Here is a 115,343-nt window from a genome sequence, read left to right on the forward strand (position 1 = left end):
CACTACCACCACATAGGTGTTGTTTGTATTCGAATCACCCGGGGTTTCATAATCTGGCGCGGTCTTGAAGCTCAGGTTGCCACTCGCGTCGATGTCGAACAGGCTGGCATCCGTGCCACCCTGAAGGCTCCAGGTCACGCTTTCGCTGGCCGTGACTTGTGTCACTGCCGTGGTGTTTTCCGCTACGCTCTTGCTGGCAGTGGCATCGCCAGCACTACCGGATGGGCCAGTGATGGCAGGAGGCGTTGTATCTACCCCGCCGGTTCTGAAGTTGAGCGTGGTGGCGTCAGAAATACCTGCATAGGTATTACCGACACTGTCCATGATCGCGGAAGTATCGATTTTCAGATAATAGTCTGTTGCATCTTGCAGATTGGCAAAGGGATTTAGCGTCACCCCTGTTGTACCGTTAAAGGTGAGGCTACCGCCCGCATCACCCACGCCCGTAGCCACATTAAAGCTTTCAATCAGCGTCCCGTCAGCTTTATACAGGCCGATAAATCCGGACCCGGCACCAATATCCTTGCTGAACGTCAGCGTCAGGTCGTTACTGATACTGATACCGCTTGCATTGTCTGCAGGGGTGCTGCTGACAAGTGTTGGAGCTGTTGCATCCACAATGGTCAGGGCATGACTGACGGTAGTCCCGCCAACGGTTGCTTCAATGGTGTAACTTCCTGCGACCAAGGCACTGGTGTCAGTGGTAGACCAGGCGCCAGTCGAGGCATTTGCGGTCACGCTAAAATTGGCTACCACACTATTGGAAGCATTCTTGACGACAACACCAACCGTTGCGCCAGGTGTTGCCGTGCCATAAATGGCAACCGTACTATCTTTGGTCGTAAAGTCGGCCAGCACACCGGTATCCTGACTGATGCTATCAATCGCCACCGTGGCCGACTTGTCATGTTGTACCGTTGCTCTGGCGGTGTAATCATTGCCACCGCTGTCGGTATAGGTTGCGGTGACATAAATGGTGCCGTTTTTCAGGGCAGACAGGTTACTACTGCCAAGTGCCCAGGTATGGTTAGAGACAGTCGCCGTATCCTGAATCGATGTTGTGCCATCACTGATGATGACCACAATCGTTTGACCATCTGCAACACCGGCAATGTCACCCTTGATGATGACTGCATCATCTTCCGTCGCAGACAGAATGTTATTGCTATCCCCGTTGTTCCAGTCTAGCGGGCTCTGGATGGATATCACCGGTGCAGTTGTATCAACAACGAGGGGCTTGTTTGCTTCTGTCGCATTGCCTGCGGCATCTGTGCCAGTCGCTTTCAACTGCAGGGTTGTGCCAGAAACATACGTTACCACCGGGCCAGTGCCGCCATTGGCCGTCGGGTTGCCGGTATCTACCGACCAGGAGCCATCGGCCTGAACGACGGCTGTGTATGTATTGGTACCATCAATTACCAAGGTAATCGTGCTGCCTGCGGGCAGGTCAGTGGTTCCCGTAATCAGCGGCGTCGTATCAGCAGTTTTGGCCGACGTGCTGAAAGCAATTTCAGGTGGCGTAACATCCACAACCAGTGTCTGGATATCAGTACCGTGATTACCAGCCGAATCAGCAACCGAGGCATGCACAACCACGGTGCCATTCAGCCCCGTACCGGGTAGCAAGCCAGAGGTTGGCGCCAGTGTTGCGGTATTGATGCTCCAGTTACCTGACCCGTCGCTGGTCGTAGTGTAAGTGACATCCACCGAGCCATTATTATCCGTATCCAGCCCGACAGTGACGATACTGCCGGCAGGTACATCGGCGACCGTACCAGAAATGACGGGAGTCGCGATTTTTGTGAGGACGTTATCTCCGCCACTGATGACTACGCTTGCATGGGTGTCGACCACCAGTTCAAACGTCGTAACATCCACTTTTGAACTACCGCCACGGGTTGTCGTCGCCACCACCTGGTGACTACCGTCTGAGGTGGTGGGTGCAGTGAAGGACCAGGTATTACCGGAAACATGCAGGGTATGGGTTGGGTCGCTAGTGGTATAGGTAATACCATCCATCACGACAGACAAACTGTCGCCCGACACGTTTGTCCAGTACCCCGTCACCGTTGGCGTAGGACTATTGGTCAGTTGTTGTGTCACCGTCGGAATATTCAACCCGACTACACTGGTGCTGTTGCCATAGGCATTGGTGGCTGTTGCGGTCACTTTTGCATACACGGGTATGCCGTCAGATGGCAGGGTGCCGGAAACGGGCGTTGCAGAGCCCACATCCAGCGACCATGTTCCCCCGGTTTGTACAATGGCACTGTAAGTCAGCGTCGAGCCATTACCCAGATCAATGGTCACCACAATCGGTGCCCCGGCCGCTAGCGAGCTCGTACCAGTAATCAGGGGGGTATTGTCCGTTGCAAGGGCATCGGTATCAATCGTGACCGATGGTGCTGCGGCAGCACCGGTCGTGTTATAGGCCTGGGCATCCGTTGCACCGATGATATTGCGGCCAGAGTTGGCGCCTTTGGCCGTTCCATCCGCGACTGCAACGGTCAAGGTTCCACTTGTTGAGGCTGGCGGTGTCACCAGCAGTGTATAGGTGGTTGCATTTACTTGGGTCAGGGTTCCAAGCGTTGGTGTTCCGCCATTGCTATCAGTCACCGTGATATCTGCCAGTGTAAAGCTGGTGCCTACATCCTCGCTGAAGGTAAAGGTAAAGGTTACCGCGCCTGACGCCGTCCCAGGGACAGAATCCGTAATGGCCAATGTCGGGCTTTGCAGGTTGACAGTCGCAATCTCAGTGTCATACACCACCACGCTTTTTGTCGTATCAGTGACTTGTGCGGTGACTGTTAATTGCCCATTTTTCAGTGCTTGCACTTCCGCAGGAGTCAAGCTCAAAGACCAGTTATTGGTACCTGCAGAGTAAGTAGCGCCGCTGGTCGCTGTCTTGGTATAGCTGGTTGTACCATCCGAAATGGCAACAGTTACCGTTGCACTGGTAACACTGGATTCACCAGTGATGGTCAGGTTAGTAGAGCTTGTACCATTGTATATGTCACTCAGCGTAATCAGGTTATCCCCGGTCACGGCCTTGACATTGATGGTGGCATTGGAGTTACCGGTACTTTGGCTGACGGTTCTGGAATCAAGAACGGACTGAACAATATTGCCAGCCGCATCAACGGTCGTCACGGATGGTGCAATCTTGATGTATACCGTTGAGATATTCGAAATATTGCTAGCAGGCGAAGCTGACCAAGACCCATCAGCCTGTACAGTCGCCGTAAATGTTGCCTGATCAAGCGTGCTGTAACCACTATTGGTGTAAAGGGAAATGTTAAGCACTGTCCCGGCAGGCAGCTCAGATACCCCCTTGATTACGCAAGATGAGGCTGTCTTGGCAATGGTAGACTGAGTAGTATTAAAGATTCTGGGGGCCAGCGTATCATGCGTCACGCTAGTATCTGTGGCCGAAATGGCAGTACCGCTAAGAGTCGCTTTTACGGTGAGTGTCGTACTGTCCAGCGATGACAAATCCAGCCCGGTTTTTGACCATGTTCCGCTTGATACCGTAATTCCACTGTAACTGAGTGAGTGTCCATTCGCATCGCTGATAACCAGATTGACAGTAAAGCCGTTGGTTGCAGTGCCCGAAATGGTCACGGCATTATCTTCGGTCATGTTCAGGTAGGTCAGACCCGACCCCGTATTGTTGATCTGTCCATTCGCATCTGCAGTGGCGGTGCTGGTAATGCTGCCTATAGTCACTGTTGGCGTAGCAATAGTCAGAACCTGGGTATCGGTAACTGCCCCGGTACTGTCTGTCGCCCGCAAACCAACGCTACCAACATATCCGCCACTGGGCACGGAGCCAGAAATGGGTTGTGCTGACGAAGTATTCAGTGACCAGTTGCCACTGCCATCCGTTACCACGGAATAAGTCACGGCATCAGACAGGTTACCGTCGTTATTCGGATCAATCTGGATAATCACAAAGCCACCAGCATTGGCCGATGTACCCGTGATGGTTGGATAGGTATTACTGCCAGATGCCGTTGCTCCACCAGCAATATCAATGGCTTTCACCGGTGTACTGGTGATGACCAGCTCGGAATGGGTTGTGTCAGATACATTGTCCCCACTGCGCGTTACGGTCGCGGTAACATCATAGGTTTGTCCTGCAACAAGCGCGGTCTTGGTACCTGAAGTTGGTGTCGCAGTAGACAGATCCAGACTCCAGGTGTTACCGGCAGGTGACAATGTATAAGTGGCATTATTCACCGTCACGGTCAACACATCACCAGCAATACTGGTCCAGGTGCCCGTAATCACAGGGGCTGTCAGATTGGTAGACTGGGTGTTAACGGTTGGCGGGTTCAGCTCGACGGCAGTAGCAGAATTGCCTGCGGCATCTGTCGCCGTGGCAGTCACCTTGGTGTAACTGGTCAACCCGCTGGAAGACATGGTGCCAGAAGCGGGTAATGCAGTCGCCGTATTCAGGGACCATACCCCCCCATTAACCATGACCTGATAGACAAGGTCCGCCGTGCCGTTGTTATCCGTATCCAGCGCGACAGAAATCATGGACCCGTCTGACAAATTGCTGTGACCGGTCAGCGTAGGCGTACCTGATAATGCTGTTGCAGGCGTATCGATGGAAACAGTCGGCGCAAGCGTATCGTATGCCTGGTTTGCAGAGGCTGAAGAGGTTGGCAAACCGCCATTGCTGGTTGCCGCACCGGCAGATACGCTTACATCAATGGTCCCGTTATCCGTTCCGGCTGCCGGATGCACAACCAGGGTATAGGTATCTGCACTGACCTGGGTAAAGGTACCTTTGGTCCCGCCGGAGATCGTGATGTCATTGATGTCGAAGCCGGTTACGCCATCCGTAAACTTGAACGTAAAGGTGACATCGCCGTTGGCAATGCCCGGGACATTATCGGTAATGGTTAGCCCGGTAGATGCAGGCACGGGGTTACTGGCCGACATGGGGTCAGTAAATGCACCCAACTGTGCAAACGTGGCATTCTTGTCATAACTGGCCCCTACCCCGTTCAAGTCACCGTTAATCGGGCCAGGCTGGGTTTGGGTAAAACTGACGTATTTGACCACCGTGTCTTTGTTAAAGCCTTGTATGCCGGTGCTGCCCCTTGGGCCGTATACACCGCTTTTGTCGACAAGTGATGGCTGCGCCAAAACAGCTGCCAGATCGGCCAGGGGTATGCGCCAGCTAATAAAGACATCTGTCGCCGCATCTCCAGTTAGGTTGGATGCTGTTCCTGTAGTCGGATTAACTGAGGATGGTCCCCAGTTCGGGTCATTCAAGGCAGAGACGGCATTTACCGAATAATTACTGCTGTTAAACGCATACACGCCATTATTCGGCAGCCAGCCGCTGGGTAACGGCTGGGTGGTAGTGGTATTCGGGGAAATGTTCAGGCCAGTACCCGGGTCCAGCAGTTTGACCGCCTGGCTGTTATTCCGCCCGTCCACCGACATAAAGAGATCAACACGCCCATCGCCATTGGCATCGATACCAACAATCGCTACACCAGAGAAATTGGTAGGGCTAGTCGGGTTATCAATCCGCATCCGGAAATACAGATAATCGTCTGCAGTCGAGGTAGTGCCGCTATCGCTATAAGCGGTATAGAGCGAACCGTGGGTCGCATCACCAATGATATCCGTATCAGCAGCGCCTGCCTGGCTATCATTATTCGGATCTTTGCTTGCACCAAACATGATCGGCACCCAACCTGCAGAACCCGACAGCGAAACGGTTGTCAGTCGGTCGGCATAGGTTTGTATACCGGTATCGGTCAGAAATACCGACGTATCGATCTGCCCGGTACGGAACTCCAGCTGCCAGTTACCCCCGGTACTTGCTGCACCGGTGGTGTCGGTAGAAGCATTCACGTCTGCCGACGTTAAGCTTGCCATGCTATTGATCAGCATCTGGCCATCATTGCCGGCGGCAATATCACAGCCGTACACCAAAATGTCGCCATCTGCGCTCAGGCTCTTCCCGATGCTTTGCAGCGTTGCACTGAACTGGGTGATATTGGCCGCATCCAGCGTCAATGTACCCAATGAAATGGCGGCTTCGCTACCGTGCGTGACAATGTGAATGGCCGAGATATCCTGCTGCCCCTGGAGGATATCGCTGATCTGCAACAAACCGTCCCGCGTATGGTCCAGCACATAAACCTGCACACCAGCACGGGCATTGCTCACCAATTGGGTAAAGTCCGGTACATCGTCCTCGATAAACATGACTTCGCGTGCCGTAGAGACCGGCACGCTGGCAACAGACGTATCCACCACTGTCTTGGTGTCGGTTGTTACGGGTTCCAGCGTCGTGCGGGTTGCATCCAGACTGGTGGTATCGGTAGCAGTTGTGGAATCCGATAGATGACTGTCAAACACGGTCACCGTCGTATCGACAGCAGCCGCATCAAACATGAACCGCTGCTCCAGCGCCAATGGTTTTGGAACCCGCTTGTACAGGACAGGCTGCGCGTTTGCACCAGACAGGCTGTTAGCAAGCAGACGTTTCAAAAGCGCCGGTAAGCTGCGACGATTCCACATATTTGATACTCCAATCACAATTCTGGACAGATCACTGTCCGGCAGGTGGTGTCATCATGACCCGCCCGCTCATCCCTGCTATCAATTCTTTGAACTTGCCGTCGATCGCCGCGGTCAATTTCACGGTCTGGCTCACCGGGTCTACCCTGGCGCCAATGCGCTGCACCTTGGCCGGATACGACTTGCCTGTTTCATCCACCCTGACCTGAAAGCCATATCCCGGTTTAACCCAGGCCAGCCACTTGGAAGGCACGATAAACACCAGCTCCAGCACAGAATCATCGATGATTTCCAGCATCACCTGCCCTGGCTGGACAAATTGCTGCTCCCTGACTTTTTGCTCTGCCACACGGCCGGCAAACGGCGCACTGACCGTGCACTTTCTCAACACGGCCGCGTTGGTCGTCACCTCGGCGCGCGCCTTGCTGACTTCAGACTCCGACACATCCAGTTCCACTTTGCCCACGGCATTGAGTTCTTCCAGGCGTTTGTTGGCCTGCCAGGTTTTTTCAGATGCTTTCAGGGCTGCATTGGCTTTACCAAGCTGCGCTTGCTGGATCGAACAATCAAACGTCACCAGCGTAGCCCCTGCCTTGAAGGCATCCCCTTCCTGAAACGGCAGGCGCAACACCTTGGCCCCCACCTCTGCCGCCAGGGTGGTGTAACGCTTTGGTGTCAGCTGTGCACGAATTTCCGGAGCCGGTTTGGTGGCAGGCGTCTCGGCAAAACTGTGGGCGCAGGCCAGCAAAACCAGGGATACAGACAAACGACGTACTGTCATCTGGATACCTCGTTCAGCAACACTTTTTCTGTTGATGCGTTATCTGTAACTGCTGGCAAATCGGTATACCAGGCAGCCAGCGCCTTGTTGACGGCCTGAGTAAGGTCGGCCAGCGACATATTGCCGCTCCCGATCACGACAGGCTCCATACCCAGCGTTGCACGCAATTTGCTGGCGGACGCATTGGCCACCGCCAACGCCTGATAACGGCGCAGCTGGCTCAAAATGGCAGCGGTCTGATTGGCGACGCTATCGAGCTGGGACTGCTTTTGCACTTGTGCCTGCTTGGCAAACTGGTCAGCAATTTTTGCATCGACTTGCCAGATGGCATCGGCGCGCAGGTACTGACGATAGGTATGCTGGTATTGCAGTCTGGCAATATGGACCTGTGCCAGAATCGCCATCAGCGTCGCCTGACGACGCTGATCTGCCAGTTTGACGCCAGCGTCTGCCAGACGATTTTGTGCAGGTGCAGACAACAAGCCCAACAGGTTATAGGAAACCTGCAGGCCCGCCTCTTGCCAGTTCTGGTAAATCTGGTAGCTGTCATCCGTGGATTTCAGCGCAGCGGTAAAGGAAATGCCCGGGAACAGTTTTAGCATGGTGCGACGCGTTTCTTCGGTCGCAATCCGGGTGTTGTAAAACGATTCACGAAAATCCGGATTATTGGCAATCGCCAAGGCTTCCATTTTTTCGACAGGTGTTTCCAGCCATTTGTCGCTCACCGCCTGCGCCGGCTCTACCACCTCAAAATTGGCCGTTAACGGCAACCCGATCAGTGCTGCCAGCTCCGTCCGGGACGTAGATAGTTCGTGATCAATGGTTTCTAATAGTCTCAGGTTTTCCAGCACCTGGCGCTGGTAACGCAGCGCCTCCAGCGGCGGACGCAGGCGCTCTGCTTCTACCTTGCGCGCATCTTCCAGCGCCGCTTCGGCATTGACAATGGCGGTTTTGACTTCGGCTTTCAGTTTCTGGGCACTTGCCGCTTTCCAGAACGCGGTGCTCACATCCTGCACCAGGTTTTGTAAGGCTTTACGACGCCGTTCACCGGCAATCAGCACCCGGTCAGCATTCTGTTTGGCAGCGTAATAGCTCTGGCCAAAATCCAGCAGGCTCCAGGTAAAACTCAAGTCAGCCGTCGTGGTGTTTCTGTCACTGGAGATATAAGGATTCGACGTCGAGAGGTCGCCGGTAATCGAATCCCGGCTTTTGGAGATCAGGTCCTTGTCACGCCCATGGTATCCGGCAGAAGCGACCAGTTTAGGTAACATGTCATAGTTGCCTACTTCATACTGCCCCATGGTAATTGCCTGTTCCATCAGTTTGACACGACGGTCCAGGTTGTACTTCATGGCGCGGGCAATAGCCTCTTCCAGACTCAACGGGCCGCCAAGTGGCTGAATCGCTGCATTAATCTGGTTTAAATCTGCAGATGCAACAGAGGTGATTTCAGTGGAAGACACTGGTGATAGCTGCTGTGTTGCACAGCCAGCCAATAGCGCGCTTGACGCGATGAAGCCGATCATCACCGGCTTCTTGAATTTGTGATGCATGAAATACCCTCGATGCCTTATTCTTCATGACATTACCATATGATGGTGATGCAAACCTTTATACCGGAGTCAGTAAACCTGATCTGTAATCTATCGTTTTAGACCAAGATCAAACAAATGCAAAATTTAACATACAAAATAAGCATTTATTTTCATCAACAGCCAGAAACACCGAAAAGACCTGATATACCGCTGATTCTGTTGGGTTTTAATGACAGCACAGCATTGGCAATACTTGTATGTGTCACCACACAGGGAAGAATGACGAGGTTGATTCTCTGTAAGACTATCAACAAGCAGACAAAAATTAGACCCTGCGGTCATTTCTGACAGAACAGCTTGGCAAATGCATTACTCTGATGCACAGTCAGGAAACTGATGATCGTCATCAAGGTATCGAAAACTTGTTTAATAAACCAAGCGACCGTTTACAAAGTAAATATCCGCCATGCAGACATTCACTTTGTAAGGACAAATTGTCCATGGTCAGAATGCAGGTGATAACGCTACGACATTAAGGTGCAAGAAGTAATTTAAGGGCATTACATGAGAAATTGACGTTTCAATTTCTCCCAACGGTCATCAGGCGTGTTTCTGGGGTAACCGAATCCTCCTTCAGACTGGCAAACCTGCGCAGCATAGGCCAGCCCGGCATTCAGCGCCTTATTGATTGACTGATATTGCAACCAAGACACCAGAAACCCGGCAATAAAACCGTCACCTGCGCCCAAGGTATCTACCACGGCGACAGGCAGACTTTCCGCTTGATACATATTCACGCCATCAAACACAACGACACCGGCCTTGCCCAGGGTGGCGACAGCGATTTTTGTGCCCAAGCCAGTCAACCGAGCCAACACGGACTGAACCTCAGCCTCACTTTTATCTGCCATGGATACAAACCCGATATCAAGAAAAGGAGCCACCTGATTTAGCAGGTCGCTTGTCCAGTCATCAGAAAAATCAAAAGACAGGTACTTGGCTGCCAGGCGTATCTGCGGCAATTGATGGACGAGATGGCTATAGATACTGGTATGTACCAGATTGTATGCGGCAAGCTGTTCAACATCCTCTTCTGCCAATACAAGCTGTGCAGACGCGCCCTGCTCACTCCCCAGAAACAGGCGATCTCCCTCCTGATGGGTCACGCATGCCCATGCGGTTGCATGCGTCTCATCCACCTGTAGCCGGGAGACATCTACAGACTCTAATGCTAGACAATGACGGAGGTAATCCCCTTCGGCATCACACCCCACCCTGCCCAAGTACGCCGCTCGGCATCCCAGCCGAGCGGCAAATACGGCCACATTGACCGCATTACCGCCAGGATATTCAAGCCCCTTGTCCAGATATACATCAAACGTGTTATCGCCCAGCCCCAGTATAGAAAGCATGTTTAATACTCCGTCTTCCACATATAACGCCGGGTGGTCAGTGGCTGTTCGTGCCATACGGCCAGATGTGCAGCAATTCGCTCTGCTGCAATGCCGACAATATAGGGCGCGACAATCGGCCGGATTTCTGGCGCAATGCCGGTCATGACAAAGTCTTTGGCATCATAAATCATGGTTCTTTCCGTATAGCGCTGGCAAAAGCGTACTACCCGTTCCATTTGTGGCCTGCTGGGGTCTTCCCCCAGAAACAGGATCAAAGGCGTCGTGTGGTCGACAATTTCGAAGGGGCCGTGGAAGAACTCGGCAGCCTCAAGGGCATGACTGTGCATCCACTGGCTTTCTGCCAGAATACAGGTTCCCAATACATAGGCTGCTGTAAACATCGGGCCGGAAGCCAGATGGTAAAGAATCCGGTCATCCTTGTATAAGCGCGCCTCTGCGGCTGCGCGCGCGTCATTGCCTATCACCGCTTCTGCCAATGCCAGCGGTAAAGCCTTGAGCGATGACAGCAGCTGCGCGCGATACGGCCATTGATCGCGTGAAGCCAGAATGCCGCCTATGACGGCTTGCAATAGCATGAAACAGCCAAAATAGGCTTCGTCTGTTTTTCCGGTCAAAAATACCTTTTGTACACTTTGTGCAAGCGGCAGTTCTGCAGTTTGCGTCACCGCCAGTGTTTTGCAGGGCAGATTTTGCAAAAACCGGGCTGCTGCAACGGTCTCTGTAGTAGTACCAGACTTGGATGCCAGAACCACCAGTGTACGACTGTCCAGTCGTGGTGGCTGCATATCCATAAATTCAGCCGGAAAATAGCGCCGTACTTCCAGCGTCGGGCTGAATTTTTCGATCCAGTACTGCAACCCCAGCATCACCCGGTTTGGCGCACCGCAACTTACAAAGTATATGCGGTCGATTTCATGGGCAATCTGCTCTCCGTATCTGGCGGCCTCATCAACAGATGCTGCTGCCTGCAGCAATGAACCTACAAATTTGTCCTGATAAAAACCCTGTATCATGCCGCCCCCTTGATAGACCATAAAATGTACCACGAACAATTTGTACCACTTTATAGACCACAAAAACAAGGAACCGGATTAAAATCCATTTTTTGAGTCGGTCATGGTCTAGCAAAAAATACCTGAACTGCCCCCAAGAGAGTCACCTATACATTTGAAAAACAATGGGTTAGCAAAATCATTTACCTAACGATATTTCACCCGGCAAGATAGACCATGAATAACACCAAAACGCAGCCACTAAGACGACAAGACAAGCTGGTGCATCATAAAGCCAGGCAAGCCATCCTGAGCATGCTGGAAGCACCCGAGTTTGCTGAGGGCAAGCAGATACCCGCAGAAAGGGACCTGGCGACGCACCTTGGCATCAGCCGAATGACCTTGCGTAAAGCGATAGAACAGTTAATTAGCGAAGGCATTCTGGAACGCAGAGGCAATCGGGGCACATTTGTCAAAGCACCCGATGTACAACGCCCCATGAGCCGCCCCCAAAGCCTGTCCAACCTGCTAGAAACCCATGGTACTCAGGCTGGCAGTACCCTGCTGCATTTTCAGACAATTCCAGCCAGCACCAGCATGGCCAGACAGTTACAGATACCTGAAGGAGATGCCCTGGTTGTCATCCGCAGACTGCGCAGCATTGATGATGTGCCATTTTGTATTGAAACCAGCTACATTCCGCTGAACTTTGTGCCGCAGCTCACCGCCAGTGATCTGATTGACGGACAATCGCTATACCAATTGCTATACACGCGCTATGGTCTGGTCATGGGCAGTGATGAAGGCGAAGTCAGGGTGGTACTACTGACGGATGAAGAATCAGAATTGCTCAAACTACCTTCTGGTAGCCCCGCGCTCGCTTACAAAGGGGTTATTCTGGATACCAAACGCCGTCCGGTTGAATACCTCGTGTCGTTAAACCACCCGCAGAGAGTGTCGTTTAAACTTAGCAACCCTGATATTCAATGGCAAAAGAATGATGACTAAATGAAGGTTGTCTGGGCAAAGCAGTTTCAAGTCATTAAATGCCATGTATAACAGCACAATGTACTTTTTATTCCTGAAAACGAACCCAATCAACCCTTATGCTCGTTAAGCAAGTTCTAAAATGAATGCTTTACGGGTAATTTTTGATTTGTAACAAAATACAACAGGACAGGGGCCGATAGAATTGCCGCACCTATCTGACCCCGCATGCTTATTTACAGTGGATCTGCACATGCTGCGGAGTGGTCAAGAATACAAGCAACCCCGAAAGCCCCCACCATGAAACGCATTGTCCTGAGCATTCTGGCTGCAACCAGCCTCCTGAGTCTGCCGGCCGTCCAAGCTGGACACATGGAAAAGATCCGAGATGCAAATGAATTGAAGGTCTGTATCTGGCCGGACTATTACGGTATCTCCTATCGCAATCCGAAAACCCTGCAGCTTTCTGGCATTGATATTGATATGGCCATCGCACTTGGCCAGGAATTACGTGTGCCTGTGCGTTTCATTGATAGTTCGTTTGCCACCCTCATCAACGACATCGAGCAAGACAAGTGCGACATAGCAATGTTTGCAATTGGCATTACGCCGCAACGTAGCGAACGCCTTCGTTTTACACGGCCGCATCTGGTCAGTGATATCTACGCCATCACGACACGCAGTAACCGTCGTATCCAGACTTGGGCCGACATCGATAAACCTGGAACAGTGGTAGCGGTTGCCAAGGGAACGCTGCATGAGACCGTCATGCGGGACAAACTCAAACAAGCCACGCTGCTAGTCACCGATACTCCGCAAGGGCGTGAGCAGGAAGTAGAAGCTGGCCGTGCAGATGTATTCATGACCGACTACCCTTTCAGCCGTCGTATGCTGGAAACCACGGACTGGGCTCGCCTGGTGTCCCCGCCTAGCACCTACCACCTGACGCATTACGCCTATGCCATGCAGAAGAATGATGACGCCTGGTATCAGCGTGTTTCCGCTTTCCTGAACAAGGTCCGTGCCGATGGTCGTCTGATGGCCGCCATCAAGCGCAACAAACTCGATCTGATCGCAGAAAACTGATACTGGCTAACATTTTGGACAGTTCTGGATTCCACCGCTCATCGGCTTCACGAAGAACCCATCGCACCGTCTTTCTGACAGCAGTGCTACTTGTGCTGACCACCGTTATTACCGCTACAGGTTCGATCTTGTGGCGGTTGCACAATGACACGCTTGAGCGGCAGGTTGCACTGGCGAATCTAACCACACGTGCGATAGAAGACCACCTGACGCAAAGCCTCACCGTCGTAGAGAGAACCCTCACCCTGGCAGCTAGTGACCCAATCGCCGCCGTGCGCCTGCCATTCTACTTGCAACAAGCACCCTATCTACGTTCGATTTCCTTTGCCGACCCCGGCGACCGCATCTACCAAAGCTCCAATGCTGAAAACATTGGCATAAAGCTGGATCGGCGTGTCTTCATACCCCAAAGCACAACGCCGGTGTCTGTTCTACGCAGTGGGCCACTGTTCACAGGACGAGACTTTGCCGATCACAAAACCCAAACACACCCTGCAAATAGTGATCTGAATTTTATTCCCCTGTTACTGGATAGCCCTCAGAAAGATGGCAGCTGGCACACAGTAGTAGCGGCACTTAACACGGATTACTTTCTGAACTTTTACAACACTCACCTGACAGCCGATCAAGGGCAGGTAGATCTGCTGCGTTACGATGGCGGCCTCTTGATCCGTAATGGCAGTCAGCCAGCAGGCATTGTGTACAACCCAATGCTGCGTAACAGCCTGCTGCAAAGTGAAACGGGTAGCTATTTTGAAACGCAACCCGAAGGGATGCAGCTCCTGATTGCTTACCGCGCCTCTCGCAATTACCCGTTCATCATTGTCGTGAGACAGGACCGTCAGCAAATATTGGCCAACTGGCAACGCGAAGCCAAATTAGTGGTGTTGGTGGTCGGCAGTATTTTGCTACTGCTGATCAGCCTCTCCAGCGTGTACTACCTGCGCTTTGAGAAACTTGAAATCATCCGCCAGCGGGATGCAGAGCAGCTACGCATTGCCGCTGCCGCATTTGAATCACAAGAAGGCATTTTCGTGACGGATGCCGATAATACGATCCTTCGTGTCAACCAGGCATTCTGCAAGATCACCGGTTACAGTGAGGATGAAGCAATCGGTCAAACACCGCACCTGTTAAGTTCAGGCAAGCATCCGCCTGAGTTCTATCAAGAAATGTGGCAGCAACTACATCGTTGCAACAATTGGAGTGGTGAAATCTGGAACCGCCGCAAGAATGGCGACATTTATCCAGAATGGCTCACCATCACAGCGGTTAAAAACGCACAGAATCACATCAGCCACTATGTGGCAACGTTAACCGACATCACGCAACGTAAACATGATGAGGATGAAATCCGCAATCTGGCTTTTTACGATCCTTTAACCCGATTGCCAAATCGGCGTCTGTTGCTGGAACATTTGGAAAAAGCAACGAGAAGCGCCGGGCGCAGAGGCAATGAAGGTGCATTATTGTTCATCGACCTGGACAACTTCAAAACACTCAACGATACGCTTGGCCATGACATGGGGGACTTGCTGCTGCAGGAGGTTGCAAAGCGGCTAAACCAATGTGTCCGTGAAATTGATACCGTCGCTCGTCTCGGGGGGGATGAGTTTGTGGTGCTGTTACCCAAACTGAGCAAATATCGTGATGAAGCTGCATCACTTGCGCAGCGTTTGGGAGAACGCATTCGCCTGTCTCTGAATATTCCTTATGACTTGGCAGGCCATAATTACCATGCCACACCCAGCATAGGTATTACCATGTTTGCCGATGGACAGCATAACAGTGAAGAGCTCATGAAGCGTGCGGATCTTGCGCTATACAGCGCCAAGTCTGCCGGAAGAAATACCGTCCATTTCTTTGATCCGCAAATGCAAAAGTCACTAAGTGAGCGAGCCAGCCTGGAAGCGGCACTTCGACAGGCGATTTCGGATGAGCAACTGGTTTTAATGTATCAGCCACAGGTAGATCACGCAGGAAACATCTACGGTGCGGAAGTTCTGCTCAGGTGGCAGCACCCTACCTTGGGGCTGATGCCGCCTGACCAGTTCATCCCGCTGGCTGAAGAAACCGGTTTGATTCTGCCCATAGGAAACTGGGTGCTGCTACAGAGCTGCAAACTCCTGAAAAAGTTTAGCCAACAACCCGGCATGCCTTCCTTTAGCCTGTCGGTCAATGTAAGCGCCAAGCAATTACGTCAGCCTGACTTTACCCAACAAGTACAAGACATACTCGACGCAACTGATGCGCCACCACATCGTCTGTTATTAGAGCTTACTGAAAGCGGATTATTAGACGATATAGAAAGCAGTAGCACGAAAATGCTGCCCTTACGCCATCACGGTGTGCGCTTTGCACTGGATGATTTTGGTACGGGTTATTCTTCCCTTGCGTACCTGAAAAAACTCCCAATAGACCAACTGAAAATTGATAAATCGTTTGTTCAGGGCGTCATGAGTGACCAGAACGATGCAGCCATTGTCCGTTCGGTCCTGGCGCTAGGTAACGCATTAAATCTGAATGTACTTGCAGAAGGGGTAGAAACAGAAGATCAACTGCAATTTCTGAATCTTCATGGCTGCCGTAGTTATCAGGGATATCTGTTTGGCCGACCTTTGCCATTGCAAGAATTACTCTCTATGTGCATGAAACAGGCTGCTGTTCAACGCAGCTATAACCTAATTGAAGCAAAATTGATTTGCTCAGAGTAATGCTCACAGACTAGTCATCAGCCACCTGATCACGCTCAGGCAAGGCATCGCGAAAATCATCGAAAGTCTTCCAGGCGGGCACAGGCGGCGAGTAGTTTGCCTGGGGTACATAGACGGAAAGCTCGGCCAAATGCATTTTGTGAATATATCGCGGGCAAGCCGGAAAGATCTTATCTACTGTCATTCGTACGATAAAGACCGAACCAGGATATTCTGAACGCACAGGATCATCGTCACTGATCACGGCAGTTCCGTTAACCCGAAGACGGCTCTGATGTTCAAAATCAATGAAGAGCAGTCCGATATGCGGGTTTACAACAAGGTTTCCCCAAGACCGGTACATGCCATTGCCGTCATAATCGGGCAGCACAAGGGTCTTGTCATCCAGCACACGCACAAACCCGGGCAAGCCCCCTTTATAAGAGCAATCCGGCTTACCCTCTGCGTCCGCAGTTGCGACAAACACCATGGGACACTTATGGATGAATTCACGATCGCTCTCGGTGAAAGTGCCATGCACAATCACTTGTTCCAGCCGGTCTGCGATGCGGCGAGTGTCACGTATGTCCTGAAGCTTCCGCATCCCGGCGTGATACATCGAATCATTACTCATTTATCTGTACCTCCAACGGTGGGAAGTTCAAGACAAACTGCATTCGTTGAGTATAGTAGCCCATTCCTCCAGAGTAAATCAGTGACACCATTGTGTCCGGGTGGGGTTATGCCCAAAGCCCCTAAGGACTAGTCATCAAGAACAATATTCTCGTCCCTACCATCGCTGCGGTAAAAATGATGGCCCTAAATTCCAGGCTTGTCAGACTATCAGGGTAAAAATCATCTATTTGACGGCTCAACAAACGCCCGATACAACGCCTGTAATCTGATCAGCCCTGGATGGATCAGGTCGGCATGAATACTGCTGTAGCCCATCACGAAGCCGGCGCAATCTGTGGTCTGATGCTGGGTAAACAAGCCAGATACCGGATAGATGCCGACACTGTGGCTGCGCAAATAGGCTACAAATCCGGCTTCGTCCCGTTTGGGAATCCGGTTAAACCACACCACAATGTGCAGCCCCGCGGCGGAGCCGGAAATGCGGATGTCGTTACCCAGTACGTCTGTCAACCCGCTGAGCAGACGACGCCGGATATCTGCAAAATGCTTGCGGGACTGCCGGATATGCCGCTCATAATGGCCATTCGATATAAAGTGGCTCAAGGCAATTTGTTCAAAGACCCCGCTCTGCCGGTCCAGCAATGCCTTGGCCTTTCTGGCAACATCCACCAGCCCTTTGGGTACCACCATAAAACCCAGCCGGATGACGGGCGCCAGAATTTTGGACACCGAGCTGATATACATCACATTGTCGGCATCACTGAAGTTAAACAATGGCGAGATCGGCTTCATGTCGTACCGGTATTCGCCATCGTAGTCATCTTCGATGATCAGGCTGCCATGCTGTCTGGCCCAGTCGATCAGTTTCATCCGTCGCTCAATCGGCAGCGTTCCCCCCAGCGGAAACTGATGCGAGGGGGTGACATACACGAGATCTGCCTTGATGGTGTCCAGGTGATCCACCATCAGACCCTGTTCATCCACCGGGATATGGATCAGCTCTGCCATGGAAGCGGCAAACAGATTTTTTGCCATCTTGTAGCAAGGATCTTCAAGTGCAACCCTGCGCTGCCGGTCCAAAAACAGCCGCGCCACAATATCCAGTGCTTGCTGAGTCCCTGACGTGATGATGATCTGGTCAGGGTCACAATTGACGCCTCTGGCGCGCCACAAATACCCTTGAAGCGCATTCCTTAACACGGCCAAGCCGGCAGGGTCCTGATAATCATATGTGAAGGGCGAAGATGACATCGCAGCATGCAGCGACTGTCGCCAGTGCCTAGTCGGGAAATTCGCCTTGGCAATATCGCCGTAAGAAAAGTCATACAGGACAGGCTCAAGCCGGTATTTCATGTCCATGGACAACTGACTGAGCTGTTCACCCATCCCGGACAAACGGGGTAAGCGGTCAACGGATGGTATTGAGGCCACCCCGCCCCGCTTGTCATCCGGCTTTAGGGAAAACTCTCCGGCCACTTTTGCGCGCGCGCCTTGTTTTAGCTCGATGTACCCTTCTGCAGCCAGTTGTTCAAAGACCAGCGACACCGTCGTTCTGGATACCCCCAGCTCCCCCGCCAGATAACGCGTGGATGGCAAATGTACCGGATAAACCCCGTTCAGTATCTGAGTCTTGAGCACGCTATGGATATCTTTAAATTTCATGGTGTTGCCTTTTGGGTAGACAGGCGCTTGCCTACCACGCCTCTGTCCATACCGTGACTTTTACACGGTCTTTGCGCTGCAAAGCGGTCCCAAACTGGACCAGTAATATTTCATAAAACCGGCACTTCTACAAACCAGTCAAACACAAGATACTACACAGACACCAACCTTTCCTATCTGCCAGAGAGAAAATATGTATTGTCCCGCCTCTTTCCGTCAGGATGACCCTGACACTCTCCGCTCCCTGATCAGTCACTTCCCCTTGGGGACGATTTTTACCTCGGTCAACGGACTTGAAGCAAACGCCGTCCCCTTTTTACTGGTTCAGCATGAGTCCGGGCAAACGCTGCAGGCACATATCGCCAGGGCGAACCCGCAGCTGGCCGCGTTCCGGACCGGCTGTGAAGTACTGGTGGTCTTCTACGGGCCAGACGCCTATGTCACCCCCGGCTGGTACCCCAGCAAAAAGGAAAATGGCAAACAAGTGCCAACCTGGAACTACACCATGATTCAGGTAAAAGGAAAAATCCGGGTGGTGGATGACCAAGACTGGGTGTACCAGCAAATCGGGCGACTGAGCAACCAGCAGGAATCTGGCCGTGCCGACCCCTGGCACATTACAGATGCGCCAGTGGATTACATCGAGACACAAATGAAGGCCATCATCGGCATTGAAATTGCCATTGACGAGATCAAGGGCAAGTTCAAACTCAGCCAGAACCGCAGCCAGCAAGACTTTCAGGGGGTAGAAAACGGGCTCAGGTCAGAGGGCAAGATCGAGATAGCGGACTACATGCAAACGGCCAAAGGCAGCACGGCAGCCAAATGACTTCACCCGCTGCGCTCCCGTTGCCGGATACGCAAATAACAAGAGTGCATAGCCCGCGATGTTTGATTACATTCGGATTTGCCATCATAATTCCGCTATTCGGCCTTGGGGGAGCAACCCCAGATCGCATTCGAGCAACGCCAATCAGCGCTTAGCGCTTTACCCGGTGTCGTAGAAGGCCGGGGAAGTCAATTATTTTTAGCGCTATTTTGGAGTTCTCTCATGGAAATCAAGGTCAACTTTCTCGACAAGCTTCGTCTGGAAGCCAAGTTCGACGATTTCACGGTCATTGCCGATCAGCCCATCCGTTACAAGGGCGATGGCTCTGCACCAGGACCGTTTGATTACTTTCTGGCCTCGTCAGCCCTGTGTGCAGCTTACTTCGTGAAGTTGTATTGCAGCACCCGCAATATCCCGACCGAGAACATACGCCTGTCGCAGAACAATATTGTCGATCCGGAAAACCGCTACAAACAGATTTTCAAGATTCAGGTCGAGCTGCCGGAAGACATCTCCGCCAAAGACCGTGAAGGCATTCTGCGTTCTATCGACCGTTGCACGGTGAAAAAGGTAGTGCAGACCGGGCCGGAATTCATCATTGAAGAAGTTGAAAACCTGGATGCAGACGCCCAGGCACTATTGACGGTGAATCCGGATACCCACACCAGCACCTTTATCCCGGGCAAGGATCTGCCGCTGGAGCAAACCATTGCCAATATGTCGGCGGTGCTGGCTGCGCTGGGCATCAAGATCGAAATCGCCTCCTGGCGCAACCTGGTGCCCAATGTCTGGTCACTGCACATCCGCGATGCGCACTCCCCGATGTGCTTTACCAACGGCAAGGGCTCCACCAAGGAAAGCGCGCTGGCATCGGCACTGGGCGAATATATCGAACGCCTGAGCTGCAATCACTTCTACAACGACCAGTATTGGGGAGAGGACATCGGCAACGCACCGTTCGTGCACTACCCGGAAGAGCGCTGGTTCAAGCCGGGCCGAAAAGACGCACTGCCTGCCGGACTTCTGGACGAATATTGTCTGGAGATTTACAACCCGGATGGCGAGCTGCGTGCCTCCCATTTGTTTGATACCAACTCCGGCAATACCGAACGCGGCATCTGTGCACTACCGTATGTGCGCCAGTCAGACGGCGAGGTGGTGTACTTCCCCACCAATCTGATCGATAACCTGTACCTGAGCAACGGCATGAGCGCCGGCAATACGCTGGCAGAAGCACAGGTGCAATGTCTGTCAGAAATTTTCGAGCGTGCGGTCAAGCGCGAAATCCTGGAGGGCGAAATTGCATTGCCGGATGTACCGGCAGAAGTCCTGGCCAAATACCCTGGCATTGTCGCCGGCATTCAGGGGCTGGAAGAGCAAGGCTTTCCGGTGCTGGTCAAGGATGCATCGCTGGGTGGTGAATTTCCGGTCATGTGCGTTACGCTGATGAACCCGCGTACCGGCGGTGTGTTTGCCTCGTTTGGCGCACACCCAAGCCTGGAAGTCGCACTAGAACGCAGCCTGACCGAGTTGCTGCAAGGTCGCAGTTTTGAAGGCCTGAACGACTTGCCTCGCCCTACCTTCGAGAGTAATGCCGTTACAGAGCCGAACAACTTTGTCGAACACTTCATCGACTCTAGCGGTGTGGTGTCATGGCGCTTCTTTAGTGCCAAAGCAGATTACGAATTTGTGGAATGGGATTTCTCCGGTCAGGGTGAAAACTCTAACGCGGATGAAGCCGCCACGCTGTTAGGCATTCTCGAAGGCATGGGCAAAGAAGTGTACATGGCCGTGTACGACCAGCTGGGGGCAACAGCCTGCCGCATTCTGGTACCGGACTATTCGGAAGTCTATCCGGTGGAAGATCTGGTCTGGGATAACACGAACAAAGCACTGCAATTCCGTGAGGACATCCTGAACCTGCATCGCCTGGATGACGACGCGCTGGCTGCCCTGCTGGAACGTCTGGAAGACAGCGAAGAGGACGACTACACCAACATCATCACCCTGATCGGCATCGAGTTTGATGAAAATACCGTCTGGGGTCAGCTGACCATTCTGGAATTGAAACTGCTGATCAACCTCGCCCTGCGGCAATTCGAAGAGGCGAAAGAACGGGTAGAAGCCTTCCTGCAATACAACGACAACACGGTTGATCGTGTCTTGTTCTATCAGGCCATGGATGTGGTGCTGGAAGTGTTGCTGGACGACGAGCTGGAACTGGAACACTACGAGACCAATTTCCGTCGCATGTTTGGCAATGAGCGCATGGATGCCGTGATCGGTTCTGTTGAAGGCAGTGTCCGATTCTTTGGTCTGACCCCCACCAGCATGAAGCTGGAAGGTCTGGACAGACATCAGCGCCTGATCGACAGCTACAAAAAACTGCACATAGCCCGCGCCCGGGTAGCCGGTATCTCCGGTTAAACGCTGGCACAAAAGGCAAGCCCTGAAACATCCGGATCACAGTCGTTTGTTTTTAAGTGCTTGCCTCTTTCTGCGCCCTCGGCCTTCCGCCCTGATGCATCGCTGCGTCAGGGCGTTGGTTTATTGGCTGCCGCACAAAAGATGGCCGCCTTGAATACGGGCATTTTGCACTCGCCAGCTGGACTCAACTGCTTTTTCATCTCCGGTCATGCATTCACAAAGTCCGTGATGGGTAGCTTGTTGGTCATTTTCATTTCCCGCAGCGAGATATTGGTGCGGATGCTTAACACACCCGGCAACTTGCGCAGCACTTTCTCGACAAACCGGCTATAGTCATCCAGATCCCGGGCTACCACCTGCAATAAAAAGTCAGCTTCTCCTGTGGTGTTGTGGCAGGCCAATACGTTGGGACACACCTGTATGATCTTCTCAAAGGCTGCGGTGACCTCTTCGCTATGTTGTGTACAGACAATCTGCACAAACGCCATGACCCCGATCCCGAGCTTGCGGCGGTTCAGCACCGCCTGATATCCCTCTATCACCCCAGACTCTTCCAGGCGTTTTTGACGCCGCCAGCAAGAGGCTTCACTCATGGAGAGTTGCTCTGCGAGTTTGGCATTGGATAAGCGTCCATCCTGTTGCAAACGGTCTGCGATTGCAATGTCTACCTTATCAATTGCATCCATCCTGAAAGATTCCTTCAAATATACGTGGCAAACGAAAGCTTAAGCCGTATTACTTGCCTCTACAAGATAAAATAGAAAGGTAATTTCATAGGGATTCTGCATAATAAAAGCATCATTCAACGAGGGAGCCCAAGATGAAAGCAGTTGTCTATGAGTCATTTTCTACCGCCCCGCAACTCATGCAGGTACCAGACCCGACACCTACTGATCACGGGGTAGTCATCAAAGTAAAAGCCACCGGTGTATGCAGAAGCGACTGGCACGGCTGGGTAGGACATGACCCGGATATCCGACTTCCGCATGTGCCGGGGCATGAATTCTCTGGCACGGTAGAAGCCGTAGGCAAACAAGTCACCAAATGGCGCGTGGGCGACCGGGTAACGGTGCCGTTTGTAGCGGGGTGTGGCCACTGCCCCGAGTGCCACTCTGGCAACCAGCAAGTCTGTGATCATCAATTCCAGCCGGGTTTTACGCACTGGGGTTCATTTGCCGAGTATGTAGAAGTACATCTGGCGGATCTCAATCTGGTCGCCTTGCCAGAGACACTAGACTTTACGACCGCCGCCAGCCTCGGATGCCGGTTTGTCACGTCGTTCCGTGCCGTTGTGGATCAGGGCAAAACATCAGCCGGTCAGTGGGTAGCCGTGCACGGGTGTGGCGGTGTCGGGCTCTCTGCCATCATGATCGCCAATGCGGTGGGCGCCAATGTCATTGCCATTGATATTTCGGATGACAAACTAAGCCTCGCCCGTTCACTGGGAGCGGTTGCCACTATTAATGCCAGCAACGTCGCCAACGTGGTGGAAGCCGTCCAGGAAATTACCAAAGGGGGAGCACACGTCTCTCTGGATGCACTGGGGCACCCGATCACATGTTTTAATTCCATCAGCAACCTGCGCAAACGCGGTAAGCATGTCCAGATCGGGCTGATGCTGGGCGAGCACAGCACACCGGCTATCCCCATGAGCAAGGTCATTGCCAATGAGCTGGAAATTCTGGGCAGCCATGGCATGCAAGCCCACCGCTACGATGCCATGTTCGCCATGCTGGCCTCTGGCAAGCTGCAACCGGAAAAACTGATAGGCCGGACCATTAACCTTGAGCAATCCATTGAGGTGCTGATGAACATGGACAAATTCGAAGTGGCAGGCGTGACCGTGGTGACGGAATTCTAGGCAAGCAACGCACCAAACTGGTATCGCACTTGTTGAGCGTCCCCACACTTGCCGTGGGGCGCTTGATCAACATTGTCCATGACAAAGTTGATGCGGGCATTTAGCGTGAGAACACTTGTCCTGGAATGCAATTGCATGCTATCTGGCATTTCAGCGCTACGTCGAACCCATGTCCTGTCTGGTTAAACCCTGAATGGCTGAAGGAGCCAATCTGCGACTTTCATGCAAAATACCTGCGGTCTGGATGCTAACGGCTAGAACGAGGGTGGCGTCACCGCGCTAATGATGGAGCTTTCTCCCTCAAACACGTTTTTGAAACTGTGTGGCAGCCGGCTGTCAAAATAATAGGCATCACCCGGTTTCAGAATTTCGCTTTGAGACCCAACCGTAACCTCTACCGCGCCAGTAACGACGACCCCAGCTTCTTGCGCGTCATACTAACTAATTTTCGGGATATCTGGATGGGGAAGGTCAAGACAGCTACTTTATAAAAGTGCTATTTTTTTGCTGAAAATTGCCTTACATAGCACCGTGGTTTCTTTAGAGAATATGTTTCTAAAACTTTGATGTATGTCAGGAGTGAGGAAGCATGAAAACGAAAGTTGCCATCATTGGTGCAGGCCCTTCGGGGTTATTGCTTGGCCAACTGTTAACCAAGGCAGGCATTGACAATATTATTCTGGAAAGACAGACACCCGAATATGTACTCGGCCGTATCCGGGCAGGGGTTCTTGAACAGGGTATGGTCGACATGCTTCGGGAGGCTGGTGTGTCATTACGAATGGAAAATGAAGGCCTCATTCATGAAGGCGTTGAGCTGATTTATAACGGGCGCAGAGAACGTATTGACCTTAAGCAGCTGTCGGGGGGGAAAACGGTCATGGTTTATGGGCAAACGGAAGTCACTCGTGATTTGATGGATGCGCGAAGCCAGTCTGGTGCACTAACGGTTTATTCTGCAAGCCATGTTCAACTCCATGAACTCAAGGGCGAGAAGCCTTTTATTACCTTTGAGCAAGAAGGCAAGCATTTAAGACTAGACTGTGACTATATTGCGGGCTGTGATGGCTTTCATGGTGTGTCCCGTCAAAGCATCCCCTCAGACATTCTCACGCATTATGAAAGAATCTACCCGTTTGGTTGGCTTGGCTTATTGTCAGACACTCCACCAGTGAGTGATGAGCTGATTTATGCCCAGCATGAGCGCGGATTTGTACTCTGCAGCCAACGCTCTCACACTCGTAGCCGCTATTACTTACAAGTCCCTTTGTCTGACAAAGTAGAGGATTGGTCTGATGACAGATTCTGGCAAGAACTCAAGACGCGTCTACCGGCAGATGTAGCTTCCAGACTGGCGACGGGACCTTCCATTGAAAAGAGCATTGCGCCGCTGCGCAGCTATGTAGTTGAACCGATGCAATACGGGAATCTATTTCTGGTGGGTGATGCAGCGCATATTGTCCCGCCAACAGGTGCTAAGGGGCTTAATCTGGCTGCGTCGGATGTCAGCTACCTCTTCCGCATTCTGGTGAAAGTTTATCGGGAAGGCAGAACCGATCTGCTGCCTAAATATTCTGAACTGGCGCTTCGCCGTATCTGGAAGGCAGAGCGATTCTCCTGGTTCATGACCAAATTACTGCATACGTTTCCTGATGCCGATAACTTTGACCAGCGCATGCAGCAAAGTGATTTTGATTATTACACCGGCTCGCTTGCCGGTCGGCAAACCATTGCCGAGAACTATGTCGGACTACCGTTTGAAAGCATTTGAGCAGTGTAAAGCTTGAATCTTGAACCTTGTACCAACCATTCTGCTGCTGATGGAGAATTGAGGGGCAAGGTTCAAGAGCCAGTCACCTAATAATCCAGAATCAATTCCCCCACCCCCCTTGATACACAGGGCAAAAAGCAGCCATTGCCTTTTTCTTCCTCGCTCAGGTAGGCGTCAAGATGTATGGGGGTTCCACCTTCCAGCTGGACCATGCACGTGCCGCAAACGCCTTGCTCGCAGGAAGTTGGAATATCAATACCGGACTGTGCTAGGGCATGAATGACAGTCTGCTCTGCAGATATCGGAATCACTTGCCCAGACCGGGTTAATCTGACAGAGAACTTGGCGGAAAGCAGTACTGGGTTTGCGGGTTTAAAATGTTCCTGATGAAGTTTGTCTGTATCCCAACCCGCAGACACCGCGCTTGAGATGACCATCTCGATAAAACCTGCTGGTCCGCATACATAAAGGTGAGCGTCTTTGGGCTGATCCTTGAGTACTTTGTGAATGTCAAATCGATCGCCCTCTGGTTGATCACTAAAATAGTAGTTGGAATAAGATGCCAGGTGAGTAGTCATCAAGCGTGGTAAAAACGCAGCTCGGCTTTGGTTACGACTCACATAGTGAAGTTCAAAAGAGCCGTTCTCTGCAGATAATTGCTCTGCCATGCTAAGTATCGGGGTAATGCCGATGCCACCCGCAATCAAGATGGAATGGGATGCACCATCTGACATTGGAAATAGATTGCGGGGTTCACTGATGGATAGCGCATCACCAACCTTTAATGCATGCGCTTTAATTGAACCACCTCTTGATGCTTTATCTCGTAGCACTGCTATCTGATAAGTTTGGTGTCTGGATGGCGGGTTACACAACGAATATTGCCTGCACAGATTCGGGCCAAGAAAAACATCAATATGGGCGCCAGCGCTGAAGGCAGGTAATGGCTTACCGTCTGCGCTGGCCAAGGTCAGACATACGATATCTTCAGCGGCACAGTATTTATCTACAATCACGACGTCCATGGCGTCCTCACTTAGTCTCAGCTGCAATCAGACGGTCAATGACCTTCCTCGCCTGGACACCACCACTGTCGATGTTCAGTTTCAGCAATTTCCTTTCGGGATTTGCCAGTAAATTCCGCTGCTGAGACTCCAGCATTTCCTGGTCTTCCGCAAAAATCCGGCCTTGTCCTTCGCGGATGGTGGCCGTGAGCGCTGCATCATTTACTTTAAATTTTCTCGCCATTCCCCAGAAATACCAGATCGACGAGTCTGTTTCAGGGGTAATAAAGTCTACCACCACACTACTGGCTTTAATAGCGTCATCAGCTTCGTAGCCACCTCTTCCTGCATAGGCTACCCCCACCTCAATCATGACGTGACTGGGAGGCGTAAAGCGGCAAATTTGCCAACGGTCACATAATGCAGTTGGATCAAGCTCATTGAGCCTCAATGCATTAGCCCAAAATGGCGGCGGTGCAATGTTGTGCATGTGTCTGCTGGTAACCACCATATCGCCTTCAACTACGGTTTGGGGCGGTGCGTCCTCTATTTCCGGCTGACCGATGCTGCTGGAATGTACATAGGTTTCGTGAGTCAAATCCATCAGATTATCAATCATGAGTCGATAATCACATCCAATATGATAAAGCCCACCACCATAGGCCCAGTTATCGCTGTCTGCCCATGTCAGTACTGGCAATTTGGACACATCAGCAGTCTCGGCATCTGCAGCCCAAAGCCAGATAAATCCATATTTTTCCTCAACGGCAAAGCGTTTGATGGATGGAAAGCCCCCTACTCGCTGACCTGGCATCCCGGCACACTTACCCTGATCACTGATTGCCAGACCGTGATAACCACAGACGATATTGCCATCTCTGACAAAACCCAGTGATAGCGGCGCACCGCGATGGGGACAAAAATCCTCCAGTGCGGTAACCTTCCCTGCTACATTTCTAAAAAATACTAGCTTCTGATTGCAAACCGTTCTTGCAAGCGGCTTTTCGGCAATCTCTTCGCTGGTTGCTGCGACATACCAAGCATTTTTGATGAACATTCACGTCTCCTCACTTTATGGGTGGTCATATTTTTAATCCATTATGTCAGGTAGCCTGATATTATTAAAATTTATTCGCGTGATATCAGACATAAACGGAGTGAATAAGCCATGCAGGAAAACAGACTGGATCTGAATCTGATTCGAATGTTCATTGCGCTATTTGAAACCGGCAGTGTCACACTGGCAGCCGAGAGATTTCACATCACACAGCCCGCAATGAGTAATGGTCTCTCAAGGCTAAGATTACTGCTAGATGACCCACTATTTGTGCAAACCCGCCAAGGGATGACACCAACTGCATACGCTTCAAAAATTTATCCTGACCTGAGCCAAGCCATGCATTTGGTGCTAAGCACGCTAGGAAGAAACACCGCACGCCCTGCTTTCACACCAGAGGCCAGTACCTTCAGTTTGAAACTGCATATGACAGATTTTGCACAAGTGGCATTTCTGCCAAGGCTGATATCGGAAATGCAGCATCATGCCCCCCATTGCAGCTTGAAGGTAGTGTCCCTATCAAACGAAAGCATCCTTGGTGCACTTGAAAATAATGAGCTGGATTTTGTATTTGGGCGGATGCCGGAGAAAATGCCGCACAAGATTGATCATGTGACTCTGTTCAGAGAACAGTATGTTGTATTGATGAGAAAAGAACATCCGTTGTCGAAACGGCAGCTTACAAAAGCAGACTATTTGGGCGCAGGACATGCACTTGTGTCAGCAGGATCGCATCAAGCCATTGAACGACTCTTGAAACGGAAGAAAGCCAGCGTTCTGCTGACAACCCAGAACTTTCTGGTCGTAGCTCAAATCCTTCAGGCATCAGACCTGATAGCCACCGTCCCTAGTCGCCTGGCCGTGCAGTTGTGCCTCTCAGGCAGCTTTGTACAGACAGCCATTCCGTTTGATCTGCCGCACTTCGATGTCAACATGATGTGGGATAAAACCAGGGCCAATGAACCTGAACAGGCATGGGCGCGAGGATTGTTTGAGACTATTCTTGCAGAATAGCCCATTGTGAATGAAATGTGCTGAGCCTCTTCTGACATCCAGTGTCAGAAGAGGTACCCATTACGACTCCGTATCTATTTCCGATTGTGTCGATTCGTTATAGCGATTGCCATGAATGGGGTAACTTGCACAAAGCTGCGCTATCGCTTGCATGTCAGTTTCCGAAAGTTGCAAGGACAACGCCCCCAAGTTTTCCTGCAAATGATGGACAGACGTTGTACCAGGAATGGGAATAATGTGCGGACAACGATGCAGCAACCAGGCCAACGCCAGTTGTGCCGGTGTACACCGCTTCTCCAGGCTCATGGACACCCAGGCTCTGCGAAATGATTCATTGGCCAAGAAGTTATCTGGGGCAAAGCGTGGCATTGCATGGCGAATATCATTGTCTGGCAGTGCCGCCAGGTGGGCCACCGATGAAAGGCCATTCGCCAAATAGCCACGCCCCAAGGGGCTGAAGGCGACAAAAGCGGCACCAATTTCTTGGCAGGTTGCCAATACACTGATTTCCGCATTTCTCGTCCAGACAGAATACTCCGTCTGCACAGCGGCAATCGGATGAATGGCATGTGCCCGGCGAATTGTGGCACTAGAAACTTCGGACAAACCGATTGCCCGGATTTTGCCCGCCTCCACCAAACGGGATAATGCGCCTACACTCTCTTCAATGGGAACTTTACGATCCCACCGGTGCAAGTAATAGAGATCAATCGTATCGGTATTCAATCGCTTGAGGGCTTGATCACAGGTTTGAGTGAGTACAGCAGGCCTACCGTCAATCACGCGTCGGCCATCCACCCCCGTCATGCCGCACTTGCTGGCCAGTACAATCTGATGGCGATATGGGGACAGCACCTTCCCCAGTAGTGTTTCATTCGCACCAAACCCATAGAGTGCAGCGGTATCAAACAGGGTAACCCCTGCCTCCAGCGCAGAGAGCAGCAAATTCGCTGCAGTAGCAGGATCGAGGGGCGTACCATAGGCATGGCTCAGATTCATACACCCCAGCCCCAAAGGGGGTACCAGGAAGGGGCCGATAGATCTGGTCACACTACCCGCCGCATGGGCATGAGGGCTAATCATGTAGTTGCTGCTCCAGCTGATGCAAAACCTGATAACAAGGTAGCACGCTAGCTACTGACGCATTCGGCTGTCGACCTTCCCGAATGGCGGAGATGAATTCCCGGTCTTGAAGCTCAATCCCGTTCATGGACACATCAATACCTGAGACATCAATACTTTCATCCTTACCAGTCACCAGATCATCATAGCGGGCAATATAGGTAGCACTATCACCGATGTATCGGAAGAATGTCCCTAATGGACCGTCATTGTTAAATGAGAGGCTCAGCGTACAAATGGCGCCATTCTCCGCCTTGAGCTGAATGGAGAGATCCATCGCAATGCCAAGTTCCGGGTGAATCGGGCCTTGAAGCGCATTAGCTTTGATGATGCGGCTATTTGCCTGGTAGGCAAACAAGTCAACGGTATGTGCGGCATGATGCCACAAGAGATGATCAGTCCAGCTTCTGGGCTGCCCTAGGGCATTCATGTTGGTCCGACGGAAAAAGTAGGTCTGTACATCCATTTGCTGGATATTGAAAGTGCCAGCCTGGATTTTCCGATGCACATACTGATGGCTGGGGTTAAACCGGCGCGTATGACCTACCATAGCAACCAGGCCCATCTTCTGTTGTAACTCGACAATGGCTTCTGCATCTTTCAGATTGTCAGCCAGCGGGATTTCCACCTGAACATGCTTGCCAGCCGCCAGACACTGCAGTGTTTGTGCGGCATGCAACTGAGTAGGCGTACATAAGATAACAGCATCCAATCCGGGCAACGCCAATGCATCTTCCAGACGGGTGGTTACATGAGGAATACCATATTTCTCGGCCACGGCTTGGGTTGCATCCAGCCGACGGCCAACCACAGAAATGACTTCAACACCATCGATCAGTTTTAAAGCATCCAGATGCTTTAAGCCAAAAGCCCCAGTACCGGCCAATGCGACCTTGATGGTTTTACTCATGATGGTTCTCCAGAATCAGGTGCCCTACTGCGGTATTGGAGGCCGGTACGTGATAAAACCGATGCGTTAACAAAGGTTTCTTCCCGCCAGCAACATCCTGCATCGCGCCACGGGCTATCAGCCACATGACCAGTTCAATACCTTCAGAGCCGGCTTCACGCACGTAATCAATATGCGGCATCGCCGCCAAAGCGGCTGGGTCCTCAATCAGTTGATCGAGAAACGCGTTATCCCAGGCCGCATTGATCAAGCCGGCTCTTGGCCCTTGCAGCTGGTGGCTCATGCCACCTGTTCCCCAAATTTGAACATTCAGGTCCTGGTCGAATGATTCAACAGCTCGCCGTATTGCCTGCCCGAGTTGGAAGCAGCGCCGGCCAGATGGCACAGGGTATTGCACCACATTGACCGCAAAAGGAATCACTTTGCATGGCCAGGCGTCCTTCTGGGGGTCCAAGGCGCCAAACATTAGAGATAACGGCACCGTTAAACCATGATCAACCACCATACGATTAGCGATGGTCAGATCAAAGTCTTCCTGGATAACACTTTGGGCAATATGCGCCGCAAGCTCGGGATGCCCTTGCACCACGGGAACGGGGCGTGGTCCCCACCCTTCATCTGCCGGTTCAAAACTGGCTGCGGTACCAATAGCAAACGTCGGGATCAAATCCAGACTAAACGCAGTGGCATGATCGTTATACACAAGAAAGATCACATCAGGCTTTTGAGCCTTTATCCAGTCTTTACTCTTTTCATAGCCTGAAAATACGGGGCTCCAATATGGGTCTTGATGCTTTCCGTGATCCAGGGCTGCACCAATTGCAGGAACATGTGACGTATATACAGAAGAGGTAATGCGAGCCATCAGCGCGATTCTCCGTCCATTGGTTTATCAGAAGCATCGTCTAACTTGCCATTGTGCTTTTCATCCAGATAACGGTTACCGTCTGGTGAGCGGCCACCCGCCAACATCATTTTCCGGTATTCGGCTTCTGTCATACCGGTCATGCTGCCGGCTATTTGCTGAAAGCTCAAACCATCAGTTGCCCCGATTCTGGCAAGAAAGTAAATATTCCCCCCTAATGCAATACATTGATTCAGGTCTCTGGCAAGAACCGCTTCTTTTTGTGCTTCGGACATCGGCCATTCATCCAGATAGGCACGCTCATCGGCTTTGAAGCGCGCACGATTTTCAGCTTGCATGAGTGAATAACAAAACTGGTTGAGCCAGTAGCCTATACGAGACTGCTCGGCATCAAAAATGACTGTCCCGGGGATGTCTTTATAGGGTTTTTCTAGCGGCATGGTGAAGCTCCCGTCTCTTCTGGCCAGTACAACCTTAGTGGATTATCTACCAGCAGTTTTTGTTGTAACGCCGGTGTGGTCGCAATCCAGGGAATAAAATCCACTAGCAGACCATCATCAGGCATATGCCCTTTCAAGTTTGGATGCGGCCAGTCGGTGCCCCACAGTACCCGGTCGGGAAATTGCGAGATTACTTCACGTGCAAAAGGAATGACATCCCTGTAGGCGGCCCGTTCGCCATTCACGGCATTCGGCCCGGTCACCGACAATCTTTCCGGACAGCTGACCTTGCTCCAGACATTGGGGTTTTCACGCATGAAACGCAGGAATAACTGGAACTCGGGGCCATCAACCGCTTTTGAAACATCTGGCCGTCCCATATGATCTACCACAATGATGGTGGGCAAGTCTGTGAAAAAGTCCCAAAGCTCTGGCAAGTCTGCTGCTTCGAAATACACCACCACATGCCAGCCAAACTTGGCAATCCGTTCGGAAATGCGCTTGAGCTCATCTCGTGGTGTAAAATCTACCAGCCGTTTAACAAAGTTAAACCGCACCCCGCGCACACCTGCCTCGTGCAGCACCTGCAACTCATCATCGCTTATATCATGCCGGACCGTCGCAACGCCTCTTGCACGCCCCTCACTATGTATCAAGGCATCCACCAGTGCGCGATTATCAGATCCATGGCACGTTGCTTGCACAATGACATTTCGTGCAAAACCTAAATGATCACGCAGTGCAAACAGTTGCTCCCAACTTGCATCGCAAGGGGTGTATTTTCTCTCGTGTGCGAAAGGAAACTTGTCCCCAGGGCCAAACACGTGACAATGTGCATCGACCGCATTGGGTGGGAGCTTGAAGTCGGGTTTGACTGGTGAAGCACACCAATCGAGCCAGCCAGATGTTTTGGTAAAATGCATATTTATCTTTCTCTCAGGCTCTGCAAGATGTTGTCTGCTGCATGACGCCAATTCGCGTTTTGTTCTGGGCCGCCGGTATGTTGGGATACAAAGATGCCTTTATCAGCAAGCTCCGCCATCCACGCTTGTCGCTCAGCAGTACCGCTGGCCAGATGAGAATTCAGCCCAACATCCCTGACCGTGATCGCAGCCTCCCTTACTTCTTCGCTTCTGCGACGCCCATGCTGAATCACCCGCTGGAAAAAATAGGTAGACTCTTTCTCCCAATCAACCCCGGGGAAAGTTTCATAAAGCGACTCGATAACGCTTTCTTCAACACCATAGTGGCGTGCGCTTACCAACGCTTCAATCATCAGCGCTTCCATGCCCTTAATAATGATGCTTCGGCACATCTTTGTTGCTGAGGCAACGCCAAGTCTGTCAGAAGCGACCCGACAGGAGAATCCAAGCACGCCCAACTTCTGTCGCGCGATTTCGGCTAACAGCCCCCCCAGTAGCATGGGCACACGAATCCGGTAAGGGGGCACACTGGTCATCACGGATGCCTCAATAAACGATGCCCCTGCCGATTCAAGCAAAACGGCAGATTTTGCTTTGGTGGATGGAGAAACCGAATTGATATCCATATAGGCACAACCCTGCAAATCATGACTGGCACATGCACTTGCAACCTCCAATGCTTGATGCGCTGTCACTGCGCTAATCAAAAAGTTGGCCGTTTTACAAAGACTGGCAAGATCAGGCAAAAGTGTCACGCCATGCTGCGCCGCATGCATCAACATTGCCTGGCTTTGCTCACTCCCCAGCAATGCAATATCAAATGCAGAGACAGCTATGCCTTGGCTGACAAGATCTTCTGAAAGAATCTTGCCGACTTCTCCATAGCCGATAATGCCAAAGTGAAGATCATCCGTGATCCAGTGTCGAGACATATCATCACCTCAGTCTATATACTGCAAACCGGCAGTGGCCAATGGTTCGCGCATCTTGTACATATCCAGCCCCAGTACGCCTGCTGCCAGTTTCTGCCTTTTATGGGTCTCATTATTCTCTCTGACTTCTGCAGCATCGGCCACTTGACCAGCGATGGCAGCAGGTACTACCACTACGCCATCCCTGTCGGCTATCACCACATCTCCCGGATTCACCAGCGCACCCGCACAAATCACAGGAATATTGACGGATCCCAATGTGGCTTTAATCGTCCCTTTGGCGCTGATGGCCCTGCTAAAGACTGGGAAGCCCATCCGTTCAAGCTCCTCCACATCTCTCACCCCACCATCAATAATCAGCCCCTTGGCGCCACGCGCCATAAAACTGGTTGCCAGTAAGTCGCCAAAAAAGCCATCTTCACTATCTGTTGTACAGGCGGCAACGGCAATATCACCTGGCTGCAGTTGTTCTGCAGCCACGTGCATCATCCAGTTGTCCCCGGGCTGGAGCAAAATAGTGACCGCCGTTCCACAGAGTTTGGCATCGCCATACACCGGGCGTAGATAGGGTTTCATCAATCCAACCCGACCCATGGCCTCGTGAATGGTCGCCACCCCAAACCGGGAGAGCTTGGCAACCGCAGCAGGGTCTGCTCTCACGATGTTACGTTTGACGATACCCAATTGATTCAATGATGTAGTCATGGTGTGCTCCTCTTCAGCGGCCTTTGGCCTTTAGGGCGGCATCAAGGCGTGGATACACACGTCTGGCATTTCCCTCATAGATCAGATGACGTTCTTCTGTACTTAAATCGGCAGCCTCGATATAGCGTTTTGTATCATCAAAGTAATGCCCGGTTTCCGGGTCGATCCCTTTGACGGCGCCAATCATTTCAGAGGCAAACAGAACGTTCTTGATCGGGATGACGCGGGTCAGCAGATCAATTCCGGGTTGATGATAGACACAGGTATCAAAGTAAATATTGTTGAGCAGGTGTTCAGTCAGTAATGGCTTTTTGAGTTCCTGCGCCAGTCCACGGAATCGGCCCCAGTGATAGGGCACTGCACCGCCCCCATGCGGAATCACAAACCTTAATGTAGGGAAATCCTTGAACAGATCACTGGTCAGACATTGCATGAAGGCCGTTGTATCTGCATTCAGGTAATGCGCACCTGTCGTATGAAATGCACAGTTACAACTTGTCGAGACATGAATCATGGCCGGGATATCGTATTCGACCATTTTTTCGTAAAATGGATACCAGCTTCGGTCTGATAATGGCGGATGTGTCCAATGGCCACCGGATGGATCCGGGTTCAGGTTGATACCGACAAAACCGAAATGCTTGACGCAATTTTCCAACTCAGGAATACAAGTGGCAGGATGGACACCCGGGCTTTGCGGCAACATGGCCGCGCCAATAAAGTTATCCGGAAATAACTGGCTAACGCGGTAGCACAGCTCATTACAAATGGCTGCCCAGGTTGCACTGGTATTAAAGTCGCCAATGTGATGCGCCATAAAACTTGCGCGCGGGCTGAAGATAGTCAGGTCGGCCCCACGCTCTTTCATCAAGCGGAGCTGGTTTGTCTGGATGGTTTCATACAGCTCATCATCGCTAATCTTCAAATCAGATGCTTTGGGGCCCAATGATGGCGTTGCCAGGTTATCTATCTGTTGCTGCCGCCATACCTCCAACTGCTTGGGTGCCGTGGTGTAATGCCCATGAATATCAATAATCACTTTGCGCTCCTGACTTTGGTGTACTCGTTGCCACTGCTTTGCCCGACTGACCATCCCAAATGCTTTGTGGAATCAGGACTGTACCTTGCATGATTAAACGAGCGGTTCTTATCAGCGCAGCCCGGGTGACCCGCTGCGAATCTTGAGAATCAATGGCCAGTTCGACAGAAAATTCGCCACTAGGGTGTTCAACAGAAACCGTTTTGACTAGCCCTGCCGGCAGATTGGCAACGCCCTCTGCGATGCTGCCTTTCAGTACACACGCAGTGCCAACGGTGACTGCAGCCAACACGCCAATCGCATCGTGACAAACATGCGGAATAAAGCTGCGCGTTGAGATACTGCCCTCGCCTTTTGGTGGTGCAATCAGGGTCATTTTCGGATAGGTTTTATCCTGCACGTCCCCGAGCCCCATCAAATGCCCGCACGCCAAGCGCAGAGATTCAAGCCTGGTTTTGAGTTCCGGATCGGCATTTAACTCAGTCACGGTTTCATAGCCGGATTTGCCAAGGTCGCAGGCTTTGAGAATCACCAGCGGCATGCCGTTATCAATGCAGGTCACCTCAATCTCGCCGATACCGTCCAGCCAGACGCTGTCTTTCAGGTTGCCTGTGGGCAACAAACCACGGCATACAGACCCGGCTGTATCCAGAAAATTGATGGTGATCGGCGCAGCAGTACCGGGTACGCCATCAATATGGGTATTACCTTCATAACTGAGACTTTTGCCGGGGGTTTCCACCGTAATTTCGCAGACCATCCCCGTATTCTGAGTAAAAACCCGATAGGTGCTGGTTTCGCCTTGTGCTTTTAGCATCCCGGTTTCCAGCGCAAAAGGCACAACTGCCGCCAGCATGTTGCCGCAGTTAGGGGTGGTATCCACCAGGCTTTTTGCGGGGGTAATCTGCGCAAACAAGAAGTCCAGATCAATGCCTGCGGCTGAGCCGGGCGACACAATCCCGACTTTACTGGTCAATGGGTTCGCGCCACCCAAGCCATCAATCTGCCGGGCATCCGGAGACCCCATGACCGCTAGCAATACCTTATCTCTTAGGATAGGGTCCGAAGGAAGGTCATTTGCGTTAAAGAACGGCCCCCGGGAGGTGCCGCCACGCATCAATAGTGTGGGTAATTTTGTTTGCATGGACACAGTATCTTCCAGAGGCAAAGATGTCCGATACCCTGCGTTTCCACTAGCTGATATCTCAAAATGAGATAGTCACAACCAGAAAACGGTTATTCTAGGCTGGCGGCAAGCTCTGTATGGGTAAACGGGATATGTTCTTTAAGGACTTCCAGCAAAATGCGGGCTGCTGCTCTGTGGGTATTTGTTTGCGGGCGATGGCGACACACACCAAGCGTCAACAGGCTAAACATACCGGTTTCCCCGATGGGGCTTATCCTTAACTTTTCGCGCTGGCGATAGTTAGCCACAGCCAATTCTGACAAGACGGCCGCACCAAATTCCTCGACTACCAGATCAAGAATGGCAGGCACACTGTCAACTTCCATTTTGATTCTGGGAACCAGCCCTCTGGACGCCATGGCAGATTCAATGATCATCCGGATAGCATGGGGTTTGGTCGGCATCAGCAGGCCAATGCTGGAAAGGGATTCTAACGAGACGGGCGCCTGCTGCTGGTCATGCGACTTATGTTGCACCAGAAACAGCGGCTGCCGGCACACCATTGTCACGTCAATATCTGTTGCTGAAGACGGGTTATACATCAAGGCCAGATCCATCTGCCCATTACGCAACTGTTCTTGCAGCGTGTGTGACAAGCCCTCACAAATCGCCAGTGTTGCCTCTGGCAAGCGTTGTTGAAATACTCGGGTCAACGGCACAGCCATGGATCTAGACAAACTGGGCGGTAAACCGATACACACTCGTCCAGCCAGTCCCCCCCTCACCTGATCCAGCTCTTCCTTTGTGCGCTGGAGCTGATATAACACTCCTCGCCCATGTTCTAGCAAAACTTGCCCAGCCTCAGTCAGCGTCACCCCTCGTCCATTTCTGTTTAGCAGGGTTTGACGGGCCTCTACCTCAAGCAGGCGAATTTGCCGGCTAAGTGCAGACTGCGCTACATCGAGTACCAGCGCCGCTTTGCTAAAGCTACCCAGCTCTGCCACCCGCACAAAGTATTCTATTTGCCGTATGTCCATGCCTCATCTTTCACTGCGTATCCAGATCATGTAGGCCCTTGATCAGCAGCCTGAGCAGCCGCTGCATCTGCTCTTTGTCTTGTGGTTCAAAGTGAGACAGCATCTTCGCCTCAAGTTCTGACACCAGCTCATCGCAATCTTCCAGCAAGCCTGTGCCGGTTTCCGTCAAAGCCAGGTTGATGATGCGGCCATGGCTTTGGTCTGGCGCTCTTTGAATCCAGCCTTCTGCTTCCATGTTTTTGACCTGCTCATTGGCAGATTGGGGCGTCATTAGCGAGCGTTCGGCCAGTTTGGCGTTCGAGGTTTGGCCGTGCGTGTTCAGTATAGAAAGCATGGTGTACTGACTGGTCGTCAGTCTTTTGCTTTTTAGCCGATTACGCAAGATGCGGCTTAGCATGTGGTCTGCCCGGCCGATCAGATAGGCTATCCCTTGCGGTTTTTGCCCTTTCATAAATTTTTCCTTTCCTCTTCAAAAGGGTATTGCACTTTTTGAAGAAAGCGAATTAGAATAAAAAACATATCAGGTTGCCTGATATTAACAGAATATGAGGAAGTCAGTATGTCAAATTATCAAGATCGCTGGAAGACAGTCGCAGTTGAAGTGAACAACGGAATTGCCTGGGTTGTGCTCAACCGCCCCGAGAAGCGTAACGCCATGAGCCCGACCTTGAATCGGGAGATGATTGACGTGCTTCAAACCCTGGAACTGGACCACGATGCAGAAGTCGTCGTACTGACCGGAGCGGGGGAATCCTGGACGGCAGGGATGGATCTGAAAGAATATTTCCGAGAAACCGATGGTCAGCCAGAAATTGTTCAGGAACGCATGCGTCGTGATGCGTGTGACTGGCAATGGAAACTGCTTCGCTTCTATAACAAGCCCACCATCGCCATGGTGAACGGTTGGTGCTTTGGGGGTGCCTTTACCCCGCTAGTGGCATGTGACCTTGCCGTTGCAGCGGATGAAGCGATCTTTGGTCTGTCTGAAATTAACTGGGGGATTCCGCCAGGTAATCTGGTCAGCAAAGCAGTTGCAGACACCATGGGTCATCGTGCGGCCCTGCATTACATCATGACGGGTGATCCGTTCAATGGCGTTGAAGCCACCCAGATGGGCTTGGTCAACAAGAGCGTTCCGCGTGCGCAATTGCGGGATGAAGTGATCAAACTCGCAGAAAAACTAAAAGAAAAGAACCCGGTCGTTCTGCGTTATGCCAAAAACGGTTTCAAACGCTGCCGCGAACTGACTTGGGAGCAAAACGAGGATTACCTCTATGCCAAACTGGATCAGTGCATTGGTCGTGATCAGGAAAAAGGCCGGGCAGAAGGGCTAAAACAATTCCTGGATGACAAAACCCTGAAACCGGGCTTGCAATCTTACAAACGAAACAAATAAACACAGACAACGTTGAACACTCTCTGGACATACCGCCAGCATAGACAGTTCATCAAAAGAACATAACAACAGCAGTAATTACCGATACCAGGACGACTCCAAGCGCTTGGGAAGGAGACACTTATGTTTACAGCTCCATTGCTGATCAATGGCATTCAGACCAATGCTGAGGCCACTTTCGTGCGCCGTAGCCCCGTAAATAACGAAATCGCGACGACGGCTGCAGCAGCAAGCCTGTCAGATGTAGACACCGCCATTGCCGCCGCAAGCCAGGCTTTTCCAGCGTGGGCTGCCATGCCTCCCGCGCAGCGTCGCAGCTTACTGCTGAAAGCGGCAGACTTGCTTGATAGCAGAACGCCAGACTTTATTGCGCTTGGCGTAGCGGAAGCAGGCGGGAAACCAATGTGGTACGGTTTTAATGCAATGCTCGCCGGTAATATCTTGCGTGAAGCTGCAAGCATGGTGACTCAGATCTGTGGTGAAATCATTCCGTCGAATGTACCAGGGAACATGGCAATGGGCGTCAGACAAGCCTGTGGCGTGGTGGTTGGCATTGCCCCCTGGAATGCGCCCGTCATTTTGGGTGTGCGGGCCATTGCCATGCCTTTGGCGTGCGGCAACACGGTCATCCTGAAAAGCTCTGAACTATGCCCTGCCCTGCATTTGCTGATTGGTGAAGTATTGAATGATGCAGGCTTTCCGCCAGGTGTCGTCAATGTCATCAGCAACGCCCCTGAAGATGCCGCCGCCATTGTCGAACGCCTCATTGCCGCGCCCAGTGTCAAACGGATTAATTTTACCGGATCAACACGGGTGGGCAAGGTCGTGGCAGCGTTGGGTGCCAAGTATCTTAAGCCTGTACTACTGGAGCTGGGCGGTAAAAACCCGCTGGTGATTCTTGATGATGCAAATCTTGAAGAAGCGGTGAACGCGGCTGTTTTTGGTTCATTCTTTAACCAAGGACAAATTTGCATGTCGACCGAAAGAATTATCGTTCAGGAAAAGATCGCAGATGATTTTGTCGCCGCTTTCGCCAAACGAACGGCTGCTATCCGAGCCGGCCTGCCACAAGATGAGCAAAGCCAGTTAGGATTACTGATTGATGCAAGTGCTGGCGACCGCGCAAAAGCACTGGCAGCAGATGCAGTGCAGCAAGGAGGCAAGCTGGTTACCGGACCTCTTGCGTGTGAAAACACGCTCATGCAGCCAGCGATTGTGGATGGCGTCACATCCAGTATGCGCATCTATCACGACGAATCTTTTGCCCCGATTGTCGGTATAGTCCGAGTAAAGAGTGATGAAGAAGCCATTGCTTGTGCAAACGATACCGAATACGGTCTGAGTGCGGCAGTATTTAGCCAGGATGTCTCCCGCGCAATGAATATTGCCCGTCAGATCGAGTCTGGCATTTGTCACATTAATGGCCCGACAGTACATGACGAAGCACAAATGCCGTTTGGTGGAGTTAAATCTAGCGGATACGGGCGTTTTGGCGGAAAAGCAGCCATTAATGAATTCACTGACCTTCGCTGGATTACCCTCCAGAGTGGCTCACGGCACTACCCGATCTGAGGAGGCATGATGTCTGTCAAGTCAGCCCAAAGTCATGCGAACGAATACCGACCCGTTTCTATTGGCTCGTATTCGATGAAGCATGAGCAAGATGCGGCCGGGAACTGGATACTGACATCTGAAGAGCCGCTGGGGGACTATCCCCAGCGTCTTTTTGACTGTCTGATTTCTGGAGCCAGCGCATACCCTGATCGTATTTTTATGGCCGAACGCGGATCAGAAAGTGAATGGATACACCTCAGTTATGCTGAAATGTACGCGCGAGTTCGCTGCATTGGCCAAGCCCTGCTAGATAGAGGGCTTTCGCCTGACCGGCCCGTGCTGATCATGTCCGGAAATGACCTTGCCCATATTCAGCTGGCACTGGCCTCCATGCTGGCAGGTGCCGCCTACTGTCCTTTGTCCCCGGCTTACTCGCTTCATACCAGTAATCCAGAGAAGCTGGTCCATATGGTGCAATTACTTACCCCTGGGTTGGTTTTTGCAAGTGATGGTGACGCGTTTGAGCAGGCTATCCGAACCGTCATCCCTGCCAAGACCGAGGTTGTCTTGCTGCGAGGGTCCCTCAAGGACAGAAAAGTAACCTACTTTGACGAACTGTTAAGGACCCCGCCATCCACTATTGATCAGCAGAGCGAAACCATTGCACCTGATGCAATTGCCAAATTCCTGTTTACATCGGGCTCAACCAAACTGCCCAAAGCAGTACCCTGTACCCATCGCATGCTGTGTAGCAATCAGCAGATGCTCCGGCAAGCAATGCCCGTGTTTGCAGAAGAGCCACCAGTCATCGTAGATTGGCTCCCATGGAACCACACTTTTGGCGGCAGCCACAATGTTGGCATTGCCTTATACAACGGGGGCAGCTATTACATTGATGATGGAAAGCCAACGTCAAAAGACTTTGTGAAGACCATTCGGAATCTGAAGTCGGTCGCGCCCACCGTGCTGTTTAATGTCCCCAAAGGCTGGGAACTCCTGACAGAAGCGTTAGAGTCAGAGCCCGACTTGCGAGACAGCTTTTTCTCGAAGATAAAACTATTCTTCTTTGCTGGTGCAGGGTTATCTCAGGCCGCCTGGGACAGGCTGGAAAGCGTGACGAAGACGTATTGCGGTCAAAAAATACGCATCATGGCAGGATTGGGCATGACTGAAACGGCCCCCTCATGTACGTTCACCACATCAGCCATCATGCAAGCCGGCTATGTTGGCATCCCGGCTCCTGGGGTCACTGTCAAACTAACACCCAAAAACGGCAAACTTGAAGCCCGTTTTCGCGGCCCCAATGTCATGCCTGCCTATTGGCGTAACCCGGAGCAAACAGCAGAAGCGTTTGATGAAGACGGCTTCTATTGCAGTGGCGATGCGGTGTGTTTTGTAGATGCGGCCAATCCATCTCTCGGCTTAATGTTTGATGGACGAATTACAGAAGACTTCAAGTTGTCCACCGGTACATTCGTGAGCGTTGGCCCGATGCGTGCCCGGATCATCAGCTCAGGTGCACCCTATGTACAAGATGTGGTAGTCACTGGGCTTAACAGAGACGATATTGGCATCATGATTTTCCCGCGTCTTGAAAGCTGTCAAAAACTGGCGCAGTTAGCTCACTATGACCACCCTTCCCAAGTGCTGAACCACCCTGCAGTACAACGCTACTTTAGCCACTTGCTTACAGAATTAAACCAAGCGGCAACAGGGTCCGCCTCCCGTATCGCACGGATGTGCCTGCTAGAAGAACCCCCATCAATTGATCATGCAGAAATCACGGACAAAGGCTCAATCAATCAGCGCGCAGTCCTGGATCGTCGTGCCCAAATTGTGGATGCACTACACAACAGCACGCTACCGGTCATGTTTCTAGCAGGATAAATCTGCCCTTGCCCGTCCTTGTAATGGCTCGGGCAAGGGCCTTGGGAGTATGCAAGTGGCGTCACAACACGGAATTTTTGCATCTTACGATGACATCTGGCTGCTAGATGCCATCAGAACACCATTCGCTGATTACAACGGCGCCCTTGGCGTAAACTCGCCAACGGATATGGGTATTGCTGTTGCAAAAACTTTACTGGCACGGCAACCCGGCATCAAGCCATCAGTTGGACACGTATTTGCAGGCAATATGGCACAAGCCAGCTTCGATGCCTACATGCTGCCGCGTCATATCACTCTGTATGCAGGTTTACCGCTGCATGTACCATCCACACTGACACAGAGAATATGCGGTACCGGTATTGAGCTGTTGATGCAAGCCGCAGATCAGGTGTCGCTAGGAAGAATGAATGCGGGTTTATGTGTCGGGACAGAATCCATGTCCCGCAACCCGATGGTAGCCTATACCCATCGTACCGGATTCAAGCTTGGAAAAGTCGAGTTTGGTGACTTCCTATGGGAGGCATTAACAGACCCAGCGATAGGATGCTCCATGGGGCAAACCGCTGAAACGCTAGCCCGCCAGTACAGGATTTCTCGAGATGAAGCAGATCAGTTCGCCGTCAGGAGCTTTGAGCGAGCCCTATCAGCCAGAGAGGCTGGCCACCTGAAAAACGAGGTTATCTCGCTACAAACTGTCAGGTTTGATATGCCTGGTTATCAACCGAGAGAACTGAGTATACGGCACCATGATGCCACACCATTAATGCATGACTCACACCCTCGCCCCACTACGAAAAGCACTTTGACAGCCCTCCCCGCCGTATTTGGCGGTGTACAGACAGCAGGTAATAGTGCAGCCATAGTCGATGGCGCTTCTGCCGCCCTCATCGGTAATCGCAAAACCTTACTCGAATGTAACACGCAACCGCTAGCAAAGATCAGGGCCATCAGCGTTGTCGGCGTCCCCCCGGAAATAATGGGGATGGGTCCTGCAGCAGCTATTCGTCTGTTAATTGAGAAAACAGGACTCAGCCTTCAAGAGATTGGCTGCTTTGAGATAAATGAAGCGTTTGCAGCACAATGCCTGGCAGTCATGCGAGAACTCTCATTAGATGAAGGCATCGTTAATCTCAGCGGAGGGGCCATTGCCATCGGTCATCCACTCGCCGCAACAGGCCTCCGACAAGTACAAACCTTGGCCAGGCAAATGGTCAGAGACCATCTCCAGTATGGCATTGCTTCCGCCTGCATAGGTGGTGGTCAAGGTATTGCGATACTGCTTGAACATCCAAACAATCGCAAATGAATAAAACTCGCTTGCAATAGCCAGAAGTTTTTGCCGCTTACAAAAGACTGGATTATGAAACATAACAGCAACTTGATATTTCCCACCGTGTTAGTGCTCACCAGCTTTGTATTGACCCATTGGTTAGCCCGGTTTGACATGTGGTGGTTTTCAATGGCGCCAGGGATGATATGCCTGATAATCATTTATCGTTATCATGCAAAACTGACCAAGGTGCTGCGAGCCCAGGCCTTACTGCCACAGCAATCTCACAGCCAGCCTGCCGCTCCATCGATTGCGACACAAGCCCTGCCTGAAAATGCGCAGGTCAGAGAAGAAATACTTCATCACAAGACCATTCCGGCAGATAATTCTAAAGTGCTTAACGATATGGCAAGCACGTTGCAAGCATTGGAAAAAATGATTGCCGATCAGGTCTCACACGCCCGTCATGCTGGCACGATTGCCCTCAAGTCACAGGAAAACACACTGGACAACGCGAAGTCAGCAAGCGAAACCGCACGTATCATGCAACAATTATTTGGTAGTGCGCACCACTTCTCTGACGTACTGGCACAATTGACCAGCCAATCAGAAGAGATTAGTGGATTGGTGAGTGATATTCAGGGCATCGCGAGGCAAACCAATCTGCTAGCCTTGAATGCAGCCATTGAAGCAGCCAGAGCAGGTGAAGCGGGCAGAGGTTTTGCCGTCGTTGCCGATGAAGTCCGAAGACTGGCAGAAAGAGTGGACCGCTCCAGCCTGGATATCGGGGTCATCGCGGCCAGATTCAAGGACAATGCCGAAACCGCCAGTTTACATGTGTCTGTCGCGTGTGAAAGTGCATCAGACGGCGTGCTGCGTGTTGAACAGATAGAAAATGAAATGAAGGAAATGCATGCTGCCGCCATCCGGCGTGTCGGCATCACAAAAATGGCTGTCGAAAACGGAGAGCACCAAATTTCGCTGTGTCTGAATATCCTTCAATCGCTGCAAGGACTACACGCCAATGCTGCCTGCCAATAAGTTATCTCGGGTTCATGCGCTTAAGCCAGCCGTACCTGCTTTTACTGAGGCTGTGTATATCGGCAACGACTGGCTATTATATGCGACGGATCATGGCTCACATGATGCCGCAGAAATGATTGCCCCCTGTCTCATCTTGAGTCAATGCAATGATAAATTCACCATTCATTGTGATTCGGCATCATTATCAGTCAATAGCCATGTCATCCTGCATGGCTCAGGCTTGTCTACCCATGGAGAAGGGAATCTCGCTCTTTTCATCTATTTTGACCCCCTGTCACCTGCCGGCTTGCGTTTGCAGCATCTGGCAGCATCAGCCGGCGGTCTTATGGACTTTCACCAGGCAAGCGAGCATTTAAGCGATGCAACTGCGCTGGAAGACATCGTACAAGGGGGCATGTCCTGTAACAGTATGCAAGCGTTTGTTAACGATATGTCGCAAATACTTTCGCCCTTGGAAGCCGTTGGCAAAATTGACCAACGCTTGCAAAAGGTCACCCGGGTTATCAGGGACAAACCCGACGGACGTCCAGATCTGGACCGGCTGGGTGAAATGGTACACATGTCAGGAGATAATTTACGCAGACTATTCTGCCAAACGACAGGGACAACCTTGTCCCGTTATCAAATGTGGCAACGGTTAAGGCATATGGTTCTTTGTGCCTGTGAGAGGCAGCAATCTGGCAAACAGCCGACCATGGAAGAAATGGTGTTTGCGGCCGGATTTTACGATATGCCGCATGCGGCAAAGACTATTAAAAAATTCCTGGCCAGAAAGACATCCTCAATTGTCTCACCCGTTTTGTTCAAAAACTGTTGCACCCCAAACTGCTAAGTCGGGGCCTGAAATTGGTCAATGATTTTCCGCCATGATGTTCCTCTCTAAAGTGATAAGGCGTTTCACCTGCATTGCGCTTAAAAAAGCGAATAAAGTATGAACTCTCTTCAAAACCCAAATTGTTTGCAATGCGGTTAACGGTATCGTTTGAATAGATAAGTTGCCTTTTAGCTTCCAGCATGATTCGCTGATGCAGCAAAGACAAGGGCGGAAGCCCTGTCTGTTGACGACAAATGTGATTCAAATGCACGGTCGTCATGCATAGCTGATCAGCATATTTCTGAATAGGCCATCGCTCATGGAAGTGATGCTCAACCAATGCCAGAAACTCAGCCAGAACCTCGGCATTATTACGATGTCGCTTCTGTCGGGTTCGCATGGTGCAAGACGGATGCCCCCTTACTAACTGCACCAGCAGTTGCTGTAGCAAAGCCGCTTGCATCACATGCCGACCGAGCATGTCACCGTTGAACTCATGCAGAATGGCACTAAAGATTGCTTCAACATGGGAAAGCTGTCCATCAAGCGGCAATAATTGCGGGTGAGACAGCAAATCGCAGTGCTGCCCCAGAACACCCTGAAATTCATCTAACCAGGTTTGAGACAATGTGAGCACAACCCCTTCTGTCCCTTGATCAAATAGAAAACCATGGATTGTATTTTTTGGTACTACCTGCAAGGCTGGCCCGGTGACAGTCACCTTATCTCCGTCAATATCAATCAAAGCCCTGCCTTTGCGAAGATACAACAACTGACAAAGGTCGGCATGACGGTGCGACTTGATTTCACCGTTATGCGCCTGGCTACGGATACTTATTGTTTCACAATGCATGCCATCAAATTCAGACCAGTCATACGCCTCTCCATACAGTTTAAACACAGGGATAATCACGATAATGTCCCCTCATTGTGCATTTTCTACGGCTGCATGGGCTGCCTGCCAAGACTTATCTGTATGCACCAAGTCTTCCAGACTGTCGGATGCCAAAGGCGAGTTAATTTCAATCAGATACTTCCGGATGGTGCTTATTGCACTCTTTGGACCTGCTCCTGCTTTATTACGTAAAAAGAACGGATGTATCCCATAAAACTTATATGCATTCAGTATTGAAATCGCATCCAGCTCCGTAAAGTTCTGCCCTGGCTCTGAAGCAACACTGCGGATGACTGGAAATAGCGCTTTCCAGGTCGCATCATGATTAATCCAGTTAACCGCCTGTAACCAGCCCTGATAAAACTGACCTAATGCCACAGGAGATATGCGCTGTTCAAAATCCGGTTGCGCCAAGATACCCTCACTGGCCGGTATACTGGCGCTATCTGCAACCTCTTCGCCATTACCCTGACGTTTCGCATCCTGTGCATATGGATCATATGTCACAATTAAAGGGTACTTTTTCTCTACGAATTTGCGTGTCAGTGTTTCTGCAGAAACCTCTTCCAATTTTATATCCGTACTTTTCAACCCTTGGGTAGCAAGAAATCGGGATAGAAAAGCCCCTACACCATACTCCTTGAGATATACACCAACGGTCGCGCCTTGAAGATCTGCGACCCTTACGCCATTTCGCTTGATGATCTTGTCTGAGCCTATGGCTAGACCTGTCTCGGCCAGAATATTGAGTGGGGCACCACGCTCTCGAAATGCGTATACCAATCCCAAATTAGTGACAACCAAATCAACTCGACGATTTTTTACGGCATCGAGAATGCTTTTGTTATCCGTCAGTTTGATGATCTGTACATCCAGGTTCGGGGTTTTCCAGTATCCATGAGCGGATGCCACTGCAACCGGGAGAGACCCGATCCAGGGGATGAGCCCAACCCTGATTGTCTCGGCATTGCCATGGACTGAAATACATACAAGACACAAGGTCATGAGGCATCTTGCGATCATCATGGGCATCACAAAAATGCCTTTTGTTCTCTGACTCAACATATGCATGTCATTTGGCCAGATACAGCCCGATCTTGACCATGTCTGCGGACGGGTAGATCACACGTCCATAAAACATACTGGATTCCAGCCACTGATACTTGCCAATCGCGACCTGAAATACGGGGCGACAATAGCATTGGTAAGTTGACTCCGGGATGGGCCAAATACCGGATTTTTCCAGCGCTTTTCCCTCTTCGTTCAAGGTCAGCACCCCTGTATTCTGAATATTAATCAGCACCCCATCATCTGTAAGCAGACTATATCTTGCATCCAGCACCCCCACCCCATCACCACGTTCCAGATAAAAATCTGCCCCGCCAGGTAATACTTGACCGTGGAGTTGGGCTCCGTAAAATTGCCCACCCGTAATCGCATAATTAAATCGCCCGCCAGCGCTGGTCATGCCCAGCGCCAACGGCGGGCCAATCGATACGTCAAGCGTTAGCACCAAAGAAAGGTCAAGCTGGGTAGGAAGACTCATCACAATGCAAGCTCCAGAAATACGAATATTCACGTCAGAATAGCGTGGCAACCAAAGCAGGTCTTGTATAGAACGTGCATTCTCCAATAAAAAAACCGGACGCTTCGTCCGGTTGATTTATGAGATAAGACTTGAAGTCAAACATATCTATCGGTGATGCCTGCCATCTCCAGCCAGACATTTTGCCAAGCAAATTTACATCCGCAGATACACCCGCTCGCCTTTAAAATAGGTGGCGTTTACCTTGATACTGCCTAGCTGGTGCAGGTCCGCATGAAATGGATTCTGGTCTGTAATCAGAAAGGTTGCATCCTTGCCCACGGCAAGCGACCCCGCAAACCCATCAAAGCGCAGCGCATACGCGGCATTATGTGTATGTGCTTCCATCATCGACTGCAAATCCAGAATTTCAGCGGCATTCCAGGGATCATCATTGGCATCTAGCTGACGTGTTGTCGCACATTGCATGATGGCAAAGGGATTCATAGTCGTAATGGGCCAGTCCGAACCACCGGCCAATAATGCACCTGCATTCTTCAAACTTCGGAGCGGATAGCTCTTCTCTGCCCGTTCCGCACCCAATAGACTAGCATAGAATGCTTTCTGCTCTGGTGGAGCGGCACACCACAATCCCTGCACACTGGCTATCGCACCCAACTCACGGAAGCGAGGCTTGTCCTGATCAGCAACAAGCTGCAAATGTGCTAGCTGAATGCGTCTTTCCCGTTTGGGATTACGATGCTTGGCATACTCTATCGCATTAAGCGCCATATGCGCCGCACGGTCACCCAATGTATGAAAGTGCAGATCAAATCCTGCATTATCAGCCAGCTCACAAACTTCATTCAGCTCAGCTTGTGACCAGTGGGGCTCGCCAGCATCGGTTAGCCCGGCATATGGAGCCAATAGACTGGCAGTTCTAGATTCCGTCACACCGTCAATGAAAACTTTTACGGTATGCACCTTGAGCAGTTCCCCTTCATACTGGGTTTTCCATCTTGAAAACTCGGCAATCTGCTCAGCCAGATTTCTATGGTTGACCGCCAGCAAGCCTGCGCTGACATAGGTCTTCAATTCGCCATCTATTTCTGCTTGATGATAGGCTTTGAGCATGTTCAAGTCGACACGTGCTTCAAACCAGCCAGTTACACCAATTTCATGCCCCATGCTGGTCGCCTGCCTGATAGCCGCGGGGAAACGTGCCGGGCTCATTTGTTTTAGCTGGGGGAAAATTTTGTAAAGCCCTGCTTCATGAACAACACCAGTGGGTTCACCGCTTGCATCACGTTCATATACCCCGCCAGCAGGCGCTTCTGTGCTGCGCGAAATTCCCGCCTTTTCGAGCCCTTTTGAATTCAGTGCTGCACTGTGTACATCAAAGTTAACGACCAGCAAAGGTTGGTCAGGAACCAACTGATCGAGCAACTCTCTGGTTGGATAAGCACCAAACAATGGCAGGTTTGCCCCAGAAACAAATACCCATTCCCCGGCTTCAGTATTAGCGGCAACTTCGCGAATTCCGTCACAAATTTCTGTCACAGACTGTCGGCTTGACATGTCACCCGGTCCAACCCACAACTGCCCATCAAGTGCATGTGCATGGGCATCCGTAAAGCCAGGCAAAACAAATGCACACTTCAGATCCACCTTCTGGTAACTATCATCAGAAAAAATATCTGAATGCTCAAAACCAATAAAACTGATGCGACCATTTTCAACTGCAAATGCCTCAGCATATGGCAAAGCAGGATTTGCAGTATAAACATGTGCATTAAAATATAAGGTTTTATTCATCAGGAGATACCTAAAAAAACGTCTGACCATCGAAGCCCATGATCAGACGTAAGAGCAGAGAGATTACTTGCTGGTTTTAAAAGCGTTAAATGCACTCATCAACTTGCGTTGACGATTCGGTTCTAAAGTTTTGGTTAGCGAGAACCGACTAATCTCATCATTGGATGGAAAAACCGATGGATTCTTCTGTATTCTTGGCAAAACCAAACTTTTGGCAGCAAGATTGGCCGTGGAGTAATAGCGGAAATTGGTAAGTTTGGCAATCACATCAGGGCGCAAGATGAAATTGATAAATTTCAATGCATTAGATGGATGTTTGGCATCGCGTGGAATTGCCATCAAATCAATGGTAAAAGGAATTTTACCTTTGGGATAAAAAAATGAAATCTTGACATTATTTTTAGCGGCCTGAGCAAAATCATTAGCACCATTCGTTGAACCTGAATAATCCATGGCCAGACAGAACTCGCCACTTGAAAGTTCATTCAGTGGAATACCAACAAACTTCCTGACATAAGGACGTACTTTTTTCATCATTTCCGTGGCTTTGTCAATATCTGCATCTGTAGCACTACTAAGGTCTTTGCCCATATATGACAGTGCAAATCCGTATACTTCACTGGCACTATCAAAGAACGAAATACCACAAGATGACAGTTTGCCTGCATACTTCGGATCAAATATCAGATCCAGTGGATTGCTTGGCATATCATTACCAAGTATTTTCTTCACTTTTTCAGGGTTATAAGAAATTAATGATGTTCCCTGTGCATAGGGCACAGTATATTCATTACCCGGATCCATACTTGAAAGAAGTGTCATGATCTTTGGATCAAGATTTTTCAAATTGGGTAATTGTGTTTTATCAAGCTTGTAATAGACATTTGCCTGAATTTGTTTCTGAACAAAGGCTGCAGCAGGAAATACCACATCATACCCGCTATGCCCGGTCAGAATCTTCGCTTGAAATGATTCGTTGCTATCGAACTGATCCCATTTCACTTTGATACCGGTTTCTTTGGTAAATTGCTCCAAGGTCCCAGGCGCAAAGTAATCCTGCCAGTTAAATACGTTTAACACCGGTTCCTCGGCAGCAAATACGGAGCCAGAAACCAGCATTGTCAGTGTTAGGAATAGCTTTTTCATGATGAAATTCTCTCTAGTATCAAAAGTTAATTGATCTGTCCTAAGCCTTGCAAAGTGACTGGCACTCAACGGTATGCCAGTCACTTGAACCGTATTTGCGAATTAGAAGAAATGTGCCAAACCGATAGTTAGCAAGTTTGAGCGCGTTGCACCGACAGAGTTTTCTTTACTAGAAATATATTCAGCATAGGCCAATGTCCGCTTACTTAATTCATAGCGGCCATATACACCATATAATTTATTCTTTAGCCCATCTGTAAAACCAACATTCGTGGCACGGCCAACTTCCCCACCAATTGTCCATTTACCCATCGGATAATTGACATACATTGTGGTTTCTTTTTTGGCCGGGCCGGCATCAGATTTGGTGTGCTCATACTCAAGAGCCAATTCCAGACCATTGATAAAACGGTAGGCACCCGTCAGGTTGTACTGATGCAACTTCCCTGTGGTACTTTCAAAGGCACCCATTGGAGAAGCATAACCATCCTGGACGGCATATGCAGCACCAACATCCCAGCTGTCGGTATTGTAATCAGCACGAATTGACACACCGTTCTTGGCTGCGGTACTAGAGGTTTTGTTTTCGCCAAGATTAAGGCGAATAGATGCATCCAGATTACCAATTGTCGGCATGTCATAGCGTACGACATTATTATTGTCTTTATATATTGGGTTAGTCACACTCCCAAAATACTCACCACCATTGACCATAAACCAGTTATGTTTACCATCACCATAGTTATCCATACCATGGCCGAAACGGATCTGGCCAAAATTGCCTTTCAAACCAATAAAAGACTCTAAGCTACCCAGCTTACCGCCATTATTGATTGCACCAAACTTGCCAAATTCATCACTGCCCGTACCATCCAAGCTTGAACGTGTCGCAACAGACCACACGGTTGCAAGACCATTGCCCAAATCCTCTGTCCCTGCAAAAGTCAAATCTACACGCCCATCTAGCTGATTTTGCGATGCACTTGAATCCTGGCCCAAATAAAAAGTACTATTCCCATGTCCAACATGCTGAAAACTGCTTCTCACCATGCCAGATATCGTAACGTTTCCACTATCTGCCATGGCAGCATGACTACAAGCTGCTACAACTAATGCATAAATCATTTTTTGTTTCATGTCTCTCTCCTGATATGACGATTCAGCACGTAAGTAACGGTTTGCTAACCGCGGTATGTCTACTTTGCTGTCTTAAGCTTATATAAGTGACTGCACCCCAGTCTTGTACAAAACGTGCAAAGCTAAGCGCCAAATCTTATGAGAAGAAGAATGCGATATTGACTACCAAATTGGTTTGCTAAAGATGAATTGATACTTTAGGAAATTCTGAACCTCAAAATATACAAATTCGTATGATTTTTCGAAGGTTGGCGACAGCTGTAGATGCGTAGAGAAACTGCCTACAAATTGGTTTGAGATCAGCAGGATGATGGAGTTGGCGGCAGAGGTTATGACCTCCTATGTCCGTAATTCTCAGCCCAAGAACATGGGCTATAAACTTGAGTTTATTGAGGTCTTGCGTATGGTTCTGGAGGAGAAATTCCGTCACCCTACGGTCATCCGTAGTACACACAAAGAGTATCAAAAGAGATAAAAACGGGACAAATAATTGATTTAAATGGATTTTATTGGTGCCGGTAAGAGGAGTCGAACCTCCGACCTTCGCATTACGAATGCGCTGCTCTACCAACTGAGCTATACCGGCATCCACGGCAGATTGAACATCCGCGCGAAGAATGCGAATTCTACCAGTGATTTTCTGGCTTGCAAACCACCTGCATACCCATTTACCCGAGTCAAAAGCGCAACATATTGCTCTGCACAATAAAAATTGGTCAAATGGTCGAGCCTTGTCGTTTTTCAGCGTAAAATAGCGGGGATGTAACCCCTCCCCGCCGGGTTGCCACAAGGCGCCTGGTCACTTTGTGATTAGATAAGGTGATTTACAAATGACTGATATCCGTCAGCAGGATTTTATCGACAGCATTGCCGATAGCCTGCAATTCATTTCTTACTACCATCCCGTAGATTACATTCAGGCACTGGCCAAAGCTTACGAAAAAGAACAAAGCCCTGCCGCCAAAGATGCCATTGCCCAGATTCTGACCAATAGCCGCATGTGTGCAGAAGGCCATCGTCCTATCTGTCAGGATACCGGTATCGTCTGTGCATTTGTCAAAGTCGGGATGAATGTACGTTTCCCGGATGCCACCATGGGCATTCAGGAAATGGTGAATGAAGGGGTACGCAAAGCGTACAACCATCCGGATAACAAGTTGCGTGCGTCAGTTCTATCTGACCCTGCCGGTGCGCGTAAAAACACCAAAGACAACGCGCCTGCCGTAGTACATTTTGAGCTGGTGCCCGGTGATACCGTAGATGTCCGCATTGCGGCCAAAGGCGGTGGCTCTGAGAACAAATCCAAGTTTGCCATGCTGAACCCGTCTGATTCGATTGTTGACTGGGTACTGAAAACCGTACCGCAGATGGGTGCCGGCTGGTGTCCGCCAGGCATGCTGGGGATCGGTATTGGCGGCACGGCAGAAAAAGCCATGCTGCTGGCCAAAGAATCCCTGATGGAACACATCGACATTCAGGAACTGATCGCACGTGGCCCGCAAAACCGTGTAGAAGAGTTGCGTATCGAGTTGTTCGAAAAAGTCAACGCGCTAGGTATTGGCGCACAGGGTCTGGGTGGTCTGGCGACCGTGCTGGACGTGAAGATTCTGGATTACCCGACCCACGCTGCCAGCCTGCCGATCGCCATGATCCCGAACTGTGCCGCAACCCGCCATACCCACTTTACGCTGGATGGTTCTGGCCCGGCCGTACTGACACCACCATCTCTGGACGACTGGCCAGACGTATCCTGGACACCGTCTGCCAGCGCCAAACGGGTGGATCTGAACACCGTAACGCCAGCCGAAGTGGCCAGCTGGCAGCCAGGCGATACCCTGTTGCTGAACGGCAAGCTACTGACAGGCCGCGATGCAGCCCACAAGCGCATGGTGGATATGCTGAACAAAGGCGAAAAACTACCCGTCGATTTCACCAACCGCTTTATCTACTACGTTGGCCCGGTTGACCCGGTACGTGACGAAGTGGTTGGCCCGGCTGGCCCGACGACTGCAACCCGCATGGACAAGTTTACCCGCCAGATGCTGGAACAGACCGGCCTGCTGGGCATGGTTGGCAAAGCAGAGCGTGGTCCGGTAGCCATTGATGCCATCCGTGACAACAAAGCAGTTTATCTGATGGCTGTGGGTGGTGCTGCGTATCTGGTCTCCAAAGCCATTAAAGGCAGCAAGGTTGTGGCCTTTGGCGATCTGGGCATGGAAGCCATTTACGAATTTGATGTCGTAGACATGCCGGTAACGGTTGCTGTCGATAGTCTGGGTACATCAGTACACCAAACCGGCCCTGCAGAATGGCAGGCCAAGATCGGCAAGATTCCGGTCAAAACCAGCTAACTAGTCGTATCAAAATCCTGACTCATTGACAGGATGCAGGCCGGTGTAATGCAGGGGTCTATTCACACCCTGGCATTAGCGCCGGCCTGATTCTTTGTGGCCGATTCGACCGTCATGCCTGCGGCTCGTCGCGCACCAAGTCTGCCATGCCTTGTTGTGGTATGGCATCAATGTTTTTTGCAGGAATTGCAATCAAAGTCTAAGATTCAAAGTAATACTTCAGGGGTGCATATGCGGGTTGTCATAGTCGATGATACAAACATCAATCTGGTATTGATGTCACATTTGGTGAAGAAACTGGATGATGTAGAAGCCATCACGTTTCAGAGCGCTTCAGAAGCGCTGACTTGGTGTGCTGGTAACGTCTATGACCTTCTCATTCTTGATTACATGATGCCAGAGCTGAACGGGCTGGATTTCATGTCACGGTTGCTTGCCAGTGCACCTCCTGACACCGCAGCGCCACCCATTCTGATGGTCACCGCCAGCCACGATATTGAAATCCGCCATCAGGCGCTGGAGTCTGGTGCAACAGACTTTCTGACCAAGCCGATCGACAAAGTCGAATTCCTGGCCAGAACCCGCAATATGCTGCAGCTACGCAAAGCCAATGTCACGCTGCAGAATCAGGCCTCTTGGCTCACCGAAGAGGTAAAAAAAGCCACGGCAGCCATTCTTGCCCGGGAACAGGAAACCATCTGGCTGCTGTGTAAGGCATCAGAATACCGTGACCCGGAAACCGGTGCCCACATTCTGCGCATGGCGCACTACTCCCGTCTGATTGCCAAGATCATGGGCTTGCCGGAAGAAGAGCAAGAGCTGATCTTCAAAGCAGCACCCATGCATGATATTGGCAAGGTGGCCACGCCCGATAACATTCTCCTGAAGCCAGGCAGGCTGACAGATGAAGAAATGGCCATCATGAAACAGCACGCAGAAGTCGGTTACCAGATTCTGTCGCAAAGCAATGCACCACTACTGAAGGTAGGCGCTGAAATTGCCCGCAATCATCACGAAAGATTTGATGGCCAAGGGTACCCCCACCAGTTGCGGGGCAAAGATATCCCGCTGGTTGGACGTATTGTCGCCGTGGCCGATGTCTTTGATGCCCTGACCAGTGAACGGCCCTACAAAAAGGCCTGGTCACTGGAAGATGCCAGACAGCATTTGCTTAACAACAGCGGCACACATTTTGACCCGGACTGTGTTAACGCCTTTTTGAGTGACTGGAGCGAGATTACTCGTATCCGCAATGCATTCCAGGACGAACCGTTGGCCGAGTGATCAGCAGCCCCATTACCATCTATGTTGATAGGTATTGCCATGTTGGTGAAGCAAAAGGTATAGACTGCGCACACTATTTCAAGGATGCCGCAAACAATGCGCGTGGTAATGGCAGGCAAAAAGCTGGCCACATAAAACAGGTTATACGTCAGACAACAAGCACTTGAGCACTTTCTCCGGGATTAAACTGGCCCTTTTATGCTGCATCACTTGTTAAAACAACAATTACAAGCCGTATTTGGCGATGACCCGCATGTGTCCATTGCTAGCAGTCTGGCAAACCCCGATACTGCAGACTGGTCCAGACAGCTTAACGAACTGCTGATGCTGGTGAGCCAGAGCTACCAGCACCACGAGCAACAACTGGCAAACGCCGGCCTGTCGTCTTCGCCTGAGGCAGATCCGTCAAAAACCCTGCAACACATCCAAACCACCCGTTTACGCCTGTCTGCAGAAGACACACCCAGCGCCGTTCCTGAGCTGATGCAGCCACTTGACGCCCAAGGGTCAAGAGAGCACATGCCCGGTACGCTAGACGAGCGTGAAACGCAAATTACCCGGCTTCTGGATAACCTGCGGGAAATCGTGTTCCAGACGGACCTGGCCGGGCACTGTACGTTTGTAAATGCCGCATGGACGGAACTTACCGGGCAACCGCTGGCAGACATGATGGGCCAGGCTGTACATGAATGCATTCATGCCGATGACCAAGCCGCCTTTAAACGCGTTTGCCAGCAGTTAATCCAGAAGCAAAGTGTTCAGGGCCATCTGGAAGCACGGCTTCATAACGGCATCTGGGTAGATATTTACATGCGTCCGTTAATGGATGCCCAGCAGCGCGTGACCGGCATTACCGGTACGCTCATTGATGTCAGCGACAGCAAGTCAGCGGCGCAGGCTGTCAAACAGCAACAGCTCCTGACAAGCCTGATCATGGACCGGCTGCCCATTGCCATCTTCCTGCAAAACCAGTCTGGCGAGTTTTTGCACTGGAACAACCAGTTCGAGCTGTATGCCAATGAGTGGGGGCCCAAAGAAAGCAGGTTTGGCTGGGCACGCAATGCGCAGGATGAAGCCAGAGCATGGCACAGTGGCCAGATCATCATGTCAGAGGCGTATCTGGATCACCTGGCCCTGCCGGTACACGTGCAGATTAACCGCATGATTGTCCGCAGCCCGGGGCAAGAAGCCTTTTTACTGAGTTTTGCCAACGACATTACAGACCAGCTGGTGGCTGAAGAAGCCATGCTGCGTGCCAAAGAGGCCGCAGAAAACTCCAACCGTGCCAAAAGCGAATTTCTGGCCAATATGAGCCATGAAATCCGTACCCCGATGAACGGGATCATGGGCATGACAGAGCTGGCGCTCGACACAGACCTCAACAAAGACCAGCGCGAATACCTGTCGCTGGTCAAGGCCTCCGCCGACTCCCTGCTCAACATCATTAACGATATCCTGGATTTCTCGAAAATCGAGGCAGGCAAACTGGATATCGAAATCATCAGCTTTGATCTTCACAAACTGATTAACGAAACTGCCAAGACACTGGCCATCCGGGCGCACCAGAAAGATCTGGAACTCATCTGTGAAATCGCGCCCAATGTGCCACGGTTCATGAAAGGTGACCCGGGGCGTTTGCGCCAGGTACTGGTCAACCTCCTTGGCAATGCCGTCAAGTTCACCCATGAAGGTGAAGTCTTGCTGTCTGTCAGACAGCTGGAAGAAAACACTCAGGAAAGCCTGCTGGACTTTTCCATCAAGGATACCGGCATCGGCATTCCGCCTGAAAAACAGGCACACATTTTTGGTGCCTTCACCCAGGCAGACAGTTCGACTACCCGCCAGTATGGTGGCACCGGACTCGGGCTCACCATTTGCAACCGGCTGGTGGCACTCATGCGAGGCGATATCCTGGTAGACAGCCTGCCGGGCCTAGGCAGCACCTTCAAAGTCATATTGCCACTGCAACACACGGCAGAAGACATACCGCGCGAGATAACCCAGTTTAACCTGCAGAACCTGCACGTACTGGTGGTAGACGACAACGAAACCAATCGCCGGGTCGTCGAGGGCATGCTGCAGGTCACCGGCGCGCGCGTCAGCCACGCAGCCAGTGGCACTGCTGCGCTGGACTGGCTAAAGGCACACCCCATGCCTTCCTTGATCCTGCTCGACGGGATGATGCCGGTCATGGATGGCTTTGAAACAGCAAGTCATATCACCAGTTTGCCGCATCACCCGCCAATTATCATGCTGACCTCTACCGACCGCAGCGAAGACCGCTTGCAGGCCAGGCAGCTTGGTGTTGCCGCTTATCTGCTCAAGCCGATCAACGGCACTGACCTGCTCAATTGCATTGTGCAGACCATCAAACCGGCGCATGCCATCCAGCCAGGGGCGGCACTGTCACCCCGCCCCTTGTCAGCACCCGGCAGTACGCATTCACTACAAATCCTGCTGGCAGAAGATAACCCAGTGAATCAGCACCTGGCCATCCGTCTGTTTGAAAAACTCGGCCACCAGCTGGAGGTAGTCGATAACGGGCTGGCCGCACTGGATGCCATTGCCCGACAACCGTTTGACATTGTTTTCATGGACATCCAGATGCCGGAGCTGGATGGACTGGAAGCCACCAGACGACTTCGTGCCAGAGAGCATGCGTCTGGCCGGCACACGCCTGTGATTGCCATGACAGCCCATGCCATGCAAGGCGACAGAGAGCGCTGCCTGGATGCGGGAATGGATAACTACCTCGCCAAGCCGATACGCATAGAAGAATTAAAAACTATCCTGATGGAGTACACGCCCATGCAAACCACACAACACGATTATCCGCTGGATTGGGAGTCCGCTATTCAGCGGCTGGACGGTGAAGAAGAACTGTTGCTGGAACTGGTCAGCATGTTCCTGCTGGATGGCCCGCAGCAGTTCAGCCGCTTGCAAGCCGCCATTGCCAATAACGACCTGAGCACCGCCATGCGGGAAGCACACAGCATTAAAGGCTCGCTGCTAAACTTCGGCGCAGACGACGCCGCCAGACAGGCTGCAGCACTGGAAAGCCAGTGCAAAGCCCCGGATGCAAACCTGAATACACTGGATTTGCTGATGACGCTGGATGAAGCGCTTCAGATCACATACGACAGGCTCAAGGCCAAGCAACAAAGATAAGCATCCATCTCCCACATCGCCATACAGTGACGGGGTACTAACTGCTGCACTCGGATACCGGAAGACTCAAGGAGTGACAGGGAGCCCTGTCGGTAGCATCTGCGCCAGCACCTCAGTGCTGGCACCATGCTCAAGCATGTAGATGAACGCAAGTACCTCTGCCACCGCCCGATACAGCTCAGGGGGAATTTGCTGGTCCAGATCTACCTGCATCAAAAGTGCCACCAGGTCTTTGGATTCGTGCACGTACACACCTGCGGCCTTGGCCTGCGCAATGATGGCCTCGGCAATCAGGCCTTTTCCTTTGGCAACGACCTGTGGTGCCGCAGATTCACCCGCAGCATAAGAAATGGCCACTGCCAAAGGGTTTACCCCCGGCCGCTTGTTTTCCTGCCCCTGTACAGTCCCAGGGTCGCCCTGATCGGTTTTCTTTTCAATCATGACCGAAACACACTCGCTTGCTGCAAGTGCAAGCCAGCACTTTCCATCTGCGCATTCAGTTTCTGCTTGGCCTCGTTCAATTGAGACACCGTTGCCTCATTTTGCGAGGAGAACTGCACGCTCACCTGATTACCGGTAAGACGTACTCCCACTGTCAGATTCCCCAACTGGGGCAACGACAGTTTCAGCTGCGAAAACCAGCTCCGGTCTTCTTCCTGATCCGCTTGTGCATGCCGGCCTTCATCCTTGACCAGCCACTCCATGTCCTGCTTTGGCCATACCTGGCCTTGCCAGACCAACTGCCGCTCATCCAGCACATGCAGTTGTTGTCGCATCAGGTTTTGCAGTTGCTGGGCGCTATCCGTCAGTTTGTTAGCGTCGTTGGTGAGAGATGCCATGTCTGGCATGGCAGGCTTGAGTTCCGGGGTCGCGTCCTGCGGTGATTTTTGCAGCGTCAGGGCTTTGCCGATCTCTGCCTGAGGTTCCTGCTTCAGGCTTTGCAAGCTGCGTTCGCCAGACACCCAGGCCTTCTGGTGAGACTCGTAAAATAATCCGCTGTTTTCCAGCCTGGCCTGCAGCTGACTGGAAAGATGGCCGGTATCCAGGGTATCCAGATGATCCCCTATCAATTGCGGCGCAATGGGCTTGCCAGACACCCCTTCCGGCGCACCATCAGCCTGGTTCTGGTTAAGCAGTGCATTAATCAGTTTGCCGGGTTCGGAAAGATTTACCTGCTGCGAGCTGGTCGCAGTTGAAGCGGGTGTTGCCTGGGCTGCAGCCTGAGCGGCATTCTGGGCAAACGTCAGCACCAGCTTACCCTTGCTCTCCACCACTTCCATGTCCAGCTGTTCACCCGGCTGGGTATTACGCGGCAGGTTCAAATCCAGAATCTGGTCTTTGATGGATACCTGAAACCGGCCATTCGGCAAATAGGCCAGCACATGGGCCTGTACCTTCTCTCCTGGCACAAACTGGCTGGTCTCAAGCGAGGTATCGCTAATATCTATCAGAGGCGGGTTATACGTTTTAACCAGCGACTGGAGCGAACTCACCATATCATTACCGAGCATATCTGTTCCTAGCCAGCGTTAGACTTGTATAAAGAAATGATCAGATCGGCCTCGCCTCTGGAAATACCGCATTGGGAAGCCAGCGTTTCTGCTCCGTACCCCTGATGTGCCAGTTCGATAGCCAAGGCATAAGGCGAGCGTACAGCGGCCTCATGGACATCCCCATGCTTTACCGGGTGGCGCTGTGGGGCAACCGTATTGTCAGACCAGTCTTCGGCTTGCAGCTGCTCTCTTAGCTGCCGGACCTCCACATCCAGAAACATCAAGCGCCCTGAGAGCTTCTTGACGGTTTTTCCAAGCATGAAGACCACCACTGCCATGCTGACTACCAGCAACAGTAAGACACCCGACGCAATCGCAAGAAAAGGCAACCACTGCTCAAACATAATAACCCCTACCTACACCCGAGACTGACTGTATAAACAGAATATATAAACAGGGGACAATAATCAGCCCCATCATAGTTTCATCGTACAACCCCTTTGCCCGTTTGGCAAAACCAATATCGGCCACCCGCCGTAAATTTTAGGATTATTTTCACAAAACGTTTGACATGCCCGGCTGAAAGCCTTATAGTACGCGCCTTGCCACGATTCATCGGCAAAACAAAAGCAGCAAAAAGTTGTCTAAAGGTCCCCATCGTCTAGAGGCCTAGGACACCGCCCTTTCACGGCGATAACCGGGGTTCGAATCCCCGTGGGGACGCCACACTTTATGTGTGTCTATGGTGGATGTAGCTCAGTTGGTAGAGTCCAGGATTGTGATTCCTGTTGTCGTGGGTTCGAGTCCCATCATCCACCCCATAGAATTCCTTGCATCAGTGATTTTTCAGTCACTGACCATTCCCAGATTTAAATTCCAGGTAATTTCCGCCAGATAACATGATTTGGCGGATTTGGCGTTTCTGTCCGAAACGCGCAAACCCTCCCCTTGCTACCCTCTCGGCCAAGTTGGGTGCCAGCTACCCTTCCACATGAATCACCTTCTCGATACGCCTGTCTGGCACCAGCCACATCAACGCCACCACCACGTAGCATAGCTGAGCAATGCTTTGCCAGTAACAAGCCAGCAACATGCCTAGAATGTAGAGGCCAATAGAGGCCTTGCCCTTGATGTCCGACCCGACAGCCAGGGCCAGCGGCGCATTTTCTCCTTCGATGGCGATGATGCACCTTTGCAAGATGGTGTAACTGATGGCGGCCATGAGCAGCACAAAACCATAAAACGCCGTTGGGATTGCGGCAAAGTGATTCTCGCCCATCCAGCCTGTCGCAAAGGGCATCAAAGATAGCCAGAACAGCAGGTGCAAATTGGCCCACAGCACGCCGCCACTGATCTTCTTGGTGGCATGCAGCATATGGTGATGGTTATTCCAGTAAATGCCTACATAGACAAAGCTCAGGATATAGCTCAGAAAAACCGGCAATAGGGCCAGCAAGTCGTTAATGGTTTCTCCATGCGGTACTTTCAGCTCCAGGACCATGATGGTCAACACGATGGCCAGTACGCCATCACTGAATGCTTCCAGCCGGTTCTTGCCCATATTGCTCCCCTGCGTCTACTGATACATAGATGAAACAAGCCACCAGACTGGCCTGCCGTACATATGGTACACAATGCAGGTGCCGGTGGCTTGGGAGAAATGCGAAAAATTGGTTGGAGGTACGGGTAGCGGCTTAATCCAGTTTGAAGAAGGAAATATGCTCATCCAGTGTTTCGGCCTGGTCAGCCAGCAGGGATGACGTAGCGGACAGTTCTTCAGACGCAGATGCATTGGCAGCTGTAGAGACCGTAATCTGGCCGATAGCCTGGTTCACCTGCGATACCCCGGCTGCCTGCTCTTGGGAGGCAGCAGAAATTTCCTCGATCAGGCTGGCAGTCTTCTTGATAGAAGGGACCATTTTATCCAACAGTTCGCCAGCATGATTCGCCAGCGCCAGGCTATTAGCGGCCAGTGCACCGATTTCATGCGAGGCCTCCTGGCTTCTGCCAGCCAGCCGTCGTACTTCGGCAGCGACCACCGCAAACCCTTTGCCATGCTCGCCGGCACGCGCGGCCTCAATGGCGGCGTTAAGTGCAAGCAGGTTGGTCTGATAGGCGATTTCATCAACAATGCCGATCTTCTTGGCAATTTCACGCATGGCCACTTCTGTATCTTTGGCGGCCTTGCCGCTTTGCTGTACATAGTCTGCAGCTTCTGTGGCAATCTGCCGTGTGGTCTGGGCGTTCTCATTGTTGGAGTTTACCGATGCCGAAATCTGCTCCAGCGAGGCGCTGGTCTGCTCGACACTGGCTGCCTGGGTACTGGCAGAGGCACTCAGGGCGTGAGCAGACGAATTGACCTCTTTGGAGGCATGCGAAATTTCCTCACTCGCCGTTTTGATTTGCCGCATGGTTGCAGACAGGCGGGTTGCCATGCGTTGCATGGCATCTTGCAGGGTATGAATTTCTCCCGCTTTGGCGGTTACCTGGATTTCATGGGTCAGGTCACCATCTGCCAGCCGGTCCAGCGAGTTGGCCACGATACCAATCGGCCCGGCAATACGGCGTGCAATCCAGATCATCAGCATGAGCCCTGCCAGGCCCATAAGCGCCATCAGGACAATCATTTTCAGCAGCAATTGCTGCACCGGCCCGATAATCTCGGACTCAGGCAATTCGACAACCACAAAACTGTTTAGGGTAGGTACAAAGGATGACGCCACAATGCGAATACCGTCTGCAGCCTTGTAACGGTCGATATTGAAGTCACCCCGCTTCAATAGCCCAGCGGCAACCACGTCCATGCCGGGCAGATCGGCCAGTTTTTTCTTGGCAATCAGTGAGCTGTCGCGATGCACCAGTATCTGGCCATCTGCCTTGACCAGCATGGCCTGACCCTGCTGCCCGACCTGAACCTTGCGAATCTGCTCGGCCATGCGGGATGCCTTCAGCCCGAGCCCGCCCGCTGCTTCGTGACCCAATGCATCTTTGCCCCGGGTATTGATATACAGCATCATTTCATTGGGATTATGTTCATCGGCATCCAGATTCAGCTCGAAATCGGCACCGCGGTTCAGAAACCCGTAGAACCAGCCATCGGCAGGGTTATTGGCCTGAAGGGTTTTCAGCAGCCCGGTCTGGCTATAGTAATGGCCGGTCGCCAGCGGGATGAAGGTCACCGAGTCGGCATTGTTCAGTCGCATCAGCGCTTGTGCGTAGGTTTTCCATAATTCGATTTTTTCGGGCGGTTCGCCGGATGCGGCCCATTCATGCAGCAGCGGGTCATTAACCAGTACACGAGATGCCGCCAGAGGCCCGGCAATCTGCTGCTCGATCTGATTGCGAATACTGCCGAGCGTGGCCGGCATTTCTGAGGTTTCGATACGACGATTGATAAAGTCGCTGGCATTGGTATAAAACACAAACGAAGAAATGCCCAGCGTCAGGATGAGAACCAGTGAAATGGCCAGAATCAGCTGGGTTTTGATGGAGTGAATCCTTAGCATCCCTCTTGCCTCCCTTTATCGTTCTTTTCGCTTGGCGTGTTGCAGATGACCAAGGCGTGTCGAATCTGGCCTTACTTTAGCAGCAAGGTTTCAAAATCTTCTTTCGAGATCGGCCGGCTAAAATAGTAACCTTGAACCTCGTCACAATCGTGTTCCAGCAAGAAATCCCATTGCTCTTTCAGCTCTACCCCTTCCGCGGTCACCTTCATGCCAAGGTTGCGTGCCAGCATGATGATGGTGTGAACGATGGAGGCATCACTCTTGCTCAGGTGCACCGTATCAATAAAGGATTTGTCGATTTTCAGGATATCGATCGGGAATTTTTTCAGGTAACTCAAGCTTGAATAACCGGTGCCAAAGTCATCCAGCGAAATCTGGATGCCTGTTTCCTTGAAGGCCATCATGGTATGAATGGCCATTTCCGGATTTTCCATCAGCACACTCTCGGTTAGTTCAAGAATCAGCTGATCTGGCGATACGCCATTGCTTTCACAGGTCTTGAGCAGGCTTTGCAGCAGGTTTTTTTGCCGGAACTGATGGGCAGAGAGGTTGACCGAGATTTTGATGTTACCAGCGCCCATGTCTTTCAATTGGCGCATTTCTTTGCAAGCGGTGTCGATAATCCATTGCCCGATGGCATAGATCAGCCCGGTTTCTTCGGCCAGTGGAATAAACTCGCCAGGGGAAACAAACCCGAGTACCGGGTTTTTCCAGCGAATCAATGCTTCTGCCCCGACAATCTTGCCTGTCTGCATGGAAACCTTGGGCTGATACACCAGATGCAGCTCGTTAGATGACAGGGCATGCCGTAGCTGCGTTTCCATGGTCATCTTGCGCTGGGTAAGGGCATTAAGTTCAGCAGTAAAAAGCTGGCTGGTGTTGCCGCCTTCCTGTTTGGCCTGGTACAAGGCGATTTCTGCGTTGCGGATGGACTCGCTCAGGTCATTGTCCGCCACCGTGCACACATAAACACCAATACTGGTCGTGACAGATAGCCGATGAGAATAAATCTGCAACTCGTGGGCCACGCTTCTGACAATCTCGGCTGCGAGGTTGACGATTTCTTCTTCCCCGCCATTGGCAAGTGCCATGATCAGAAATTCATCGCCGCCGTTTCGGGAGACCAGACAGTTGTCCGAGGCATATTTTTGCAGCCGGTCGGCCAGTACCTTGAGCGTCTGATCGCCCACGACATGGCCGAGGGAATCATTGATGACCTTGAAGCGGTCCAGGTCCAGGCACAGTACGCCCAAGACGGTATTCGGGTTCCAGGCAACGTGCTGCAATTGCTTGTCAAAATAGGATCTGGCGATCATGCGGTTCGGCAGGCCGGTCAGTGCATCGTGGTAGGCCAGAAAATCAATCAGGATCTGCGTATCTTTGCTCTCGGAGATATCCAGATACAAGGCAACATAGTGGGAAACCTTGCCTTGGCCACCACGAATGGCCGTGATGCTGACCTTCATGGAGACCACGTTACCGTCTTTGCAGCGGTTAAGAATCTCGCCAGACCAGTGCCCCTGCTCGGTCATGGATTGCCACATTTCCTGATAGAAGGCCGGACTTTGCTTGTCGGATTTCAGAATGCTGGGGTTGCGTCCCAGTACCTCTTCTTCCGTGTAGCCAGTCAGTCGGGAAAATGCCGGGTTGACCCGTACGATGCGGCCTTGTGCATCGGTAATCATGACCGCTTCAAAGTTGAGTTCGACCACTTTGTTGGCCAGTTCGACACTGGAACTGGCGTCTGATTCGAGGATGGATGACTTGATGCTGGCGTTGAGTTTGGATTTGACCTGTTGCAGACCATGTTCAAGACTTTGCTCATGCCGGTAATGGGCAACATGGCTCTTGACCCGGAGCATGAATTCGGCCGGGTTATAAGGCTGCACGATAACATCCACCGCACCGTATTCAAAACAGCGAGAGGTATGCTCAATGTCATGCAGCATGGTCACAAAGATAACCGGTATTGCCTTTGTTTCTGGCCTTAGCTTCAGCCACTGGCAGATTTCATACGCCTGCTCGACATTACTGGCGTTGACATCCATGACCACCAGTTCCGGCTGGGCGGTTTCCATGGCCATCATGACCATGTTGGCACTTTGTGCCTGCCGAACCGAACAGGCGGACCGGGAAAGAACGTCCGCAATATGCTGGACGGACAAGGCATTGTGACCAACCACCAAAATATCTGCAGGGTATGTTACTTGAGATAAAACCGGCATTTATCAATCTTCCAATAGGTTGTTCAGCACATTGCCATGCATGATGGCCAAATAGTCCATGTCAGAATTTTAGTATAGCGCCCGGGATTTCATTGAGAGAAATCACCTTTTCTGCCGCGTTGCGTTTGATGGCTTCTTTGGGCATGCCAAAGACCACGCAGGAGGCTTCATCTTGGGCAATCGTGCGGGCATTGGCTTGTCGCATCTCCAGAAGGCCAGCGGCGCCATCGTCGCCCATGCCAGTCATGATCACGCCCAGTGCATTCTTGCCAGCCACTTTGGCAACCGAACGGAACAGTACATCCACCGACGGGATATGCCGGTTCACCAGCGGGCCAGCGACGACTTCGACAAAATATTGGGCTCCGCTACGCTTGAGCAGCATGTGTTTCCCGCCAGGGGCAATCAAGGCACGGCCAGGCATCACCCGGTCATTGTTCTGCGCTTCTTTTACTTCGATCTGACACAAGCCGTTTAACCGGGATGCAAAAGCTGCCGTGAATTTTTCTGGCATGTGCTGGACAATGACAATACCCGGACAGACACGCGGCAAGGCAGTCAAGACGGCTTCCAGCGCTTGTGTACCGCCAGTGGATGTACCCAGCGCAACAATGCGCTCGGTGGTTTGCGCCATGGCGTGTCCGGCTACCGGTGCAAGAATGGCGTCGGCCGTCAACTTCGGAGCAGGCGCCTGGGAAGAGGCTTCTTTATGCACCAACCGTTTCAGATTGGCCTTGGCGGCGATCTTGACGGCTTCGACAATATCGCTGGTAGAGTCTTCCAGAAACTGTTTGAGACCTGCCTTGGGTTTGGTCACAATGCTGACGGCACCGGCAGACAGCGCCTGCATGGTGGTCTCGGCTCCCGCCTCGGTCAGCGTCGAGCAAATCACCACTGGCGTGGGTCTTTCTGCCATGATTTTACGCAAGAAGCTGATGCCATCCATGCGCGGCATTTCCACGTCCAGCACGATGACATCGGGCCACTGCTGCCGCATACGCTCCATGGCAAAAATCGGGTCAGATGCCACCCCCTGAACCGTGATGGCAGGGTCTGACTCCAGTCTATGGGTCAGCACCTGCCTGACCACGGCAGAATCATCGACAATCAATACGTTTATTTTTTTCATGATTGTTACTTTCCAAATTTGGAGGCATCAAAGACCGGGTGCTGCTTCACCCATGTATAGCCGCTCCAAACATCAAAAATCACTTGCCGGTGCCCTACCCCGCCCAGATGGTGTGCGACGACATTCAGATGGTATTCGTTTGCGAGATGAAGCGCCACATGGCTGTTAAGACAGCCAAGCGTACAATCGCTACCGGCGCAGTTCTCGCATCCAGCCGGGCGAATATGCAGGTCTTTGCCAACGGGCCGCTTACCAGACAGGTTCACAGGCCTTTTCTGCCATTGCTGATTGGCAACCGAGCTAGGAAACATGCTCCCGCCGCCAAACAGCTTGACTTCATAATCCCCCGGGTCAGAACCATAAGACGCAATCGACTGCAACAGAAGCGTCATCGCCTCATCCGCATAGCGGCCATCCAGCACCAGCTCTCTTGCATCCGTCTTTTTGCGACGTTGCGGCAGCATGAAGTGACACATGCCGCCCACATGCCACTTGGGATGCCACATCACAATCGAAACACATGACCCTAAAATTGTCCGGATACGGGTATTCCGGTCGCCAAAGTAGTAATCCCCTGGCTGCAAGAATACATCAAACGCATTTGGTGGCAGTTCATCCATCGCGTTTTATTAACTCTTCTTGTAGATGGCGGGGGCAACAGCCTCCAGCTCATCGTAAATGCCATTCAGGCTTTCCGAATGGCCAATAAACAGATAGCCGCCGGGCCGCAGTTGCTTGTCCAGACGCTTGATGACCTCCCGCTTGGTCGGCAGGTCAAAGTAAATCATGACATTTCTCAGGAAAATCACATCAAACTCACCCACATCCGGCAGCGGATTGGTCAGGTTGATCATCTCGAAACGGGTACGTTTGCGTACATCACTCGCAATCAGGAAGGTCCCTTCCTGTGCGCCTGTCCCCTTGAGGCAAAACTCTGTCAGGTAGTGCTTGGGGATATGTTGCGTCTGCTCGATGGGGTAGTGTCCGGTACACGCTTTTTCCAGTACGCGTGAACTGATGTCAGACCCGAAAACCTCCCATGGGCGTCCGCCCAGACGGTCAGCCAGTACCATGGCAATGGAGTAGGCTTCCTGCCCGTAGGAACTGGCCGCACTCCAGACCCGGAAAGGCTTGCCGGGTACCAGTTCCTTTAAAGCCTGCTGGCTTAAAAACTGGAAATGCTTTGGCTCGCGGAAGAAGTAGGTTTCATTGGTGGTCAGCAGATCAACCGCAATCTGAGGCTCATGCGGGTAGGAACCCGACATCAGTAATTTGAAATAGTCGGTATAGTTGGTGAGATGATAATGGTTCAGCCGCCGGGTCAGGCGACTGCAGACCAGGGCTTTTTTTTCTTTGGAGAGTGAAATACCCGCTTGCTGGTAAATCCAGTTCTTGAGTTGTGTAAACTCCTGATCGGTAATCACGGCACCATGCATTATTCAACTGCCTTTTTTATCGTTTGATGCACAACATCCGGTGATGCGCTATTGGTAGCAGACAGCAACAAGGGTGCGCAGGCACCCTTGTATCATGCAGTTGCAACATCCATGCCTTGCCCCAAGGCGGCCATTTCTTCTACCGACAGTACATTTTCTACACTGAGTATAATCACAAACTGGCCATTCACCTTGCCCATGCCCTGAATAAAGTCGGTGCGGATGTGGGCGCCAAAGGCAGGTGGAGGCTCGATATCTTGCGTAGCAATTTCCAGCACCTCGGAAACCGAATCCACCACCACACCGATATCCTGGGTAGTACCTTCATCTTCGGCGCCACCCGCAACCTGTACTTCGATAATCACAATGCAAGTGCGTTTGGTGACTTCGGTAGACGGCTTGCCGAATCGGGATCGCAAATCGATGACCGGCACCACCCTGCCGCGCAGGTTAATTACCCCGCGAATGAACGCCGGCATCATGGGCACCTCGGTCAGATGCCCGTATTCGATGATTTCCTTGATGTTCAGGATACCAATGGCAAACATTTCACCCCCCAGGATGAACGTCAGATACTGACTTTCATCCTGGGGGACGGCAACAGACGTCCCTTGTTCAGCTTTCACCAGAGAGCTCATGACTCATCCCCCTTAGAAGCGCACAAAATCTGATTCGGCTACCGGTTTGCCTGGCTGGTTTCTGACCGGTGCCATTTTGGCGGGCTTGTTGCTCTTGTTACCCGCACCAAATGCCTGATGTACAGAACCACCTGCTGACTCAACCTTAAAGAAGGCGACCAGTTGCTGCAACTGCTCGGCCTGACCGCTCATTTCTTCGGCTGTGGCAGCCAGTTCTTCAGAGGCCGTCGCGTTCTGCTGGGTGATCTGGTTCATCTGCGTCATGGCCGTATTCACCTGAGACAAACCGGTAGATTGCTCTTCAGAGGCAGCGGTAATTTCCTGCACCAGGTCAGAGGTACGGTTAATGGCGGGTACCATTTCGTCCAGCAAATGACCTGCACGTTCGGCCAGTTCCACACTGCTGCCAGCCACTTCGCCAATTTCCTGCGCGGCGACCTGGCTGCGTTCTGCCAGTTTGCGCACCTCGGCGGCCACCACAGCAAAACCTTTACCGTGTTCACCGGCACGGGCTGCCTCAATGGCAGCGTTCAGCGCCAACAGGTTAGTCTGGTAAGCGATATCATCAATAATGCCGATCTTAGCCGCAATCTGCTTCATGGCAGCCACGGTTGCTTTTACGGACTCGCCACCCTGGGTTGCCTGGGTAGCAGCCTGGGTTGCCATGCTGTCGGTGACTTTGGCATTCTCTGCGTTCTGGTGAACGGAGGCAGACATCTGTTCGACAGCAGAACTGGTCTCTTCCACACTGGCAGCCTGCTCGCTGGTGGCTTGGCTCAGACTCTGTGCCGTTTCTGCTACCTGCTCGGAAGAGCTGGACAAACCATCTGCAGAACTGCGCACTTCACCAATTACATTGGCCAGCTTGGCAGCCATTTCCCTGATGGCAGCCAGCATGCTGGTGGTGTCATTGGCACGGGTTTTCACCTCGACACTCAAATCACCGGCAGCAATATGTTTCACGACTTCGGCAGCGTACGCTGGCTCGCCACCCAGCTGGCGGCTAATCATGCGGGCAATCAGAATACCGATGGCAATCGACAAGATCACGCTGATGGCAATCAGTACAATCAGCATTTTATTGATATTACTGACAATCCCGTCAGCATCGGTATTTGCCTGTGCCGCAAATTTGACGTTGAAATCGACAATGGTAGATAACGCATCATCTACTTTGGTTACCAAAGGCTTGGCGGTTTCCGTGTTCAGTTTCATTGCCAGGGCCATGTCACCCTGGTCTACCGCTGCGCGTATCTGCTTGGCAACATTCAGGTACTGGGGCCAGAACTCGTCATACACCTTCATGGCTTCGACTTCTGTAGGTTGCAAGACCGAACTGCGGTATTTTTTGATCTGGTCGTCCATGATCCCCAGCGTCGCATTCATGTCCTGATTCAGCTTCTCGCGTGACTGGGCATCGGTAGACAGCATGTAGCGCAGCATGTCACGGTTGTAGTAAATCAGTTCTTCGTTGGCTTGCATGGCCTGGTTTATTGGCATCAGCATGTTGACATAGACGTTGGTCATCATGTCATTGACCTGATTGGTTGAGCGCAGCCCCATCAACCCGATAAAGCCGCCAATCAGCGCAACCAGAATAAAAGACAATACCAGCTTGGTCGCCAGTTTAAGATTGTTAAACCATGTCATGCTCTTCTCCTTTTGACCCAAATTCAGGGCACCGAGATTTTTACGTTGCAATACGTGTCACCAGCCACCGATATGATCAGTGCCTGACTTGTAACCTGCTTGATTCGTGATGGTCCTTGCGCACCACCTGCTGCACCAGATTCGGTATATCCAGAATCAAGGCCACTTCACCCGTCCCCAGAATGGTAGAACCGCCAATACCCTTGATACGTTCAAACAGTTTGCCCAAGGGTTTGATGACAGTCTGGAACTCGCCAAGCAAGGTATCTACAACCAGGCCGGCACGGGTATTACCGTACTTCACGATCACTACACTCTCTCTGCGCCCACTCTCCCCATCAATCTCAAAGGTGTCACGCAGCCGCATGTACGGCAGCACTTCCCCTCTCAGACTAAAATAGTTACTGCCTTTGCTACTGTTCAGATTCTCTTCCGGCAAATCCACACACTCGATCACCATATCCAGCGGAATCACATAATGTGACTGCCCCACCCGCACCAGGAAACCGTCAATGATGGCCAGGGTTAACGGCAGGCGGATACGGATGGTAGTACCAACGGTATATTTGCTCTGGATTTCGATATTGCCGCGCAAGGCCTCGATGTTGCGGCGAACCACATCCATCCCCACCCCGCGGCCAGAAATATTGCTGACCGTATCTGCCGTAGAAAAACCGGCTTCAAAAATCAGCTGGAACACGTCACTGTCCGACATCTCGTGCACGGACTCTACCAGCCCTTTTTCCAGCGCCTTGGCCAGAATCTTGTCACGGTTCAGCCCGCCTCCGTCATCCTGCACCTCGATCACGATACTGCCAGAGTCGTGATAGGCATTCAGATGCACCTTGCCTTGTGCAGGTTTGCCTCGTGCAGCGCGGATATCTGCAGTCTCAATGCCATGGTCGATGGAGTTGCGCACCAGATGCGTTAACGGATCGCCAATTTTCTCGACCACGGTTTTGTCCAGCTCTGTGTCGCCCCCGCTGATCAGCAGTTCGATCTCTTTGCCCAGATCCTTGGCCACATCGTGAACCACACGCTGGAAGCGGTTGAACGTTTCCCCGATCTGCACCATGCGCAGATTGAGCGCACCATCGCGGACCTCTTCTACCAGTCGTGACAAGGTCGATGCGGCTTCCAGCATGTCGGCCCGGCCACTGCGCTGGGCAACAATGTTGACACCGGCGCCGGCAATCACCAGTTCGCCGATCAGGTTGATCAGCATGTCGAGCTTCTCGGCATCGACACGAATCGACTGTTGCTGGCGTGCCTTGGTTTTTTTCTGTTGGGATTGCTTTTGCAGCGCAGCCTCCACGACAGCGGGCTGCACAAACCCGGCCTGCACCACCATTTCACCCAAAGGTTGTTTGGTGCCTGCTTCCGTACTGTTCTGACCGGATTCCTGCGCCGCCTGATACGCCAGTACGGCAGCCAGTTCACGCTCGGTCAGCGTGCCGCACTGGACCAGCATCTCGCCAATGCGCAAATCGTGTTGCGGCAAGCCCTTGATCACGGACACAAAATCGGCAATGCGACTATGCGGCGGCAGAATGTTGATCTTGCAATCTTCCTGCACAAATTCGAACGCAGATTCGATGGTGGTTTTGTCTGCCTCACTGCTGAAGTTGATCAGGTAAGACATGTAGCAGGTCTCGGGGTCCATCTCTGACAAGCCGGGCAAGCGGTCAAAGAACGTACCTACCTGCACGATGGTGCCCATCGTGCCCAGATAGCGGAAGATGGACAGCGGGTCCATGCCGTTTCGCAGCACATCCGGGCCAAACTCGATGGAAATGTGCCAATTGTCATTATCCACCACACCGCCACCGGCACTTTCCAGCGCTAACGGGTCCAGATGCGGATACGTGATCGCAGGATGCGTCTTTTCTTCATGAACCGTGTTCGTTTGCGGCGCCTGCAGATAAGCAGACAGTTGTGCGACCAGCGCCTGGCCGGTGGCTTGATCACTGCCCTGCAAGACACCGCCACTTTCTTCCAGCCCTACCAGCAGGCTGACATGGTCCTTGCACTTGAGGAACAGGCTGATCATGTCGGCATCCATCACCAGCTGGGATGACCGGACCTTGTCGAGCACACTCTCCAGCACATGGGTAAACTCGACGATTCCGTCCAGACCAAAGAGACCCGCAGAGCCCTTGATGGTATGTGCAGCCCGGAAAATCGCGTTGATCGCCTCGATACGATCCTCATCCACCACCAGCCCCTGTATGGCCAGCAAGCGGTCTTCCATTTCCTGCAGCAGCTCATGGCTCTCCACAAAAAATGTCTGTAGTGCTTCTTCCATGCCCATGCTAGATACCCTCAGATACAGTTCAACAGTGGAACGAACTAATTGGATGAAATCACAACCGGATCACCAAATATGGTGGTCAGGTTGCAAAGATCCAGCACATCCAGCACCTGGATGCTGTGGTGAACCAGCGTCAAATCACCACCTTTGGCCTGGCATTCTTTTTTGGTGGCAAGCAGTAGCTGGACACCTGCCGTGTCAATTTCATTGACGCCCGACAAATCGATTTCCAGCCTGGAGGAAGCCGACAGCAAAGCAGCCAGCTTTTCTTTGATGCTTGCCGCAGTGAAAATGGTCATTTCCCCTTCCACCTGCCATTTGCCAGGCACCTGATCCGTGTTATCCATGCAACGCTCCCGTTTGCTGGGTTATCAAGGCAAAATCAGCTTGGATACTGCCGTAATCATCTGATCCGGTTTGAACGGCTTCACCACCCAGGCCTTGACACCCGCGGCCTGCCCTTGCGACTTTTTGTCTTCGCCAGATTCCGTGGTCAGCATGATGACCGGCGTAAACTTGTACTCCGGTTTCTTTTTCAGCTCTTGTACAAAGGTGATGCCATCCATATTGGGCATGTTCACGTCACTGATGATCAGATGCACTTTCTGACCCGTCAGCTTGGATAGCGCATCCTTGCCATCCACACCTTCAATCACGTCATACCCTGAACTTTTGAGTGCAATAGATACCACTTGCCTTAACGACGCAGAGTCATCAACGATCATGATAGTTTTAGCCATGTGCCCGTCTCCTAAAAGAAAGTAATTTCGTTGGTATCAGCCGCTTTGGACCGGTCAACCGCTTTGCCGTGATTAATATGTTCTTCTACGGTGGCATACGATTCTTCAAGCTGATGTATCAAGCCAGACCAGTCAATCGCCTGCAGCTTGCCTTCCTGATCAAAGGCCTGTTCACCCTTGGCCAGATACTCAGGAAAGCTGTCAATGTTGTCGCGGACGTGGCAAAGAATCTGGCTCACCCGGTCCTGGAACTGCAGGCCAACCAGCAACTCGGAAATCTGGTGCTGAATTTGCTGGCTGTTATCACGCAGCATGTCCGTTGCCCCCAGCAAACTGGTCGTCACGCCTTCAAAATCTGCCAGCACATCATGAATGGATGCTTCGGATGCCTGTATCGATGAAGAGGCGTTGGCTGCAGACAGCTCTGCCGATGCAAAGGTGGCATTAATCGCCTTGCTGATTACCTCGGTGGTTTCGGTAATACTGCGCCCAGTGTCACCCGACAGGTTAGACAGTTTGCGGACTTCATCGGCCACCACGGCAAACCCTCTGCCGGCTTCCCCTGCCCTGGCCGCCTCAATGGCGGCGTTTAGCGCCAGCAAATTGGTCTGGTCTGCAATATTGGCCACCGAAGCGGCCATTTCTTTTAGCTTGTCGATGTACTGCACCAGTGTCTTCACTTCGCCCAGCATGACTTCGCTCTGGCTAAATGAGCTTCTTAACAGCTCCAGCACCGATTTCAGCTTGTTTTCACTGCGCATGAACAGTTCGGACAAGTCACTGCCCGAGTTGGTGTTAATCAGGGAGGAAGAATTCACCTCGCTCAATTTTTGTACCACTTCACTGAAGTGAGTGGTCAGGTCAATAATGGCGGCCTCACTCATGTGACGGGCAGACTCGATCTGCTTGACCCAAATATTGGTAACACCATCCTCAACCTGGCCCAGGCCGTTCAGAAAGTCTTTGACTTCGTGCACGTGCACGCCTTGGATATCCTTCACACACTGGGCCAGCTGTTGTGTTTCTCTGGCGTCAAACTGCCGCTTGATCAACCAGCCACAGACGCACCCACCAACAATAAGACCCAAGCTAACCAGTCCAAATACCAGGTCAATTGGTGTCAATAACGCCAGGCAGATCACGGCTGCAATGGAGGGAAGTACCGCCAATAAATACACAGCAGTCTTTCGGGGTTTATTTTCCAACTGCGCCTCCTTTAAAAACAGGTAAACCGGTTGTTTTAGTTTGATTCATTCTTTTTAAGTTTAGCCTGAAATACAGCTTTTTAAAGGTGAAAGAATATTTTAAATATAGACAAAAAAGTTCTTATAAATCAGTTCACTACAATATATAAACTTTTGGATACTTTATTTATCCTGCTAACAAATCAAGGGGATCTCGTTTATTCTCAGCAGCCTGAATCGGTTTGGACATCAATACCACGTCTGGCAAGCAAACATACGTCTGTACACAAATACGCCACTTTCATGTCGTGACAAAAGCACTTGGGAAAACTTTTCATCCGTGACTGTCATCTGATTCTAGTCAATTAACGTATGCATTTTTCATTAAACATGACTATCAAGTCACTAACGGGCCATTTGCCCTGACAATACAATATTTGATCAAATAAATCCAACTGTTTATCTTTTCGCAACCATCATCCATGTGTTTTATTTGTGACAGATGTACAACCCGGACAACCAGTCTGTGGCAGCCTTTGCGGCGATTAATCGTGCCAGCTACTTGAAAATACGATGATTTCAGTCATGAAACATACCACATGTTAGTTCCTAGAACGAACAAAATTGATTCTAGCAGATAGATCGCGAAAAAAGTACATGTGATACGAGCAGACATAAAAAAACCACAACTTAATTGTGGTTTTTTGTCAAACAAATACAGCTTTATGAATATGGTATAGGCTTACCGGGCAACGCGCGGCGGACGGCCTTCAATAAACCGGTACATGACGCGGCCTTTGCTCAGGTCATAAGGAGACAGTTCAACCGTCACCTTGTCACCTGCCAGAATCCGGATGTGATGCTTACGCATCTTGCCTGATGTATATGCAATCAGCTGGTGGTTGTTTTCCAGCGTGACACGAAAACGGGAATCAGGCAGCACTTCGTCTACCACACCATTCATTTCAATCAGTTCTTCTTTAGCCATAACACCTCAATCTCTGCACTACCCGATCTGCTAGATCAGGCAGGCATTTTTAACCAGCAACATTCCCTGCGACACAGTTGGCACAGGTTGTAATACGACAAACGCAATTCAGATTTCAATGTGTGCTTCTGCAAACAGTCGGCAGGCCCGGGCGATAACTGGCATAACCAGACAGGCTGAAAAAGGTTCAGTCCATTTTGCAACACAAGCGGTTGATGAAAACAGCGCCTGACAGGGCCGAAGCTCAAGGCAACAGAAGGATGATGAGGGGAAAAATACCGTTAGAAAACGTGGTACAGAACCTGACAGCAACGTTACATTAATTTCGGGCTTTTACTATGCACTTTATTAGCAGAATAAGCAATGTATTTATTGGTTTTTCATGGACTTGGGCGGCAAACCGGGCCACTCAAGTCCATAACGGGAGACGCTCCCCTGCCACTCAGAAACGGTTGATGGCATATGGAGCATAATCAAACCCTGCCGGATTGCCAGCCATCAGGTTTGCCACCAGTTGCCCTGTCGTCGCCCCTAAGGTCAGACCCAGATGACCGTGTCCAAACGCAAATGTCACATTGGGGTGACGCGGTGCAGCCGAAATGACCGGCAGCGTATCCGGCAAGGCAGGACGGTTGCCCATCCAGAATTCAGCCCCTTCCGTATTAAAGTCACCAATCAGCTGGCGCGCTTTGCCGATCAGCACCTTGGCACGTGCCCAGGTTTCCGGCGCATGCTTGCTGGCCAGTTCTACCGTACCGGCAATACGGATTGCCCCATTGCCCATGGGCAAAATGACAAACCCGCCAGCGGCTGAAATCAAAAATTTGTCCAGCCTGACGCCTGCATTGGGTAATGTCACATGGTACCCGCGCTCGCTTTCCAGTGGCACGTTGTACCCCAGTGACTTGGCCAGCTCCCCTGACCAGACCCCTGTCGCCACAACCACCTGATCTGCATGCATGACGCTACCACTCGCCAGACGTACCCCGACAACCCGCCCCTCTTTCTGCAGAAAACCACTGACCTCGCTCTGTATCCAGGACACCCCCTCCCGGAATGCCTGCTCGGCAATCCCTTTGCTAAACAGGTAGGGGTCATCCACAAAAGACCAGGCAGGCGTATGCACTGCATGCGTGATCTGGCCATTCAACATGGGCGCACAAGCATGCAGGGCCTCTGGCGTCAGCGTCTCGCAAGCCCAGCCATGCTGCCGCTTGCGTTGCCATTTGGCGTTATCTGCATCCAGCGCCTTTTGGCTGTCATACAGGGTTAGCGCCCCATGTTTATGCCATTGCGACAACAGAGCCGGCGTCTGGACCAGCGTCAGCAAGTCGGTTTCTGCGCGTGCCAGCAGGGCATGCATACCTTGGGTAATCTGCTGCACTTTTGCCGGACGACCTGCCGCCAGAAAGCGTAGCAGCCATGGCATCAGGCCCGGCAGATATCGCCATTTGATAGCGAGCGGACCAAGCGGGTCCAGCAACCAGCCCGGGACTTTTTTCAGAATGCCTGGCTCAGACAAGGGCAGGATTTCCGTTACCGCAAATGCGCCCGCGTTACCAAACGAGGTTGATTTTGCCGGCAAACCCTTATCCACCAGCGTGACATGATGTCCGTCCCGCCGCAGGCTGGCGGCGCAACAGATCCCGACAACACCTGCACCCACCACGATGATGTCTTGTTTCTTGCTCATGATGATTTACCCATGCCATTAAATGAATACCGGCGCGCACGTGCCCTGCCCCTTGCACGCAACCGAAAAGAAAGCCCAAATCCGGGCAGATGCCAGACTTGGGCTAACGAGGAGACAGGTTACGCAATCTCCGGATTACACGAGACCACGCTTAGTGAACAACCGACTTGGCAAACCACTGGCCGGCTTTGACTTCATAAATGGTAATGGGCGCTGCTTTCAGATCCCCTTTGGCATCAAAAGCGTAGTCGGTCACCGCACCTTTGTACTGCACGTTGCGCAATGCGCCGATCAGCTTGTTGGCATCGGTTGAGCCTGACTTCTTGATGGCCTCGCCAATCATCATCACGGCATCGTAATGCTGCGGGCCATACGCCAATGGCTCGGCGTTATATTTCGCTTTATATTTTTGCAAGAAGGTACGGCCTTCCGCACGCTGGGTCAGCACGCCACCCGCCACACCCGACATAAAACCTTCACCATTGTTCTCTGCCAGTTTCAGGAACTGGTCTGTCTGGAACATATCACCGCCGATGATCTTGGCTTTCAGGCCCAATTGCTTGTACTGACGGGCGAAGGTGGCGGCCTGTGCATCTGCAAGCCCTACAAAAATGGCATCGGGTTTAGAGGCACGCAACGATGTCAGAATCGGCAGCATGTCGGTGGATTTCTGGTCTGTGTATTCACGGCGAACCACTTTCAGACCCAGCTTCTTGGCAGCGGCTTCAAACTGGTCGACCAGACCTTGGGAATAGGCTGTGCGGTCATCAATCAGCGCGACCGTCTTGGCGCCCAGCTGTTTTTTGGTGAATTCGGCCAATGCCGGACCTACCTTGGTGTCGACTGCGCTCAGACGGAATACGTTGTTGAAACCCTGGTTGGTATAGGCAGAGTTCACTGCCACTGAAAACTGCGGCACATTGGCTTCGTGATAGACGCGAGAAGCCGGAATCGTCACGCCGGAAGTGAAATGCCCGACCATGGCCACAATCTTGCTATCCACCAGACGCTGGGCTACCACCGTCCCCTGGCGCGGATCTCCGGCATCATCTTCGGACTGCAAAGAAAAATGCAGTTTCTGCCCGCCAGCCACCAGACCTTTTTTGTTCAGTTCTTCGATCGCCATTTTGGCCGAGTTCTCGTTATCTTTGCCCCAGTTGGCTTCTGCGCCCGTCATCGGAGAGGCAAAACCGATCTTGACTTCCTGATCAGCCAATACCACGCCACAAGACAAGGCAGCCACTGCGACGGCTGCTACTTTCAACCCAAAACCAAAATCACTTATCCGCTTGTTAGCCACTGTTCTCTCCTGTTATAGCTAATGAAGTATGCAAATTGTCGATATGAACGCCATGTTTACTGCCTACAACATCCCCAACTGCTGACAAGCCACCCGGCCAGCGGCCAGGTCCCATGCAGCACAGCCCACCGTTTTCAGAAAGATGGGGCTTTCTGAAGACAATGGACGGGAATCCACACTCGCTAGTGATTGCACCGCAGACCAGTCCACTCCGGCCCGGATCAGATCACCCGCCTCATGCTTTGCACCTGCCAGATCATCCACCACCAGTTGGCAGGCATGTACAACGTCTGGCGCGACCTCGGCTGACGTTGGCTGGAAAGCCCCTACGCCGACCACCAGTTGACCGGCCTTTACCGGTCCTGAGAAAACCGGTTCTGTGCTGGTTGTCAGGGTCAGAATGACATCTGCAACCGGTTGTGGCTGCTCTTTTAACACGGGCTTGCAACGACCTGGCTCACCCAGACGTTCTACAAACGCCCGCGATGAGGCATCGCTGGAGCCTTGTAGATACAAGGTTGCCATCGGGTACAAAAACAATAGCAACTGCGCATGCGCCATCGCCTGCTTGCCCGATCCGATAACCCAGAAGGAAGATGGTGTCCCTTTGAACAGCTTCTGGATGCCCAGCATGCTGACAGCTGCTGTGCGCAAACCAGTCACGGTCCCGCCATCCAGCCCGACCAGCGGCTTGCCGGTGTGAGCGTCATAGACCATCACCACACCGTGAATGGTCGGCAGTTCCGTCCCCCGGTTTTCCGGAGTGACGTTGACCAGTTTGTGGATCGCAATATCCCCGGCACTGGCCGGCATGGACAACATGACGCCACCGGTCAGCGGCACGACCTGACGTTCCGGACAATGCACGCGTCCCTGCTCGTATTCGCGCATGACATCCGACAGTGCAACCATCAGCTTTTCGACGGGGATGCAGCGCTCGGTTTCTTCGGCACCAAGCATTGCCAGCGCTTTACTGTTCATCGTTATCGCTCCAAATTGGTTCTGTTTTTTTCCGGATTACCAGAAACTGGTTTAATAATAACCAATAAATGGTCAATTTCACAACCGGTTTGTGCAAAAATAAAACCAATCTGGTCTGATTGGCCAAAAAACAGGGGGTAAGTTACAATCAACTGGTCAAATTCATGAGCACTTCAGCCATGCCGATTGAAAGCATTCCGGATAATTTCAAACCCAAACAGATCTACGAACAGGTCGCGGCCAGAATCCGCACGGAAATACAGAGCGGACGTTTTGCGCCGGAAAGCCGCCTACCCTCAGAGCGCGAGCTATCCTCCCGCTTCAAGGTCAGCCGGCCTGCGGTCAGAGAAGCGCTTGGCGCCCTGCAGAATGAAGGTCTGGTCATTACCAAACCCGGCTCGGGCACGTATGTGGCGGCGCAAGCCCAAGACCTGCTGCTGTATGGTAACGGGACAGAGGAAACCAGTGGCAAGGAGGCTGACTTTAGCCCTTCCAGCATGCTCGATACCCGCCTGATACTGGAACCCGGCATCGCCAGACTGGCCGCCCGACAAGGCCGACGCGATGCCACAGCTGAGCATTACCTGAAACTGATGGGGAAAATCGTCGATATCAACGACCCGGAACAACGGGCGCTGTGGAATGAATGTGACCGCATGTTTCATCGGCAGCTGGCCGTCATGACGGGAGACGCGCTACTGGTAAAGATTGCTGACGAAATTGCCAAAGGGATGGATCAGGCACTATGGCAGCGCCTGAAAAACGATAGTATTTACGACCTGACCGAAATTCAGCTCTACATTGCCGAACACCGCCTGATCTATGAAGCTGTGACCCGCGGGGATGAAAATGCAGCCGCGTTTTATCTGGAACAGCACATACAACGGGTACGAAGAGATATTGCCCCCAGCTGACCTTCTCCACCTGGATCCATCATAAAAAATGCCCCGCAATCGAAATTGCGGGGCATTTTTTATGGGTAGTGGCTAACGGGTATCCAACGTTAAACGTCAATACCCGCCTGCCACACATCCGGAACCGGCTTACACCTTGACGGTATCTGCCACGTCCTGGAAGTCACTGATTTCATTGAAGTTCAGGTACTTGTAAACTTCAGCAGTGCTCTTGTTCAGAATACCCATGTTTTGCTGGTACTCTTCCAGCGTCGGGATTTTACCCAGTTTGGAACAAATGGCGGCCAGCTCTGCAGACCCCAGGAACACATTCGAGTTTTTGCCCAAACGGTTCGGGAAGTTACGGGTAGAGGTCGACATGACGGTAGCGCCTTCGCGAACCTGCGCCTGGTTACCCATACACAGAGAACAGCCAGGCATTTCCGTACGGGCACCCGCGGTACCAAATACGCCGTAATGGCCTTCTTTGGTCAGTTGCTGGGCATCCATTTTAGTCGGTGGCGCAACCCACAGTTTCACAGGCAGGTCACGTTTGCCTTCCAGCAGCTTGGACGCGGCACGGAAATGACCAATGTTGGTCATGCAAGAACCGATGAACACTTCGTCAATCACGGTGCCAGCCACTTCAGACATGAATTTCACGTCATCCGGGTCGTTCGGACAGGCAACGATTGGCTCTTTCACGTCAGCCAGATCAATTTCGATCACGGCTGCGTAATCGGCATCGGCATCGCCTTTCAGCAGTTCACCGTTGGCAATCCAGTCTTCCATGGCCTTGATACGGCGTTCCAGGGTGCGAGCATCCTGGTAACCTTCAGCAATCATCACTTTCATCAGGGTGATGTTGGACTTCATGTACTCAACGATCGGCTCTTTGTTCAGGTGCACGGTACAACCGGCAGCAGAACGCTCTGCAGATGCATCAGACAATTCGAATGCCTGTTCAACCTTCAGGTCTGGCAAGCCTTCGATTTCCAGAATACGGCCAGAGAAGATGTTCTTCTTGCCGGCTTTGGCCACGGTCAACAGACCTTGCTTGATAGCGTACAGCGGAATCGCGTTGACCAGATCACGCAGGGTAACGCCTGGTTGCAGTTCGCCTTTGAAGCGCACCAGTACAGACTCAGGCATGTCAAGCGGCATCACGCCAGTGGCGGCGGCAAATGCCACCAGACCGGAACCCGCAGGGAAAGAAATACCAATCGGGAAACGGGTATGGGAGTCACCACCGGTACCTACGGTATCAGGCAGCAACAGACGGTTCAGCCAAGAGTGGATTACGCCGTCGCCCGGACGCAGCGCTACACCGCCACGGGTTGAAATGAAGGCTGGCAGTTCTTTGTGCATCTTCACGTCAACAGGCTTAGGATACGCCGCTGTGTGACAGAAAGACTGCATGACCAGATCGGCAGAGAAGCCCAGGCAAGCCAGATCTTTCAGCTCGTCACGGGTCATCGGGCCGGTGGTATCCTGAGAACCCACGGTGGTCATCTTAGGCTCGCAGTAGGTACCTGGACGAACGCCCTGGCCTTCTGGCAAACCACATGCACGACCGACCATTTTCTGCGCCAGGGAGAAGCCCTTGCCAGAGTTGACCGGGTCTTTTGGCAGACGGAAAACGGTAGCAGCTGGCAGACCCAAGGCTTCACGTGCCTTGGCGGTCAGGCCACGACCAATGATCAGGTTGATACGGCCACCGGCACGCACTTCATCCAGAATCACTTCAGATTTCAGGGCAAATTTCTCGACCACTTCGCCATTTTTGACGATTTTGCCTTCGTACGGGTAAACGTCAATCACGTCACCCATTTCCAGTTTGGAAACGTCTACTTCGATTGGCAGTGAGCCAGAATCTTCTTGGGTATTGAAGAAGATCGGGGCGATCTTGCCACCCAGGGTCACGCCGCCAAAACGCTTGTTCGGTACAAACGGGATATCCTGGCCAGTCGCCCAGACAACCGAGTTGGTTGCTGACTTGCGAGAAGAACCGGTACCCACCACGTCACCCACGTAAGCCACCAGATGACCTTTTTTCTTCAGGTCGTCGATGAATTGCATCGGACCACGTTTGCCGTCTTCTTCCGGAACAAACGCAGCACCCGGGCGGGTGTTTTTCAGCATGGCCAGGTAGTGCAGCGGAATATCCGGACGGCTCCAGGCATCTGGCGCAGGAGACAGGTCATCGGTGTTGGTTTCACCCGGTACTTTAAATACGGTAACGGTAATTTTCTGTTCGACTTCCGGACGGCTGGTGAACCATTCGGCATCGGCCCAGCTTTGAATCACGGCTTTGGCGTTGGCATTGCCCGCATCGGCCAGGACTTTCACATCATGGAAATAGTCGAATACCAGCAGGGTCTTTTTCAGGCCCTCTGCGGCAATTGCGCCAACCTTGGCATCGGCCAATAAGTCGATCATTGGCTTGACGTTGTAACCACCCAGCATGGTGCCCAGCAGTTCTGTTGCTTTTTCGCGGGAGATCAGCGGAGAAGACACAGAACCTTCTGCAACAGCAGCCAGGAAAGATGCTTTGACTTTGGCAGCATCATCAACGCCAGGCGGTACACGGTGAGTAATCAGGTCGACCAGGAATGCTTCTTCCCCTTTTGGCGGGTTTTTCAGCAGTTCAACCAGGTTTTCTGTCTGCGCAGCAGACAACGGGAGCGGTGGGATACCAAGCGCGGCGCGCTCGGCCACATGTTGACGGTAAGCTTCTAACACGGCTGCAATCCTTGTTATGTAGGCACTTATTTTGTTAGCCAGATGCTAAGGGGTTATACGACAGCTAGTAGGCGTAGCTCCGTCCCCCGGGTGAACACCCGACGCGTACGATCACGCCCGGCCAGCATGGTCTCGTACCCGCAAAACACTCGCGGCACACGCAAAGCGCTCTTTAAAGTACGGTCTGGAAAAGGACATAATTCGCCCTTTGATTTTACGCCGGATGCTTCGGTATGTGAAGCAATTTCACTGCAACGCAGCAAGCGGTTTCTGCCAGCAAAAATATCCAGTATCATGGGCCATCTGACGTCGGGTTCTGAACCCAGAAACTCCGCTGGACGAGATGTTCTCCGACACGCGAATGAGGATGAAAAGCACGCGTTTTCTCCTCAGGAATCACCTCTATATTCCCTATGGTTCTATACATATCAGTAATGATTCTATTTTTGATTTCTAAGGGTTTGCTATAATCGCGCGTTCCAAGTCCATACAAAGCATTCTTGCAGCAGATAGTCAGTTCCACGCCAGCAACACTGCGGTAAACGCCATCTGATGCAGTCACCCGCCTGAATTACAGGAAATAGCATGTATATTTATGATGAAATCGACCAGCGTCTGATAGATGACCGGGTACGTCAGTTCCGGGATCAGACCCGCCGTTATCTGGCAGGCGAACTGTCTGAAGATGACTTCCGCCCGCTGCGTCTGCAAAATGGTCTGTATGTCCAGCGTCACGCACCAATGCTGCGTGTCGCCATCCCTTATGGCCTGCTGTCCAGCAAGCAGTTGCGCAAGCTGGCGCACATTGCCCGTACCTATGACCGTGGTTATGGCCACTTCTCTACCCGTCAGAACATCCAGTTCAACTGGCCAACGCTGGAATCCGTACCGGATATCCTGGAAGAACTGGCCACTGTGCAGATGCATGCCATCCAGACCTCTGGCAACTGCGTGCGCAACTTTACCTCTGACCAGTTTGCCGGTGTGGCCGCCGATGAAATCATCGACCCGCGCCCTTACGCTGAAATCATGCGCCAGTGGTTTACCTTCCACCCGGAATTTGCCTACCTGCCGCGCAAATTCAAGATGGCCCTGAACGGCGCAACCCATGACCGTGCCGCCATCTATGTACACGATATCGGTATTGAGCTGGTACCCGGTGACAATGGTCAGGTACTGGCCAACGTGATTGTGGGTGGCGGCCTGGGCCGTACCCCGATTATCGGCAGCATGATCAAGAAAGGTCTGCCATGGCAGGACCTGCTGACCTATTGTGATGCCGTTTTGCGTGTGTACAACCGTTTTGGCCGTCGTGATAACAAATACAAGGCACGTATCAAGATTCTGGTAAAAGCCCTGGGCCCGGAAACTTTCGCCGACATGGTGGAAGAAGAATGGAAATACCTCAAGGATGGTCCGGGTCGCATTACCCAGGAAGAATTCGATCGCGTTAATGCTTACTTCCAGCCGCGTGACTACGAGCAATTCAGTGGTAACGATGCGGGCTTTGAACAGCAAAAGACAGAAAACCCTGCTTTTGCACGCTGGGTGTCCCGCAATGTACACCCGCACAAACGTGCCGGCTATGCATCGGTGACACTGTCACTGAAAGGTGTAGGGTTTGCACCAGGCGACGCAACCGATGCACAAATGGATGCGGTTGCAGATCTGGCAGACAAATACAGCTATGGTGAAATCCGCGTATCACACGAACAGAACCTGATTCTGGCCGATGTTCGCCAGTCTGACCTGTTTGCCGTATGGGAAGCTGCCAAAGCCAACAAGGTAGCCAACCCGAACATCGGTATGCTGACCAACATGATTGCCTGCCCGGGCGGTGACTTCTGCTCGCTGGCCAATGCCAAATCCATCCCGATTGCGGAAGGCATTGCACAGCGCTTTGACAATCTGGATTACCTGTTTGATATCGGTGAACTGGACCTGAACATTTCCGGTTGCATGAACTCTTGCGGCCACCACCATATTGGTCACATCGGCATTCTGGGTGTGGACAAGAACGGTAGCGAGTGGTACCAGATTTCGCTGGGTGGCAATCAGGGTACCGACCCGCTGGGTACCAAAGCCAGCCTGGGCAAGGTGATTGGCCCGTCTTTTGCACAAGATGAAGTGCCAGACGTGATCGAGAAGATCATCAAGGTCTATCTGGACCTGCGCCAGGACGACGAACGGTTTATTGATTCTGTACAACGGCTCGGCATTGAGCCCTTCAAGGAGCGTGTCTATGCCAAAGCTAATTAAAAACGGGCAGATTCTGGACGATACCAGCGTTATCCTGACGGATAGCGAAGGCAATGAAGTACATGAAGATGGCGATGCCATTGTACCGCTGGCCTGCTGGCTGGATGAACGCCATCACCTGAAGGCACGCCACACGTCAGTCGGCGTCTTGCTGGAAGGTGATGCAGAGCCATCTGAACTGAAAGATGACCTGGATTATTTGAAGCTGATCGCCATTAACTTCCCGTCGTTTGTAGACGGCCGCGGGTATTCGATTGCCCGCTTGCTGCGCGAACGATATGGCTTTAAAGGCGAGCTGCGTGCCGTGGGTGACATCCAGCGTGACCAGTTGTATTACCTGGCGCGCTGCGGCTTTGACAGTTTTGTGATTCCGGATGGTCGTGATGCTGAAGCCGCACTGGCCAGCTTTAATGACTTTTCTGATTCTTATCAGGCAACGGTGGACCGCCCTGTTCCGCTGTTCCGTCGCCGCAAATAATCCGTGCAAGTCTGACGGATGCAAACACAAGCCGAAAGCCCGCTTTCGGCTTGTGTGCTTTTAGGGCCCGGATTTCTATTGTCTGACCCTAATCCTAACCTGCACCAGCCATATCCCCTCGATACGCTCAGGCGAACTGTTTCCAGTAGCTGTCCAGCGCGTCTTGCGCCTTGGACAAACCGGCATTGTCCAGCCCGGCCCAAAACTTGAGGCATGCAGCAATGACGGTGGCCTGTTCTCGGTTGAATGCGGCAAAGCGCTTTTTCTGTGCATCGACCAGATCCCAGCGGGTAGGCATCACCAGCGCATCCAGCAGGCTGGCCAACAGCTTGTGCTTGATGGCACGGTCGTGGTTTTTCAGACACCAGGTCAGGATAGCGGGCATATAGTAGACAAAGGCTTTGTCATCCAGATGCGGGAACGGGTTAATGCTTTTGTCGAACGAGGCATCGGAAATCTGCCACCAGCGCTTGTCGTTATCCAGCGCCCGGGCATTTTCACGACGGCTATTGGCCGGACCATACTGACGGATGACATCGGCCTCGCGCAGGGTTGGTCCGCCACCACGCTCGGTGACATGATGGAATGCTAAACGGATGGCTGTGATTTGTGCTGCTGCGTCGCTCATTCGCCTTCCTTTCGGCTATGGATGCGTAGACGGTATCACACCGCAGTCATGATTTGGGTTTTTCCAGCTGTTGTCTTGCGCGTTCCATGGCAGCAAGAATCGCGGCTTGCCTCGCATTGGCAGGAGAAGTCGGCTCGCTGGCAGCGGCGGCGGGTATCGGTGCGGCATTGGCCAGTCTGGCGGCACGTTCTTGCTTGTCTCTGGCAATGCGAAACAAATGGAACTGGTGATGCGTTCTGGCCTTAGCCGCACGCACCGGCCCCAGTGGCATCGGGAACTCGGTGGTGATGTCTGCGGCCGGCAGCAGGTCGATACATTCGGTCGGGCAAGGCGGCAAACAGAGTTCGCACCCGGTACAGCGGTCTGCCAGTACCGTGTGCATATGTTTGGCTGCCCCGACAATGGCATCCACCGGGCACGCCTGAATGCACAAGGTACAACCGATACAGTTGGCTTCGTCTACCTTGGCGACCAGTAACGGCTTGGTGATGCCACACGTCTCGTCCAGCGGCTTGGCAGCATGTCCGGTCAGGGCGGCAAGTGCGGTAATACCGGCGTCTCCGCCGGGCGGACAGCGGTTGATGTCTGCGGTGCCCGCCGCGATTGCCTCTGCATACGGCAGACAGCCTTGATAGCCACATTGCCGGCATTGGGTTTGCGGCAAGATGGCATCGATTTGAGCGGCAGAAACGGGCGTGGTCGCAGTCATGCTGAAATGTCTTTTACCGTTGTTTGGAGCGGGTGTAGGCCAGTGACGCTTCGACCGCTTCCTTGACGAGCGTCGGTCCGCGATACACCAGACCGCTATACAGCTGGATCAGGCTGGCTCCCGCCGCCAGTTTTTCTTCTACGTCATCCGCCCCGAAAATGCCGCCAACGCCAATAATCGGCAACTCGCCAGCCAGCAGTTTGGACAGCTCGCGGATTACCTGGGTGGATTTGCGGCGTACCGGCGCACCCGACAAACCACCGGCTTCAGCACCGTGCTTCAGGTGCTCTACCCCGATGCGCGACAGCGTGGTATTGGTGGCGATCACGGCATCCATCTGATGACGTTTGAGCAAGTCGGCCATCTCGATCAACTGTGGCAGCTCCAGATCCGGTGCAATCTTGATGGCCAGCGGCACATAGCGGCCGTGCTGGTCTGCCAGCTGGCGCTGGGTAGCCTTTAGCGTAGACAGTAACGCACCAAATTCATCGGCTTGCTGCAACTGGCGCAAGTTTTTGGTGTTGGGTGATGAAATGTTGACCGTAACATAACTGGCGTATTGATAGACCTTGGTCAGGCCGATCACGTAATCGTCCGTGGCTTTCTCGATAGGGGTATCGGCATTCTTGCCGATGTTGATCCCCAGAATGCCGCCGTAGTGACTGTGTTTGACGTTTTCGATCAGGGCATCGACGCCGTCGTTGTTAAAACCCATCCGGTTAATGATGCCTTCTGCACTGGGCAGACGGAACAGGCGCGGCTTGGGATTGCCGCTCTGCGGGCGTGGCGTGACGGTACCGATTTCCAGAAAGCCGAATCCTAGCGCGGCGAGCCCATCAATATGATCCCCATTCTTGTCCAGACCGGCAGCCAGGCCGACCGGATTGGGAAAATCCAGCCCCATGACCCTGACCGGGTTGGCGGGTGAATGGCCGGAGAGTACACGGCCAAAGCCCATGGCTTCGAGAGAATCCAACATGCCCAGACTGAGACGATGGGCCGTCTCGGCGGGTAACGTAAACATCAGTGTGCGCAACAGTGGGTACACCAAAACCTCGGCTTGCTAGTCATATAAAATAACTGGCAATTATACCCTGAAATTCTGGTGCAATGCGGAATGACGTTTCAAGCGGTGTGCGGACCGGTGCACGGGCAATCAGATTGCCTGCACGGACGGATAAGCGAATGATTAGCGACCACGCACAATGCGTTTTTGCAGTCGCATGGACAAACCGCCCACGCCGCCGCCGTTAACAACCTGCTGGTAGCCAGCAGACGCCAGGGCTTGCCGTGCCACAGAAGAACGCATGCCTGACTGGCAATACACTATCACTGGGGTGTTTTTGTCTGTGACAACGCTACCGATTTTCTGGCTGATGTTATCCAGCGGGATACTGATGGCGCCTTCAATATGACCAGACTCAAACTCGCCCTGAGACCGAACGTCAATCAGGATGGCGTTGTCGGGCAAGGGAGCGTCAGATTGTCCTGTGAGCATGTTCAATACTTTCTTTAACCAGTTCATGAATTTCCTTGGGGTGGATGCAGCAATGCCTAGAGCGCATTGACGGGAATTTTCAGATACGACACGCCATTGGACTCTGGCGCTGGAAGTTCACCGGCACGTATGTTGATCTGGATGGCAGGCAAGATCAGCACCGGCATATCCAGGGTTTTGTCTCTCCCACGGCGCAGCTCGACAAACTCTGCCTCGCTGGTGTGGCCGGCCAGATGCTGATTGGCTGATTTCTGTGCTTGCACGGTCACCAGGTACAGCGGCCCGCGTGTGGCCGGTGGGTAGTCATGACACATGTACAACCGGGTCTCCGGCGGCATCTGGTAGAACTTCTGGATAGAGTGGTACAGCTCGCTTGCAGAGCCACCGGGAAAATCACAACGCGCCGTGCCGATATCCGGCATGAACAGGGTATCTCCGACAAATATGGCATCTTCTACCTGATAGGCCACATCCGCCGGTGTATGACCCGGCACGGACAGTGCCTTCATGGTCAGTTTACCCACCGGGAATGTCTCGCCGTCTTCAAACAGGTGATCAAAATGATGGCCGTCTGCGACAAAGTCGTCACCCAGGTGAAATAGCTGCTTGAAAGTTTGCTGTATAAGGGTGATTTTTGCGCCAATCCCCGTTTGGCCGCCCAGTTGTTTTTTGAGCCAGGCGGCAGCACTGATGTGATCGGCGTGGGCGTGGGTTTCCAATATCCAGTCTAGGGTGAGTTTGCGCTCGCGGATGAAATCCACCAGCTTTTGCGCACTGGCGGTATCTGTTCTGCCGGACTTGGGATCATACCCCAGCACGCTATCGATAATGGCTGCATGGCCGCCCAGCGCATCGTACACCACATAACTATAGGTAGAGGTTGGCTTATCATAGAATGCCTGGATTTGCGGCTGCATGATGAATCTCCATTAATATACTTTTTTATATATTATTTTTGAGTATATACTAAACGATATAAAATACAATCCCGAAGCCATGTATGATGATAAATGCACACGGGCTTTTACAATGTATTGTAGGCCACATAAAAGATAAAAACAGACGTTATATCAAACAGATAGATCACACACCGACACTCTCTCTGCCTATATAACCGTTATTTGCCGGAATCTTGCCGATGGAATGCGCACCAGACCTCCCTGCCCTCAAGCATGCTGCCAATGAGGCCGTGGCACTATTGAAAACCCTGGGCAACCCGGACCGACTGCTCTTGCTATGCCAGATGGCCGCGCAAGAATGCAGCGTCAGCGAACTGGAAGAGCTGCTGGATATTCACCAGCCGACCTTGTCCCAGCAACTGGGCATTCTGCGCCGCGCCGGGCTGGTCAGCACCCGCAAAGAAGGTAAACAGATTTTTTACCGTCTGAGCAGTGACAAGGCAACGGAAGTGATCGCAACACTATACGGCTTGTATTGCCAGCCACCCGGACCCACCCCATGAAGTGGCCCCTGCCCGGCTGGATACGGCACTATCATGCCCGCCACCTGCCGCATGATGCGATTGCCAGCATCACCTTGATGGTTTTGCTGATCCCCCAGGGGTTAGCCTATGCATTGCTGGCCGGCATGCCGCCCCAGGCAGGGCTCTATGCCAGCATTTTTCCGGCACTTCTGTATGCACTGGCGGGCTCCAGCGCCACCTTGTCTGTGGGGCCGGCCGCTTTGCCGGCCATGATGACGGTAATCACCGTCAGTGCAGTTGCCACACCTTTCACACCGGCCTACTTTGGACTGGCCGCAGCCGTTGCCTTGCTGTCTGGCCTCTTGCGACTGGTGCTAGGCGTGTTGCGATTCGGCTTTATGGCCAATCTGCTGTCTCAGCCCGTGGTGGGAGGGTTCATTGCCGGTTCGGCATTCATGATCATCCTGACACAAGTCCCCAATCTGTTGGGCATTCCAGCCCATGGCGATACGGCCTGGTTATTATTGCTGGATATTGCACGCCGGTTGCCGATGCTCTCGCGGGATAGCCTGCTGCTATCTCTGGGTGCGTTTGTCATGGTCTTGCTGATCCGCTACGGTTTGCAAGCCCTGCTACATGCGCTGAAAACGCCTGCCAGTCTTGGCCAATTGCTGGTCAAAACCGCGCCGGTCATCGTGATGATCCTGGCGACACTGGTGGTGCGCTTTGGGCATCTCTCGGTCAAGACCATCGGCCCCTTGCCGCAAGGCTGGCAGGGCATGGCGCTACCTGATGCGGACTGGGGGTTGGTACTGCACATGTGGCCGGCCATTCTGGCCATTGCCCTGCTGGGGTTTGTCGACAGTTTTTCGATTGCCCAGACACTGGCCATCAAGCGCCGGGAAAATGTCTCGCCGGACCGTGAACTGATGGCCCTGGGGCTGGCCAATATGGGGGCAGGCCTGACGGGTGGCTTCCCGGTATCAGCCAGTTTCGGGCGCTCTGCCGCCAATGAAATGGCCGGGGCAAAAACCCAGCTGGCGGGTGTGCTGGCTGCCTTTGGCATGCTGGCCATATTGCTGGCGGGGGGGAATCTGTTTGTTTACCTGCCGGTATGCGTGCTGGGGGTGACCATCGTGATGGCAGTGAGCCAAATGCTGGATGGCTCGCTGCTGAAGCTTTCGTTCCGCTATGACCGCCGCGATGCATTCGTCTATCTGGCAACCTTGCTGATGGTACTGTTCATCGGGGTAGTGCAGGCAATTCTGGCCGGGGTGGTTTTGTCGCTGGCCCTGTTCATCTGGCGCACCAGCCAGCCGCATCTGGCCAGACTGGGGAGAATCCCCGGCACAGAGCATTACCGCAACGTGCTGCGTTACCAGACGGAAACCCGTCCGGATATCCTGATCATCCGCGTGGACGAGAATCTGTACTTTGCCAATATCCGCTTTGTGCAGGCGTCGGTTATCCATTTTTTGCGGCAACACCCGAAAACCCGGTCGCTCTTGCTGGTGCTCAGTTCTGTCAACATGCTGGATGTCTCTGCCTTGCAGGGGTTGCAGACATTGCAAGCGGAATTGCAAGCACAGGGCGTGTCGTTACATCTGGCCGAAGTCAAAGGACCAGTCATGGACAAGCTCCAGCAAAGCGGTTTTCTGGACAAGCTCACGGGGAGTGTTCATTTATCCATTCATGCGGCAGTGCAGGCACTAAGCCATGCCGAGGCACCTGACTTCATGATCTAGGCAAAGGCGCCAGCCCGAGTTCTGCCCGGGTGGGCAAGCCATCCGAATCCCCCGGGAACTGCACGACTCGGGCGCCGATCCGATTACCACGCGCCGCGGCGGCCGGCAGCGTCTCTTGTTCCAGCAAGCTGCTGATCACGCCGACGGCAAAACCGTCCCCTGCCCCGACGGTATCAACCACGGAGGGGACTGGCACACCGGGTACATAGGTAGCTTGCAGTGCAGTTGCCACATACGCCCCCTCCGGCCCCAGCTTGACGACAACGGCCTTGCACCCCATGTCCAGATAAAAACGGGCGATGGCTTCCGGCTGGCTGGACCCGGCCAGGATACGGCCCTCAGCAATGCCGGGCAGGATGATATCGGCCCGGGCGGCCAGCGCATTCAAGGTTTCCACCATTAGCGTCTCTGACGGCCAGAGCACCGGGCGCAGATTGGGGTCAAAGGTCACGGTCACCATGTCCTGCCTGGCTTTGTCCAGCATGGCCTGCACCAGTTGGTGGCAGCCCGTCGATAAAGCCGGACTGATACCAGTGACATGCAGCAGCCGTGCCTGATACCAGTCTGGCGGCAAATCATCCGCCGTCATCTGGCTGGCGGCAGAGCCCTTACGGTGGTATTCCACCTGCGGATCCTTCCCCTTTGCAGCCCGGGTTTTCAGCATGAAGCCGGTAGGCAGGCCTGGCGACGTCTTGATGAACCGGCGATCTACGCCATCCGCCACCATCACCTGTAGCAGATAATCGCCAAAGGCATCCTGCCCCAGCCGGCTCAGATACCCCACCCGATGACCAAGCCTGGCCAAGCCGATGGCAACATTCAGCTCGGCACCGGCAGCATGGCGGGCAAAGTGAGCGACGGATGACAGCGAGCCTTCCTCTTGTGCGGCAAACAGCACCATGGCTTCGCCAACGGTAATCACATCCAGTGCATCCATTTACATCACCGCCCCGAGTTGCCACGGTACAAATTCGTTATCCCCCAACCCGTTCTGCTCGCTCATGGTTGGCTGGCCGGACGCCGTTGCCAGTATCAACGCCAGCAGATCCTGCCCAGCCTGCGCCAGCGTCAGTCCACCGGTCAATAGGTCACCAGCGTTGAAATCCATATCAAGCCGCATGCGTTCGAACAATGTGGAGTTGGTGGCCAGTTTAAGAGAAGGCACCGGTTTGCAACCGTAGGTTGACCCTCGCCCGGTAGTAAAACAGATCAGGTTTGCGCCACTGGCAACCTGACCGGTTGCGGATACCGGGTCATACCCCGGGGAGTCCATGAACACCAGACCGGATGTAGTCACCGGCTCGGCATATTCGTAGACAGCCATCAAACCAGTCGACCCCGCTTTGGCCACGGCACCCAAAGATTTTTCCAGAATGGTGGTTATTCCACCGGCCTTGTTGCCAGGGGACGGGTTATTGTTCATGTCTCCCTGATGCATGCGGGTGTAGGCTTCCCACCAGGCGATGCGGGACAACAGTTTGTCACCTACCGCCTGACTGGCCGCTCGGGACGTCAGCAAATGCTCGGCACCATAGATTTCTGGTGTTTCCGACAGGATGGCCGTTCCCCCTTGCTGCACCAGCAGATCAACCGCCGTGCCTAGCACCGGGTTTGCCGTAATGCCGGAATAAGCATCCGACCCGCCACACTGCAGCCCGATCACCAGCTTTGATAGCGGGACGGGCGATCGCTTTGCCAGGTTGGCAATCGGCAACATGGCTTCTATGCGGGCAATACCTTCTGCAATGCTTTCTCTCGTTCCGCCCTGATCCTGGATGATCAAGGTAGAAAACAAACCGGCCTGGCGCGCGGGCAGCTGTTCGACCAACCGGGCGACCTGATTCACCTCGCAGCCCAGACCAATCACCAATACTCCGACAAAATTGGGATGGCGAGCATAACCCTGCAAGGTACGGCGCAGGATATCGATACCCTCCCCGGTGCTACCCATGCCGCATCCTGCACCATGGGTAATAGAAACAACCCCATCCACCGAAGGAAAACCGGCCAGCGCGGCCGCATTAAAATGTTCTGCAATTTTCTTGCTGACGGTCGCCGAGCAATTTACGCTGGCGATGACGCCAATATAATTCCGGGTACCCACTTGACCCGTTTGGCGTACATACCCCATGAAATGGGCTGTCTCCGGCTCACGAGGGGTCGGCTGATACCCGCTGCCGATCTCATGTGTCAATGTCCCGTGCTCAGACAGCACATTATGAACATGGACATGCGCGCCGGCCTCTACAGACTCGGAGGCAATGCCGATGATCTGCCCGTATTTCCGGACAGGCTGCCCCGCCGCGATATCTACCAGCGCAATTTTATGCCCTGCCGGTACTGGCTGGGTAACGACCACGTTCAGGCCATCATCGGTCTGCCATTCGCTACCTGGTGTTAAAGATTCCAGTGCAACGGCCACATTATCGGCCGGGCTCAGGCGCAACAAGCGCTTTGGTGCATTCATGTACTTCCCCGTCTTATCAAGGGGTTAATCCATATGGAAAACCAGATCCATCATGGCCCAGTGTTCCCCCGCCGCCCTGCTGGCCAGTGGCCGCTGACAGGGGCCGCACAAGGCCCACCAGCGCCGGGTCACTTCCTGATCCGCAATGGACTGCATGTCGGCTTCAAAATCATGCCCGTGGTATTCCCAGTAGCCAAACAGCAGGTTCTCCGGCTCCCGCAGGAAAATGCTGTAATTCCGGACATTTGCCTTGCTAAGGCCAGCCAGAATCTCCGGCCAGACACTGGCATGCAACCGTTTGTATTCTTCGATATGCTCAGGCGCGATACCGATCACCATACCCATACGCTGCATGTCAGACTCCCCGATGTGCCAGACGATAAAATTCGCTGGCGGTCCCGCCAAATACGGCCTGCTTTTCTGTGGACGTCAGCTGCGCCAACAACGCCTCGCTCTGATCAACCCAGCCTGCGTACTGCCCGGCCAGATTCAGCACGGGCCAGTCGCTTCCCCACATGACCCGGTGCGCACCAAATTGCTGCAGCACCAGATCCACATATGGTGCCAGATGGCGAGTATCGGTATAGATGCCAGCTTCGGTCAGCAAGCCAGATAGTTTGCAAAACACATTCGGGCAGGCAGCAAGGGCTGTCATGTCTGCGGCCCATTCATCCCATTGCTGCAAGGCGATTTCCGGCTTGGCAGCATGGTCTATCACGATTGGCAACGCTGGATATTCGCGAGCAAACCGCAACAGACCCGGTAACTGTCGAGGCAGCACCAGTGCATCAAAACTCAGCTTTGATTCCATCAGGGCATTGATGGCGGGTGCCAAACCAGGCTGGCAAATCCAGTGATCATCGGCTTCTGACTGCAGCATCGGACGTACGCCCTTGAATGCCGGGTGACCGGCAAACTGGCGGATGCGTGCTGGTGCATCAGCATGTGTCAGGTCTACCCAGCCCACGACGCCAAGGATGAAATCATGCTGACTGGCCAGGGTCAGTAGATAGTCGGTATCTGCCTCCACGGGGAGCGACTGCACCACCACGGTACCGTCTATTCCAGTCTGCTTGAGCAGTGGCATCAGGTCTTGTGGCTGGAAATCACGGTAAATGGCCGCAAGCGATGCGGGCGGCCACTGCCCTTCTCTTGCGCTCATCAACCAGAAATGCTGATGTGCATCGATCCTCATCATGCTGCTCCCCCTGGGGTAGGTGCATCCGGGTGCAGCAATTCTTTGTCTTTCAGGGCTTGCCAGAAGGCCGTTGGCAATGGGGTATTCATCCATGCCAGATTCTGGGTAAGCTGGGTTGCATTTCTGGCTCCCGCCAGACAACTAACGACTGCGGGATGTGCCAGCGGAAACTGCAAGGCAGCGGCCTGAACCGGTACCTCAAACGCATCACACACCGCCGTCAGACGCGCGACCTTTGCCACCACCTCAGCAGGTGCATCGGCATAATTGAACTTCCCGGACCCTGCCAGAATGCCGGAGTTGAATGGCCCACCGGCAATGATGGAATGCCCGCTGGCCGCACATCTGGACAACAGCGGTTCCAGACTTTCCTGCTCCAGCAAGGTATAACGCCCCGCGAGCAATGAGCAGTCCAGTGTGACTTCCTGCATAGCTTCCACAATGATCTGCCATTCGTTTACACCAAGGCCGATGGCTCTTGTCTGCCCTTGGGTTCGCAGTTCTTCCAGCGCCCGGAATCCGCCACCTTGCGTCAGCTGCGCCCAGTAGTGTGCATGCATTTCCTGATGGGTATAGGCACCAATGTCATGTACAAACAGGATATCGATATGCGTCAACCCCAAACGCTGCAGGCTATCCTCGAAAGAACGCATGATGCCACTATAGGTGTAATCGTAATGCGGCCTGAAGGGTAATGGCTCTGCCCAGCCATCCTCACCGGGCTTTACACTGGTATCGGCTTTCATCAGCCGGCCCACTTTGCTGCTCAGGATGAATTCGGCACGTGGTTTTTCCCGCAATACCGCACCGACCCGGTGCTCTGACAAGGTGTAGCCATAAAAGGGGGCCGTATCGAAATAGCGAAGCCCCATGTCCCAGGCTGTCTGCAAGGTATGGGTGGCTTCTTCATTGGAAGATGGCCGGTACAGCCCCCCCATCTGGGCGCATCCCAATCCAAGCTGACTGAGTGCAAATGTTTGATTCAACATCATCTTGGCAGTTACTGCGGTCATCATCGCCTCTTTTTAGATTGTATTTTTATAAATAAAAATCTACCACATGCAAACAAAGCCCGGCACAAGTCGCTCAGACTCAGGATGCCAGATGCTCTGTTTTCGTTCTGATCGCATGCATCAGGGTTGCCCGTGACGTTTTCAGATGCTGACGCATGCTGTCCAGTGCATGGCGGATATCCCGCTTTGCCAATGCCTTGAGAATTTCCAGATGCTCGTCAATCGCAAAACTGTTACGGGCCATTTCATCGCGCTTGTCCCACTGGTAATGATAATGGAACACAAACGATACGATGTCATAAAAACCCTGTGCAAACCGGTTGCGCAAAATGCCGATCAGCAAAGTATGGAAGTCCCTGTCCAGTGCGGGAAACTCGCTATACTTTGTACTGACTTTGGCCTTGAGCTTCTCATGCCGGACAATCAGCTTGTCCAGTTGTTTCCAGACATCATCCTTATCATCCAGACTGGCAAATTTCTCAATCGCGGCAATCTCGAAAAGCTGGCGCATCTCGGCCAGTTCTTCGGCAAAACTAAGATCAAAAGCACACAACCGCCAGCCCCCGTTGGGCTTCTTTTCGATCAGGCCATAGCGCGAAAACCCGATCAGGAACTCCCGTACACTCACCGTACTGGCGCCGGCCTCCCGCGCCAGTTCTGACTCCGAAAACTCGGCACCTGGCGGCAGGTCTTTCTGGAATACTCGCTCCAGTAAAACCTGCTGGATTTTTTCGGTGCCTGTCTGCAGTTCGGCAAGATCAAAATAATCCTCCGGCACCGGCATCCGCAGTAAACGCCGGTCATGAATGCCGTTAATCACTTGCAACTGATGCAAATGCGTAATGGCACTGCGGATGGTTGTCCGGCTGACACCGCACAGCACGGCCAATTGCTGCTCTGGCGGCAGTACCGCATCCACCTTCATCTTGTCGGCAATGTAACTTAACAATTGATTTGTGGTTTTCTTTGCAACCGTAGAGGGTTTTGGCATGGTCTGCTTCCGGTAGTCCTGATACTGGTAACAACAATAAATCTATGTCGACTATAAATATTATACATTGTATCCAACAGAATCACCTGCCCGAATCAACACCTTTCATGCCATTTTCCTATACTGTGACAACCTCCAGCGCACGTTGCAAACGGCTGTTTGTCAGGACCACGCCATACTGGCCTGCCAGATCCATCAGGGGCTGAAAGCGTCTTCTTTTCTTTTCGGCATGGTTTTGAGCAATATCTGCCAGCCGGTGACGCAGAAACGGATTACCAAAACGTTCTTCTACCGATTGCATGTACATCCGTGCCTGCTCGCCTTGCCCCATCGCATCGAAAACGGGCAGCACCTCTTCCTGCCACACGGCACGCAGGGTACGCACAATCCCGTCGGTTTGCATGGCCTCATGCACAGTCATGTCCGGTGCCCGGTCGGCCATGGATTGCCATGTTTCTACCATGCAGCTGTGCCCGAGATTCAGAAAGAGCAGCTTGAGCCGTTCATAACTGGCCAGCTCATCCGTAACAATCACTTGCGGGTGCAGGCATGGCAAGACCATGCCGGGCGTGCGTTCAATTGCCCACAGGGCGTATGGCTCGGCCACTGCGCCAACGGGTTTGATGGCCTCGGACACAATCCGGTCCACCAGCGAATTGACCCAGATACAGTCATTCTTGAGGTAATCCTGAAAATCTGCCGGCAGAGACCATTGCGATGCCAGTTGCAGCAATACCCCTTTTAACACATCGCCATTTCTGGAAATCAGCTCGCATGGATAAAGCGTGATTGGCGCCCCCCCTTGCAAAAAGCGATACCAAAGCAGCAGCAGCAAACGCGCCGGGAAACTCTCCGGCACGGAATCCACTCGTTGTCTGAACAAACGGTCAGCCAGCGGAATCTCATAACCTTTGTCACCGGTATTGGAAATAACCACCTGTGATTCCGAACTGGCCACTATATCCTGTAGCGCGATCCAGTCTTTGGTCGCCACCAGCCCCTTGCGCACCGAATTCACCCAGTACGTTTCATCCACCAACGCACCCTGCTGCAAACCGCGTAGATGAACCGGATAACCTTTGGCATCGCTGAAAGCAGCAATCCGTCCGGCGCTCTCGGGATTATTGGTCCCCTGAACAATGGTGATTCCACCCAGCGCTTCGCCGGCTTCCATGGCCTGGCTGACAAACAGATCCACATGGGCCTGCAAGAAGCGGCTAGTACCAAACTGCAGAATCGGGCTTGTCATGGCTTAGCATTCCACGATGGCTTTGATGACCCCATGATCGGGGTTCATCCAGTCGCCAAGCACCGCCGGGAAGTCTTCCAGGCTGGCACGATGGGTGTTCAATAATGCAGTCGGAATCCGCCCGGCACGCATGGTATCCAGCACAAATTCGAAGTCGGCAATGGTTGCATTACGGCTTCCGAGCAAGGAGGTTTCCCGTTTATGGAATTCAGGATCAAAAAAGCTGATTGTGTCCTGAACGATGGAAACCAGCACGTAATTACCACCTTGTGCCACAAACTCCAGCCCACGCTTCATGGCATGAATGTTGCCGGTGGCATCAAAAACTACATCAAAAAATTCATCGTCTGAATACACCGCCAGCAAGGCCTTGTCATCTTCACCAACTGCCACCACATGATTGACACCCAGTACAGATGAGCATACTTCAAGACGGTCTTCCCGCATGTCCAGTGCGGTCACATCAGCTCCTGCAAGCCGCGAAAACAGCATCACCGCCATGCCGATGGGACCAGCGCCCACTACCAGAATCCGTTGCCCTGCCTTTACATCGCCCCGTTTGACCGCGTGCGCACCAATGGCCAGAAACTCGATCATGGCGGCCTGATCCAGGGTAATGCCTTCTGCCCGGAACACATAGCCGGCTGGCAAAGACAGATACTCGGCCATGCCGCCATCGCAATGCACCCCCAGGACCTGGATATTGGAACAGCAATTGGTCTTGCCCTTGCGGCAGGCAATGCATTTGCCACAAGACAGATATGGCATGACAAAGACAGCATCGCCCGGTACCAGTCCAGAATCGGCAGGGGCTTCCACTACCTCGCCCGCCAGTTCATGCCCCATGACGCGCGGATAGCTCAGGAAAGGCTGCGTCCCCTTGTAGATATGCATGTCCGTCCCGCAAACGCCTACCCGGCGAATACGCAGCAAGACATTGCCGGGCTTGTTTTCCGGTATGGGCAATTCGACAACCCGAAGCTGTCCTGGATGGTCACAGACGATGGCTTTCATCATGAGTACGAATTCCTTTTACTGGTTATTGTTTTTGTTAAACACTAAAGCACTGGACTTGCTTGTGGAACGAATCTGCCAGATCAGACAAGCGCCGCGACACTGCCGTAGTGGCTTGCGCCGTCTGCCGGTTACCTTCGCTAGAAGTCGCAATCGCTTCCATCTGTGCAGCAACGGCGTGCACCGTGGCATCCTGCTCTAGCAAGGCATGGGAAATCTCGCTCATGGCAATGCTGACCTTGCTGGAACTATCCACAATGCCCTGAATGTGTTGCGAGACATGGTCGGACGTCTGACGCCCGTCAGTCACCCGCGACACAACCGTTTTCATGTCCTCTACCGCCCGGATCGAGTACTGATCAATGGCCTCGATCAACTGATTAATCTCCTGAGTGGAGCGTGCTGTCCGTTCGGCCAGTTTTCGAACCTCATCCGCGACCACCGCAAACCCCCTGCCCGCCTCCCCTGCCCGTGCGGCCTCGATGGCGGCATTCAGCGCCAGCAAGTTGGTCTGATCGGCCACTTCCTTGATCACCTGCATCACGGGGCCAATCAGCACGGCTTGCGACCGTACCCTGGAGACCGTGTCATTGGCTTTTTCCAGGTCGGTTTCAATTGCCAGCAATTGCGCCAGACTCCCCTGAATAGCCCGGGTTCCCGCTTCGGCAACCTCGGTGGCCTGGCTGGCATGTGCGGTTGCTTCCCGCGCGTTATCGGCAATCAGTGAAACTGATACAGTCATTTGTTCGACCGAGGCCGCTACGGCACTGGCAGAATCACTTTGCATGTCCGACGCTTCTCCAACCGCCTGCGCGGCCTGATCCGTCTGGGCCACCAGCTGATGTAACTGTTCGGCATCCGACCGGATCTGTTTGAGTGCACGTTGCAACTGTGTCGCCAGATGATTGAACGCCGTGGCGATATCGCCAACCTCGTCTTGCCTCAGGACGGCTGCCCTCAAGGTAAAATCCGAATCTGTCGCCGTTGCCAGCATGGTGGTTCTCAGCATCGCCAGTGGTCTGGTCACGCTGCGGATCAACAACCATGAACCAGCCCCCAGCAGCACCAGCAACCCGGCCAGAGATGCCCCTATCCACAGCATGGCCCGACGCTTTAGCCCGGCAGCCTCTGCCCTGGCCTCTTCAGACGATTGCTGTGCCTGTCTGGCCAGTAACTCCAGAGATGCATCCACTGGCTCTTTGGCCGCTACCCATGGTGCAATCTGCTGAAAATACGCATCAAACAGGGGTTTCATGGCTTCTGGATCATCCGCTTCAGCCATCTGCTGTATGACTTTGCCAATGGCCCGGTCACGGCTGGCAAACAGTTGCCATTGCGGCTGAAGTCTTGACCAGATTTCTGTCAGCCCTGGATGCCTCTTCAGGGATTCAAATGCATGCCTGGCCTCTTGCAAGCGCGACAGGCTCTGTTTTCTTCTGGCCAGAATCTCGCCGTATTGCTGCTGGGCAAAATTCACGTTCTGCCAGGTAGTTGTGCTGTACGTCTGTGCGACCAGATTCAACTGTGCCGCCTGCATGACCGACAATGCCTTTAACGCTGGCACGTCACTTTCAACAATGTCATTGAGAACCAGCGTTGCCTGATGCACGCTGAACAACCCCGCCATGCCGATCAGCACCATCCCGACACTGGATATCAGGCTTAATGCAAACAGCCTCGCCCTGATCGATAACCTCATTGCCTTCACCTTTGTCCCGTATATCCGGCAGCAGGAGAAAAAATGGCGCCATTCCAGTCCCCCATCAAAATGGCGCCCAGCCTCTCATGCTGTCACTTGGTTTCTTGAAAACGGATCAATACAGAACGTTCTTGGCTTCAGGCAGTTCGATGTTGGACTTTTTCACCATCACCACACCGGTATTCAGGAACTTGGGCACAGGCTTGCCTTCCAGAATCTTGGCGACGGTTTTCAGACCCAGATAGCCCATCTGGTAAGAGCCTTGCACTGCAGTGGCAGACAAGGTGCCGTCTTTCACAAACTGTTGCAGATCCTGATTACCGTCAAAGCCGACGGCCACCACCTTGCCCGCCTTGCCGGATTGCACCAGCGCACGCCCCATGCCGACGGCGGTTGGCTCGTTGGCGCCAAAAATGCCTTTCAGGTCCGGATTCGATGCCAGCACGTCGGTGGTCTGGTTAAGCGCGGTCGCCATTTGGGACTGTGAATAGAACGGGCCGACAATTTTCAGCTTGGAGTGCGTCTCGATATATTTCTTGAAGCCCCCGACACGGCCGACTTCAGAGCCAGCCCCTGCAACATAAGACATGATGGCGATCTTGCCGGTGGTACCCACCTTGCTGATCAGTTCTTGTGCACACAGTTCACCGGCTTTCTCATTGTCGGTTGCCAGGAAAGACTGGTAGTAACTCTTGCCGCTGTCAGAAATCATGGAGTCGATCAGTACCACCGGGATTTTGGCTTCCCAGGCTTTTTTCAGAGATGGAATCAACGCATCCGGGTCTGACGGCGCCAGCACAATGCCTGCCACTTTGCGGTTGATCGCGTTCTCGACCATATTGACCTGATCCGCAATGGCAGATTCGGCAGCGGGCCCCTGGAAGGTCATGCTATAGCCTTTGACTTCTTTATTACCGGCAGTTGCTCCCTTCTGAACGTTCTGCCAGAAAGTCGAGTTGGTGGTTTTAACGATCACGGCAATCTCGCCACCGGCAAACGCATGGCTGACAGACAAAGCGATAACAGATGCAAATACAGCGGATAACTTTTTGTTCATGGTGAATCTCCTCTTTATGATTTATGTTCACTGCAAGTTACTGCTTGATGTCGGGAATGCCCCGATATTGCTATCTCCGGTTACGCATCTGGTCCACCCAGACCGTCAGCAAAATAACCAGACCGATAATGATTTGCTGTATGAAACTGGACACGCCGTTCATGTTGAGCCCGTTGCGGAGGATGCCGATCACAAAGGCACCGATGGCGGTACCGGAAATCGACCCCACGCCCCCCATCAGGGAAGTCCCGCCGATAACTGCACTGGCAATGGCATCCAGTTCATACATCACGCCTTCGTTAGGCTGGGCGGTCACGAGGCGCGACATCAGCACGCACCCGGTTAGCCCGGCCAGCGTCCCGGACAACACATACGTAAACATGGTGACCCTGGTCACATGCACGCCAGACAGACGCGCAGCTTCGCTGTTGGAGCCTACTGCATAGATATGCCGACCCAGGGTCGTACGGCTGAGCATGATGGCAACGACCACCGCCAGAATCACCATCAGGATGACCGGGTAAGGAATGCCGGGAAACACTACATCCGGAAACCCGTTTGCAGTAGTCTTGACGACCCGAAACAGTGAGCCGTTACCCAGCTCGCCAAAAGCATCTCCCAGGCCAGAGATGGCTTGCGCCCCGGTAATCTGTAATGCAACACCACGAGCCACCAGCATCATGCCCAGTGTGGCAATAAAAGGCGGTAGCTTGAGTCTGGTCACGCAGAAACCATTCAGGAATCCGCAAAATGCCCCCACCACCAGTCCGAGAAACATACCTACCGGGACGGAATAACCCGCTTTTACTACCATGGCAGCCACCACGCCGGACAAGGCCAGCACGGAGCCCACAGACAGGTCGATCCCCCCGGCAATGATCACGCAGGTGGCTGCAATCCCAAGGTAGGCAATCGAGGTGACCTGCAGGGCGACGGTCATGCCGTTACCCATGCTGAAAAAGGCGTCACTGGTCAGTGAAAATACAAGAATCAGGGCCAGCAAGCCTGCCAGGGCGGCAAACTTCTGGATCAGATCTTTTTGATGTTCAGTCATTGAAATGTCTCCGTTATCTTTCTTGTCAGGCCTGCAGTGGATGACGGCCTGATGCGTATTGCATGATTTCTTCCTGGGATGTCTCGCGGGTGTTCAATATCTGTTCGAGCTTGCCTTCATGGAATACCGCGACCCGGTCCGTCATGCCCAGAATCTCCGGCAGCTCGGATGAAATCACGACAACCCCGATCCCTTTGGCCGACAGTTCATCAATCAGCTTGTAAATGGCGTATTTGGCACCCACGTCGATCCCGCGGGTAGGCTCGTCAAAGAACATGATTCTGGACTCACGGAACAGCCACTTGCTGATGACGATTTTCTGCTGGTTACCGCCAGACAGCAGGCGCACGATCTTGTGAATGGAAGGCGTGCGGATATCCATCGCTTTCACGTATTCGGCGGCGGCACGTGCCTCGGCCGAAAAACTGATGTGCCCCATCCAGCCGGAAACCGCCTGCATGTTGGCCATGGTAATGTTTTCGGCCACATTCATTTTCAGGGCCAGACCGTTACTTTTGCGGTCTTCCGAGAGATACGCAATGCCATGGCGGATCGCATCTCGCGGGCTGCGGATAGTCACCTTCTGGCCACCCAGCATAATGTCGCCATCATCGATCAGGTCCGCCCCGAATATGGCGCGAGCCACTTCTGTACGACCTGCCCCCATCAGCCCGGCAAACCCCAGTATCTCGCCACGCTTCAGGTCAAAACTGACAGGCCCGAACACATTCTTGCGGCTGAGGTTTCTGACCGACAGCAAGACGTCCTCTGAAGGGACTGCCGTTTTAGGCGGAAAAACATCCTGTAATGATCGCCCAACCATACGAGCCACAATCTGGTCGACAGACGTATCGGCGAAAGCATCGGTAGCAATATGCTTGCCGTCTCGCATCACCGTCACCCGGTCCACAATCTGGGCCAGTTCGTCCAGACGATGCGAGATATACACAATAGCTACGCCTTCTTGCCGAAGCTCACGGATAATCTTGAACAATTTCTCGGTTTCGGCGTCAGTCAGAGATGAAGTCGGTTCGTCCATAATCAGCACTTCGGCTTTTAACGACAGTGCTTTCGCGATTTCCACCATTTGCTGCTGTGCGACAGACAGGTTTTTCACCATGGCATCCGGAGAAATTTCAACGCCAAGACGATTCAGATAAAACCGGGCATCCTCCACCAGTTTAGGTTTGTGGATGAACAGCCCTTTGCGCGGCTCTCGCGCCAGAAAGATGTTTTCAGCCACCGTCAGATGCGGAATCAGGTTCAGTTCCTGATGGATAATGGCAATCCCGGCTGCCTCGGCCTCCCGGGTAGAGCGAAAACGGCTCTCGTTGCCCTTGTAGAGGTAACGGCCACCATCTGGTTGATATTGACCGCTGATGACTTTCATCATGGTCGATTTGCCCGCGCCGTTTTCTCCGCACAGGGCATGTACTTCTCCACGACGCAAATCGAAACTGACAGCATCCAGGGCCAGTACGCTAGGGAATCTTTTGGTAATTCCTTCCAGCGATAGCAGCGCCCCGGCGTCAGCCTGCTTGCCATCAAGGGCAGCTGGCTGCATACGGCTGACAGTGTCTTGCGATGAGTTTCTCATCTTTGTGTATCTCCTCTGTTGCAGACAGCTTATTATGACATTGCTGCTTAACAGTTTTTTATTTATACAAAACACACAACTTTAAAAAAATGAACAGGTTGTGCCGGATAGAAAAGCTATTTTCCACACGTCCCGTTTATGTTTTTTATTTATATAACACACATTACATCTGTGTCAATAAATAACCGCATAAACCTGCTGACAATCTCCATCCGTATCCAATGCGCCACCTGGCTGGCCATGCGCAGCTACCCTTCATAACGGTATTGCAGCAAAGTTTCTGGTTTGATCTCAATCGAAAACCCGGCCATCGATGGCGGCATGTAGGCTGCATTGCGCACCACACACGGGTCTACAAAGTGCTCATGCAAATGGTCCACGTACTCGGTCACTCGTCCCTCGTAACTACCAGAGAAACACAGGTAATCAATCATCGACAAATGCTGCACGTACTCGCACAGGCCCACACCACCCGCATGCGGGCATACCGGCAACCGGTATTTGGCAGCCATTAGCAGCACCGCCAGCACTTCGTTCACCCCACCAATCCGGCAAGCATCAATCTGGACGACATCAATCGCTCCCCGCATGATGAACTGCTTGAACATCACCCGGTTCTGGCACATTTCACCAGTCGCCACCTTGATCGGGCTAACCCCTTCGCGAATCTTGCGGTGCCCTTCCACATCATCAGGGCAAGTCGGCTCTTCAATAAACCAGGGCTTGGCAAATGCCAGCTGCCTGACCCAGTCAATCGCCCGGTCTACTTCCCACACCTGATTGGCATCGATCATCAATTGCCGCTGCTCGCCGATAATCTGGCGGGCAATCCCGACACGGCGGATATCATCCTCCAGCTTACCGCCTACCTTCAGCTTGATATGGTTAAAGCCTTCATCAATGGCTTCCTGACACAGTCTGGCCAGTTTTTCATCGCTATAGCCAAGCCAGCCGGCTGAGGTGGTGTAACACGGATAACCGGTCTCTTTAAGTTGCGCCACTCGCGCCGACTTCCCCTCTGACGCGTGTTGCAGCAAGGTCAGCGCCTCTTCAGGGGTAATGCAATCCGTCAGGTAGGTAAAATCAATACACTTGACCAACTCCTCTGGCGACATATCTGCCACCAGCTGCCACACAGGTTTGCCGACTGATTTTGCCCACAAGTCCCAGACCGCGTTAACCACTGCGCCGACTGCCAGGTGCATCGCACCCTTGTCTGGCCCAATCCACCGCAACTGGCTATCACCGGTAATATAACGCCAGAACCGCGCGGGATCTTCCTGCACCCAGCCAAGCGACAAGCCTTTTATCCGGTGAGACAGCGCTCGAATGGCTGCACAGCAAATATCGTTGCCTCGACCAATGGTAAACGTCAGTCCATGCCCGGTCAGGTCTGCCCGGTTGGTTTTCAGGATGACATAGGCGGCCGAGTAATCCGGGTCAGGGTTCATGGCATCAGAGCCATCCAGCTTCTGCGATGTCGGGAACCGCAGATCAATCACTTCCAGATCGGTAATCGTGATAGTCATCGTGCCCCCTTATGCCTGAACCGTTTTCTGGGTTTGCACACCTAGGCCGTCAATACCCAGGGTCATGACCTGACCCGCCTTCAGGTATACAGGGTCGGGTTTCTGCCCAAGACCAACGCCGGGCGGCGTACCGGTAGAAATGACATCCCCGGGCTGCAAGCTCATGAAGCGGCTCAGATATGCAATCAGGGTCGGTACCTTGAAAATCATGGTCGAGGTATTGCCGTTCTGGTAACGCTTGCCATCCACTTCCAGCCACATGTTCAGGCGGTTCGGATCGGCAACTTCATCGGCGGTGACCAGCCAAGGCCCCATGGGGCCAAACGTATCGCACCCCTTCCCCTTGTCCCATGTACCGCCAAGCTCCAGCTGATACTCGCGTTCAGACACATCATTGATGACGCAGTAACCAGCCACATGCGACATGGCATCTGCTTCATCGATATAACGCCCGCCCTTGCCAATCACGACCCCCAGTTCCACTTCCCAATCGGTCTTGTTGGAACCGCGCGGAATCTCGACATCATCATTCGGGCCGACAATGGCACTGGTCCATTTACCAAACACCACCGGTTCGGCCGGCACAGCCATACCCGATTCCGCCGCGTGATCGGAGTAATTCAGACCGATGCAGATAAATTTGCCCACATTCCCCACACACGCTCCCAGCCGGGGAGAACCGCTTACCACCGGCAACTGTTTGACATCCAGTGCCGCCAGTGCTGCCAAACCGGCAGGGGTCAATACCTCTCCCGCAATATCCTTGACGACAGCGGACAGGTCGCGCAGCTGGCCGTCTGCATCCAGCATGCCCGGTTTCTCTTCACCCTTATTTCCATAACGTAACAATTTCATGCGTATTCCCCGTTTTTGTTCTTGCCCCCTCCAGCGGAAAGGGTTTCCACATTACCCTGCTTGTGCCATCACACATCAATTAGACCAGCCACCATCAATTACCTGGGCCGTACCTGTCGTAAAGGCAGACTCATCCGACGCCAGATACAACGCCAACGCCGCAATTTCTTCATCAGTCCCGACCCGGCCCATCGGTTGCCGGGCAACAAAAGCAGCCCTGACTTCTTCAACAGTTTTGTGTTCTGCTGCTGCCTGAGCCTCGATCCGCTGAGCCAGTGAAGGAGACGCCACCGTCCCCGGGCAAATGGCATTACAGCGTATGCCTTTGGTCACAAAGTCTGCTGCAATTGCCTTGGTCAAGCCAATAACAGCCGCCTTGGTCGTGCCATAGACAAACCGGTTTGGTGCCCCTTTCACGCTAGACGCCACTGACGACATATTGATGATCGACCCTTGGCCCTTGGCCAGCATACCGGGCAAGAAAGCGCGGACCATGCGGTACATGGAGGTGACATTCAGATCATAAGCAAATGCCCACTGTTGCTCGTCGCACTCCAGAATGGAGCCCTGATGGACAAAACCTGCACAATTAAAGAGCACGTCGATGGATGGGTACTTTGCAGCCAGTGACTGGATGGCAACAGGATCGGTCACATCGAGACAGCACGCCACAATGGCTGGGTGAGAGGCGGCTACTTCAGCCAGCGCATCTGCATTGATGTCTGTTGCAATCACGGTGGCACCCTCTTTGGCCCACATCAATGCTGTTGCCCTGCCAATCCCTTGCCCTGCGGCTGTTAACAGACACGTTTTTCCTGCCAGTCTCATCTTGCACTCCTGTGATTCGTTTCAAGTTGAACTCATTAAATCACAAAATTGGCCGGACCAATAGTCCAATAGACCAATTTTTTGCAGATTTTTTGTTTTTCTCCTAAAATGAAGCACATACAGTCATGAGATAATCCTGCCCGTGCAGATAAAAAGGACAAGAAATGCCACTACAAGCGGTTGAAAGCAAAAGGATTTATCAGAAAATTGCCGAGCAGATCCGGGCGCTGATCGAATCCGGCGAGTTTGCGGCAGGGACGGCGCTACCACCTGAAAGGACACTGGCACAGGAAATGGGTGTCAGTCGTGCCTCTGTGCGTGAAGCCATTATTGCCCTGGAAGTATCCGGACTGGTCGAAGTACGGGTTGGTAGCGGCATCTATGTATGTAATAGCGCCCCCTCAACCCCGGATGCTCATCAGTGGGAATTCGATCCGGAACTTGGATTGAACCTGGAAATGAATGAAGAACTGTCACCGTTCTCCATTCTCAAAGCGCGATTACTGATTGAACCGGAAGCTGCGGCACTGGCCGCTGAACATGCAGATGCCGAGCAACGCCAGCTGATCCGGGACGCCTATGCACAAAACGTTCAGGATAACCAGGCGGCGTCGACCACCCACCCGGGAGATCGCCTGTTCCATATCCGCATTGCAGAAGCCAGCGGTAATGAGGCTTTCGCCTTCTTCATCAAGCACATGCTGGCTCACCGCTACGGTGTACTTTTCAAGCGCTTGCAGACCTTGTACACCCCAAACGACATGCCGCTACGCTCGCAGATGGAGCACGAGGCCATTCTGAATGCCATCGACGCCCGAGACCCACAGCAGGCACGGCAAGCCATGCATAAGCACATTACCTCGGTAATCGATATCTTTTTGCGCGGCCAATAAGCATTCACCACCATTCCCAAATCAAAAGCCCCATGCAGTCAACTGCATGGGGCTTTTGATTTCAGGAGGCGCAAAGCATTATTCACATATGTCGTACAGTACGTCAGCTACCTGTTCCATAGCAGCCGGTACCCAGCCTGATAAGGAATATTGCTTTCGATATCTGACGTAGAAAACTGCTTTAAGAATGCAGCAGTCACCAGAATGGGCTCCGTCACATACCCGCTCGGCCCTTCACCGTTAAATGCCCGGTTCAGTTCATCCACCAGTTGCCACCCCTGAATATTGAGGGGCTCGGCAACCGTAGCGATCTGCTGGGAGCGCCCGCTTCGAATACGACTAAGCGCGACATTGGAACCGTCACCCGCCGAAATGCTCTGGATGTCTTGCCGGTGCAGGCGCGCCAACGGGAAGTTGATCTCGTCAAAATACAAATCATTGATCGCCAGCGAATGCGTCCATTGCTTGCCAAACCGCTTGTTCAGACGGATAACGGCCTTTTCCATATCCGCTGCCACCCGATTTAACGGCAAATTTTCTACCGCCAACACTTTGCAGTGCGCACACTTTTCCAGCGCGGTCTTCATGGCAAATACCTTGGCATTGGCCACCTCAAAACGGTCATCATTAAAAATGACGACTCCCATCGACTGCTTGCGGCTACCAATCAAATACGTTGCTGCCAAGTTCCCCACCTGAAAAGGGTTGGTACTGACATTGGTAAAGAGTAGTTTGTCTGGCCCGGGCAACGCGCTGGCATGCCAGCCAACGACCGGGATTCTCTGCATGTGTGCTGTCACCAGACTGTCCGACATCTGCTCGGCAGAGAAGCCGCCCAGTACAATGCCATCAATCTTGTCGACACTTACCCGCACAAGTGCCTGGCGAATCAGATTGGCATCCCCTTTACCATCCACCAGCATCACACGCCAGCCGACTTCGGCAGATGCACCGGCAAAGGCCCGGTAAACTGCACTGATTCCCCCGTTTTGCAGATTTTCAGCAACAAACAGGATGTTTCTTGACCCGGGTTGCACCGGGGAGGAAGTTTTAGGGCCGTTCCAGACCGCGGGCGCCGCCATGACCTGCAGCGTAACCAGCAAGAACATCAGGAAAAAACGCCTTATCCCGCTCCGCATTCCAGCCCCGATTCACGTGATCACTTCAAGAGGTTGCCTGCAACAGCCATGACACCATGACTGCATGATCATAGACAGTCAGTTCAACCTACCCCCCCCAATCGCCAATTTGCTGCCGGAGATGTCAGCTGACACACGTATCTAATACATACAGTCTAAGACAAACAAAAAGCCCCATGCAACCTGCATGGGGCTTTTTGTTACTTCTTGCCTTGGCGGCCGTGGGCTGTTTAGCCCGGCTCAACCACCATCAGCAAATCATGGGCATTCACCGACTGACCAGGTTTGGCCAGCACCTCCTTGATGGTGCCCCCCTGCTCTGCACGAATCGCCGTTTCCATCTTCATCGCTTCTATCGATACCAGCGGGTCGCCTTGCGCTACCTTCTGCCCCGGTTGTACCGATACCGTCACCACCATGCCCGGCATCGGGGCTCCGATGTGTGCCGCGTTACCGGTCTCGGCCTTGCGCGATTCGGCTTTCTTGCCGGCACCGGCTTTCGGCACGCGGATCACCCGCGGCTGGCCGTTCAGCTCGAAGAACAGCTTCACTTCGCCGTCTTCTGGCAGGTCGGCCTGGCCTTGCAGGCGAATCTGCAAGGTCTTGCCCGGTTCCAGATCCACGGCGATTTCCTGCTGGTCCGCCAGACCGTAGAAGAAGGTCTGCGTCGGCAGCTTTGAGACATCCCCATAGTGGGCCTGGTGCAGGGCGAAGTCCTTGAACACTTTCGGGTACATCAGGCTGGAGGCCAGGTCGGTATCGCTCACCTGCCGGTGAATGCTCTTCTCCAGCTCGGCCTTGGCTTGTGCCAGGTCGACAGACGGTAGCGTTTCGCCCGGGCGGCCTTGCAAGGGCTTGGCACCGCGCAGAATGCGGGCTTGCAGGTCTTTAGGGAAGCCGTCTTGCGGGAAGCCGAGTTCGCCCTTGAACAGCGAGATCACCGATTCGGGGAACACCAGTTCGCGGTTGGGGTTCTGGACATCCTCGGGAGTGATTTCGTTGGCCACCATGAAGATGGCCATGTCGCCCACCACTTTGGAGGTGGGGGTGACCTTGACGATATCGCCAAACAGGCGGTTAACGTCGGCGTAGGCTCTGGAGATGTCCGGCCAGCGGTGTTCCAGCCCCATGGCACGGGCCTGTTCGCGCAGGTTGGTGTATTGGCCGCCGGGCATTTCGTGGCGGTACACGTCCGAGGTACCGGAGCGGATGTCGGCTTCGAACGGGCTGTAGGCGTGGCGTACCCCTTCCCAGTAGTGGGACAGGGTCTGCATGGCGTCCAGGTCCAGCCCGGTATCGCGGTCGCTGCCCGCCAGGGCGGCGGCAATGGCACCGAGGTTGGGTTGCGAGGTCAGTCCGCTCATGGCGTCCATGGCGCCGTCAACCGCATCAACACCGGCATCGATGGCGGCCAGTACGCTGGCGGCGGAAATGCCGCTGGTGTCATGGGTATGGAAGTGGATCGGCAGGCCGACTTCTTCCTTCAGTGCCTTGACCAGTGCCGAGGCGGCACGCGGACGGCAGATGCCGGCCATGTCCTTGATGCCGAGGATGTGGGCGCCGGCTTTCTCCAGCTGCTTGGCCATGTCAACGTAGTACTTGAGGTTGTACTTGCTGCGGCTCGGGTCGAACAGGTCGCCGGTATAGCAGATGGCGGCTTCACACAGGGCACCGCTGTCGCGCACGGCGTCCATGGCCACGCGCATGTTGTCGACAGCGTTCAGCGAATCAAACACACGGAACACATCGATACCGTTCTTCGCGGCTTGCTCTACAAAGTAGCGCACCACGTTGTCCGGGTAGTTGGTGTAGCCAACGGCGTTGGAGGCTCTCAAGAGCATCTGGAACAGGATGTTGGGCGTGGCACTGCGCAACTGGTGCAGGCGATCCCACGGGTCTTCCTTGAGGAAGCGCATCGACACGTCAAAGGTGGCGCCGCCCCAGCATTCCATCGAGAACAGTTGCGGCAGCAGGCGCGCGTAGTGCGGCGCGATCTGTACCATGTCGCGGGTCCGCATGCGGGTGGCAAACAGCGACTGGTGCGCATCACGCATGGTGGTGTCGGTCAGCAGTACGCGCTTCTGCGCTTTCATCCACTCGGCAAACTTGTCTGCGCCAAGTTCCTGCAGCAGGTCACGGGTGCCTTTGGGCAGCTCATGGGCCAGCGCCAGTTTAGGGCGTGGCGCCTCGGCAATCGGCAGCGCCGGGGCTTTGCGGCCTTTCATTTCCGGGTTGCCGTTCACCACTACATCGCCGATGAACTTCAGCAGTTTGGTGGCGCGGTCACGGCGTTTGCTGAACTTGAACAGCTCCGGGGTGGTATCGATAAAGCGGGTGGTGCATTCACCGGAGATGAACTGCGGATGGAAGATGATGTTTTCCAGGAACGGCAGGTTGGACGTCACCCCGCGAATGCGGAACTCGCGCAAGGCGCGGTCCATGCGGCGGATGGCTTCTTCGGCGGTCGGCGCCCAGGCGGTGACCTTCACCAGCAGGGAATCATAATACGGCGTAATCACCGCGCCAGCGTAGGCGGTACCGCCATCCAGACGGATACCGAAGCCGGAAGCACTACGGTACGCGGTGAGGCGGCCGTAGTCGGGGGTGAAGTTGTTCTCTGGGTCTTCGGTAGTGACCCGGCATTGCAGGGCGTGGCCGTTCAGCACGATGTGCTCTTGTGCCGGAACCCCACAGCTGCCGTCGCCAATCCGTCCGCCTTCAGAGACACGGATCTGTGCCTTGATGATGTCGATGCCGGTCACTTCTTCGGTCACCGTATGTTCTACCTGCACCCGCGGATTGACCTCGATGAAGTAGAACTTGCCGGTGTCAGCGTCCATCAGGAATTCGACGGTACCGGCGTGGGTGTAATTGACGGCACGGGCCAGCTTCAGCGCGGCCTCGCACAGTCCTTGGCGGGTGGCTTCGTCCAGATACGGTGCCGGGGCGCGTTCCACCACTTTCTGGTTGCGGCGCTGTACCGAGCAGTCGCGTTCGAACAGGTGCACCACGTTGCCATGGGTATCGCCAAGAATCTGTACTTCCACGTGACGGGCACGGCGAACCAGTTTCTCCAGATACACTTCGTCGTTGCCAAACGCCGCCAGCGCTTCGCGGCGCGCCACTTCCATCATCGGGGCCAGGTCGGCTTCGGTTTCGATCACGCGCATGCCACGGCCACCGCCACCCCAGCTGGCCTTGAGCATCAGCGGGTAACCCACTTCAGCCGCCAGTTGCTGGCAGGTGGCCAGATCGGTTGGCAGCGGGCCGGTAGCCGGCATCACCGGCACGCCAGCCGCTACGGCCGCATTACGGGCGGCGACCTTGTTTCCGAGGGTACGCATCACCTCCGGTTTCGGGCCGATGAACAGAATGCCTTCGCGGGCACAAGCATCGGCAAAGTCCGGGTTCTCGGACAGAAACCCATAGCCCGGGTGGATCGCATCCACACCCGCTTCTTTGGCAATGCGCAGGATGTCTTCAATATCCAGATAGGCGCCAATCGGTTTTTTACCTTCGCCAACCAGATAACTCTCGTCGGCCTTGAAACGGTGTAGCGCAAAGCGGTCTTCGTTGGCGTAGATGGCCACGGTACGGATGCCGAGTTCAGACGCGCCGCGCATCACGCGGATGGCGATTTCCGAACGGTTGGCAACCAGGAGTTTGTGGATTTTCTTCATGACGCCCTCCCCGACTGGTCGCCATGCCAGCAACGGTCAAGATGAAGCGTCTTTCCAAGATTGTGTGCGTGCATCATTTCCCCCGAAACAAGATCAATTTCAATTATTATTAAAATGGTAATACCAATATACCAAAACTACGAATTCGTTAAGATACTACTTGAAAGTCATCGTCTGCATCAACCACTCTTCTGATCTTTTCTCGGTGGCGGCATGGTCGTCTGCCAGGTTCACCTCCGGTAATTAAACAAGTGAAATTGGCAGGTAAACAAAAGCATACACAAACATAGGGGAGACATTCATTTGCATTTTTTATACTGGCATTAAATCCGCAGAACGCGGTGAGATGTTGCACGATAACGGCTTGATAGATACTGGAGACGACATCCTGAATTCAAAACCGCACCAGAGCGGAAGGCCTCGGAAAACAGGAAGATAATGAAACGGAAATACGCCTGCACCGGAACGTCCACCCGGGGTATGGCACCCCGGTGGCCGGCACATCCAGATGTTGATCAGAGTTTGTACTGTTTCAGGATGTTAATCTGCACACTGGCCAGTTCGTCCAGCGTCATGGCAGTCACCGCTGTCTGGCTGGCAGCGGCACTGGCTTCTTCGGTCATCTGGGCAATTTTTTCTATCTGGAGCGAAATATTCTGACTGGCAATGCTTTGCTCCTTGATGGAACCAGAAATATCCTGCACCTTTTGGGCGGTATTGTCAGAAGACTGGCTAATCAGCTGG

At 52.8% G+C, this 115,343-nt stretch carries 93 protein-coding genes, 3 tRNA genes and 1 pseudogene (1 of these 97 running past the window's edge); 25 read left to right on the top strand and 72 right to left on the bottom strand.

Going from position 1 to position 115,343, the window contains the following annotated elements; translation table 11 throughout:
• The 5 genes from F552_RS0106560 to F552_RS0106580 form a co-directional block, all read right to left on the bottom strand.
• Positions 1 to 6,549, bottom strand: a 6,549-nt coding sequence (locus F552_RS0106560; protein ID WP_018150935.1) for a DUF4347 domain-containing protein, incomplete at its 3' end; no start/stop codon positions are given.
• A gap of 31 nt (positions 6,550 to 6,580) precedes the next feature.
• On the bottom strand, positions 6,581 to 7,330 hold the full coding sequence (locus tag F552_RS0106565; protein ID WP_018150936.1) for an efflux RND transporter periplasmic adaptor subunit: 750 nt from the start codon (positions 7,328 to 7,330) through the stop codon (positions 6,581 to 6,583).
• Positions 7,327 to 8,883, bottom strand: coding sequence for a TolC family protein (locus F552_RS0106570; protein ID WP_018150937.1), 1,557 nt, complete (start codon positions 8,881 to 8,883; stop codon positions 7,327 to 7,329). Before F552_RS0106570 ends, F552_RS0106565 begins: the two co-directional genes overlap by 4 nt.
• A 542-nt stretch (positions 8,884 to 9,425) precedes the next feature.
• Positions 9,426 to 10,277, bottom strand: a complete 852-nt coding sequence (locus F552_RS0106575; RefSeq protein WP_018150938.1) for a PfkB family carbohydrate kinase — start codon at positions 10,275 to 10,277, stop codon at positions 9,426 to 9,428.
• A gap of 2 nt (positions 10,278 to 10,279) precedes the next feature.
• The gene (locus F552_RS0106580; RefSeq protein WP_018150939.1) at positions 10,280 to 11,293 is read right to left on the bottom strand and encodes an SIS domain-containing protein; all 1,014 of its coding nucleotides are present in this window, start codon (positions 11,291 to 11,293) and stop codon (positions 10,280 to 10,282) included.
• Positions 11,294 to 11,509: 216 nt separating this feature from the next.
• Between F552_RS0106580 and F552_RS0106585 the strand changes: the two genes are divergently transcribed.
• The 3 genes from F552_RS0106585 to F552_RS18660 all read left to right on the top strand — a co-directional run bounded on the left by F552_RS0106585 (position 11,510) and on the right by F552_RS18660 (position 16,059).
• The gene (locus F552_RS0106585) at positions 11,510 to 12,280 is read left to right on the top strand and encodes a GntR family transcriptional regulator (protein ID WP_018150940.1); all 771 of its coding nucleotides are present in this window, start codon (positions 11,510 to 11,512) and stop codon (positions 12,278 to 12,280) included.
• A 279-nt stretch (positions 12,281 to 12,559) separates the two neighbouring features.
• Positions 12,560 to 13,345 carry a substrate-binding periplasmic protein gene (locus F552_RS0106590; RefSeq protein ID WP_018150941.1) on the top strand — a complete coding sequence of 262 codons (786 nt, stop codon included), beginning with the start codon at positions 12,560 to 12,562 and terminating at the stop codon, positions 13,343 to 13,345.
• A gap of 92 nt (positions 13,346 to 13,437) precedes the next feature.
• Entirely contained in the window at positions 13,438 to 16,059 is a 2,622-nt protein-coding gene (locus tag F552_RS18660; RefSeq protein WP_018150942.1) for a bifunctional diguanylate cyclase/phosphodiesterase, read from the top strand.
• A gap of 10 nt (positions 16,060 to 16,069) precedes the next feature.
• On the opposite strand, the gene F552_RS0106600 is transcribed toward F552_RS18660, so the two are convergent.
• Entirely contained in the window at positions 16,070 to 16,672 is a 603-nt protein-coding gene (locus tag F552_RS0106600) for a pyridoxamine 5'-phosphate oxidase family protein (protein WP_156802250.1), read from the bottom strand.
• 221 nt (positions 16,673 to 16,893) lie between these two features.
• Entirely contained in the window at positions 16,894 to 18,336 is a 1,443-nt protein-coding gene (gene pdxR / locus F552_RS0106605) for a MocR-like pyridoxine biosynthesis transcription factor PdxR (protein WP_018150944.1), read from the bottom strand.
• A 193-nt stretch (positions 18,337 to 18,529) separates the two neighbouring features.
• Here pdxR and F552_RS0106610 point away from each other — a divergent pair, with 193 nt between their 5' ends.
• Together F552_RS0106610 and F552_RS0106615 are read left to right on the top strand one after the other, a co-directional pair.
• Positions 18,530 to 19,165, top strand: coding sequence for an FMN-binding negative transcriptional regulator (locus F552_RS0106610; protein WP_018150945.1), 636 nt, complete (start codon positions 18,530 to 18,532; stop codon positions 19,163 to 19,165).
• Positions 19,166 to 19,387: 222 nt separating this feature from the next.
• A complete protein-coding gene (locus tag F552_RS0106615; RefSeq protein WP_018150946.1) occupies positions 19,388 to 21,592 on the top strand; it encodes an OsmC domain/YcaO domain-containing protein in 2,205 nt (734 codons plus the stop codon).
• Between the two features lie 206 nt (positions 21,593 to 21,798).
• Here the strand turns inward: F552_RS0106615 and F552_RS0106620 are convergent, their stop codons facing one another.
• Positions 21,799 to 22,278, bottom strand: coding sequence for an Lrp/AsnC family transcriptional regulator (locus tag F552_RS0106620; protein WP_018150947.1), 480 nt, complete (start codon positions 22,276 to 22,278; stop codon positions 21,799 to 21,801).
• 134 nt (positions 22,279 to 22,412) lie between these two features.
• Between F552_RS0106620 and F552_RS0106625 the strand changes: the two genes are divergently transcribed.
• Entirely contained in the window at positions 22,413 to 23,453 is a 1,041-nt protein-coding gene (locus tag F552_RS0106625) for a zinc-dependent alcohol dehydrogenase family protein (protein WP_018150948.1), read from the top strand.
• A gap of 254 nt (positions 23,454 to 23,707) precedes the next feature.
• Here the strand turns inward: F552_RS0106625 and F552_RS21075 are convergent.
• Positions 23,708 to 23,869 (bottom strand): annotated as a pseudogene (locus tag F552_RS21075) (cupin domain-containing protein); the annotation flags it as partial.
• 173 nt (positions 23,870 to 24,042) lie between these two features.
• Between F552_RS21075 and pobA the strand changes: the two are divergent.
• Entirely contained in the window at positions 24,043 to 25,224 is a 1,182-nt protein-coding gene (pobA, locus tag F552_RS0106635) for a 4-hydroxybenzoate 3-monooxygenase (protein ID WP_018150950.1), read from the top strand.
• An 86-nt stretch (positions 25,225 to 25,310) separates the two neighbouring features.
• Here pobA and F552_RS0106640 read toward each other — a convergent pair whose 3' ends face one another.
• Both F552_RS0106640 and F552_RS0106645 read right to left on the bottom strand, forming a co-directional pair.
• Positions 25,311 to 26,249 carry a PDR/VanB family oxidoreductase gene (locus tag F552_RS0106640; RefSeq protein ID WP_018150951.1) on the bottom strand — a complete coding sequence of 313 codons (939 nt, stop codon included), beginning with the start codon at positions 26,247 to 26,249 and terminating at the stop codon, positions 25,311 to 25,313.
• A gap of 7 nt (positions 26,250 to 26,256) precedes the next feature.
• Entirely contained in the window at positions 26,257 to 27,285 is a 1,029-nt protein-coding gene (locus F552_RS0106645; RefSeq protein WP_018150952.1) for a Rieske 2Fe-2S domain-containing protein, read from the bottom strand.
• Between the two features lie 111 nt (positions 27,286 to 27,396).
• On the opposite strand from F552_RS0106645, the gene F552_RS0106650 reads away from it, so the two are divergent.
• Positions 27,397 to 28,299: a LysR family transcriptional regulator gene (locus F552_RS0106650; RefSeq protein WP_018150953.1), complete on the top strand. Its 903-nt coding sequence runs from the start codon at positions 27,397 to 27,399 to the stop codon at positions 28,297 to 28,299.
• 60 nt (positions 28,300 to 28,359) lie between these two features.
• On the opposite strand, the gene F552_RS0106655 is transcribed toward F552_RS0106650, so the two are convergent.
• The 11 genes from F552_RS0106655 to F552_RS0106705 all read right to left on the bottom strand — a co-directional run bounded on the left by F552_RS0106655 (position 28,360) and on the right by F552_RS0106705 (position 37,849).
• Complete coding sequence (locus F552_RS0106655; protein WP_018150954.1) at positions 28,360 to 29,382, bottom strand: aldo/keto reductase; 1,023 nt, start codon at positions 29,380 to 29,382, stop codon at positions 28,360 to 28,362.
• Entirely contained in the window at positions 29,375 to 30,331 is a 957-nt protein-coding gene (locus F552_RS0106660) for a Gfo/Idh/MocA family oxidoreductase (RefSeq protein ID WP_018150955.1), read from the bottom strand. Before F552_RS0106660 ends, F552_RS0106655 begins: the two co-directional genes overlap by 8 nt.
• The gene (locus F552_RS0106665) at positions 30,324 to 31,196 is read right to left on the bottom strand and encodes a class III extradiol dioxygenase subunit beta (RefSeq protein ID WP_018150956.1); all 873 of its coding nucleotides are present in this window, start codon (positions 31,194 to 31,196) and stop codon (positions 30,324 to 30,326) included. Before F552_RS0106665 ends, F552_RS0106660 begins: the two co-directional genes overlap by 8 nt.
• Positions 31,196 to 31,636: a protocatechuate 4,5-dioxygenase subunit alpha gene (gene ligA, locus F552_RS0106670; protein ID WP_018150957.1), complete on the bottom strand. Its 441-nt coding sequence runs from the start codon at positions 31,634 to 31,636 to the stop codon at positions 31,196 to 31,198. Before ligA ends, F552_RS0106665 begins: the two co-directional genes overlap by 1 nt.
• Complete coding sequence (locus F552_RS0106675) at positions 31,627 to 32,610, bottom strand: amidohydrolase family protein (RefSeq protein ID WP_245546666.1); 984 nt, start codon at positions 32,608 to 32,610, stop codon at positions 31,627 to 31,629. Before F552_RS0106675 ends, ligA begins: the two co-directional genes overlap by 10 nt.
• Complete coding sequence (locus tag F552_RS0106680) at positions 32,562 to 33,491, bottom strand: NAD(P)-dependent oxidoreductase (protein ID WP_018150959.1); 930 nt, start codon at positions 33,489 to 33,491, stop codon at positions 32,562 to 32,564. The genes F552_RS0106675 and F552_RS0106680 overlap by 49 nt, the downstream gene beginning before the upstream one ends.
• Before the next feature lie 9 nt (positions 33,492 to 33,500).
• The gene (ligK, locus tag F552_RS0106685) at positions 33,501 to 34,196 is read right to left on the bottom strand and encodes a 4-carboxy-4-hydroxy-2-oxoadipate aldolase/oxaloacetate decarboxylase (protein ID WP_018150960.1); all 696 of its coding nucleotides are present in this window, start codon (positions 34,194 to 34,196) and stop codon (positions 33,501 to 33,503) included.
• A 13-nt stretch (positions 34,197 to 34,209) separates the two neighbouring features.
• Entirely contained in the window at positions 34,210 to 35,235 is a 1,026-nt protein-coding gene (locus tag F552_RS0106690; protein WP_018150961.1) for an amidohydrolase family protein, read from the bottom strand.
• Complete coding sequence (locus F552_RS18665) at positions 35,225 to 36,379, bottom strand: 4-oxalomesaconate tautomerase (RefSeq protein ID WP_051078268.1); 1,155 nt, start codon at positions 36,377 to 36,379, stop codon at positions 35,225 to 35,227. Before F552_RS18665 ends, F552_RS0106690 begins: the two co-directional genes overlap by 11 nt.
• 92 nt (positions 36,380 to 36,471) lie before the next feature.
• A complete protein-coding gene (locus tag F552_RS18670) occupies positions 36,472 to 37,398 on the bottom strand; it encodes a LysR family transcriptional regulator (protein WP_051078269.1) in 927 nt (308 codons plus the stop codon).
• Between the two features lie 10 nt (positions 37,399 to 37,408).
• Positions 37,409 to 37,849 (bottom strand): MarR family winged helix-turn-helix transcriptional regulator, encoded by a 441-nt coding sequence (locus tag F552_RS0106705; RefSeq protein WP_018150964.1) that lies wholly within the window; start codon positions 37,847 to 37,849, stop codon positions 37,409 to 37,411.
• Between the two features lie 108 nt (positions 37,850 to 37,957).
• On the opposite strand from F552_RS0106705, the gene F552_RS0106710 reads away from it, so the two are divergent.
• From F552_RS0106710 to F552_RS0106735, 6 genes are all read left to right on the top strand, one after another.
• Positions 37,958 to 38,794 carry a p-hydroxycinnamoyl CoA hydratase/lyase gene (locus F552_RS0106710; protein WP_018150965.1) on the top strand — a complete coding sequence of 279 codons (837 nt, stop codon included), beginning with the start codon at positions 37,958 to 37,960 and terminating at the stop codon, positions 38,792 to 38,794.
• A 123-nt stretch (positions 38,795 to 38,917) separates the two neighbouring features.
• The gene (locus F552_RS0106715) at positions 38,918 to 40,366 is read left to right on the top strand and encodes an aldehyde dehydrogenase (RefSeq protein WP_018150966.1); all 1,449 of its coding nucleotides are present in this window, start codon (positions 38,918 to 38,920) and stop codon (positions 40,364 to 40,366) included.
• A gap of 6 nt (positions 40,367 to 40,372) precedes the next feature.
• Positions 40,373 to 42,235, top strand: a complete 1,863-nt coding sequence (locus tag F552_RS0106720) for a feruloyl-CoA synthase (protein ID WP_245546667.1) — start codon at positions 40,373 to 40,375, stop codon at positions 42,233 to 42,235.
• Positions 42,236 to 42,284: 49 nt separating this feature from the next.
• Complete coding sequence (locus F552_RS0106725) at positions 42,285 to 43,544, top strand: thiolase family protein (RefSeq protein WP_018150968.1); 1,260 nt, start codon at positions 42,285 to 42,287, stop codon at positions 43,542 to 43,544.
• A gap of 399 nt (positions 43,545 to 43,943) precedes the next feature.
• Positions 43,944 to 44,549 carry a methyl-accepting chemotaxis protein gene (locus tag F552_RS21080; RefSeq protein ID WP_245546668.1) on the top strand — a complete coding sequence of 202 codons (606 nt, stop codon included), beginning with the start codon at positions 43,944 to 43,946 and terminating at the stop codon, positions 44,547 to 44,549.
• Positions 44,533 to 45,384 (top strand): helix-turn-helix domain-containing protein, encoded by an 852-nt coding sequence (locus tag F552_RS0106735; protein ID WP_018150970.1) that lies wholly within the window; start codon positions 44,533 to 44,535, stop codon positions 45,382 to 45,384. Before F552_RS21080 ends, F552_RS0106735 begins: the two co-directional genes overlap by 17 nt.
• Here the strand turns inward: F552_RS0106735 and F552_RS18680 are convergent.
• The 7 genes from F552_RS18680 to F552_RS0106775 all read right to left on the bottom strand — a co-directional run bounded on the left by F552_RS18680 (position 45,356) and on the right by F552_RS0106775 (position 52,470).
• The gene (locus F552_RS18680; protein ID WP_018150971.1) at positions 45,356 to 46,279 is read right to left on the bottom strand and encodes a helix-turn-helix domain-containing protein; all 924 of its coding nucleotides are present in this window, start codon (positions 46,277 to 46,279) and stop codon (positions 45,356 to 45,358) included. The two genes, F552_RS0106735 and F552_RS18680, sit on opposite strands and share 29 nt — an antisense overlap.
• Before the next feature lie 12 nt (positions 46,280 to 46,291).
• Positions 46,292 to 47,287: an ABC transporter substrate-binding protein gene (locus F552_RS0106745; RefSeq protein WP_169333578.1), complete on the bottom strand. Its 996-nt coding sequence runs from the start codon at positions 47,285 to 47,287 to the stop codon at positions 46,292 to 46,294.
• 46 nt (positions 47,288 to 47,333) lie between these two features.
• On the bottom strand, positions 47,334 to 47,840 hold the full coding sequence (locus F552_RS0106750; RefSeq protein ID WP_211208240.1) for a DUF3237 domain-containing protein: 507 nt from the start codon (positions 47,838 to 47,840) through the stop codon (positions 47,334 to 47,336).
• Positions 47,841 to 48,002: 162 nt separating this feature from the next.
• Positions 48,003 to 49,601: an amidohydrolase gene (locus F552_RS0106755; RefSeq protein ID WP_033374982.1), complete on the bottom strand. Its 1,599-nt coding sequence runs from the start codon at positions 49,599 to 49,601 to the stop codon at positions 48,003 to 48,005.
• 63 nt (positions 49,602 to 49,664) lie between these two features.
• Complete coding sequence (locus F552_RS0106760) at positions 49,665 to 50,747, bottom strand: extracellular solute-binding protein (protein ID WP_026182461.1); 1,083 nt, start codon at positions 50,745 to 50,747, stop codon at positions 49,665 to 49,667.
• A gap of 102 nt (positions 50,748 to 50,849) precedes the next feature.
• Positions 50,850 to 51,884 (bottom strand): porin, encoded by a 1,035-nt coding sequence (locus F552_RS0106765; RefSeq protein ID WP_018150976.1) that lies wholly within the window; start codon positions 51,882 to 51,884, stop codon positions 50,850 to 50,852.
• A 510-nt stretch (positions 51,885 to 52,394) separates the two neighbouring features.
• Positions 52,395 to 52,470, bottom strand: a tRNA-Thr gene (locus F552_RS0106775).
• 244 nt (positions 52,471 to 52,714) lie between these two features.
• Between F552_RS0106775 and F552_RS0106780 the strand changes: the two genes are divergently transcribed.
• From F552_RS0106780 to F552_RS19995, 3 genes are all read left to right on the top strand, one after another.
• Positions 52,715 to 54,235, top strand: coding sequence for a fumarate hydratase (locus tag F552_RS0106780; RefSeq protein WP_018150978.1), 1,521 nt, complete (start codon positions 52,715 to 52,717; stop codon positions 54,233 to 54,235).
• 231 nt (positions 54,236 to 54,466) lie between these two features.
• Entirely contained in the window at positions 54,467 to 55,519 is a 1,053-nt protein-coding gene (locus tag F552_RS0106790) for an HD domain-containing phosphohydrolase (RefSeq protein WP_018150979.1), read from the top strand.
• Positions 55,520 to 55,729: 210 nt separating this feature from the next.
• A complete protein-coding gene (locus tag F552_RS19995) occupies positions 55,730 to 58,687 on the top strand; it encodes a hybrid sensor histidine kinase/response regulator (RefSeq protein ID WP_169333579.1) in 2,958 nt (985 codons plus the stop codon).
• A 66-nt stretch (positions 58,688 to 58,753) separates the two neighbouring features.
• On the opposite strand, the gene F552_RS0106800 is transcribed toward F552_RS19995, so the two are convergent.
• Genes F552_RS0106800 through F552_RS0106810 form a run of 3 tightly spaced genes read right to left on the bottom strand, consistent with a single transcriptional unit; the run spans position 58,754 to position 60,584 of the window.
• Positions 58,754 to 59,128, bottom strand: coding sequence for an EscU/YscU/HrcU family type III secretion system export apparatus switch protein (locus tag F552_RS0106800; protein ID WP_018150981.1), 375 nt, complete (start codon positions 59,126 to 59,128; stop codon positions 58,754 to 58,756).
• Positions 59,125 to 60,198 (bottom strand): flagellar hook-length control protein FliK, encoded by a 1,074-nt coding sequence (gene fliK / locus F552_RS0106805; protein WP_026182463.1) that lies wholly within the window; start codon positions 60,196 to 60,198, stop codon positions 59,125 to 59,127. The genes F552_RS0106800 and fliK overlap by 4 nt, the downstream gene beginning before the upstream one ends.
• Before the next feature lie 8 nt (positions 60,199 to 60,206).
• Positions 60,207 to 60,584 (bottom strand): DUF2802 domain-containing protein, encoded by a 378-nt coding sequence (locus F552_RS0106810; protein ID WP_018150983.1) that lies wholly within the window; start codon positions 60,582 to 60,584, stop codon positions 60,207 to 60,209.
• Between the two features lie 246 nt (positions 60,585 to 60,830).
• Between F552_RS0106810 and F552_RS0106815 the strand changes: the two genes are divergently transcribed.
• Positions 60,831 to 60,906, top strand: a tRNA-Glu gene (locus F552_RS0106815).
• 19 nt (positions 60,907 to 60,925) lie between these two features.
• Positions 60,926 to 61,001, top strand: a tRNA-His gene (locus tag F552_RS0106820).
• 158 nt (positions 61,002 to 61,159) lie between these two features.
• On the opposite strand, the gene F552_RS0106825 is transcribed toward F552_RS0106820, so the two are convergent.
• The 16 genes from F552_RS0106825 to F552_RS0106900 form a co-directional block, all read right to left on the bottom strand.
• Positions 61,160 to 61,741 (bottom strand): TMEM175 family protein, encoded by a 582-nt coding sequence (locus F552_RS0106825; RefSeq protein WP_018150984.1) that lies wholly within the window; start codon positions 61,739 to 61,741, stop codon positions 61,160 to 61,162.
• Between the two features lie 133 nt (positions 61,742 to 61,874).
• On the bottom strand, positions 61,875 to 63,686 hold the full coding sequence (locus F552_RS18690) for a methyl-accepting chemotaxis protein (RefSeq protein WP_018150985.1): 1,812 nt from the start codon (positions 63,684 to 63,686) through the stop codon (positions 61,875 to 61,877).
• Positions 63,687 to 63,757: 71 nt separating this feature from the next.
• Positions 63,758 to 65,911 (bottom strand): two-component system response regulator, encoded by a 2,154-nt coding sequence (locus tag F552_RS0106835; protein WP_018150986.1) that lies wholly within the window; start codon positions 65,909 to 65,911, stop codon positions 63,758 to 63,760.
• Between the two features lie 61 nt (positions 65,912 to 65,972).
• Complete coding sequence (locus F552_RS0106840; RefSeq protein WP_018150987.1) at positions 65,973 to 67,040, bottom strand: protein-glutamate methylesterase/protein-glutamine glutaminase; 1,068 nt, start codon at positions 67,038 to 67,040, stop codon at positions 65,973 to 65,975.
• 5 nt (positions 67,041 to 67,045) lie between these two features.
• Positions 67,046 to 67,660, bottom strand: a complete 615-nt coding sequence (locus tag F552_RS0106845) for a hypothetical protein (RefSeq protein WP_018150988.1) — start codon at positions 67,658 to 67,660, stop codon at positions 67,046 to 67,048.
• Between the two features lie 9 nt (positions 67,661 to 67,669).
• The gene (locus tag F552_RS0106850; RefSeq protein WP_018150989.1) at positions 67,670 to 68,476 is read right to left on the bottom strand and encodes a CheR family methyltransferase; all 807 of its coding nucleotides are present in this window, start codon (positions 68,474 to 68,476) and stop codon (positions 67,670 to 67,672) included.
• 92 nt (positions 68,477 to 68,568) lie between these two features.
• Complete coding sequence (locus tag F552_RS0106855; RefSeq protein WP_018150990.1) at positions 68,569 to 69,114, bottom strand: chemotaxis protein CheW; 546 nt, start codon at positions 69,112 to 69,114, stop codon at positions 68,569 to 68,571.
• 12 nt (positions 69,115 to 69,126) lie between these two features.
• Positions 69,127 to 70,764: a methyl-accepting chemotaxis protein gene (locus F552_RS0106860; RefSeq protein ID WP_018150991.1), complete on the bottom strand. Its 1,638-nt coding sequence runs from the start codon at positions 70,762 to 70,764 to the stop codon at positions 69,127 to 69,129.
• 76 nt (positions 70,765 to 70,840) lie between these two features.
• A complete protein-coding gene (locus tag F552_RS0106865; protein WP_018150992.1) occupies positions 70,841 to 73,075 on the bottom strand; it encodes a chemotaxis protein CheA in 2,235 nt (744 codons plus the stop codon).
• 38 nt (positions 73,076 to 73,113) lie between these two features.
• Entirely contained in the window at positions 73,114 to 73,422 is a 309-nt protein-coding gene (locus F552_RS0106870; protein WP_018150993.1) for an STAS domain-containing protein, read from the bottom strand.
• Positions 73,423 to 73,446: 24 nt separating this feature from the next.
• Positions 73,447 to 73,815, bottom strand: coding sequence for a response regulator (locus F552_RS0106875; protein WP_026182465.1), 369 nt, complete (start codon positions 73,813 to 73,815; stop codon positions 73,447 to 73,449).
• Between the two features lie 11 nt (positions 73,816 to 73,826).
• A complete protein-coding gene (locus tag F552_RS20930) occupies positions 73,827 to 75,020 on the bottom strand; it encodes a methyl-accepting chemotaxis protein (protein WP_211208241.1) in 1,194 nt (397 codons plus the stop codon).
• Positions 75,021 to 75,741: 721 nt separating this feature from the next.
• On the bottom strand, positions 75,742 to 75,987 hold the full coding sequence (infA, locus tag F552_RS0106885; RefSeq protein WP_018150996.1) for a translation initiation factor IF-1: 246 nt from the start codon (positions 75,985 to 75,987) through the stop codon (positions 75,742 to 75,744).
• 442 nt (positions 75,988 to 76,429) lie between these two features.
• Complete coding sequence (locus F552_RS0106890; RefSeq protein WP_018150997.1) at positions 76,430 to 77,680, bottom strand: NAD(P)/FAD-dependent oxidoreductase; 1,251 nt, start codon at positions 77,678 to 77,680, stop codon at positions 76,430 to 76,432.
• 151 nt (positions 77,681 to 77,831) lie between these two features.
• Positions 77,832 to 78,980, bottom strand: coding sequence for a branched-chain amino acid ABC transporter substrate-binding protein (locus tag F552_RS0106895; RefSeq protein WP_018150998.1), 1,149 nt, complete (start codon positions 78,978 to 78,980; stop codon positions 77,832 to 77,834).
• A 63-nt stretch (positions 78,981 to 79,043) separates the two neighbouring features.
• On the bottom strand, positions 79,044 to 79,961 hold the full coding sequence (locus F552_RS0106900; RefSeq protein WP_018150999.1) for a delta(1)-pyrroline-2-carboxylate reductase family protein: 918 nt from the start codon (positions 79,959 to 79,961) through the stop codon (positions 79,044 to 79,046).
• Positions 79,962 to 80,125: 164 nt separating this feature from the next.
• Here F552_RS0106900 and F552_RS0106905 point away from each other — a divergent pair, with 164 nt between their 5' ends.
• Complete coding sequence (locus tag F552_RS0106905; RefSeq protein WP_026182468.1) at positions 80,126 to 80,875, top strand: FadR/GntR family transcriptional regulator; 750 nt, start codon at positions 80,126 to 80,128, stop codon at positions 80,873 to 80,875.
• Positions 80,876 to 81,004: 129 nt separating this feature from the next.
• On the opposite strand, the gene acnB is transcribed toward F552_RS0106905, so the two are convergent.
• Positions 81,005 to 83,596: a bifunctional aconitate hydratase 2/2-methylisocitrate dehydratase gene (gene acnB, locus F552_RS0106910; RefSeq protein ID WP_018151002.1), complete on the bottom strand. Its 2,592-nt coding sequence runs from the start codon at positions 83,594 to 83,596 to the stop codon at positions 81,005 to 81,007.
• 585 nt (positions 83,597 to 84,181) lie between these two features.
• On the opposite strand from acnB, the gene F552_RS0106915 reads away from it, so the two are divergent.
• Positions 84,182 to 85,855 (top strand): nitrite/sulfite reductase, encoded by a 1,674-nt coding sequence (locus F552_RS0106915; protein ID WP_018151003.1) that lies wholly within the window; start codon positions 84,182 to 84,184, stop codon positions 85,853 to 85,855.
• The gene (locus tag F552_RS0106920) at positions 85,839 to 86,333 is read left to right on the top strand and encodes a DUF934 domain-containing protein (protein ID WP_018151004.1); all 495 of its coding nucleotides are present in this window, start codon (positions 85,839 to 85,841) and stop codon (positions 86,331 to 86,333) included. Before F552_RS0106915 ends, F552_RS0106920 begins: the two co-directional genes overlap by 17 nt.
• A 127-nt stretch (positions 86,334 to 86,460) precedes the next feature.
• Here F552_RS0106920 and F552_RS20000 read toward each other — a convergent pair whose 3' ends face one another.
• From F552_RS20000 to F552_RS0106945, 5 genes are all read right to left on the bottom strand, one after another.
• Positions 86,461 to 86,961, bottom strand: a complete 501-nt coding sequence (locus tag F552_RS20000) for a DUF6714 family protein (protein ID WP_018151005.1) — start codon at positions 86,959 to 86,961, stop codon at positions 86,461 to 86,463.
• Between the two features lie 46 nt (positions 86,962 to 87,007).
• The gene (locus F552_RS0106930) at positions 87,008 to 87,670 is read right to left on the bottom strand and encodes an RnfABCDGE type electron transport complex subunit B (RefSeq protein WP_018151006.1); all 663 of its coding nucleotides are present in this window, start codon (positions 87,668 to 87,670) and stop codon (positions 87,008 to 87,010) included.
• Positions 87,671 to 87,683: 13 nt separating this feature from the next.
• A complete protein-coding gene (locus F552_RS0106935) occupies positions 87,684 to 88,721 on the bottom strand; it encodes a quinone-dependent dihydroorotate dehydrogenase (protein ID WP_018151007.1) in 1,038 nt (345 codons plus the stop codon).
• A gap of 138 nt (positions 88,722 to 88,859) precedes the next feature.
• Complete coding sequence (locus F552_RS0106940) at positions 88,860 to 89,195, bottom strand: rhodanese-like domain-containing protein (RefSeq protein ID WP_083917444.1); 336 nt, start codon at positions 89,193 to 89,195, stop codon at positions 88,860 to 88,862.
• 29 nt (positions 89,196 to 89,224) lie between these two features.
• Positions 89,225 to 90,085, bottom strand: a complete 861-nt coding sequence (locus F552_RS0106945; protein WP_018151009.1) for an MBL fold metallo-hydrolase — start codon at positions 90,083 to 90,085, stop codon at positions 89,225 to 89,227.
• Between the two features lie 221 nt (positions 90,086 to 90,306).
• Here F552_RS0106945 and F552_RS0106950 point away from each other — a divergent pair, with 221 nt between their 5' ends.
• Positions 90,307 to 90,630 carry an ArsR/SmtB family transcription factor gene (locus tag F552_RS0106950; protein ID WP_018151010.1) on the top strand — a complete coding sequence of 108 codons (324 nt, stop codon included), beginning with the start codon at positions 90,307 to 90,309 and terminating at the stop codon, positions 90,628 to 90,630.
• Positions 90,627 to 92,336: a SulP family inorganic anion transporter gene (locus F552_RS0106955; protein WP_018151011.1), complete on the top strand. Its 1,710-nt coding sequence runs from the start codon at positions 90,627 to 90,629 to the stop codon at positions 92,334 to 92,336. Before F552_RS0106950 ends, F552_RS0106955 begins: the two co-directional genes overlap by 4 nt.
• On the opposite strand, the gene F552_RS0106960 is transcribed toward F552_RS0106955, so the two are convergent.
• The 15 genes from F552_RS0106960 to F552_RS0107030 all read right to left on the bottom strand — a co-directional run bounded on the left by F552_RS0106960 (position 92,326) and on the right by F552_RS0107030 (position 108,887).
• Positions 92,326 to 93,273 (bottom strand): sugar kinase, encoded by a 948-nt coding sequence (locus tag F552_RS0106960; protein WP_018151012.1) that lies wholly within the window; start codon positions 93,271 to 93,273, stop codon positions 92,326 to 92,328. The genes F552_RS0106955 and F552_RS0106960 overlap by 11 nt on opposite strands.
• Positions 93,274 to 94,803 (bottom strand): UxaA family hydrolase, encoded by a 1,530-nt coding sequence (locus F552_RS0106965; protein WP_018151013.1) that lies wholly within the window; start codon positions 94,801 to 94,803, stop codon positions 93,274 to 93,276. It lies immediately after the preceding gene.
• 24 nt (positions 94,804 to 94,827) lie between these two features.
• Positions 94,828 to 95,157: an L-rhamnose mutarotase gene (locus F552_RS0106970; protein ID WP_026182471.1), complete on the bottom strand. Its 330-nt coding sequence runs from the start codon at positions 95,155 to 95,157 to the stop codon at positions 94,828 to 94,830.
• A gap of 1 nt (position 95,158) precedes the next feature.
• Complete coding sequence (locus F552_RS0106975; protein ID WP_018151015.1) at positions 95,159 to 96,001, bottom strand: amidohydrolase family protein; 843 nt, start codon at positions 95,999 to 96,001, stop codon at positions 95,159 to 95,161.
• Positions 95,998 to 96,993, bottom strand: a complete 996-nt coding sequence (locus F552_RS0106980; RefSeq protein WP_026182473.1) for an aldo/keto reductase — start codon at positions 96,991 to 96,993, stop codon at positions 95,998 to 96,000. Before F552_RS0106980 ends, F552_RS0106975 begins: the two co-directional genes overlap by 4 nt.
• A gap of 100 nt (positions 96,994 to 97,093) precedes the next feature.
• Positions 97,094 to 98,005 carry a GntR family transcriptional regulator gene (locus F552_RS0106985; RefSeq protein ID WP_018151017.1) on the bottom strand — a complete coding sequence of 304 codons (912 nt, stop codon included), beginning with the start codon at positions 98,003 to 98,005 and terminating at the stop codon, positions 97,094 to 97,096.
• A 118-nt stretch (positions 98,006 to 98,123) separates the two neighbouring features.
• Positions 98,124 to 99,254, bottom strand: coding sequence for a mannitol dehydrogenase family protein (locus tag F552_RS0106990; protein ID WP_018151018.1), 1,131 nt, complete (start codon positions 99,252 to 99,254; stop codon positions 98,124 to 98,126).
• A gap of 3 nt (positions 99,255 to 99,257) precedes the next feature.
• The gene (locus F552_RS0106995) at positions 99,258 to 100,271 is read right to left on the bottom strand and encodes a zinc-binding alcohol dehydrogenase family protein (RefSeq protein WP_018151019.1); all 1,014 of its coding nucleotides are present in this window, start codon (positions 100,269 to 100,271) and stop codon (positions 99,258 to 99,260) included.
• A 34-nt stretch (positions 100,272 to 100,305) separates the two neighbouring features.
• Positions 100,306 to 101,967 (bottom strand): methyl-accepting chemotaxis protein, encoded by a 1,662-nt coding sequence (locus F552_RS0107000; RefSeq protein WP_083917445.1) that lies wholly within the window; start codon positions 101,965 to 101,967, stop codon positions 100,306 to 100,308.
• A gap of 115 nt (positions 101,968 to 102,082) precedes the next feature.
• The gene (locus F552_RS0107005) at positions 102,083 to 103,024 is read right to left on the bottom strand and encodes an ABC transporter substrate-binding protein (protein ID WP_018151021.1); all 942 of its coding nucleotides are present in this window, start codon (positions 103,022 to 103,024) and stop codon (positions 102,083 to 102,085) included.
• A gap of 70 nt (positions 103,025 to 103,094) precedes the next feature.
• Positions 103,095 to 104,078 carry an ABC transporter permease gene (locus F552_RS0107010; RefSeq protein WP_018151022.1) on the bottom strand — a complete coding sequence of 328 codons (984 nt, stop codon included), beginning with the start codon at positions 104,076 to 104,078 and terminating at the stop codon, positions 103,095 to 103,097.
• Positions 104,079 to 104,103: 25 nt separating this feature from the next.
• Positions 104,104 to 105,675 carry a sugar ABC transporter ATP-binding protein gene (locus F552_RS0107015; protein WP_211208243.1) on the bottom strand — a complete coding sequence of 524 codons (1,572 nt, stop codon included), beginning with the start codon at positions 105,673 to 105,675 and terminating at the stop codon, positions 104,104 to 104,106.
• Positions 105,676 to 105,923: 248 nt separating this feature from the next.
• A complete protein-coding gene (locus F552_RS0107020) occupies positions 105,924 to 107,204 on the bottom strand; it encodes an L-fuconate dehydratase (RefSeq protein WP_018151024.1) in 1,281 nt (426 codons plus the stop codon).
• A gap of 9 nt (positions 107,205 to 107,213) precedes the next feature.
• Complete coding sequence (locus tag F552_RS0107025; protein WP_018151025.1) at positions 107,214 to 108,059, bottom strand: ureidoglycolate lyase; 846 nt, start codon at positions 108,057 to 108,059, stop codon at positions 107,214 to 107,216.
• 75 nt (positions 108,060 to 108,134) lie between these two features.
• Positions 108,135 to 108,887 carry an SDR family oxidoreductase gene (locus tag F552_RS0107030; RefSeq protein WP_018151026.1) on the bottom strand — a complete coding sequence of 251 codons (753 nt, stop codon included), beginning with the start codon at positions 108,885 to 108,887 and terminating at the stop codon, positions 108,135 to 108,137.
• A gap of 164 nt (positions 108,888 to 109,051) precedes the next feature.
• Between F552_RS0107030 and F552_RS0107040 the strand changes: the two genes are divergently transcribed.
• Positions 109,052 to 109,780 carry a FadR/GntR family transcriptional regulator gene (locus F552_RS0107040; protein ID WP_018151027.1) on the top strand — a complete coding sequence of 243 codons (729 nt, stop codon included), beginning with the start codon at positions 109,052 to 109,054 and terminating at the stop codon, positions 109,778 to 109,780.
• A gap of 107 nt (positions 109,781 to 109,887) precedes the next feature.
• Here F552_RS0107040 and F552_RS0107045 read toward each other — a convergent pair whose 3' ends face one another.
• The 3 genes from F552_RS0107045 to F552_RS0107055 form a co-directional block, all read right to left on the bottom strand.
• Positions 109,888 to 110,889: a substrate-binding domain-containing protein gene (locus F552_RS0107045; protein ID WP_018151028.1), complete on the bottom strand. Its 1,002-nt coding sequence runs from the start codon at positions 110,887 to 110,889 to the stop codon at positions 109,888 to 109,890.
• Between the two features lie 260 nt (positions 110,890 to 111,149).
• Positions 111,150 to 114,599 carry a pyruvate carboxylase gene (locus tag F552_RS0107050; RefSeq protein WP_018151029.1) on the bottom strand — a complete coding sequence of 1,150 codons (3,450 nt, stop codon included), beginning with the start codon at positions 114,597 to 114,599 and terminating at the stop codon, positions 111,150 to 111,152.
• A 515-nt stretch (positions 114,600 to 115,114) separates the two neighbouring features.
• Positions 115,115 to 115,343, bottom strand: partial view of a methyl-accepting chemotaxis protein gene (locus F552_RS0107055; RefSeq protein WP_018151030.1) — the 3' end only. It continues 1,388 nt past the right edge of the window; 229 of the gene's 1,617 nt are visible here — the last part of the coding sequence; its start codon lies off the right edge, out of view — the gene reads right to left on this strand; its stop codon occupies positions 115,115 to 115,117.

Source organism: Leeia oryzae DSM 17879 (genome assembly GCF_000376945.1).
Taxonomy (GTDB): domain Bacteria; phylum Pseudomonadota; class Gammaproteobacteria; order Burkholderiales; family Leeiaceae; genus Leeia; species Leeia oryzae.

Coding starts and splice junctions, on each gene's coding strand:
- F552_RS21080 (WP_245546668.1), top strand. CDS start 43,944: ATGATTGCCGATCAGGTCTCACACGCCCGTCATGCTGGCACGATTGCC.
- F552_RS0106870 (WP_018150993.1), bottom strand. CDS start 73,422: ATGGATAACACGGATCAGGTGCCTGGCAAATGGCAGGTGGAAGGGGAA.
- F552_RS0106860 (WP_018150991.1), bottom strand. CDS start 70,764: ATGACATGGTTTAACAATCTTAAACTGGCGACCAAGCTGGTATTGTCT.
- F552_RS0107040 (WP_018151027.1), top strand. CDS start 109,052: ATGCCACTACAAGCGGTTGAAAGCAAAAGGATTTATCAGAAAATTGCC.
- F552_RS0106915 (WP_018151003.1), top strand. CDS start 84,182: ATGTATATTTATGATGAAATCGACCAGCGTCTGATAGATGACCGGGTA.
- F552_RS0106640 (WP_018150951.1), bottom strand. CDS start 26,249: ATGGACGTCGTGATTGTAGATAAATACTGTGCCGCTGAAGATATCGTA.
- F552_RS0106900 (WP_018150999.1), bottom strand. CDS start 79,961: ATGAACAGTAAAGCGCTGGCAATGCTTGGTGCCGAAGAAACCGAGCGC.
- F552_RS0106625 (WP_018150948.1), top strand. CDS start 22,413: ATGAAAGCAGTTGTCTATGAGTCATTTTCTACCGCCCCGCAACTCATG.
- F552_RS0107050 (WP_018151029.1), bottom strand. CDS start 114,599: ATGAAGAAAATCCACAAACTCCTGGTTGCCAACCGTTCGGAAATCGCC.
- F552_RS0106600 (WP_156802250.1), bottom strand. CDS start 16,672: ATGAGTAATGATTCGATGTATCACGCCGGGATGCGGAAGCTTCAGGAC.
- F552_RS0107020 (WP_018151024.1), bottom strand. CDS start 107,204: ATGACTATCACGATTACCGATCTGGAAGTGATTGATCTGCGGTTCCCG.
- pdxR (WP_018150944.1), bottom strand. CDS start 18,336: ATGAAATTTAAAGATATCCATAGCGTGCTCAAGACTCAGATACTGAAC.
- F552_RS0106975 (WP_018151015.1), bottom strand. CDS start 96,001: ATGATGAGGATCGATGCACATCAGCATTTCTGGTTGATGAGCGCAAGA.
- F552_RS0106875 (WP_026182465.1), bottom strand. CDS start 73,815: ATGGCTAAAACTATCATGATCGTTGATGACTCTGCGTCGTTAAGGCAA.
- F552_RS0106715 (WP_018150966.1), top strand. CDS start 38,918: ATGTTTACAGCTCCATTGCTGATCAATGGCATTCAGACCAATGCTGAG.
- F552_RS0106620 (WP_018150947.1), bottom strand. CDS start 22,278: ATGGATGCAATTGATAAGGTAGACATTGCAATCGCAGACCGTTTGCAA.
- F552_RS18690 (WP_018150985.1), bottom strand. CDS start 63,686: ATGCTAAGGATTCACTCCATCAAAACCCAGCTGATTCTGGCCATTTCA.
- F552_RS0106590 (WP_018150941.1), top strand. CDS start 12,560: ATGAAACGCATTGTCCTGAGCATTCTGGCTGCAACCAGCCTCCTGAGT.
- F552_RS0107030 (WP_018151026.1), bottom strand. CDS start 108,887: ATGAGACTGGCAGGAAAAACGTGTCTGTTAACAGCCGCAGGGCAAGGG.
- F552_RS0106665 (WP_018150956.1), bottom strand. CDS start 31,196: ATGGCTCGCATTACCTCTTCTGTATATACGTCACATGTTCCTGCAATT.
- F552_RS0106725 (WP_018150968.1), top strand. CDS start 42,285: ATGCAAGTGGCGTCACAACACGGAATTTTTGCATCTTACGATGACATC.
- F552_RS0106645 (WP_018150952.1), bottom strand. CDS start 27,285: ATGTTCATCAAAAATGCTTGGTATGTCGCAGCAACCAGCGAAGAGATT.
- F552_RS0107005 (WP_018151021.1), bottom strand. CDS start 103,024: ATGAACAAAAAGTTATCCGCTGTATTTGCATCTGTTATCGCTTTGTCT.
- F552_RS0106760 (WP_026182461.1), bottom strand. CDS start 50,747: ATGAAAAAGCTATTCCTAACACTGACAATGCTGGTTTCTGGCTCCGTA.
- fliK (WP_026182463.1), bottom strand. CDS start 60,198: ATGCTCGGTAATGATATGGTGAGTTCGCTCCAGTCGCTGGTTAAAACG.
- F552_RS0106720 (WP_245546667.1), top strand. CDS start 40,373: ATGATGTCTGTCAAGTCAGCCCAAAGTCATGCGAACGAATACCGACCC.
- F552_RS0106920 (WP_018151004.1), top strand. CDS start 85,839: ATGCCAAAGCTAATTAAAAACGGGCAGATTCTGGACGATACCAGCGTT.
- F552_RS0106650 (WP_018150953.1), top strand. CDS start 27,397: ATGCAGGAAAACAGACTGGATCTGAATCTGATTCGAATGTTCATTGCG.
- F552_RS0106825 (WP_018150984.1), bottom strand. CDS start 61,741: ATGGGCAAGAACCGGCTGGAAGCATTCAGTGATGGCGTACTGGCCATC.
- F552_RS0106990 (WP_018151018.1), bottom strand. CDS start 99,254: ATGACAAGCCCGATTCTGCAGTTTGGTACTAGCCGCTTCTTGCAGGCC.
- F552_RS0106580 (WP_018150939.1), bottom strand. CDS start 11,293: ATGATACAGGGTTTTTATCAGGACAAATTTGTAGGTTCATTGCTGCAG.
- F552_RS0106780 (WP_018150978.1), top strand. CDS start 52,715: ATGACTGATATCCGTCAGCAGGATTTTATCGACAGCATTGCCGATAGC.
- F552_RS0106970 (WP_026182471.1), bottom strand. CDS start 95,157: ATGCAGCGTATGGGTATGGTGATCGGTATCGCGCCTGAGCATATCGAA.
- F552_RS0106610 (WP_018150945.1), top strand. CDS start 18,530: ATGTATTGTCCCGCCTCTTTCCGTCAGGATGACCCTGACACTCTCCGC.
- F552_RS0106995 (WP_018151019.1), bottom strand. CDS start 100,271: ATGATGAAAGCCATCGTCTGTGACCATCCAGGACAGCTTCGGGTTGTC.
- F552_RS0106960 (WP_018151012.1), bottom strand. CDS start 93,273: ATGGATGCACTGGATGTGATTACCGTTGGCGAAGCCATGGTGCTGTTT.
- F552_RS0106855 (WP_018150990.1), bottom strand. CDS start 69,114: ATGAGCTCTCTGGTGAAAGCTGAACAAGGGACGTCTGTTGCCGTCCCC.
- F552_RS0106745 (WP_169333578.1), bottom strand. CDS start 47,287: ATGATGATCGCAAGATGCCTCATGACCTTGTGTCTTGTATGTATTTCA.
- F552_RS0106790 (WP_018150979.1), top strand. CDS start 54,467: ATGCGGGTTGTCATAGTCGATGATACAAACATCAATCTGGTATTGATG.
- F552_RS0107010 (WP_018151022.1), bottom strand. CDS start 104,078: ATGACTGAACATCAAAAAGATCTGATCCAGAAGTTTGCCGCCCTGGCA.
- F552_RS0106710 (WP_018150965.1), top strand. CDS start 37,958: ATGTCAAATTATCAAGATCGCTGGAAGACAGTCGCAGTTGAAGTGAAC.
- F552_RS0106755 (WP_033374982.1), bottom strand. CDS start 49,601: ATGAATAAAACCTTATATTTTAATGCACATGTTTATACTGCAAATCCT.
- F552_RS0106800 (WP_018150981.1), bottom strand. CDS start 59,128: ATGATTGAAAAGAAAACCGATCAGGGCGACCCTGGGACTGTACAGGGG.
- F552_RS0106680 (WP_018150959.1), bottom strand. CDS start 33,491: ATGTCTCGACACTGGATCACGGATGATCTTCACTTTGGCATTATCGGC.
- F552_RS0106810 (WP_018150983.1), bottom strand. CDS start 60,584: ATGTTTGAGCAGTGGTTGCCTTTTCTTGCGATTGCGTCGGGTGTCTTA.
- F552_RS0106765 (WP_018150976.1), bottom strand. CDS start 51,884: ATGAAACAAAAAATGATTTATGCATTAGTTGTAGCAGCTTGTAGTCAT.
- ligK (WP_018150960.1), bottom strand. CDS start 34,196: ATGACTACATCATTGAATCAATTGGGTATCGTCAAACGTAACATCGTG.
- infA (WP_018150996.1), bottom strand. CDS start 75,987: ATGGCTAAAGAAGAACTGATTGAAATGAATGGTGTGGTAGACGAAGTG.
- F552_RS0106835 (WP_018150986.1), bottom strand. CDS start 65,911: ATGCCGGTTTTATCTCAAGTAACATACCCTGCAGATATTTTGGTGGTT.
- pobA (WP_018150950.1), top strand. CDS start 24,043: ATGAAAACGAAAGTTGCCATCATTGGTGCAGGCCCTTCGGGGTTATTG.
- F552_RS18665 (WP_051078268.1), bottom strand. CDS start 36,379: ATGCAAACAAAATTACCCACACTATTGATGCGTGGCGGCACCTCCCGG.
- F552_RS0106840 (WP_018150987.1), bottom strand. CDS start 67,040: ATGAAAAAAATAAACGTATTGATTGTCGATGATTCTGCCGTGGTCAGG.
- F552_RS0106955 (WP_018151011.1), top strand. CDS start 90,627: ATGAAGTGGCCCCTGCCCGGCTGGATACGGCACTATCATGCCCGCCAC.
- F552_RS0106705 (WP_018150964.1), bottom strand. CDS start 37,849: ATGAAAGGGCAAAAACCGCAAGGGATAGCCTATCTGATCGGCCGGGCA.
- F552_RS0106615 (WP_018150946.1), top strand. CDS start 19,388: ATGGAAATCAAGGTCAACTTTCTCGACAAGCTTCGTCTGGAAGCCAAG.
- F552_RS0106950 (WP_018151010.1), top strand. CDS start 90,307: ATGGAATGCGCACCAGACCTCCCTGCCCTCAAGCATGCTGCCAATGAG.
- F552_RS18670 (WP_051078269.1), bottom strand. CDS start 37,398: ATGGACATACGGCAAATAGAATACTTTGTGCGGGTGGCAGAGCTGGGT.
- F552_RS0106845 (WP_018150988.1), bottom strand. CDS start 67,660: ATGGATGAACTGCCACCAAATGCGTTTGATGTATTCTTGCAGCCAGGG.
- F552_RS0106585 (WP_018150940.1), top strand. CDS start 11,510: ATGAATAACACCAAAACGCAGCCACTAAGACGACAAGACAAGCTGGTG.
- F552_RS0106985 (WP_018151017.1), bottom strand. CDS start 98,005: ATGCCAAAACCCTCTACGGTTGCAAAGAAAACCACAAATCAATTGTTA.
- F552_RS0106655 (WP_018150954.1), bottom strand. CDS start 29,382: ATGATTAGCCCTCATGCCCATGCGGCGGGTAGTGTGACCAGATCTATC.
- F552_RS0107015 (WP_211208243.1), bottom strand. CDS start 105,675: ATGAGAAACTCATCGCAAGACACTGTCAGCCGTATGCAGCCAGCTGCC.
- F552_RS0106575 (WP_018150938.1), bottom strand. CDS start 10,277: ATGCTTTCTATACTGGGGCTGGGCGATAACACGTTTGATGTATATCTG.
- F552_RS0106945 (WP_018151009.1), bottom strand. CDS start 90,085: ATGCAGCCGCAAATCCAGGCATTCTATGATAAGCCAACCTCTACCTAT.
- F552_RS0107045 (WP_018151028.1), bottom strand. CDS start 110,889: ATGTTCTTGCTGGTTACGCTGCAGGTCATGGCGGCGCCCGCGGTCTGG.
- F552_RS0106660 (WP_018150955.1), bottom strand. CDS start 30,331: ATGAGTAAAACCATCAAGGTCGCATTGGCCGGTACTGGGGCTTTTGGC.
- F552_RS0107000 (WP_083917445.1), bottom strand. CDS start 101,967: ATGAGGTTATCGATCAGGGCGAGGCTGTTTGCATTAAGCCTGATATCC.
- F552_RS0106735 (WP_018150970.1), top strand. CDS start 44,533: ATGCTGCCTGCCAATAAGTTATCTCGGGTTCATGCGCTTAAGCCAGCC.
- F552_RS0106930 (WP_018151006.1), bottom strand. CDS start 87,670: ATGACTGCGACCACGCCCGTTTCTGCCGCTCAAATCGATGCCATCTTG.
- F552_RS0106850 (WP_018150989.1), bottom strand. CDS start 68,476: ATGCATGGTGCCGTGATTACCGATCAGGAGTTTACACAACTCAAGAAC.
- F552_RS0106565 (WP_018150936.1), bottom strand. CDS start 7,330: ATGACAGTACGTCGTTTGTCTGTATCCCTGGTTTTGCTGGCCTGCGCC.
- F552_RS0106865 (WP_018150992.1), bottom strand. CDS start 73,075: ATGGGCATGGAAGAAGCACTACAGACATTTTTTGTGGAGAGCCATGAG.
- ligA (WP_018150957.1), bottom strand. CDS start 31,636: ATGCCGCTAGAAAAACCCTATAAAGACATCCCCGGGACAGTCATTTTT.
- F552_RS0107025 (WP_018151025.1), bottom strand. CDS start 108,059: ATGAAATTGTTACGTTATGGAAATAAGGGTGAAGAGAAACCGGGCATG.
- F552_RS0106940 (WP_083917444.1), bottom strand. CDS start 89,195: ATGAACTGGTTAAAGAAAGTATTGAACATGCTCACAGGACAATCTGAC.
- F552_RS0106980 (WP_026182473.1), bottom strand. CDS start 96,993: ATGATGTTGAATCAAACATTTGCACTCAGTCAGCTTGGATTGGGATGC.
- F552_RS0106965 (WP_018151013.1), bottom strand. CDS start 94,803: ATGAATGCACCAAAGCGCTTGTTGCGCCTGAGCCCGGCCGATAATGTG.
- F552_RS0106570 (WP_018150937.1), bottom strand. CDS start 8,883: ATGCATCACAAATTCAAGAAGCCGGTGATGATCGGCTTCATCGCGTCA.
- F552_RS0106890 (WP_018150997.1), bottom strand. CDS start 77,680: ATGAGCAAGAAACAAGACATCATCGTGGTGGGTGCAGGTGTTGTCGGG.
- F552_RS20000 (WP_018151005.1), bottom strand. CDS start 86,961: ATGAGCGACGCAGCAGCACAAATCACAGCCATCCGTTTAGCATTCCAT.
- F552_RS0106905 (WP_026182468.1), top strand. CDS start 80,126: ATGAGCACTTCAGCCATGCCGATTGAAAGCATTCCGGATAATTTCAAA.